Genomic DNA, 110,271 nt, shown 5'->3' on the forward strand with positions numbered 1-110,271 from the left:
AAGGGCTTCGTCGAGGGCCGTTTTTGTGGGGTAGAGTTCGTGTAGGGTGACCAGCGTCTTGCCGGAATTTTCTTCGAACGTCACCGTGGTCACAGCGCCCTGATCGCTTTCTTCGTTCGTCCACACTAGGCGCTTGTGCGGCGTCACTTCCCTGTACGTACCGAAGAACGCCATCGGTAGATCAGAAGCCGGATGGCGGAACACGAGGCGATACGCGCCCCCGGTGCGCACATCCATGTCGCACGAGAGCAGCGTCAGGCCCGCTGACTCCGGAACCCACCAACTCTTGAACAATTCGGGATTGCTCCAGGCTTCGAAGACGATGTGCGCTGGGGCATTGAATGTTCGCGTCACGACGAGTTCGAGGTCGGACTTGCGTTCCACGACGGTGCTGTTCATGGCGCTTGAACTACCTTCTTTTCCTCGATGCATCTGCCTTCTCCTTGTATTTCAGGTGTTTGACGATCTTGTCCAGCGCGTCGAAACGTGCGCTCCAGAGTTGGCGATGCCGCTCGATCCAGGCCGCCTCTTCTTCCAGCCGGCGCAGTCCGAGCTTGCAGGTTCGTACACGCCCGACCTTCTCCGTTGTCACGAGCCCCGCCTGCTCCAAAACGCTAACGTGCTTCTTCATGCCCGTAAGGGTCATGTGAAACCTGTCGGCAAGGTCGGTGATAGATGCGTCTGAACCCGCAAGCTGCTCCAGCACACCGCGTCGGGTGACATCGGAGAGCGCGGCGAACGTTGCGTCGAGGCGGGCTTGATAGTGAACCATGTGGTTCACTGTAATGCGTGCAGGGGTGATATGCAAGCGGATGACCCCACGGGCTTAAATCGCACATGGCGCTCTGCCGCTTCGAACGAAATCTGCTTTACGTCGCTTGACGCAGGGATCATCAGGGGCGTGCACTAGGGGGTGGCTGGTTCAGCCGCGGGACAAACGATTGACGTCAAAACTTGTCAAAGGGATAGACATGCCACTTCGCCCGTAGCCATGAGCTAAAGCGAGCCGTTTACTGAAGACCTGCCAAGTCCGCTTCCGATCCAAAACAGACGATCGTCCAGAAGGGAGTGAGCAGCCAGTGGTTGCGTAAGAAAAGGCTGACTCTCTAATGCGGGCCTTCTGATGGCCAGCCGTGATCCGATTTGATCGCATATTCCGAGTTTGAGGATTCGACCCGAACTCATCCGGAGTCGGGCGCAACGGAGGCAGCTCACATGAAGTGTCAAATAAGATTTCTCGCCCTTTTAGGGACGTTCTCGATGGCAGGTGTTGTGCAGGCCGGGCAGCATATTCCGTACAGTGTCATCATTGATAGTCGGTCAATGACGGCTGTCGGCTCTCTTGGCACGGCACGTAACAGCAACAGCATATATGAGAGCATCGGATGCAATGTAATGTCCTTCGGCGGAGGCGATAAGACGGTGATTTGTACCGCCTATGATGCCAGTGGGAATTACGCATCATGCTCAACATCAGATCCTGGGATATTTGATCTAGCAATGAGCATCGATTCAGACTCATTCGTCCAGTTCGGATGGGCAGCCAATTCGCAATGCTCGCGCTTATCAGTCCGGAAAGGATCTCAAACCGAGCCCAAACGCGTGTTGTCCCCAAACGGCCCCTCCAGCAGCGCGCTGTGAGCTCGGCGGTCGGTAGATCCCATTAGGAGAAGAAAAATGAATCAGATCATCAAAAAAATGACCATCGCATGGGTATTGGCAGCCAGTGTCTCGCCGGTCATGGCAGGGCTGAGAACCTCACAGCCCGTCACTGTGTACATTGATGCTGCTGTCGCAAACGCGTCGGGCTCACTCGGTACCGCCAGCAACAGTGCCGACAGTAGCCAATATATTGGTTGCATCATCGTCGCGGTGCCTGGTGCCGCGATGTCCGCCACCTGCGACGCTACTGATGCTAGCGGGCAGTATGTGAGGTGCAAAACTACAGATCCGACGCATGTTGCCATGATCAAATCACTTCACACGGATTCATCTTTGTTTTTTGAGAGGAACCAGGAGTCGACTGAGACCTGCACGGATATTCAGGTTCACAACAAATCCTGGCTGGAGCCCAAGCGTCAATGGCCTGCTGTAACGCCGGGCACATAACGGCCGCGTTGATGTCACATCTGTGTGAGTAACAGGTGGAGTCCAGCTAGGCGGATGCATGGCTGGACTCCGCTTTAGCGGTTACAAAGTGCTTCCGAGTCGCTGACACTAGTTGCGGAATCAAAACCTTGGCGAAAGAGTGGCCAATGTATTGATGCACCTGGCGACAGTGCTTATGGTGCGGCTTTGTCTAGTCGGGGGGGGCGTTGCCGCGAGATCTGGCTCGGTTTCCTTCATATGGGAGCCTTCGATCCGAAGGGGCCTTATGCCAGTTACCGTTTCCGAACATGCGGACGATCGCGGACAGCCCTTGTTTACTATGGCGATCACGCGGATTTCCTTTCGGAAATGACGGGTTCTACTAAGATCAGGTTGGCCAGAAAAAGAGGAAACAAACCATCTGTGAATACGATGGTTGGACTGAGCGAATGAATACGATCATCCCAAATTGCTAAAGCACTTCCCTCTGCATGTAGATTCGTGACCCCTATCAACACTGGTCATGGCCGCATCGATACGATGCGGCCTCGCTTGGGAGTTCTAAAACACTCTTCATCTGATGCCAATGGGAGGCCGATGTCATGGATACGCACGGTTCTTCATACGTTCTGTCAGCTGCGATGTTGATCCTCCTTGTGCCACTGCCTGCGCCGGCAGCGCTCACCAATTTGGGAACGCTTGGCGGCGGCACGTGTAGCGCGGTCGATGTCAATAACGCGGGCGCTGTGGTCGGCCATTGTCGAACGCCCGCAGGGGACTTCGCACCAACCTTCTGGAGCAGTAGTGGCACAGCGGCCATGGCGTTGCCGGGGCTGGAATTCGATGGTCCGTGCTCTGTAGTAGGGATCGGCAGCAACGACGAGATTGCCGGTAACTGTGAGTTGGGGGCGGATGGCGAGCAGTTTCCTGTACGCTGGATGACACCATCGCTGCCCTCGGCGGCCCCGCAGGTGCTGAGTGCACGCATCGGAGAGGATCGCGCCGAAGCGAAATTGATCAATCGATCCGGGACCGTTGCTGGCGTCAGCGTCGATGCTGACGGAACCCAACACCCTGTGTTGTGGAAGCGTGGACAAACAACGCCGACTTCACTGCCGGTCCCCGGCTTGCTCCCTCCGCTGTTGACATCGGTGACCGAGTGCCACATCACGGCCATAGGTGTTGCGGAGACGCCAGCCGCAGTGGGGTTCTGCGATCTGCGTGAGGGTGGCGCGGTGGCAGTCAAATGGACGCCGAATTCCGCAGGGAGCTACAACGTCGCGTCCTTGCCTCGGATTGCCGGGGGCTCAAACTGTGTGGCCGTAGCGGTGAATCCCAGCGGCTACACCGCAGGCACATGCGAAGATACAGTTGGCGATTTAGCGGCCGTGCGCTGGAGACCTTCGGGCGGTGCGCCTGCGATGCTGCGTGGGTTGCCACGGGAAGCGGCGCTTGGGCAACAGGTGATTGCTGCGGATATGAACGGCGCTGGCACGATCACTGGAAACTACATCGCAGGTGACGGAAGTTACCGAAGTTTTGTCTGGGCGCCCACCGACGATCCGACCACGGAGGACGGATTGGATCTTGGCGCACCCGACGGCGATACCATGTGGGCAGAGTGGATCGCCGACAGTGGGCGTGTCATCGGGAGCGCCCAGGATGCGCAAGGCGCGCCAGTCGGCGTTTCCTGGACGTCAGCGGCCAACCTGCAAATATTGGGGACGCTGGGTGGGCCACATAACCGCCCGGCTGCGATCAGCCCCAATGGGGTGTGGATTGTCGGCACCAGCGAGATCAGCACTCGACACCGGCATGCTTACAAGGTGGAGGCAGCGAAAATCGGAGATGCTACGACGACAAAGCTTGGTATTTTCGGTCTGGTTGGGGCACCCATTGAATCTAGCTGGTGTGCAACTCTAGGCAGGGAGTCCACTTACTGCCCTGGTGGCGCCAGATAACAAAACTCTTCGGTCTTGCAGAGTGTGGTTGTGTTGCTTTCACTAAACCGGCAACCAAGCCAGTACTGAAAATTGTCGAGAACCGCGCTCGATGACACTCGCGGAAAACTCCCCCTTTCGAGGAGGGCACGGAGTCAATCAGGACATAGGTCATAGGTCCCACGTGGGGCGCGGCGCAGTCATCGCAAGGGTCGTTGCTGGCGAGGGTAGGGTGCAGCGCGCGGCTGATGGCGGCCATCAGTAGGCTCCGCATGGTGGGGTAGGGGTTTTCCTACAGGACCGCCCTTTCGCATGTTTGGCGTCCGCTTTTTGGCCACAAGCAAAAGTCAACACTGACCCGTGTTTTTCTAACGGCTGAATTACGCCGAGCCGCGAAGCGGCTTCGGCTTGAATGAATTGTTAGCCCACTCTACTTTTGGCATGGCTCAGCCGCTAGAGAGCACAGCTCAAGGTACACCGCTAGAGCGGTAGACCCGCCAGGATTGGCACAACCTTTCAGCCAGATGGATGCGTACTGACCCACTTTAAGTTCGTGCGCCTCGGCTTCACCACCGTAGGCAGTAAAGAGGTTTGTGTTCGAGTTAATATAAACCGGAATGTCCTTGCCGCGAGCAACACGCACCACGACTCGGCCAGGCCGCACTTGGGTTAATCTGCCGCTCAAGGAGGCAGGGGAGGGCTCGATATCCGCGCCATCAGGAACCGGAAGCACGCATCGCCCCTGAGCGGCGTGAGCAAGCGGGATTGATAGGGCTAGAAGGATGGTGAGCCAGAGATATTTCATCGAGAGGCCGAATGCCTGAGTTAAGCCGAGCCGCGAAGCGGCTTCGCCTTGAATGAATTGTTAGGCGCTCATCCGAAATCTAGCGCCCGCGTCTCATCACTACCAACAATCTCATCGATGTATGCATCAACAGCAACCGACCAGCCATGAACATCTAGTTCCAAGTGCCATGGATCCGCGCCACGCTCCCCATGCAAGTGCACCATTCCCGTCCAGTGCGAGTATCGATCTTGTGACTTAGCATTCCTAGTAATCCAGCCAAGTTCCACATGGGTTGCATGGATGATCTTATTGCATGTCTCACGAACTGTTAGTTCGAAGCGCCCGGCATGAATTGTGCCCAAGGAAACCTGTTCGGTGGCGTACTTGTTTGCATGCACAAAGGCTGAAGGCCGAACATGGGGTTTAGATGAGTCTTCAAGAATGCGGACCTTCACAGCAACTTCGATGAGGTATCCGCAGACGACGGGCTTGATCTTGTGGTCGTAGTCGTTCCAGTCATCGTGGCCGTAAGGGTAGCTGCCCTGGCAGATGTTGCTGATGCGACAGTATGGTTGGCTGGCCAAGATGAGTTGCTGCAGGAGAAAGAGCTTCTCGTTGACACCAGCGAAGTCGAGACTATGTGTCATGAGCGCCTAACGCCTGAATTAAGCCAACCCGCGAAACGGGTTCGGCTTGCATGAATTGTTAAGCCCCGCGCCGCAGACTCTCGGCATGCTTAGCGTGTCTAACAGCGTTCTGTAGGCTTGTGAAGTTATAGGAGCCGTAAACGTATCGATCATCATCCTTCGAGATGTTGTAGCGAGCAAGCAAGTCTGCCTCTGATTGAGGCTCGTGTTTCTTCGTTTCCCCGTGTTGCGATGGTTGCGGCTGCGCGCTCGGGCGAACTTTATTTGTATCACGAGTGCTGTTAGCTGGTCGGTTTTCTCGCTTTTGTAAGGTAATCCACTGGTCATGGTTTCTGCGCTTCTCAGGATCAGAGAGCACCTTATAAGATGCGTTAATGATTGCCATGACCCTAGATTTTTCTGGGTCGCCGTTGTGGCGATCCGGATGATGCATTTGAGATAGCACCCTATACGCTGCTCGTATTAGTTCGGGCGGGGCATCATGCGTAACCTTTAGATTGTCGTAATGGGTCTTGATCTTGGACATGACGGGGCCTAACGCCTGAATTAAGCCGAGCCGCGAAGCGGCTTCGGCTTGAGTGAATTGTCAGGACTCATCTGGAGCCCAGTCTGTGACTACCAAGAATCGCTCGGACATCGGAGTCTTCTCAAAGGCGCTGCCCTCAGGAGCATTGATAAAAGGAACAATGCTCGGATCGTAGTTGGCGATTGTATTGACGTCATAGATTGCGTGATTGGCTGGGTCATCCATGTACGCGTCGTCCTCAAAACCAGACATGAAGCGCCAGCCACTATCGATCTCATTGTCCGGGGCCTCTCGGTACATGAAGCGAACGGGATATCCCTCGACTGTGATCTTGTCGGTTGCAATGCAACCACCATATCCCTCAGCCAATGGCCTGATCTGGTCTGCAGTGAGTTTGAACTGTTTTGTCATGAGCCATGTGCCGGAATTTTGCTGAGTCGCGAAGCGGCTTCGGTTTGAACGAGTGGTAATGTTTACACAGGCGAATTTCGTGCTGGGTCGGTTATCGGAAATGCTCCAGCGGATTGCAATAGATCAATCATGGCTTGAGTTGAATGCTCTTTTGCATAGTCGCGCTCCGCCTCAGTAATGCCAACCACATGCAAGAAATCAATGGTTCCAGAGGGCAATTGAGCCGTATGTGGATAGTGAGCAGGCTTGGCCAGCGCCACAAACCGCAAATCAGACTTTGGTGCTATCGGGCCACCTAATGGAATACGTGCACCGTAGTCGAGTGAGCGTGCATCCCCATACATGCCATGGCATAGCAGAACGTTATAAGCGAGGAGGCGTTGTAACACGAGAACTGGCCACTCTGCCTTTTCGGGGGATTCGATGACTAGCTCTGTGCCAAGCCAAGAAGGTTCGGCGGAGTTGTATTGATCAGGATCTGTTTCCCAAGGGGTCGTTCCGCCTGATGTAACGTAAAGCCAACTATTGCGATTTGGCGATGGGCGAAATTCCATCACTCCTAGGAACAGCCATCTCGGGTCGTAGCTCTCTTGCTGAAAGATATCAGTGAAGATGTTAGCGCTTAGGGTGAATATGCCTTCGCTCTTTTCGCTAAACAAGGACGGGAAAAGCACCTCTTCCCTGTGCTCCCAGACCCCTTCGAGTGAGTTCATGATCTTTCCCGTAAAGCACAGTACTTGGATGAAGCCGTTCCGCGAAGCGGCTTCGGATTGAATGAATTGTTAGGCGCGCTAGTCGGCGATGCTGAGCTTGACTCGCGTGCCATCTGGTAGACCCTCAATCTTCCGGGCAATGTGTCCCGAGGTGGAAACAAGCTCGCCGAGTGAGATGGTGGCGAGATTATCGCCGCCATACTCGCCACCGAGCGTACCGGGAATCTTGAGGCAGTACTTGAAGCCGGGCCTGAGTGGGCCAAAACTCTCCCGGGCTTGTTGCACTAGTTCCCTCATGTACCAGTCGTGCAAGAACCCTTGATCTTGCGAGAGCTGGTCGAGCTCGGATTTGGAGTTTGCAATGACTTTGCAGTATAGGTCCTCGGGGCACAAGCGCCAGTACCGGCCACTCTGGTCTTTAATCATGAGGTTTCCGAAATCGTTGTCGCCGACGATCTGCTCCGGCTTGAGCCCGGTCCAGCCCCATGCATCCTCGATAATTGCGATTAGTTCCATGCGCGCCTAACGCCAGAGCCGAGGCGGGAAGCGGCCTGGGCTTGAACGAGTTGATAGGTGTCACTGTACACTCGTCACTCTTGGGTCGCTCCACAACTGCCGCCCATCCACACGCTCCATGAAGAAGCTAGGGCACTTGCCGTCGCCGCTTCCTGCCATGCCCCCATCAGGTTGGCAGATTAGCTCCCCACTACTGGTGTAGAGTTGGCTCATAATGTCGCAACACGTGAGCCGCGGCACGTAGTACACCAGTTGACCCTTGTAGCGATATTGCCACACAGCGCCAGGTGAGCTGCTTGGCGGGACAGATTTGTATCGTGTGATGAGTTCCGCGACGAATAGCGGAACATCTGAGGCCTCAAGCGCGGGCGATGAGACAACCGCAGGTGAAGGCTCGACTACCTCTAGCCGCATTGGAGGTAGCGGAGGCTGAAGCCAAAGCAGCAAAAGGTAGACACAGGCGATGAGAACCACTGAAACCGCGACGACGCGAGTCCATCGAATCTCACCGCTTCTCGGTTGCACCTGTTGTGTCATAGACGCCTAACGCCTGAATAAAGCCAAGCCGCGAAGCGGCTTCGGCTTGAATGAAATGTTAGGTTCGCTTACCACGCCTGCGTCCATACTTGGGGAGACCAGGGGAAGCAACAGCTGGCTTTCGAGGTCGGGCTGTCCTAGCTGGGATGGCGGAAGCATACGCAATGCCCAATCCAAGTGCGATCCAGAGCAGGCCGGACAAGACCCATGCGCCGGTCTTACCAATGAGACTCTCGACGGCCATGAAATACAAAATTGCCCCGTGCTTATTGCTCGTTGCGATCAGTGGAGACTGGAGTGCGATGAGCGCAATGCCATGAGCAAGAAGAAGCAGCCCGAGAAGAAAACCAAAGACCTTGCCGAATAGTCTCATGCGGGTCTAACCACTGATTTGCGTCGGCCTGCGAAGCGGCTTCGGCTTGAATGAATTTTAGGTGCCGCGCTGAGGAAGCGTGACATTTATGGATTTGTTGAACATTGGGATAAGTAGCAAAGCCGATCCGAAGAAAAAGCAGACAACCAGAGCGATAGTAAGGCCGACTACAACAATGGCCCGATGAATCATAGCCATGCTGCGATGGGCCTGAATCACCCATATGATCGTCAGAATCCAGAGAGCAATGAGAGCTATGAGAACGACAAGGAACCAGTTGGGGAAGAGATAAAGCAAAAGCATTGCTACGGTAGGGATCGGCAAGAGCCAGGCAAGACAGCTAAGCCAGAATCGACGCTTAGGTGAACCGAACGCCCTAAACTGGCTCACTTGAGCCTGTGGTGCTTGATAGGGATTCTCAAAGTTGTTGGGAGCTGTCATATGGCACTACTTTGGGGGAGCGCAATCGTATGAACGATTCACGGCACTTCCAATTAGCGAATAGCACTCATATAGAAGGTGGTCGCCGCTGTAACCAGTATTTACAAGGAAAGTGGTGATGTCGTTTTCAAGTTGTCTTACATCGAAAGGAGATCCTGGAAGTCGTTTCAGCGGTCGTGCTTCCAATTCTCCGCTATCGGTGCGCATTGCCACTAGATAGATAGCGCCCTCGTTGATGCTAAGGTGGGCCAATCCTGTGAAGACAAATATGCCGTCCTCGTTTTTGACAATGCCATGAACGTTCTCATTAAGAAGTGTATGAAGAACGCCGTCTTTGTCCTGAAACTGAAGCTTTCCAATCCATTCTCCGTGATCTGTTCCCAACAGCCGGCCATCAAACACTCGAAGAACATGGTCGGGGATAAGCACGCGTGGTTTCGGAGAGGTGGCGGCATGCTCATCATTGCCTTGCGTACAACCACAAAGCATGAGTGCTGTGGCAAGGAGAATTGGCTTCATAAATCATCCCCCGCCTAACTCGACATGGGATGCCGCCAAGCAGGGCATGACGAGCGCCCCTTTGGCAAAGGTCCGTGATGATTTCCCGAAGTCATGGCCTCACCCCTGTGTCGTTGCCATGGCCAAGTCTAGCTTATGGATCAGCTGCCAGCAGCGCCGCGTCCATACGGCGCCCGAGCGGTGCGAGTAGACCAGGGGAATGGGGTATCGCAAGGGTCGTTGCTGGCGAGGGTAGGGTGCAGTGCGCGCTCGCCGGCGACCATCGGCCGTTGCCGCATGGTGGGGTAGGGATTTCCCTACAGGATCGGAAGCAGACACACTAAGCTAGGTTCAACCAACCTTTGGGCTCGAGCGATGAACTCAAATGCGATGATACGAAGGCTGGGACGTGGAGCAAAGCGGGGTTTCGACTTCAACGAGGAATCTCGTGCCTTCAACCTGTTAGCGCACTTCCAGTTGGTAGAGCTGTCGTTAAAGGTCTACATCGGAATCGCGTACAAACTGATTGCTACCCGAGTCGACGGTTACGTCCCTTACAACTATGACGATCGTGCTCTTGAGAAGGCCTCTTTTGAGCGCCTTATTGGCATGTTTAAGGTGGTCAATAACAACCTCGCTCTTCAAAAGCGGCTCGCGGGATTGGTCGATAAACGCAACGACGTGGCGCACCGCATGCTATTGCCGCACTTCGGCGTGAGGAGGCGCGACTCGGACATTCGGATGACTAACGACGAGCTGAAACTCGTCGAGGAATCAGTCAGCCGCGCGATGAAATCCCTCGCCAAAGAGATCGGCAGCTTGAAGGATTCCTTGGCGCGGGCAGGATAATGTTGTCCGCTATCGGCCACTAGCGGACTATTGTGAATGAACTGGCATCAAACGCGTCTTCTTTATGGTTCTTCGAGCGTCGATTGCATTCAACCGCCTAGCGTTGGGCGTACATTGGCTCAGCGACTCGCTCGGCAGTTCAAAATCCTCTGGCAGCGATCGCACAAATTCTGGCGAGAGAGCAGGAAAACATGCGATTTCAGATAACTGCGACAATCATGGCACGTTAATGCCGGCAGTGTTGAGTCTCTACGTGTTGATGGTGGGCCAGGACTCAGGCTTGCCTTTTGATACGGATCAATGATGGGTGTCGATTTTCAAACGACACTCCCCATGTTCATTGCATATGAAGAAGCGCCCTCATCTGGGAGAGAGGGATACCCAACGATTGCCGGCGCCGCCTAGTTGAGTAGGAGAGGGTTGCTTGGTTTTATTTCGACTCCGGCAGCAAGCGGAACGGACTTATCGACGGATCGGGAGGTCCGAAGTCAAAGACGATCCAGTCGTCATCCTCATTGACGCCCGGCTCGATCCTTGCCGAGGCAAAAAGGTGGCCACTGGCGAACTGCCCACTGAACACATTGCCTTGCCCAGTACTCCATCCATGCTCCTCGGCGAACCTCTCATAAGACTTAACACCCGCCAGAAGCTCCAGTAAAGCGCGCGATGAGATTCGCATCTGGTTGCTTGTCGCTCTGAATGCCAGGCTCATTTTGGCACCTACCTCTGTATCAATATTGCGCCGTACCGCGTTCATGGGGGTCATTACAGGTTGGGGAATCTTCTCAACTGCTAATTCAAGCGTTTGTTCTAACAAATGGAGCACAGAATCTGTCAGGCGAGTAGTCCGGTGCTGAGCAGATGCAGCAACAAGCTCGTACCGAGCACGTAATGCTCGACGAGGCCACCAGGAACCAGTGCTCTGATCCTCAACTGTGGCTAACAACACAAGATCTATAGAGTTTGTGTTCTGCAGAAACCGTTCGGCAATTTGTCGAGCGCTGAACCCCTCGCGAGAGAAGCTCTGGCTCATTGTTGCGCAATCGCCGTCGCAAACAATAAGCAATCGGATAGCCTCCGGTGGTGCGCCGCGCAGTTGCTTGGCTTTCGCTTTCATCTGGTTGTAGATGGGGTTATTCGTTACTGATAACGCGCTGTCATAGGACCGATACGATCCACCTGCGAAATTGCTGGGCCCTTCGTAGCGTATGGTGAAGCGGGCTCCATTCTCTTTCACCGCGAGCTCATCAGGCTTGTCTTGGTTGCGGGCGACTCTTTGGACGAACGGCTTGATGTGGCGGGCAACTAATTGATCAAAATCAGGGCCATTAGGAATTGCCAGTTGCACCTTGCGTTTCGTGCGCTCGCCAGTCTCGTCATGCTCAACAGCAACGTGGAAGCCACCCCCCAAAAAACCTTCTTTTACCGCGCGCTTCCGAATTGCTTCCATCAGAGCTTCGAACGGGTTTTGCGCATCGATGCCAGAATCGGAAACCGTGGTGATATCACCTATCACAGGTATCGCGCCGTTTGCACCTTTTAACTCAAACCCAAAATCCGGACGCGCACCGGTGATCAAAGCCTGTTCGTGAGTGACAGCCTCTACCTGGCCCAAGGCATCAAGGAACACCAGTTCCCACATATCAGGGAGTCGATTTTTTCCGCGCCGATTCAAGCGTGTGACTAAAGCGAACACGGATTCCCGGGGCATCCAGACGGAAATACGATCCAACATGGATTGCATAGATCGTCGAGTAAAAATAAACATGCGGGTTTTTTGCTGCGTCGAATCTGATGACCTATTGGTCTTCGCCGGCGACCAGGTCAATCTTGGGTGCGACGGATTTTACATTTGAGTATAGTCGTCCGAATCTCTTCTCCCTCATGACTAGCACAATCATTTCCGCGCGAGCTCTAGCCTCGGGTTCAAGAGATTCATCCTGAGATTCTTGCGAGTAGCGTCTGAGCAACTCATCATGTTCGTTATAAGGAGTTTGTGCGCCAATCAATTCTGCCTCCAACGCGTAGCCATAGTTTGATTGAGCAAACTCTTTCCCTTCTGGGCGTGAAGAAAAATATTCCATCACATCCTTGGCAGATGCCCTTCCGGAAAGGTAGCCTCGATAAAGGTTGGTGTTCTTAATTTTTAAGATAATCAGACAGCCGAGCATCAGTGGGTGCAGGTAATGATTCTCGGCGGTGGCGCGAATTGCCAAACTCAGCAATACGAATGCTCGCTCGCGTTCTCTGAAAGAAAAATCTAGTCCAGGAAACAAATGCTTGAACATGGTCTGAATTCGATCCCTGTCATACCTGGTCTCGTGATGCTGCATCCGGCCAGAAAAGAAATCATTCAGCCCAAACATGCCGAACTGTGCTTTCAGAAATTCATCTGTACTTGGGTTCGGCAAGTTGAGTTCGAGATCGAAGAACCTTCTCAGATATCCATCGACATCCATCCCTTGACCATACAGCGTTCTCACCGAGTGCCCCAGCTGTTCCGGATCCAAAGCGACTACGAACGCCACGCGATCAATTGAGAACAAGTGCTTAACGATTTCCAGTAACCGGACGGCGTGCGTAGGTCTACACCTATCAAGTTCATCAATGATGAAAACTAGTGGAAGTTGTGATCCTTCGCCATAAAGTGATTGTGCTATTTCATTCAGTTCGTTTCGAAAAGCAGAGATCGATTTTTTTGCCTCAGAATAGGCATCAATCCGCTCTTGCGCGAACTTCTCCGCAGCGTCAGCTAAAGCAGCTTCTGCAAGTTCTTCGAGATCGACTATCCCGGCGGTGCCAATTTTTATCGCGGCGGGCAAAGCTGCCTTTATGATTAGGCTCCCATACTTTTTGGCCTTATCAATTTTTGCTTGAAGCGGACGATTTCTGCCGCCCTTGAGCGCCTTTAACTGTTCCTCTGTGTCGCCAAGGAGTGCAACAAATGGGTCGTCAATGTAGTCGCTTTCCCATGCATTGAAGCTGATGACTTTGAAATCACCCGCGGTGAGATGGGCTTGTAGCATTCGTAAAAATGTAGATTTACCGTAGCCCCAGGGCGCGTTTACAGAAACTACGAGCGGTTCTGTCGTGCTTTTTAGGATATTGGCAATGGCTTCTACAGCCGGCTGTCGTCCTAGTTTGTCGTTCTGGAACGGGCTAGCGGCAGGTATGTCAAAAGTAGGTGCACGAAGGCGCATGAATTGTCTCCCCTGTAGAACTTTTCCTGTCGGACAACTGGTCTGGCGGATGCAAATGTTTATTTCGGGCAGAAGCTAACATCAGTTGCCTGGGTTAGTTTGTTAATCGAGAACCTTGGTGATTGATCTCTCGCCAACTTGGTCGAGAAAGTGGCGCCAGAAGCGCTCAGCGTGCCTGACAGCGGAATAGATCGTCGTTGACGATGTACTTCCATTGTTGCGTTCTTGGGTCGGCACTGCGTGCACAACGGTCGAAATCGTCTCCCCACTTCCGCTATAAATATCCACTAAAACATCGACTGTAAGCTCTTCCGTTACTGCATTTCTTATTAGCATCCGATGCTTTGTAGCATTACATATTTGATGGCAGAGATTCATCTCGATAGATGTATTCCTAACTGCTAGTCGAAATTTTTTATGGCCATCCTTTTCGTCAAACACCTCGTTCAGTGCCCGCTCGGCGAAGCACAGTTTCTTTGTGTCACAGCGAATGATTTGCCACGCCCAATCGGTAAGGCTCCATGCTGTACTAGCTGCATTTATGCCCGCGTACAGAGCAGCCATTGGGTGCTCAATCGACTTCTCAACTGCCTTAGTTAGGACCGGTGCTCGATGCTCCAATTCACGCAGTAGCAACAGATCCCATTCCAACTTAGATAGCACATCCCAGATGGTATACAGCCCCATTGTTCGGTCAATGGCATCATGCTCCCTTGAGCTCATTGAGCACCCCCTAACGCCTCAATTTAGCCGCCTTGCGAACCGGAATCGTTGAATGAACTGTTAGACCACATCAGCTGATCCAGGCCGTCCTTCCATGCCGCTTGGATCCGCTATGAGTAGTTCTTCAAACAACATGAACACATCATCTCCCTCCACCCCAGGGTCCCCAATAGCATAAAGCGTCGCAAATGTTGCCGCATATGCGGCGTCGCGCCGAAGTAGGCAGAGATCTCGGGGATCGGCGCCTGCGGCTAGTAGTCGTTGCAATACGGCACCTGTGTCCGCAAAAGGATCATCAGGGCGGACTTTGGAGCGCTCGATCTTTGCATCTAGAGAAGCAGGGTCGAGATTGACGTTGATTACCTGCTGCCAGAGATGGGTGAGTAGCTTGTCTCGGGTGCGCACTTTGCCTCCATGTGCTGATCGAATCGGACTGGCTCAATTGCTCTTGCCATTCAAAAGAAAATGGAGCTCATGGCACTCGCTCTTGCGTGAGCATAGCTTGCCTTTTGATGTCATCTTTTGTCATTAGATGCCGTCCAATGCTTTCCTTTGTCTCCGATCACCAAAGACTCTGGCGACCATTCCATTTGGTTATGTGGCATTTGAGCTGCTTTTGTGCCGTAGCCGGCAGTTTACGACTTGCATCCTGATGTCGTTCTTTGTCATTGGATGTCATTCGATGCTTTTCTACGTCTCCCGTCTCCCCGTTTCGCTCTAACACGGTGCACACCACCTATGCATTACAACTCGCATCCCTAAGTCTTTGAATTTTTTAGGGCACCCCGTGTAACGAAAACACGGGGATGGTGCAAAAAGGGAGAAAAGGGGCAAAAAGAGAGAGAAATGAGGCCCGAGAAGGGGCAGGAGAGTGGTGTCGTCGACACGGGAATGGACGCGAAAAACCCTGCGAAACAAGGGGTTTTTGCTAAAAACGAAAAACCCACCGGAGAGCGGTGGGCTTTGATGAGGTGGTGGCCGGGGAGGGAATCGAACCCCCGACACGGGGATTTTCAATCCCCTGCTCTACCAACTGAGCTACCCGGCCAAACGCTGCGGCCTTGGCCGTGCGAGCCGCGTATCATACGGGGCTGAACGGCAGGGAGCAAGAAGCTCGCGGCTGGCTGAACAGGTCGCGCGTGCTCCCTTGGGCGGCGTGCGGCCCGAGCGCATCATCGTGCTACCTCACCAGCGCCGCCGTGCGGCAAGGGAAACGGGCATGAAAACGATGATTTTCGCGGCCGCCCTGAGTGCCGCATTGCCGCTGTTGGCCGCCTGCGCGACCACGGGCATGAGTGATTCCGAGAAACTGGCGCTCTACAGCAGCCATGCCGGCAAGCCGGTGTCGAGCTTCCACTACTTCGGCCGTATCGACGGCTGGACGCCGCTCGGCGACAGCGCGGTGGCGGTATGGACCAAGCCCAATCAGGCCTATCTGCTGAGCCTGTACGGCCCGTGCCAGAACCTCGAATTCACCCCGGTGATCGGCGTGACCAGCCAGATGAACCAGGTGTACGCGAAGTTCGACAAGATCATCGCGCGCGATCGCGGCTCGATCGAGATGCCATGCCGGATCAACGAGATCCGTCCACTCGACGTGAAGGCGATCAGGGCCGCGGAGAAGACCGCGCGCGATCAGGCATCGCCGTCCACCGGAACATAGCCGGCCGGTTTCTCGGCGCCGCCGCCGAACAGGAATTTCCGCATCTCGTCTTCGAGGAAGGCGCGGTGCTTCGGATCGAGCGGTGAGAGCCGGTTCTCGTTGATCAGCATGGTCTGGTGTGTCAGCCATGCGGCCCAGGCGGTCTTGCCGATGTGGGCGAAGACGCGCTTGCCGAGCTCGCCGGGCCAGGGCACGAAGTCCAGGCCTTCGGTTTCGCGGTGTTCGTATTCGCAATAAACCATGCGCGTCATGACGATGTGGTCCCGTGATCCTGAGGTTGTCGGAATTGCGCTTCGAGCAGGGTGCGGACCGGCGCCGGAATGCCGAGCGTGGCGAGATCCTCGCGCGTTGCCCAGCGCAGGTCGTCATTGTCGCGCACCACGGTGCGCGGAGTGACGGCGTGCCAGCGTAGCGGTTGTAGGCGCAGGTCATAGTGGGTGAAGCCGTGGTCGATGGCGTCGAGCGTTTCGCCGCCGTCGTAGTCGCCGGTGACGTGGCTCTCGAACCAGGCGCGTGCGTCCTCATGCGCTTCGCTTTGCGGTAGCGACCAGAGTGACGCCCATACGCCGGTCGGCGGACGGCGTTGCAGGAGAACGCGCTCCTGGGCATCGCGCAGCAGAAGCACGAAGGCCGAGCGTTCGGGCAGTGGTTTGCCGGGTTTCGGCGTCGGCAATTCGGCGACGCGGCCGGTAGTCAGCGCGACGCAGTCTTCCTGCAAAGGGCAGAGCACGCAGGCCGGATCGAAGCGGGTGCACAGCGTGGCGCCGAAATCCATCTGCGCCTGGGTGTAGTCGGGCAGTTGTCCGTGTGCAATGTGCCGGCTCTGCACATGATGCTCGGCAAGTGACCACAGCTTCTTTTCCACCGCAGGTTGACCGGGCCAGCCGTCGATACCGTGATAGCGGCACAGCACGCGTTTGACGTTGCCATCGAGGATGGCATGGCGATCCCCCCACGCCTGCGACAGGATCGCGCCGGCGGTGCTGCGGCCGATGCCGGGCAGTGCGACGAGCGCATCGAAGTCGCGCGGCAGTTCGCCGTCATGCCGTTCCGCGCATGCGCGCGCGGCCGCGTGCAGGTTGCGGGCGCGTGCGTAGTAGCCGAGTCCCGACCACAGCGCCAGCACGGTGTCGAGTTCGGCGGTGGCGAGTGCGGCGACATCGGGCAGGGCGGTGACGAAGCGTTCGAAGTAGGGGATGACGACGCGGACCTGCGTCTGCTGCAGCATGATTTCCGACAACCAGACACGATACGGCGTGCGCGGATGCTGCCAGGGCAGATCGTGGCGGCCGGAGACGTCGAACCAGCTCAGCAGCTTGGCTGCAAAGGTGTCATTCGAATCCATCGCCGAAACCTGTTGGTCGCCGTGCGAATCTTTTACCGGCGCGGGAATTTTCAATCGCCTGCTTCCCGATTTCGTGCTCATGGCGCTTTGGCATCCTTCGGCTCTGCGTCATCCAGTTCGATCTCGATCCCTTCCAGGCGCGCGCCGGAAATGACGAGTTCCGGCGTCGTGAGGTGCCCGGATAGCGGCGGCAGCGGCGGTGCCGTGCCAGTGGCTGCCGCTATCCACTGCGTGATCTCGGGGATGCGGAAACGGCCATCGAAGCGGGTGGCGTCCCGTTGCAGGCGCAACTCGGCGAGGTCGGAAAGATCGGCGGCGCCAAGGTAATGTGTGGAGAATGCCAGTGGCGATTGCGATGCATTGAGTGGCGCGGGCAACGCCGGCCAGGCCTGCGGCCAGGTCGCGAGACGGCCGTCGAAGCGCAACAGCATGCGTTTGCCGTAGGCCGCCGCGCCTGCCGCTTCCAGATTCGGCACGACACCTTCGCCGCGCAGGACGAGGCCGGCGGGGGCGAGCACCGCCACATCGTCGCGATAGCGCAGCGGCGAATTCAAGGCGAAAGTGAAGGGGAGTTTGGTGTCGCCGCTTTCGTATCGCGCGACCAGGGAGGCGCGCAGTGGCGTGATGCGCACGCCATCGTCGAAATACAGGGGGCCGGACGCGCGCAACCGTGCGGGGAGGCGCCAGTCCTTCGCTTGCGCGATGATCGGGCCAACGACGGCGACGCCTGCGCCGCTGGCGGGGCGAGTCATCGCAACGGCGAGATTGAATTGCAGCGACAGTGTTTCAGTCTCGAAGCGACCGCCGGCACGCGCGTCGGTGCGGTGATCCGGTTGCAGGCGCGGCAGGGTGAGAGAAAGCGCCTCGATGCGCCAGCCGCCGCCTTCGACGCGTCCGTTGTCGACTTGCACACCGTTGCTGAAAGTGGGGAGACGCGTCTCCCCAGATGGTCGCGTGGACAACCAATGCTGCAGTGCCCGGATATCTAGAATGGGCGCGTCGAGTTCGAGCCGGGTGATGTCGAGTTTCTCGCCGCGGCTGCGGACGGTCGACCAGGGCACGGAGACCAGCACGCGTCGCGCGCGCAGCAACGGTGTCGTGACGCTTGGCTCGCGGACGGTCACGTTGCGCACGACCAGTTGCGGCCCGCCGAGCAACCGGTATTCGCTCGCACCGGCGGCATCGATGTCCAGGCCGAGTGCGTCGCCGATCGCCGACAGCGCGAATCCGGCAACGCGGTCAGGCTGCAGGACGATGCGCAGCGCGATCGCCAGCAGCAACAGCAGGACAGCGCCCGCGATGAGCAGCAGCGCAATGCGCTTGCGGATCACGCGCTGAGCGACTCCGGCAACAGCGCGTCTACGAAGGCTTCCGCATCGAACACACGCAGATCCTCGGGCCGCTCGCCGATGCCGGCGTAACGGATCGGAATGCCGAACTCGCGCGCCAGCGCGAACACCACGCCACCCTTGGCGGTGCCGTCGAGCTTGGTCACGACCAGGCCGGTGACGCCGGCGGCCGCATGGAACTGGCGCAGCTGCGACAGCGCGTTCTGCCCGGTGGTGCCGTCGATGACCATCAACACTTCGTGTGGCGCCTGTGCGTCGACCTTGCCGAGCACGCGCTTGATCTTGCCGAGTTCGGCCATCAATCCCTGCTGCGTGTGCAGGCGGCCGGCGGTATCGGCGATCAACACATCGATACCGCGCGCTTTCGCCGCCTGCAGGGCGTCGAAGGCGACTGAAGCGGCGTCGGCGTTCTGGCCCTGCGCCACCACGGCGACACCGTTGCGATCACCCCAGGCCTGCAGCTGTGCGACGGCGGCGGCGCGGAAGGTGTCACCTGCGGCGAGCATCAGGCTGCGGCCTTCGTCCTTGTAGCGTTTGGCGAGCTTGCCGATGGTGGTGGTCTTGCCGACGCCGTTGACGCCGACGGTAAGGATGACGAAGGGCTTGGCCACGCCATCGATCACGAGCGGCTTGGCGACGGGCGCCAGCATCGCGATCAGTTCGGCGCGCAGCGCCATGCGCAGTGCCGCGGCGTCGGCGAATTCGCGCGCCTTCATGCGCTTGCGCAGCTGCGCGATCAGCTGGGTGGTGGCGGTGACGCCGACATCCGCAGTGAGCAGCGCGGTCTCGATTTCATCGAGCAGGTCGTCGTCGAGCTTCGGATTGCGCGAGAACAGGCTGCCGAGGCCGCGCGCGATGCTGCTGCCGCGCAGGCGTTCGCGCCAGCCCGGCTTGCCGGGAGCTGCCGCGGGCTTTTCCTGGACTTCGGCCGTCGTCGCAGGCTCAGGTTCAGTCCTGACGGCGGATTCGGGCGCCTGTGGGCTCTCCGTCGCCTCGCCCTGTGATTGCGGGAAGGCGGCGGCAAGCGCCTCGATGCGGCTGTCGCGTTCGCCGGTGGGCGTCGCCGCATTCGAGCTTGTCTCGCTGGAACCGGCTTCGCTCGGCTTCTTGCGGCGGAAAAAGCTGACCATCTGGTGTCGTTTGGTAGATTTGGTGAAGTCCGCGCATCGAACCACGCGGTCGGCGCGGCGAGGTGTGCGGGTTCTTGTGCAGGGGCCGCACGGAATGTGTTTTTTGCCCACGGGAGCGTGGACAATGCCCGCGCAATGGTAGCACCGGCCCCGGACTCCCCCTATGAAAGCAACATGAGGAAACCGGCTCCGGCCAGGAACGCAGCGCGCAATGCCGCGCCGGGCAGCGTGCGCATCATCGGCGGGCGCTGGCGCGGAACGCGGCTGCCCGTCGCGGACGCTCCCGGGCTGCGGCCGACCTCCGACCGCGCGCGTGAAACCCTGTTCAACTGGCTGCAGCCGATGCTGCCTGGGGCGCGCGTGCTGGATCTGTTCGCCGGCAGCGGCGCCCTCGGGCTGGAGGCGCTCTCGCGCGGTGCGCGCGAGGCGCTGCTGGTGGAGCGGGAGCCACGGCTGGCCGAGTCCCTGCAGGCGACGATCGAACGGCTGCGGGCCGGCGATGCGGCCAGGCTGGTGCGCGGCGATGCACTGACCTTCCTGCGCGCGCCGTCGCACGGCCGCTTCGATCTGGTCTTCCTCGATCCGCCCTTCGACCAGGATCTGTGGCGGGCGGCGCTCGCGCTGCTGCCGCCATGGCTGGCGGACGACGCCTGGCTCTATCTCGAAAGCCCGTCCGGCAACGCCGTGGATGCCGGTCCGGGCTGGCGCCTCCACCGAGAAGGGGCCAGCCGTGACGCGCGCCATGCCCTCTACCGTCGGCAGGACGGCGGCACTGATACACTGGGAGGGATTCCCAACGACGATACGACCAGCCCTCCATGAGCGTGGCCCGTACCCGCATCGCGGTCTATCCCGGTACCTTCGATCCGATCACAAGCGGCCACGTCGACCTGGTCGACCGCGCCGCACCGTTGTTCGAGCGCCTGATCATCGGCGTTGCCGAAAGCCCGAGCAAGGGGCCGGCGCTACCGCTGGCGCTGCGCGTGGATCTCGCGCGCCAGGCGACCGCCCATCATTCCAATGTCGAGGTGCGCGGCTTCAATTCGCTGCTCGCACATTTCGTCAGCGAAGTCGGCGCGGGCGTGCTGCTGCGCGGGTTGCGCGCGGTCTCCGACTTCGAATACGAATTCCAGCTCGCGAGCATGAATCGCCATCTCATTCCCGACGTCGAGACATTGTTCCTGACGCCGGCCGAGCAGTACGGCTTCATCTCCTCCTCGTTGGTGCGCGAAATCTCGCGCCTGGGTGGCGACGTCTCCGGCTTCGTGCCGCCGGCCGTCGCCAAGGCGTTGCAGGAAGAGCGCAAACGTTCCATGCCCCAATCCAATACGACCTGATTCCATAAGCTGATCCCATAGGGGAATTAATCACCATGAAAATCCTGACCCATCCGGCTCTGAAGCGTTTCGCCCTGGTTGTCTGCCTCGTGCTGCCGTTCGCGGCCTGCAAGAAGGAAGAAGCGCCGAAGGAAACCGTCAAGGCACCGCTCGCCGCGCCGACCACCGAGGACGCCGCGCAGTGGCGCGAGTACGTCTCCGACGTCGTCACCCGCAACAGCCCGGCCGATCTGGGCAACCAGCCGTATGTGTACCTGCTGCCCGGCGAGAGCACCCCGGACTTCCAGGGCAACTACGAGCGCCTGCTGGAAAAAGCCAAGACCGACGTCGCCCGCGGCATCATCAGCGGCAACATGCTGGCCTATGCCTCGCCGTCCTCGGCGAAGATCGCCGACATCGTGGTGGAGTCGTTCAAGGACGTGCCGGCCGGCACGATGAAGGGCGTGCGCGTCGTGTTCATCGGCAAGGCCGCCGACGGCGAGCGCGTCAAGGCAGCCGTCACGCCGGCGGGTGTGGATTACGTCTTCGTCGAGGCGAAGTAACCGTCGTTCGCGACGGGTCGTCCGGACGCAGCGGGGAATCCGCGCGGGCTTGAAAACGCGCGGATTCCACGCCACGTTTCGGAATGATGGATTGAAGTGTCGCGATGTCGCTGAAAATCAACGAACTGTGCGTCAACTGTGACGTTTGCGAACCAGCCTGCCCGAATCAGGCGATTTCGCAGGGCGAGACCATCTATGTGATCGACCCGGCGCGCTGCACCGAATGCGTCGGCCATTTCGACGAGCCGCAGTGTGTGGTGGTGTGTCCGGTGGAATGTATCGATCCGGACCCCGCATTTCCCGAGAGCCAGGAACAATTGCTGGCGAAGCTGCGCCGGCTGCAGCAAGATGCGGGTCAGTCCTGAGAGTGCTGTCAGGTAAGGAGGGCCCGTGATCGAACTTCCCGTCCTGTTTTCCTTCGTCCTGGTCGTGCTGGCGTTGTTCCTGATTCCAGGGCCGGCGGTCCTGATGACGCTCGCACGAGCCGCCAGCGGAGGCCGCCGCATCGGCGTCCTGACCGGCCTGGGCATCGCCTGCGGGGATCTGGTGCATGCGCTGCTGGCGACCTTCGGACTGTCGGCCGTGCTGATGACCTCGGCGACGGCATTCGCCGTCGTGAAATACGCCGGCGTCGTCTATCTCGTGTATCTCGGCCTGAAGGCGATCTTCGAGAAGACCGGCGAGCTGAATCTGCCCAATGCCCGCAAGGTCGACGGTTGGACGGCCTTTCGGCAGGGCGCGCTGACCGAAATGCTCAATCCGAAGACGGCGCTGTTCTTCCTCGCCTTCCTGCCGCAATTCGTGCATCAGGAACAGGGCGGGGTGACTTTGCAACTCGCCGAACTCGGTTTGCTGTTCGCGCTCCTGAGCGCGATTTATTCATCCCTCGTCGCCATGGCTGGCAGCGCGCTCGGCGGCTGGATCGGCCGCAATCGCGGGATTGGCCGTTGGCAGGGCAAGGTGGTGGGGACCATCTATCTCGGGCTCGGCGCCAAACTCGCGCTTCAAGAGCGATAGGTTTCCGCATTGGTGTTCATTCGCATGAAATCGAAGTTGTTGCTGTTGTTGGTTTCGTTCGTTCTCGCGCCTTCTCTGGCGTTGGCGCAGGCGGGAGGAGAGGCCGGTGGCAAGTCTCCGCCGGGCGCGGCCATCGCTTCCGGCCACGCGCTGGCCACCGATGCGGGCCTGCGAATCCTGCGCGAAGGCGGCAATGCTTTCGACGCGGCGGTGGCGGTCTCGTCGACGTTGTCCGTGGTCGAGCCGATCAGTTCGGGGCTCGGCGGCGGCGGTTTCTTCCTGTTGCACGATGCCAAGAGCGGGCGCGATGTTTTTCTCGATGCCCGCGAGATCGCGCCGCGTTCCGCCACGCCGGAGGCCTATCTCGACAAGAACGGCGATCTCGATTCCGACCGTGCCGAGAATGGCCCGTGGTCGGCCGGCATTCCCGGCTTGCCGGCGGCGCTGGTGGAACTCGCCGGCAAATACGGTTGGTTGCCGCTGAAGACATCGCTGCAGCCGGCGATTCGCATCGCCGAGGAAGGCTTTCCGGTCTACGCGCGCATGGCCAGAGGCTACGCCTCGCGCCGTGGTGTGATGGACCGCTATCCCGGCACGCGCGCGGTATACGCACCGAACGGGAAGCCGATCCAGGAAGGCGACCTGTTCAAGCAGCCCGATCTGGCGCGCACGTTGCGGGCGCTCGCCGACAAAGGTTTCGATGGCTTCTATCGCGGCGAAGTCGCGGACAAGCTGCTCAAGGGCGTGAAGGCCGAGGGCGGGCTCTGGACCGCCGACGAGCTTGCTGGCTATCAGATCAAGGAGCGCGCGCCGATCAGCTTCGACTACCGTGGCTGGAAGATCACCACGGCGCCGCCGCCATCCTCCGGCGGCATCGCGCTGGCGAGCATGCTGCAGATCCTGGAAGGCTGGGATCTCGCCAAGCTCGACGAGCCGCATCGTGTGCATCTGGTCGTCGAGGCGATGCGGCGCGCCTACCGCGACCGCACCTTCTATCTCGGCGATCCGGATTTCGTGAAGATCCCGCAGCGCACCTTGACCAGCCGCGATTACGCCGCCGGCCTGCGCGCCACCATCAATCCCGACAAGGCGACACCGAGCGATCTGCTTTCGGGCAAGCAGACGCCGCTGGAAGACGACGAGACCACGCACTTCTCGATCATCGACAAGGATGGCAATCGCGTCGCCGCCACGCAGACGGTGAACCTGCTGTACGGCTCCGGCCTGATCCCGCCCGGCACTGGCGTGCTGCTCAACGACGAGATGGACGACTTCGCGCTCAAACCCGGTACGCCCAACGCCTTCGGCGTGATGGGGTTCGACGCCAACGCGCCGAAACCGGGCAAGCGCATGCTGAGTTCGATGACGCCGACCTTCATGGAATCAAAGGACAAGGTGGCCGTGCTCGGCACTCCCGGTGGCAGCCGCATCATCACCATGGTGCTGCTGGGCGTACTCGGCTACGACGCCGGCCTCGACGCGCAGGCCGTGGCCGCGCTGCCGCGCTACCACCATCAGTGGCTGCCGGACGAGATCGAGGCCGAAAGCAACGCATTCTCGCCACAGACCGCGGCGGCCTTGCAGGCGATGGGCCACAAGCTCGATCTGCCCGGTGACAGCGCCGCCGGCGGGCGCGGCTCCAATCGAGTGGGCTCCAGCCACGTCTGGGGCAACCTGCAGACGGTGGAGTGGGACAAGACGCGGGGCGTCCTGTCCGGCGGGAGCGATCCACGCAATCCGGTCGGCGCGGCCAAGGTGGAACTCGCGCGCTGAGGCCGTGGCGCCGGGCAAGATTTGCAGTTGCCTGCGCTTGCAGTAGATTGCACGTCCGTCAACACATCGCCGCGACGAACTCCCCGTGACCGACGAGTCCAAGAAACCCTGGTACACCCGTGTGCCGACCTTGGCCGCCGCCGGGGTCGCTTTCCTCGTCGCTCTGACCACGCTGGTCAAGAACGTCAGCGACATGTGGACGGAGAAGCCGGCGCCCGCGACGACGACACCCGCGGCGGCGCCGGCGAAACCGGAACCGGCCGTGGCCGCCTCGCAGGCGCCGAAGAAAACCGCGGTGACGCTGACCCTGCAGAAGATCGAAGTGCTCGACGACGGCAGCAACGGCACCACCACCTGGTCGTTCGCGGTGGAAGCCGGCGGGCAGTCGCTGTTCGAACTGGCGCCGCGCGACTACAGCGACAGCGAAGCCGAACGTGTGGTGACACCGCGCGGCAGCGACCCCTCGATGGCGCGCGTGGTGCTGGTGCCCGGGCAGGAAATGCTCATCAAGGTCACGGGCCGTTCGCCCGGCGTGATCGGCAAGGCGGTGCTCGCCGGTGGCAGCGCGATGCTGACCGCTGACAGCCCGCTGGCGCCGATCCGTGTTCAGGCCGAGAACGGGCGGGCCGGCACTTTCGTCTTCCATTTCGCCACGGCGGCAAGCGCGCAGTAGCACGCGTCGAAGTCGCTTTGTTTCCGGCTTGTTCAACGACGCCCTAACGCCCAGGGCGTATCCTGTCGTCATGAAACTCTGGTCCCTTCTCGGCAACAGCCAGCGCCTCGATGGCGGTGCGATGTTCGGCAACGCGCCGCGCGCGATGTGGGAGCACTGGCTCGCACCCGATGCGCAGAATCGCATTCCGCTTGCCTGCCGCGCATTGCTGGCGAGCCCGCTGAACGGCAAGACTGTGCTGTTCGAAACCGGCATCGGCGCGTTCTTCGAACCGAAGCTGCGCGAACGCTACGGCGTGGTCGAGGAGCGTCACGTGCTGCTGGACTCGCTGCACGAAGCCGGATTCACGCACGAGGACATCGAGGTGGTGGTGCTCTCGCACCTGCACTTCGACCATGCCGGCGGCCTGCTGGCGCCGTGGGCGGAAGGGCGCGCGCCGCAACTGCTGTTCCCCAATGCGGTGTTTCTCGTTGGCGCGGAACAGTGGCAGCGTGCGCGCCATCCGCATTCGCGCGATCGCGCCAGCTACATCGCCGAGCTTCCGGATTTGCTCGAAGCCAGCGGCCGTCTGGAAATCGTGCACGGCGACCGTTCGAACACGCTGGGCGACACGGTGCGCTTCCACTACAGCGACGGACATACGCCGGGCCTGATGCTGGCCGAGATCGTCGGGCCGGAAATCATCGATGGCGAACCGCATGGCGGCGTCGTGTTCTGCGCCGACCTCGTGCCAGGCAAGCCCTGGGTGCATGTGCCGATCACGATGGGTTATGACCGCAATGCCGAACTGCTGATCGACGAGAAGCGCGCGTTCCTGGAAGACAAGCTCGCGCGCAACGTGCATCTGTTCTTCACGCACGATCCCGCGTGCGCGCTCGCGCAGGTGGTGCGTGATGCGAAGGGCCGGTTCGGCACCGCGCACGAGGTGGCGGAGCTGCAGGCGAGGACGCTCGGGTAATGCGCTTCTCGCACGGGGGGCGGCGGTGTCGCTTGTGGCTGTCGCAGGCGTGCGCCGTGCTCCTGGTCATGTGCTCGCTGGCCGTGTGCCCGGGCTTCGCATTCGCACAGACCGCGCCGCAGGAGCCGCCGCGCATCGTCAAGGCGCCACGCGATGTCGACTTCGGTGTCGGGACGCATCAGGCCGCGCTGGAGCGCCACGTCGAGATGTATCAATGGACGCGGGACGGCGGCGGATACCGGCAATCCTGGCGCGACACGCCGGTCGATTCCAGCGAGTTCGCGCCTGGGCACGACAATCCGAAATCGATGCCGCTGCAAAGCCGCGAATGGCGGGCGCAGCTGACGTTGGAGGGCAAACCGCTCGATGACGCTCTGGTGGCGCAACTGGGACAGTGGCGGAGCATGCGGCCGAGCTTCTCGGCATTGCCCGGCAACATGGCCGCGACCTTCCAGCCGGAAGGCGAGGGCCTCGGCAGCGCCGACAATCCGCTGGCGCCGCGGATCGGCGATCTGCGCATCACCTGGCGCGAACTGGTATTGCCGCCGTTGGACGACAGGCTAGTTCTCGAACACGATGGCCGTTGGACGTTGGCCGTGTTGCCGGCAGATCCTGTCAGCGAAGACGCCGGCACGGTCGTGGACAGGCAGAAGGGGCGCACGATGCCGAAGATTTCGTTGCTGTTCGCAGCGCTGCATGTGCTGCTGCTGGTCGTCCTGGCAGCACGAGTCTCCCTCTACCGCATGCGGCACCGGATCGACATGGGCGACGGAGGTGATGCGCTGCTGATACGGCGCATTCGCGTGCATGCCAATTTCATCGAATACGTTCCGATGGGATTGCTGTTGCTGCTGGTGTTGGAACTGGCGGGCCTGCCCACTGCCTGGCTATGGGGATTCGGAAGCGCGTTGTTACTGGGACGCGTCATGCATGCGATCGGACTTTCGCGCAGCAGCGGCAAGACGTTCGGACGCTTCTACGGGACGGGAATAACCTGGTTGACCATGGCCGCGATGGCTTTTGCTAGCTTTTGGTTGATTGTTCGCCATGCTTCATAGTGATCCGGGCGCTGAATTGGCCTGGATCATGCATTAGTCCTTGCTTAATTTTAGGTCTGGAAGCAATTCATTCAAAGGCTTGTGAGTGCTCCATTCGTATTCGAACTCGGCTTGCGTGATCCGAAAGGCCTCAAATTCACTCGAATCCAACGCACATTCGCCAAGACCACCATAGATATCGTTTAGATGATGGCGGTGGTAGAACAACACTTGTCCGGCATCATAAATTTCAATTTGTCGATCTGGCCAGAACTCATCGTCGGTCTCAAAGAACCACCATGACGCTCCCCAAGCATCGTGCTGATCTCCACGGGATTCCTCCCAGCGACGTTTGAAGTAATGCTTCATTCGACACGGGTACCGAAGATCTTGTCCCCGGCATCGCCAAGCCCGGGCAGGATGTAGCCCTTCTCATTGAGCCGCTCGTCGATCGAGGCGACATAGACCTCGACGTCGGGATGCGCGGCTTCCAGCGCCTGCAGGCCTTCCGGCGCGGCGACCAGGAACAGTCCCTTGATGCGCGCAGCACCCGCGGCCTTGAGCATGTCGACCGTGGCAATTAACGTGCCGCCGGTGGCGAGCATCGGATCGAGGATCAGCGCGATGCGATCCTGCATGTCGCCGACCAGGTTCTCGTAGTAGGGCATCGCTTCCAGCGAGGCTTCGTCGCGCTTGATGCCGACCACGCTGACTTTCGCCGCGGGAATCAGTTCCAGCACGCCCGGCAGCATGCCGATGCCGGCGCGCAGGATCGGCACCAGGGTGATCTTGCGGCCCTTGATGCGGCGCACGCGCACCGGGCCGGCCCAGCCTTCGAGTTCCGCTTCCTCGGTCTCGAGATCGGCGGTGGCTTCGTAGGTGAGCAGGGTGGCGACTTCCGCCGACAACTCGCGGAAGGTCTTGGTGCTGTTGTCGGCACGGCGCATCAAACCGAGCTTGTGCTGCACGAGAGGGTGGCGGACTTCGACGATTTTCATTGCAGCCTGTGCTTAGGGCTAGGGGTCGTCCCGCCGGCGGCGGTCGGGTTCGAATTTGTGCAGGTAGGTGGTGAAGGTGTCCTGCGGCGGCGCGGAGGTCAGCTGCGGCAGGATGCGGCCGACCTGTCCGCGATGGTAGCCGGCGTGGAGCGCCACGTGCATCAGCATCTCCTCGCGGGACATGCGTCCCTTCGCGCCGTCGGTGAAATCGAAGGCGATTTCCTCGGAAAGTCGTTTCGGCGAGATGCCGTCGACGTAATCCAGATACCAGCGATCGGATTCGGCGATGGCCTGGTGCAAGGCTTCGAGCGTCGGCGTATCAGGCGTATTCGTGCCCGTGTAGGCATGCGCCTTGCCGGCGAGATGCGCGGCGAAGATGCGATCCACCACGTGGGCGTGGTTGAGGAGACGAATGGCGAGATGGCGATCCGCTTCGGGGATCGCCGGGCTCTGCGCCCGGAACTCCGTCAGGAACGCATCGTTGGCCCAGGCCTTGTACTGGAACAGACGGGTCAGCAGGGAGGATGCGCCGGATGCTGTGATGGCTTCCATTGGCTTTTCCTCCATGTCCCGGTCGTTATTCGTTCCCGATTTTACGCTGCCGCGGCCCGATTCTCGTCGGCATGCCGCTGTTGCGGACCTTCGAGCAGTGCGCGCTTGACCATCGTCACGATCAGGTCGATCTCCTCGCTGCTCACTGCGAACACCGGCGTGAAGCGCAGCGAGTTCTCGCCGCCGTGAATGACGCCCATGCCGTGCTCGCGCAGCCATTCCTCGCTGGAGCCGGCGCCGTATCCCTTGAAGCGCGGGTCGAGTTCGCAGGAGAACAGCAGGCCGGTGCCCTGGACCTTCTTGATCAGGCCGCCCAGTTCGTCCTTCAGTGTCTCCAGCTTCTCCACGGCTTCGCGCCCGCGCTCGCGCACGTTGCGGCGCAGTTCCGGGGTCAGCTGTTCGAGCACCGCGCAGGCCACGTCGAGTGCGCGCGGGTTGGTGGTCATGGTGTTGCCGTAGGTGCCGCGCTTGTAGATGTGGGCGGCGCGCTCGCTCACCGCCAGCACCGACAGCGGGTACTGGCCGGCGTTGAGCGCCTTGGAATAGGTTTCCATGTCCGGCGCTTCGAGCTGTTCGAAGCCGGGATAGTCGACGATCGACAGTACGCCGTGTGCGCGCAGGCCGGCCTGGATCGAGTCGACCAGCAGCAGCGCGCCATGCGCCTTGGTGAGTTCGCGCGCGGCGGCGTAGAAGGCCGGTGGCACGCTGCGTCCGGGATCGCCTTCGCCCATCACCGGCTCGAGGAACATCGCCTCGATGTACCAGCCGTTGCGGTCGGCGTCGGCGAACACCTGCTTCAGTGCGTCGATGTCGTAGGGCGGAATCGTGATCACCGTGTCCTCGCCGCGGTAGCTGGCGAGGAACTGCATGTAGCTCTTGCGGCTGGAGTCGGAGTACAGCGCGGGGCGCTCGGTGCGGCCGTGGAAGCTGCCTTTCACCACCAGGCGCTTGACCTGCCGGCCGGCGTACTTGGCGCCCGGATCGGTCATGGTCTTGGTGTTGATGTCGGCGATGCGCGCGGCCAGCGTCACCGATTCGGAACCCGAGTTGAGGCACATGAAGGCCGCGTAGGGGCAGCCGTCGCCCGCTGTCGAAGTGGCGCGCGAGTGTCCGATCTCCTTGCGCAGGGCGCGCTCGAAGCGCAGTTGCGCCAGGTTCGGCGTCATCACATTCGCCATCGCCTGCGGGCGCGACATGGCATCGATCACCGGCTGCGGCGTGTGACCGAAGCCGAGCATGCCGTAGCCGCCGGTGTCGTAGACCACGGCGCCCTTGAGCGTGACGATCCAGCTGCCGCGAGCGGCCAGCGCCACATAGGGATTCACGCCATCCTGCGGATAGAAATTGACGAACCCGGCCTGCACGGCGCGTGCCTGCGCGTCCTCGTCGAGATCGAGCAGATCGGCGAACTCGCCCTTGATGCGCGCGTATTCGGCGACGGCGGCCTCGACGGCGGCACCGAGGTCGGGATGCGTGGTGGCGAACTTCAGAATGGTGGCGTCATCCAGCCCCTGCGTGCGGCGGCGGCCCTGATGGGCGCGGAGCGGGGCGAGTGCGTTGATGAGGGTCGTCATGGCGGCCTCCCGGCCTCCCGTTGCGGGGGTAAGTGACTATTATCTGGATTGTTTCGTCGTTTAACAGAGGCGATCTGATAGAAATGCCGCTATATTTCGGCGAATCGCCGAAAATGAATCTGCCAGACGTTCAAGGTCCCGATGAAGATCACTGCTCTCGACCAGCAACTCCTGTCCCTGCTGCGCGAGAACGCGCGGGCGCCGACCGCCGAAATCGCGCGTCGCCTAGGGCTGTCGCGGACCACCGTGCAGAGCCGGATCGAGCGGCTGGAACGCCAGGGGGTGATCGCCGGCTACACCGTGCGGGTGCCCGGCGACCTCGAGCGCAGCCTAGTCCGCGCGCACATCATGATCGCGGTGCAGCCCAAGCAGATGATCGCGGTCACCAAGGCGCTCAAGGCCATGCCGGAGCTGCGGCTGCTGCATTCGGTGACCGGCGCCTACGACCTGATCGCCCTGGGGGTGGTGTCCACGCTGGGCGAGATGGACGTGCTCACCGATCGCATCGGTGTCATCGACGGCGTGGAGCGGACGACCTCGGCGCTGATTCTCTCCACCAAGTTCGAACGATGATCGGCGGACCGGTGTCGCCTTGCGCAAACGTCTAAAATAGCCGATTCCCCGAGCCCGATCGTCCCTGATCCTCTTGAAAAAATCGGATTTCCACTACTCGCTGCCGCCCGAGCTGATCGCGCAGGCGCCGCTCGCCGAGCGCTCGGCCAGCCGCATGCTGGTCGTGCCGCCCGAGGGCGACTTCGTGGATCGCCACGTGCGCGATCTGCCGTCGCAGCTGCGCGCCGGCGATCTACTGGTGTTCAACGACACGCGCGTGATCCCCGCGCGGTTGTTTGGGCAGAAGCGGGGCAGCGGCGGCCGCGTTGAAATCCTGATCGAGCGCCTGCTGCCGAACAACGAGGCGCGCGCGCAGGTCGGCGCGAGCAAATCGCCGAAGGCCGGTGGCGTGATCGAACTGGACGGCGGCGGCGAAGCCGAAGTGCTGCATCGCGAGGGCGAGTTCTATCACCTGCGCTTCCATGTCGGGGATGCGCTCGAATCGTGGTTGCTGCGCGTCGGGCGCCTGCCGTTGCCACCCTACATTCGTCGCGAGCCGGGCGCTGACGATGTGGAGCGTTATCAGACCGTGTTCGCGCGCCAGGTCGGCGCCGTCGCCGCGCCCACCGCCGGCCTGCATTTCGACGATGCCTTGCTCGAAGCGCTGCGCGCGCGTGGCGTCGCGTTCGGCCATGTGACGCTGCACGTGGGCGCCGGCACGTTTCAGCCGGTGCGCGTGGAGGATCTGCGCGAGCACCACATGCACAGCGAATGGCTCAACGTCGGCGCCGAACTGGTCGAGCAGGTGCGTCGCACGCGTGCCGCCGGCGGACGTGTGATCGCGGTGGGCACGACGGTGGTGCGCGCGCTCGAATCAGCTTTGTCTAGAAGCCAGGCCACGCAACAGGGTGAGTTGCTGCCGTTCGCAGGCGAGACGCGCATCTTCATTTTTCCCGGTTACCGCATCCGTTCCGTCGATGCGCTGCTGACCAACTTCCATCTTCCGGAGTCGACCTTGTTGATGCTGGTTTCGGCGTTCGCCGGCAAGGCGCGCGTGTTCGCCGCCTACGAGCATGCGGTGCGCGAGCGTTATCGCTTCTTTTCCTATGGTGATGCGATGCTGCTTTGGCCGGGAAGCGCGGCATGAGCTGCATGTCGTTCGAGCTGCTCGGCAATGACGGAGTCGCGCGCCGTGGCCGCCTGACATTTCCGCGCGGCACGGTGGAAACGCCGGCCTTCATGCCGGTGGGCACCTACGGATCGGTGAAGGGCGTGCTGCCGGAACAGGTGCGCGCGCTCGGCGCCGAGATCATTCTCGGCAATACCTTCCATCTCTATCTGCGGCCGGGACTGGATGTGATCGAGGCGCACGGTGGTCTGCACGGCTTCTCGCGCTGGGACGGCCCCATCCTCACCGACTCCGGTGGCTTCCAGGTGTTCTCGCTGGCGCATCGCCGCAAGATCAGCGAGGCCGGCGTGACCTTCGCCGCGCCGACCGATGGCTCCACCGTGTTCCTCGGGCCGGAAGAGAGCATGCGTATCCAGAAGGCGCTCGATTCCGACATCGTGATGATCTTCGACGAATGCACGCCGTATCCTGCCACCGAGGAGGTCGCGCGCAAGTCGATGGAACTGTCGCTGCGCTGGGCCGAGCGCAGCCGTCGCGCGCACGAGGGCAACGACGCGGCGCTGTTCGGCATCGTGCAGGGCGGGGTGCATCACGGCTTGCGCACGCGTTCGGCGGAGGGGCTGAAGCAGATCGGCTTCGATGGCTACGCCATCGGCGGACTCGCGGTCGGCGAACCGGAGGCCGAGCGCAATGCCATGCTCGAACACACCTGTCCGCAGTTGCCGGACGATCGGCCGCGTTATCTGATGGGAGTCGGACGTCCCGAGGATCTCGTGGAGGCCGTCGCCCGCGGCGTGGACATGTTCGACTGCGTGATGCCCACCCGCAACGCCCGTAACGGCCATTACTTCACCTCCTTCGGCACGGTGCGCATCCGCAACGCCAAGTACGAGCACGATACCGGGCCGATCGAGGAGGGCTGCGGCTGCTACGCCTGCAGCCACGGCTACACCCGCGCCTACCTGCGCCACCTCGACCGCTGCAACGAGATGCTGGCGCCGATCCTCGGCACGCTGCACAACCTCTGGTACTACCAGCGGCTGATGGCGCAGATGCGCTCAGCCATCGAGGCGGGAACCTTTGCGGACTTCCGGGAGTCTTTCTACCGAGCCAGAAGCCGGTAGGCCGGGGGGCGGTTCCCCGGCGGAGGGAGATCGTTCGCAGGGGCGCTCCCCCGTCCCGTGAAGCCAATCCCCCGGGCGGCATGGCATACTTCGATGTTTGCGGGTCCCTCCGCAAAAGCTCGCACACCTCCCCGCGCTGACGGCGCGGCTCGATGTGCGGACTTTCCCAATACAGCCAGTGGAACCCAGTGAATGAGCCCGCTCGACCTGCTTGACCTCGTGATTTCCCCCGCCCATGCGCAGGGCGCCGCACAGGCCCCCGCGGGTGGTGGTTTCGGCGTTTTCGTTCTGCCGCTAGTCCTGCTCGCGGTGATGTATTTCATCATGATCCGCCCGCAGATGAAGCGCCAGAAGGAACATCGCGCGATGCTGGAGAAGCTCGCCCCCGGCGACGAAGTGATCACCAACGGCGGCATCGCCGGTGTGGTGCGCGAGATCGGCGACAGCTTCATCTCCGTCGAGATCGCCGACAACGTGCGCGTGCGCGTGCAGAAGGGTGCCGTCGGCAACGTGCTGCCGAAGGGCACGCTGAAGTCCGCCTGATCTTCCGTTCTTCCGGCCGCGGAAACGCCGTGGCCGGAATTGATTCCGTTCGTCGTGCAGGCGCCTGATCCGATCCGGAGTGGCGCCATGGAAATGTTCCGATGCTCGAATTTCCTCGCTGGAAATACATCCTGATCCTGGTGGTGGTGCTGATCAGCGGCTTGTACGCGCTGCCCAACATCTATCCGCAAGACCCGTCGGTGCAGATCACCGCGAGCCGGGGCGCCACCATCGACGACGCCTTGCGTCTGAAGGTGGAAACCACGCTCAAGACCGCGGGCATCACGCCCAAGTCCGTCGCGGTCGAGGACGGCAACCTGCTGGTGCGCCTGCCCGTGCTGGATGTGCAGACCAAGGCCGCGGATGCCCTGCGTCCCGCGCTCGGCGAGAACTACGTGGTCGCGCTCAATCTCGCCACGACCGTGCCGTCCTGGCTGGAGAAGCTGTTCGCGCGTCCGATGCTGCTCGGTCTCGACCTGCAGGGTGGTGTGCACTTCCTGTTGCAGGTGGATCAGAAAGCCGCGCTCGACAAACGCCTCAACGGTTATGCAGACGACATCCGGGCGGTATTGCGAGAAGGCCGCGTCGGCTACGAGTCCGTCAATCGTCGCACTGACAACAGCATATTGGTCACGCTCACGTCCGGCGCGAACATTTCCGCAGCGCAAAAAGTGCTGAGCGAAAAGGTGATCGCACCAGGTGCCACCACCAGCGGGCTGGAGCAGTCGGTGGAAAACGGCAATATCGTCGTGCGCGTATCCGACAGCGAGATTAATCGTATCCAGCTCGGCGCGATCGAGCAGAACATCGGTACGTTGCGTAACCGAATCAATCAACTCGGCGTCGCCGAACCGATCGTGCAGCGGCAGGGGACGGATCGTGTGGTCGTGCAGCTCCCCGGCATTCAGGATACGGCGCGGGCGAAACAGCTGATCGGCGCCACGGCGACGCTGGAGTTCCGGGCAGTGATCGACGGTAACGCTGCGGATGCTATCGCCGCCGGCAAGATTCCCCCGGAGGCGCGTGTCTACTATCTGCGTGATCGCCTAGACCTTGACGGCAAGCCGCAACCCATCCTGCTAAGCAAACGTATTATCGCCTCCGGCGACGAAATGGTAGATGCCCGTTCTGGCGTGGACCAGAATGGCTTGCCGGCCGTCGACATCACTCTGAACAGCATTGCCGGTCAACGCATGTTCGACTTCACCAGCCAGAACGTCGGCAAGTTGATGTCAGTGGTGTATATCGAGCGTGTGCCGGAAACCAAGATCGTCGATGGCAAGGAAGTGCGCAGTGTCAGAGTGAGTGAAGAGGCTCTTTCACCCTCCGAGATCAAGGGCGTCTTCAGCCGCAACTTTCAGACCACCGGGTTGAAGCGGGATGAGGCCGATAATCTGGCCAAGCTCCTGCGCTCCGGTTCGCTGGCCGCGCCGATGGACTTCGTCGAGGAACGCGTGGTCGGTCCCAGTCTCGGCAAGGAGAACGTCGAGCGCGGTACCACCGCGGTGATGTACTCGTTCCTGTTCGCGCTGGCGTTCTTCCTGATCTATTACCGCATGTTCGGCCTGATCACCTGTGTGGCGCTGCTGCTCAACCTGCTGATGGTGATCGCGGTGATGTCGTTGTTCGGCGCGACCATGACCTTGCCCGGCTTCGCCGGTCTGGCGTTGTCGGTGGGCATGTCGGTGGATGCCAACGTGCTGATCAACGAGCGTATCCGCGAGGAGTTGCGTGCGGGCATGCCGCCGAAGACGGCCATCGCCACGGGTTACGACAAGGCCTCCGGCACGATCTTCGACTCCAACATGACCGCGCTGCTGGCAGGCGTCGCCCTGTTCGCCTTTGGTACCGGTCCGCTGAAGGGCTTCGCGATCACCATGATCGTCGGCATCCTGACCTCCGTCTTCACCGCCGTCACGGTTTCGCGCGCGCTGGCCACACTGCTTTACGGCCGCCGCAAGAAACTGAAGACCCTGGCCATCTAGTACGCGAGTCCCTTCGCAAGAGCCCGCACATCCTTGTGCGGACTTTCCAAAGAAGAGCGCACCATCATGAAACTTTTCCCGTTGCACCTGATCCCGAACGACACCAACATCAACTTCATGCGCTTGCGCTGGGTGTCGCTCGCCGTCGCCACGGCGCTGGCGCTGGTGGCGGTCTGGGCAATCGCCTTCAAAGGCTTCAATTTCGCGCTCGATTTCACCGGTGGCACGTTGGTCGAGCTGCATTTCGACAAGCCCATCGACATCGACCCGGTGCGCGAGCGCATCGAGAAGGCTGGCTATACGAGCGCGCAGGTGCAGAGCTACGGCAGCAGTAGTGATCTGCTGATTCGCCTGCAATCGCGTGAAGGCGCGACAACGGCCGCGGCCAGCCACACCGTGGCCAACGAAGTGCTGAAGGTGGTGTCCACGCCGGAGAATCCGGCTCGGATCGCGCGCTCTGAATTCGTCGGCCCACAGGTAGGCGGTGAACTCGCGAGGAACGCGGGCTGGGCGCTCGCCTTCGTGGTGGTCGGCTTCGTGCTCTACATCTGGTTCCGGTTCGAGTGGAAATTCGCGATCGCCGCGATCCTGACCACCTTGCACGACGTGCTCGTCGTCGCCGGCTTCTTCGCCCTGACCGGGCGCGAATTCGACCTCACCGTGCTCGCCGGTCTGCTGTCGGTGATGGGCTATTCGATCAACGACACCATCGTGGTGTTCGACCGTGTGCGCGAGAACTTCCGCAACCTGCGCGTGGATCCGGTCGAGGTGCTGAATCGCTCGGTCAATCAGACGCTCTCGCGCACCATCATTACTTCGTTCGTGGCGTTCCTGACGGTGCTGGCGCTGTACCTGTACGGCGGCGGCTCGCTGGAAGGCATGGCGATCTCGCAGATGATGGGCATCGTGATCGGTACCATCTCCTCGATCTTCATTGCCTGTCCGCTGCTGACGATGGGGTTCCTGAAGGTCACCAAGCAGGACCTGATGCCGAAAGCGAAGGACCTTGAGGCGCTCGCTCGCAGGCCGTAAGCCGGAGTGGGTTTCGCGGCGGCCGGCCAACAAGCCGGCCGTCGTCGTTCAGTCGAACGCGAAGGCGTCCAGCGCCAGCGTTCCCAGTTCGTATGAATCGTGCAGGTGGCGGGCCTTGGCCGTTTCGCCGCCCGCGCCCATGGCGGCGAACAGCGGCATCAGGTGCTCGGTGGTCGGATGCGCGTGACGTGCATTCGGCGCCTGGCGCGTCCAGTCGAGCAGGGCGTCGGTGTCGCTCGCCGCGATCCGGTCGGACATCCAGTCCCTGAAATCCCGCGACCAGGGCGCCAGCGGCGCGTCACGATGCCGCCAGTCGAGATCGCCGAGGTTGTGCACGAAGCCACCCGAACCGATCACCAGCACGCCCTGCGCGCGCAGGGGCGCGAGTGCGCGCCCGAGCGCGTGATGCCAGGCGGCGTCCCGGTGCGGGCTGACCGAGGCCGGCACCACCGGCAGGTCGGCTTCCGGATACATGCGCCTGAGCGGCACCCAGACGCCGTGGTCGAGCCCGTGATGCGGGCGTAGCGAGGGCGTCAGTCCGGCCGCTTCGAGGCGGGTCGCGATCTCGGCGGCCAGCTCCGGCGCGCCCGGCGCGGGATAGGTGATCCTGTACAGCGTCGCGGGAAAGCCGCCGAAGTCGTGCACGGTGTCTGGATGCGCCGCCGCGCCGATGACCGGAGCCTCCGCCATGAAATGGGCCGAGACGACCACGATCGCGCGCGGTCGCGGCAGCTGTTCGCCCAGGCCGTCCAGGAAGCGGCCGGCGGGCGAATCCTCGACCGCCAGCATTGGCGAGCCATGCGACAGGAACAGTGAGGGAAGGGGAGAAATCGCATTCATGCCCCGACGATGCTGCCCGGACCGGTCCGCCACAAGCGCGATGGGTGGGCCTCTACGTTGCCGGGATCGCACCGATCGGCGGGGGAAACGACGGTTCATCCACTGCGCTCTGGCAAAATACGCGACTTCCCTCCGCCCACGACCAGAGCCGCCGATGAGCCACGCCGATATCCGTTCCGCCGTCCGCCCGAAACCCGACCAACCGATGGTCGACATCGCGGACTACGTCATCGACACGAAGATCGATTCGGCCGAGGCCTACGACACCGCCCGCTACATGCTGCTCGACTCGCTGGCCTGCGCGATGCTGGCGATGAAGTTTCCCGACTGCGTCAAGCATCTCGGCCCGCTGGTGCCCGGCGGCGAACTGCCCGGCGGCGCGCGTGTGCCCGGCACCAGTTTTGAGCTCGATCCGGTCCAGGCCGCATTCAACATCGGCACCCTGGTGCGCTGGCTCGACTTCAACGACACCTGGCTGGCCGCCGAGTGGGGCCATCCCTCCGACAATCTCGGCACCATCCTGGCCGTCGGCGACTACCTCTCGCGCAAGGCCGAGAAGGAAGGCGGCAAGGGCCTGACCGTGCGCGATGCGCTCGGCTGGGCGATCAAGGCGCACGAGATCCAGGGCGTGTACGCGCTGCAGAACTCCTTCAACCGCGTCGGCCTCGACCACGTCATCCTGGTGCGCCTGGCCTCGACCGCCGTCGCCACCGCCATGCTCGGCGGCGACAAGGAGGCCGTGATCACCGCTGTCTCGCATTCATGGATCGACAACGGTGTGTTGCGCACCTATCGCCACGCGCCCAACACCGGTCCGCGCAAGAGCTGGGCGGCTGGCGATGCCTGCCGTCGTGCCGTCATCCACGCCATCAACGCCGCGCACAAGAAAGTGGTCGGCTACCCGAGCGCGCTCTCGGCCAAGACGTGGGGCTTCTACGACATCGCCTTCAAGGGCAAGGAATTCCAGTTCGAGCGCCCGTTCGGCAGCTACGTGATGGAGAACGTCCTGTTCAAGATCAGCTACCCGGCCGAATTCCACGCCCAGACCGCAGTGGAATGCGCGATGCAGCTTCACGGCCAGGTGAAGGACCGTATCGACCAGATCGAGAAGATCGTGATCGAGACCCAGGAAGCCGGTGTGCGCATCATCGACAAGACCGGCCCGCTGGCCAACTACGCCGATCGCGACCACTGCATCCAGTACATGGTCGCCGTGCCCCTGATCTTCGGTCGCCTGACCGCCGCCGATTACAACGATGACATCGCCGCCGACCCGCGCATCGACGCCCTGCGCGACAGGATGACGGTCCAGGAGAACCCCCAATTCACGAAGGACTACTTCGATTCCGACAAGCGGTACATCGGCAACTCGGTGCAGGTGTTCTTCAAGGACGGCAGCGCCACCGACAAGGTCTCGATCGACTACCCGATCGGCCACCGCAAGCGCCGCGGGGAGGGCATTCCGGTGCTCCTGGCCAAGTGCGAGGCCGCGCTGCGGGCGCACCTGCCGGCCGGCCAGGTCGACCGCCTGATGGCCCTTGCCGCTGATCCGAAAGCCCTGGATGCGCTCCCACTTTCCGATTTCATTCAGCTATATCAACAATAATGTTGAACGGACCTTAAGGTTGAGGGGGGCGCATCGGCTTGGCTTCCCCCAACTGTTATGGTAGCGTTAACAACGCCTTCACACGGCAGGCAATAGTCTGCGCGGCGAAGGCAGGCAGACCAGCTGTCTCAATCTAAGAAGTAGAAACTGCAACACCGCTTTAATTTCCCCTTGATCTAGGAGCTGAACCCAATGAACAAGAAACTCCTTTGTGCCGCACTGCTGTGTGGTCTGGGCGTCGCCCAGGCGGCCAGCGCGCAGGAGTTCGACGACCGCTGGTACCTGACCGGTAGCGTCGGCTACAACTTCCAGGACAACGATCGTCTCACCGACGATGCTCCGTTCGGCACCATCGGCCTCGGCAAGTTCATCAGCCCGAACTGGTCGCTCGACGGCGAACTGAACTATCAGAACCCGAACTTCGACTCCGGCAAGGTCAACTACGGTGAAGACCTGAACTGGAGCCAGTACGGCATCTCGTTCGACGCCCGCTACCACTTCATCAAGGAAGGTCGCGGCTGGAACCCCTACGTCCTGATGGGCCTGGGCCTGCAGCGCGTGGAAGAAGAGTTCGAGACCACGCCTGACCCGAACTCCCCCGGTCAGCGTCGTGACAACAACCTCGCCGCCAAGGTGGGTGTCGGTCTGCAGACCACCTTCACCAAGCGCGTTGCGGTTCGCGCCGAAGTGGCCTACCGCGCCGACTTCGACGACCAGAGCTTCACCCCGACCCAGCACGGTCATGATGAAGACTGGTTCGGTGACCTGCTCGCCTCCGTGGGCGTCGTGATCCCGCTGGGTCCGGCCCCGACCGCTCCGGTCGCTCCGGCTCCGGCCGCCGAGCCGGGCTGCGCGGATAAGGACGACGACGGTGACGGCGTCAACAACTGCGACGACAAGTGCCCCGGTTCGCAGGCTGGCCAGACCATCGGTCCGGACGGCTGCCCGGTCCCGGTCTCGATCGACCTGAAGGGCGTGAACTTCGATTTCGACAAGTCGACGCTGCGTCCTGACGCGGTCTCCATCCTCAACGAAGCCGTTGAGATCCTGAAGCGCTATCCGGATCTGAAGGTTGAAGTCGCCGGTCACACCGACTCGAAGGGTACCGACGCCTACAACCAGAAGCTCTCCGAGCGTCGCGCCAAGGCCGTGTACGACTACCTGACCAGCAACGGCGTTGACGCCGGTCGCCTGGTGGGCCCGGTCGGCTACGGTGAGACCCGTCCGATTGCTCCGAACACCAACCCGGATGGTTCGGACAATCCGGAAGGCCGTGCGAAGAACCGTCGCACCGAGCTGAACGTCCAGAACTAAGTTGGACAACTTCCGAAGCGTTCGGCCACGGCCGAACGCCGAGGAAGCAGCGATACGAAGAAACCCGGCCTAGTGCCGGGTTTCTTTTTTCCATCGATTCCGGTTTCGGCGATCGGAACTTCAAGTAATACATGAGCAAGCTTGCGCAAGACTTGCCGCACACTGCGTTGCCGCCTACACTCCCCGGACCATTTGTGAGGGATTGTTCATGCGCAAGACGTTGCTGGTTCTGCTGAGTTTCGCCGCCCCCGGACTTGCGCAGGCGATCGATTGCTCGAACACGAACGTGCGTGCGCCGGTGCAGGCGACGGTGATAGCGCCGATCTCGGCCAACCTGGCCACGCCCGCATACCGCCTTGGCAGCGCCGGCAGCGTGCTGGCGCAGGCCTATGACGAAACACAGTCGCTGGATCAGGTGCTGCTGCGCCTGCGCATCGAAGGCTGCGCGAACATCGCCAAGGCCATGCCCGCGCCGAGCGCGATCAACCCCAACGATCCGGCGGCCTACAAGCCGCAGACCGAATTCGACAACACGCCCTGGCGCTTCGACATGAGCCAGAACGGCAAGCGGATGACGGCCGAGGAATTCGATGCCTGGATGAAGGCGCGCGGTGTGCGCGTGGCCAAGGGCAACGGTGCGGCGGCGGCTGTCGCGGCGCCGCCCGTGCAACCGGCTCCGGCAACGCCGGCTCCCGCGGCCGAGGCTCCGAAGCCGCCGAAGAAGTAGCGGATCGTCGATTCGGGCAGGAGTCCGAATCCAGCTTAAGTCGGAATAGCTTTCACGTGACCATCACGTGCGGCTGATAGCGTTCGCCGAGTTTTCAGGAAGTGGTTCGCCGGATATCCGGCGATGCCGATGTTCGTCCATGGAGGAGGAAGACGATGTCTCGAGCGATTCTCGCTGTCGATACCGCCGCGCGTCCGCGCAAATGGCGTGGTTTTCTCGCTGGTGGCAGGACCTTGCTGGTTCTGCTCGCGTTGATGGGAAGTCAGACCGCTTCGGCGGATCCGGCCCAGGCCGATCAGGCACTGCAGTTCGCCCATATCCAGTACCAGACGTTCAAGCTCTATTATCAGACCGGCAAGCAATTGGTCTCGAACGGCCAGATCGATGCGGCGCGTTCGAATTTCATGTCCGCGCATTTGCAGGCTGTGATGCTCAATGTCGATCTGCAGCAGCTGTCGCTGGAGAATGCGGATAGTCTGCAGAACGGCCAGTGCAACGATTGCAACCTGCAACAGCAGGCGGTCACCTACAGCCAATTCGCCGAAGTGGATTCCATGGTGTTGCGGTATCACCTGATGAACCTGTCACAGGTGCCGACTTCGCAGGCGTCGATGTCCCAGGCTGATTATCAGATCATCATGCTGGATCTGGACCTGCAGCAGGCCGAGTACTACACACACGCGGCACAGTGATCCGCGTCACCGAGATCGCGAAAGGCCGCACGCGCGGCCTTTCGTTTTGCGCCGACGATTTGGAGAAAGCCTGACGGCAAGCTATAGACAGCCAAAGATTCGACGCCTGTCACGTCGCACGGCATGCATTGATTGCCCGTGGCAGTGCTCGATACCGCATGAGGGGGCATGTGGGTGAAGTAAAAAAACCACCACAAACATTCATGGAGGAAAGACATGACGTCTCAAGAAATTCCCGTTGTCACAAACAATCGCCGCGGTTTTCGTGCCGGCGCCCAGGCCCTGCTGCTCGCCATGGCAATGCTGTGCAGTCAAGGTGCCTCGGCCGATCCGGCCATCGCGGGGCAAATCCTGCAAGTTACGAAGCTCGATTACCAGCTGTTCAACGCGTACTACCAGCAAGGCAAGGCGTATGCCCAGATCGGCCAGGCGCAGAATGCGCAGCAGTATTTCCTGTCCGCGCATGTGAAGGCGGCAATGGTCTCGATGGACCTGCTGAATCTTCGCGCGGAGAACGTGGATACCCTGCAGCAGGGGCAGTGCAACGACTGCAACATGCAGGACATGGCGATCGATTACAACAGCCTCGCAAGCCTGGATGCCGACGTTCTCCAGCTGTACATGTCGATGCTGGTGCAGTCGCCGACTTCGCAGCAGCTGCTGATCCAGGCTGAGATGAAGAGGGTCCAACTCAACATGGACATGCTGCAGCTCGAGCAGGCGATGCTCGCGGCGCAGTAATCCGTATCGTTACACGGACCAAGGAAGGCCGCGATCGCGGCCTTTCTTTTTTACGGCGATGCTCAGCCTTTGATCACGCCCAGCTCGCGACCGATGCGGATGAAAGCATCGATGGCGCGATCGAGATGCTCGCGCGTATGCGCAGCGCTCATCTGGGTGCGGATGCGCGCTTGTCCCTTCGGCACCACCGGGAAGAAGAAGCCGATGGCGTAGATGCCTTCCTCCAGCAGGCGCGCGGCGAATTTCTGCGCCAGCGGTGCGTCGTAGAGCATCACGGGACTGATCGGGTGCGTGCCGGGTTTGACATCGAAACCAGCGGCGGCCATTTTCTCGCGGAAATAAGCGGTGTTTTCCGCCAATTGCTCGCGTAGATCACCGGCGGCGTCAAGCATCTCGAAGGCCTTGATGCCGGCCGCGACCACATGCGGCGGCAGCGAGTTGGAGAACAGGTACGGCCGCGAGCGCTGGCGCAGCAGTTCGACGACTTCCTTCTTCGCCGTGGTGAAGCCGCCAAGCGCGCCGCCCATCGCCTTGCCGAGCGTGCCGGTGAAGATGTCGATCCTGTCCAGCACACCCTTCACTTCGGCCGAGCCACGGCCGGTCTTGCCGAGGAAGCCGGTGGCATGGCATTCGTCGATGTGAACCAGCGCGTTGTACTTCTTCGCCAGCGTGGTGATCTCGTCGAGCGGGGCGATGAAGCCGTCCATCGAGAACACGCCGTCGGTGGAGATCAGCTTGGTGCGCGCGCCGGCGGCGTCGGCGGCCTGCAGCTGTGCTTCCAGATCGGCCATGTCGCAGTTGGCGTAGCGGAAGCGCTTGGCCTTGCACAGGCGGATGCCGTCGATGATCGAGGCGTGATTGAGGGCGTCGGAGATGATCGCGTCTTCCTCGCCCAGCAGAGGCTCGTAGAGGCCGCCGTTGGCGTCGAAGCAGGCGGCATAGAGGATGGTGTCCTCGGTGCCGAAGAAATCGGCGATGGTCTTCTCGAGCTGCTTGTGCAGATCCTGGGTGCCACAGATGAAGCGCACCGAGGCCATGCCGAAACCGTGCGTGTCGAGCGCATCCTTGGCGGCCTGGATGACGTCGGGATGATCGGCCAGGCCCAGGTAGTTGTTGGCGCAGAAGTTCAGCACCTTGCGGCCGTCGGCGAGGGTGATCTCGGCCGATTGCGGGCTGGTGATGATGCGTTCGGACTTGAACAGGCCCTGTTCGCGGATGTCTTCGAGGGTATCGGTGTAGCGTTGCGTCAATGACATGGAAAGCTCGTCTGCGGCCGCGGATGCGGAATTGTGTGTGTCAGCCCGTATAGGGTTCGTTGCTGCGAGGCGCATCCGGTAGTTGCCGATCGAGCGATTGGCGATAACGGATGCAGCCGCGCATGAATTCGGGCCAGATCGGTACGACGGGTGCCGGATCGGTGCGTTCGGGCAGCAACGTCCACAGGTCCGGATGGTGCCAGCACAGCTCGTGGCCGGTGCTGTCGCGATGCGCGCGAATGCCGTGTCGCAGTTTGTGAACCTCCGCGATCAGTGCCTCGCGCGTCATTCCATCAAGATCGTCATCGAGTCGATTGTCGCCGGACGTCGCCATCGCGAAGCCTCCGTCAGTTCCAGCTCAGGACCACCTTGCCGGCCTTGCCGGATTCCATCAGATCGAAGCCCTTCTGGAATTCGTCCACCGGCAGTTGGTGGGTGAGCACCTTGCCGAGCGGGAAGCCGGACAGCACTAGTTGCGTCATCTTGTACCAGGTCTCGTACATGCGGCGCCCGTAGATGCCGTGCAGCGTGAGCCCCTTGAAGATGATCTTGTCCCAGTCCACGCCCGCGCCCTTGGGCAGGATGCCGAGCAGGGCGATCTTGCCGCCGTGGTACATGCAGTCGAGCATGTCCCCGAAGGCGCGCGGATTGCCGCTCATCTCCAGGCCCACGTCGAAGCCTTCCATGTGCAGGTCGCTCATCACGTCCTTCAGCGACTGGTTGGAGACGTTGACCACGCGCGTGGCGCCCATGTCGGCGGCGAGCTTGAGGCGATAGTCGTTGACATCGGTGACCACCACGTTGCGCGCGCCGATGTATTTGCAGATGCCCGCGGCCATCACGCCGATCGGGCCGGCGCCGGTGATCAGGACATCCTCGCCGACCACGTCGAATTCCAGCGCGCAATGCGCGGCGTTGCCGTAGGGATCGAAGAAGGCGGCCAGTTCGCTCGGAATCTGGTCCGGAATCGGCCACAGGTTGCTGGACGGCATGACCAGATATTCGGCGAAGGCGCCATTGCGGGTCACGCCGATGCCGACGGTGTTCGGGCACAGGTGCTGCTTGCCGGCGCGGCAGTTGCGGCAATGACCGCAGACGATGTGGCCTTCGGCCGATACGCGCTGGCCAATCGTGTAGCCGCTGACGCCGGGACCGATCTGGACGACGCGGCCGACGAATTCATGGCCGATGACGAGGCCGGGCTTGATCGTGCGCTGGCTCCACTCGTCCCACAGATAGATGTGCAGGTCGGTGCCGCAGATCGCGGTTTTCTCGAGCCGGATCAGCACCTCGTTGGGGCCGGGCGAGGGCACCGGCACCTCTTCCATCCAGATGCCTTTGGCCGCTTCGCGTTTGACCAGCGCTTTCATGCTGGAAGGGAGCTGCGAGGACGTCGATTGCAGGGTGGTCTGCGACATGGTGGGCCGGCGAAGTCGGAAAGAGGGCGCCATTGTACCGCCGCGCCTTCGTGGGGCAGCGCGCCGCATCGTCCGCGCCGCATCGAGCCGCGCCGTCCGCGCGGCGAGGTGCCGTTCATGACCGCTGGCAGTTGCCGCGATGCTCGGGCTGTGTCTATGGTCCGGTTTTTGGTCAAAAGGAAATCCGTGCCTATGCGTATGTTTCACTTGGGGCTGGCCAGCACGCTGCTGCTGACGACGACGGCGAGCGCCAATGAAGGCATGTGGGTGCCGCAACAGCTGCCGGAGATCGCGCCGGCGCTGCAACAAGCCGGATTGAAGCTCGATCCGAAGCAGCTCGCCGATCTGACCGGCGATCCGGTCGGCGCGGTGGTCTCGCTGGGCGGCTGCACGGCGAGCTTCGTTTCGCCGCAGGGATTGGTGGTGACCAACCACCATTGCGCCTACGGTGCGATCCAGCTCAATTCGACGCCCGAGAAGAATCTGATGGTGAGCGGCTTCAACGCCGCCAATCGTAGTGACGAGCTCAGTGCCGGCCCCAATGCGCGCATCTACGTGCTGGATTCGATCGAGGACGTGACCGGGCAGGTCAAGGCGGCGATCGCGGCGGCGCCCGACGCGCTGGCGCGGACCGAGGCGCAGGACAACATCGAAAAGCAACTGGTGAGTGCCTGCGAGAAGGGGGGCGGTTATCGCTGCAAGCTCTACAGCTTCTCGGGTGGCAATGCATATCGTCTGTTCAAGAATCTGGAGATTCGCGATGTGCGCCTGGTCTATGCGCCACCCGGCAGCATCGGCAACTACGGCGGCGAGATCGACAACTGGATGTGGCCGCGGCACACGGGCGATTTCTCGTTCTATCGCGCCTACATCGGCAAGGATGGCAAGCCGGCCGCGTTCGCCGCCGACAACGTGCCGTATCAGCCCAGGCATTGGCTGAAGTTCGCCGACAAGCCGCTCGCGGCCGGTGATTTCGTCATGGTCGCGGGCTATCCGGGCGTCACCAACCGCTATGCGCTGGCCGACGAGTTCGACAACACCGCCGATTGGTCGTATCCGACGATCTCGCGCCATCTCAAGCAGGTGATCGCGCTGGTCCAGGCCGAGGGCGCCAAGCAGCCCGACATCGCCGTGAAATACGCCAACACCGTGCGCAGCTGGGAGAACGTGTCCAAGAACTACGACGGACAGATCGAAGGCTTCAAGCGCATCGGTGCTTCCGCGCGCAAGCACAGTGAGGAGAACGCGGTGCTCGACTGGCTGCGCAGCCAGGGCGATGCCGGGAAACCGGCCCTGGAGGCGCATGATCGTCTGGTGGCGCTGGCGAACGAGGCCAAGACGACGCGCGATCGCGATGCGATCCTCGGCCAGTTCAACAATACCGGCGCCATCGGTACGGCGATCACGCTGTACCGCCTCAGTCTCGAACGCGCCAAGCCGGATGCCGAGCGCGAAGTTGGTTATCAGGAGCGCGATCTGCCCACGATCGAGGGCGCGCTCAAGCAGATGGATCGCCGCTATGTGGCCAGCATGGACAGCGGATTGCAGCGCTATTGGCTGACGCAATACATCGATCTGACCAAACAACAGCGCCTGGAGCCGGTGGACAAATGGCTGGGCGGAAGCAACGAAAAGGCGATCACGCGTGCCGTCAACAAACTGGCGAAGACCAGGCTTGGGGATTCCGCCGAACGCACAAAGTGGTTCACCGCCGACAGCAAGGCGTTCGAAAGCAGCAAGGACCCCGCGATCCAGTACGCGGTCGCGATGATGCCGACGCTGCTGGAACAGGAGCGCGTGCGCAAGACGCGCGCCGGCGACGATCTGATCGCACGCCCCGTGTATCTGCAGGCGGTCGCCGATTACCGCAAGAGCAAGGGCGAGGCGGTGTATCCCGATGCCAACTCGTCGCTGCGCATCACCTTCGGCAACGTCAAACCGTACACGAAGCTCAGCGGCGCGGCGCAGCTGCCGTTCACGACGGCCGAGCAGGTGGCGGCGAAGAACACGGGCAAGGCGCCGTTCGATGCGCCCAAGCTGTTGCTGGATGCCATCGCCGCGAAGCGCTACGGCAAGCTCGCCGATCGCGCGCTGGGTACGCTTCCGGTCGATTTCCTTTCCGATCTCGATATCACCGGCGGCAACTCCGGTTCTCCGGTGCTGGACGGACAGGGGCGGCTGGTCGGACTCGCGTTCGACATGAACTGGGAGGCGGTGGTGTCGAACTGGGTGTTCGATCCGGCGATGACGCGGATGATTTCGGTCGATGGCCGCTACGTGCGCTGGATCATGCAGGAGGTCTATCCGGCGCCGCAGTTGCTGCGCGAGATGAACATCGCACCTAGCCAAACTCCGGCCGGCAAGCCTGCGAAGAAAAAGCGGCGGTAGGTTTCCACCGCCGCTTCGTTCAAACGTGTCGGTGCGACGTGCCTACTGGCTGCAGTCGACCTCGCCGAGGAATCGGACATCCCCGGTGGTCACGCCGTGCACGGTGATGTTCCCCTGGCAGTCGTTGACGGCCCAGCCGACCTGCACGCCATCCTGGTAGTAACCGTAAATCTGGCGCGGGGGAGGAAGTTTTGCTGCAGCCGCGGTCATGGTGATCGCGGCCAGCACGAGGCCTAGTGCGAATTTCTTCTTGAGCATGTTCAAACTCCTTTTCCATCCATGTCGACGACGGTGTCGACGCTTTTGAACCGGCAAGAGAATTCGATCAACCGCCGGTTTCTTCCGGGAAGAAAGCGGCGGCGGGGATGTTCCGCCGCCGCTTCCGGATGCCGATGGATCACCGCTCAGTCCACGGGCGGCGGGCAGTTCATGTGCGTCTTGACTGCATTGGCGGTCTTCTCGCCCCATTCCCGCACTTCGCTGGAATAGCAGGGAATCCATGCCTGGCCGACGACCTGATTGTCGGCGTCGCGATAGTAGACGTAGTCACCTGGTTGCGAGGGATACAGCACCGCCCAGGCCGCGCTCGCGGTGAGGACGACGCCGAGGCCGAGGGCAATGGTGAATGTCTTGCGCATATCGGGTTCTCCTTTTTTCGCCACGCATCAGCGCGGGTTGCAGACCAGATGGCCGTTGGTGACCGAGTACGACGTGCGCGTGCCGGAATAGCTGAAGACACCGTCGCAGCTCATCACCCAGGTGCCGACGACGTTGCCGCTGTCATCGAGATAGACGCCCATGTCGCCGTTGTTCGGACGGGCGAGGGCGATGCCGGCAACGAGAGCGGCGCTCAGGCCGAGGGCGATGACGAGTTTCTTGCGCATTGGAAGACTCCTGATGTTTGTTTAAGTAACGATGGGAAACGATCGGTCGCGATGACCGTCAGACGTCGGGTTCACAGAGGAAAACGCCGCCTTCGCTGCGTTTTGTGATGAATCCCCAGGATTCCGGCGTGCCGTCGCAATGAATGGCACGGTAGCCGACGACATTGCCGGAAGCGTCGAGGTAGTAAACGAATTCGCCCAGCCCGAGATCGGGCGCGACAGCCGAGGTGCTGCCGGCGGCAAGCGCGGCGGCGAGGCCGAGACTCAGAACGAGTGCGGTTCGCATGGATCTGCTCCGATGAGGTGTGTTGATGCGGCCGGGCGAATGCGCGGCCGCGTTGAAGTCAGGGCGACCGGTCAATCCTGCGGGCAGATCGCGTGGCCGCTGCTGTACGAATTGGTGCGGATACCGGACTCGAAGAGGTTGCCGTTGCAGTCCATCGATGCCTCGCCGACGATTTCGCCGTTCGCATCGAAGTAGAAGTAGAACTCGCCGATTTCGTCGGGACCCGGCGGGCGGGCGAGGGCGACAGTGGCGACGAGCGAGGCAGCCAGGCCCAAGGCCAGGATGAGGGGATTGCGCATGTTGTTCTCTCTCTTTTTTGAAGTTGGACGATGCATGCGCGCGATGGCGCATGCGCCGGTCATCCGACGCGAGCGTGATCAGCGCGGATCGGGGTCGCAGATGTAGTAGCCGACCTCGTAGTGGCTGGTGCCATGGCCCCACTTGTCGATGTTGCCGTCGCAATCGATGGCGAAGTGGCCGACATGCTGGCCGGTATCGTCGTAGTAGTCGTAGATCTGCCCAGGCCCATCCGGGCCCGCCGCGGCGACGGCGAGGGCGGTACCTGCGGCGGTGGCGGATGCCAGAGCCAGCAGCAGGGCCAGAGGTGTCTTTCGCATCAAGATTCTCCTGGTCGAGTGGATTGCACTTGGTGCGTCCGTGCTGGAGTCCCCCCTTGGAACGAATCGAGAGATTCGCCTGACGACGGAGCATATGCACGATGCGGCGCACCAAATGTGAGGCAGGTCTGATAACCTGCCGCGCCACCATCACTCTTCGCCCCACGCATGAAAATCCTGCTCGCCCGTCACGGTGAAACGCCTTGGAACGCAGAAGGCCGCTACCAGGGACAGGAGGACATTCCGCTGTCGGCGATCGGCGAAGCCCAGGCCACTGCATTGGGCGAGCGTTTGTTCGACGTGAAGATCGATCGCGCCGTCGCCTCGCCCCTGTCGCGTGCGCGGCGCACCGCGGAGCTGGCGCTGGGGGCTTCACGGGTGCCGATGCTGACGACCGATCCGGGCTTGATGGAGATCGCGCACGGCACCTGGGAAGGCCTGCTGGCCAGCGAAATCCGCGAGCGCGATCCGCAGCGCCTGCAGGCCTGGCGCGACACGCCGGACAGCGTGCAGATGCCGGAAGGCGAGTCGCTGCAACAGGTATTCGATCGCGCCTGGCCCGCGCTCGTGCGCGCGAGCGAAGGCCTGCAGCCCGCCGACACGCTGCTGCTGGTGGCGCATGACGCCGTCAACCGCGTTCTCCTGTGCCATGTGCTGGGCATCCCGTTCTCGAAGCTGTGGACGTTCCGCCAGGCGCCGACCACGCTGAACCTGCTCGAAGGCGCGGACGTGGATCATCTTGACGTGGTGCGCCTCAACGATTGCTCGCATCACACCCTGTTCTTCGGCGAAGCCGTGCACCGCGCTTTGTGAGTGTCATGAAATCGCTGAGTGATTGGCTGGCCTACATCGAGCGCCAGCACCCGAAGACCATCGCGATGGGGCTGGAGCGTGTGCGCGAAGTGGCCGGGCGCTTGTCGCTGGGCAAGCCGGCGAAGCACGTGATCATGGTCGGCGGCACCAACGGCAAGGGCTCGACGGTGGCGTTCACCGAAGCGATCGCGCGCGCGGCCGGATGGAAGACCGGTGCCTACACCTCGCCGCATCTGCTGCGCTACAACGAACGCGTGCGCATCGACGGCCGTGATGCCGATGACGCAATGCTGGCCGCGGCGTTCGAAGCCGTGGAGGCAGCGCGCGCGGACACGCCGCTGACCTATTTCGAATACGGCACGCTCGCGGCGCTGTGGCTGTTCCAGCGCGCCGATCTGGATCTGGCGATCCTCGAAGTCGGTCTCGGTGGCCGCCTCGACGCGGTGAACATCGTCGATGCCGATGTCGCGGTGATCACCACGGTCGATCTCGATCATCAGGACTATCTCGGCGACGACCGCGAAAAGATCGGCTTCGAGAAAGTCGGTATCGCCCGCGCCTGGAAGCCGCTGGTGCTGGGCGAGGACGATCCGCCGTCGAGCGTGCTCGGTCATGCCTACGCGATCGGCGCTTCGACCTGGCGGGCGAACAACGATTTCTTCTTCGAACGCATCGACGATGCCAGCTGGCAATGGCGTGAAGTGGGTTATGAGGTGGCGTTGCCGCTGCCGAAGCTGGTGGCGCCCGCGCAGCTGCGCAATGCCGCGACCGCAATCGCCGCGTTGCGCGCGCTGGATGTGGAGATTCCAGATGCAGCGCTCGTCGAGGGTGTAGCAAATGCGAGCCTGCCGGGGCGGCTGCAAAGATTCGAGCGCGATGGTGTCGAGATCGTGGTCGATGTCGGTCACAACCCGCAGGCGGCGCGCGAACTCGACGCGTGGTTGCGTGCGGATGTCGCCGCAGGGCGCACCTTCGCCGTCTATGCGGCGCTCGCGGACAAGGACATCGTCGGCGTGGTGTCAGCGCTGCGGGAAGGCATCGCGCGCTGGTACATCGCGGGGCTGGAAGAGTCCGGGCCGCGCGGACTCGATGTCGATGCGTTCGCGGAGCGACTCGCCGGCACCGCAGCGGCGGAAGCCGAGCGGCATGCCGATGTCGCGACCGCGCTCGCGGCGGCGCGCGCGCAGGCACGCGAGGGGGATCGTATTCTCGTGTTCGGTTCCTTCTTCACCGTCGCCGCGGCGCTTTCGGTTCTGCAGTAGGCGATTTTTTCGTCATTCCCGCGAAGGCGGGAATCCAAGGATGTTTGGTCCGATCATTGCAGTCTTGACGAAAGCCCATGGATTCCCGCCTTCGCGGGAAGGACGGACTGAGAGAACCACACGCGTTATCAGGGACGCGCGCGCTGCGCGATCTCGGCCGCCGTCGCCGGCGTCACGTGCCAGCGCTCGGGATGCTCGTACTCGAAATCGACGGTGGCCTTGCCGGTTCCGCGATCGAGCCTGAACACACAGGCATGCCACGGTGCCTTGCCGTCGACACGGGTGGCGTCGCGCAGCTCGTCGAGGCGATCTTCAAGTTCGGGGGCTGCGGGCGTCGCGGGCTGTCCGGCTTCCTCGCCGACATAGCGGAAGCCGTTGAGCTTCGACACGCCATCGCCGTACCACGCCACCAGTGCGTACCGATCCCAGGGCTGCGCGGCGACCTTGGTGTCGGTGGCGATCAGCCGGCCGATCTCGACGATCAAAGCGTCCTTATCCACGTTGCGGCACCTCGGGAACAATCAGCGCTTGGCGATTCAAAGCTTGTCCATTCAGAACTTGCCTATTCAGAACTTGTCCATGTCGCCGCGAGGCACGCGATCGTAGGTCTGACCGGCCTCGTTGCGGAACGTGACGCGCTGATCGTACACGACGCTGCCGTTGGCCGGATCGACGACTTCATAGGACACGCGCACCTTGTCGGGGCGATCCACGTTGGCCGGTGTCAGGTCGACGGTGATGCGCACTTCCTTGCCGCTGTCGATCCAGTCGGCCCATTCGTTCTCCAGCGTCTTGTAGGCGCTGACGTTGAAGTTGCCGTTCTGCGGGAACAGGTTCTTCAGGCCCTGATCCTTGACGAAGCGATGGCCGATCACATGGCCGCCCTGGTCACCCTCGATGCCGCGATCGGCGGCGTCGCGCTGCGCGTCCGTCTCGGCGGAACTGCGGTCGATGCCCTCGAAGACTTCGCTCAGATCGGCTTCGACGTGGATCGGGCGGCCCTGGCTGTCGTTGGTCCAGGTGACAGAGTTGGCGCCGATGCGTTCGGTGGTCTGGGTGGTGCCGTTGGCGGGCGCCGTATCGGTTGGTTTGCCGGTGGACAGCGCCGCGTATTCGTCGCGGACGGCGAGCGGGCTGCGTGTCTCCACGGCGTTGGCGACGGTGTCCTGGCCGAACACGCCTTCGATCTTGACCAGTTGCGGCGCTTCCAGCTTGGTCGCCAGATCGTTGACGAAGTCGGTGCGGTCGCCGATCGGCATCTGCTCGACATCCGACTTCAGCTGCGTCGCCTGCGCCGGCGTCATCTGCTCGATGGCCGCGTTGGCGACGGCCGGGTCGGCTTTCGTCAGCTCCGGCGGGGTTGGCGGCGGAGGAGGGGGCGGCGGCGGAACGTAGGGGGCGCGACCATCGACGAGCATGACCATGCGGTCTCTCATTGCCGGTTTCGATGACCGCAAGTCTAGGTGCGCACCGTCGCGGCCGGTACTGGGGATCACCCTAGCTTTCGGCACGGAATCGCGACGGATTCTCGTGAAAGCCGGCATGTACGGCGTCTGTACGCGCGGCTGCACGGGCGATCACGGCCTGTGGCGTGCGCGGGCCCTGCCTCACCCGCACGGGTATAATTTGGGGGCCTGTCCGCTTCCGCGAGTCTCGATGGAATCCCAACTCAAACAGCGTCTGATCGGTGCGGCCGTACTGGTCGCGCTTGCGGTGATCTTCCTGCCGATGCTGGTCAAGGGTCCGGCGCCCGACAGCGGGGTGTCCGACGTTCCGCTCAAGACCCCGGAAGCGCCGCAGGGCGAGATGCAGACCCGCGATCTGCCGCTGGTGGCGCCCGAGGAGGCCCCGGCCAACGGCGCGACCGGGATGCCGGCCCCCGACGCTTCGAGCAATGGCGGCGACACGCTGCCCACCGTCGACACCACGACCGCGGGACCGGCCACCAGCCAGCCCGAACCCTCGCCCGACGCCGCCGACCTGGCCAAGCCGGAGCCGATGCTGCCGCCGAGCGTGGCGGGCGGCGACTACGCGGTGCACTTCGGCGCCTACGCCAGCAGCGTCAGCGCCGATACCGTCGTGTCGCGCCTGCACGCCGCGCAGCTGCCCGCCTACCGCGAAACCACCACCATGAGCGGCAAGTCCGTCTGGCGCGTGCGCGTGGGCCCGTATGCGACCCGCGCCGATGCCGAAACGGCCCGCCTGCGCGTCAACGAAATCGGCAAGCAGTCGACTTCGCGCGTGGTGGCGTTGGACGCGGCCGACGCCGCGACGCCCGCCATGGCGAGTGCGTCGAAGCCCGCGCCGGTCAAGCCCGAGCCAACGCCGGCCAAGCCGCAGCCGCTGCCGCCGGAACCGGCGAAGCCGGTCGCCTCGACCAAGCCCGTTCCTACTAAGCCCGAGCCCGCCAAGCCCGAGCCGGCCAAACCGACGCCCGCACCCGCGCCGAAGCCCTCCGGCGCATCGTCGGTCGGTTTCGCCGTGCAGCTCGGCGCCTTCAGCAGCGCGGATCAGGCGAACAAGAAGCGAGACGAACTGCGCGCCGCCGGTTTCAGCGCCTTCGTCGAAACGGTCAAGACTGACAAGGGCTCGCTGACCCGCGTGCTTGCCGGCCCGGTCGTGAACCGTGCCGACGCCGACCGCCTCAAGGCGCAGATCAAGACGAAAACCGGAGCGGACGGGATGGTCCGCCCGCATCCCTAAGCGCACGGATCGCTCGTCACCGTAGTCAACGTTTCATTTCAGGCAGATCAAACCTATGTGCGGCATCGTCGGCATCGTTGGAACCACCGAGGTCGCGGCAGCGCTGTATGACGGCCTGACCGTGCTGCAGCATCGCGGACAGGACGCGGCGGGCATCGCCACCGCCAACGGCGCGCAGCTGCGCGTGCACAAGGGCAACGGCCTGGTGCGCGACGTCTTCGACGCGAAGGCGATGCACCTGCTGGAAGGCCGCGTCGGCATCGGCCATTGCCGCTATCCCACCGCGGGCAGCGAGGGTAGCGACGAGGCCCAACCTTTCTACGTGAACTCGCCCTACGGCATCGCGCTCGCGCACAACGGCAACCTGATCAACACCGACGCGCTGCGCCGCGAGGTGTTCGAGGAGGATCGCCGCAACATCAATACCGAATCCGACTCGGAAGTGCTGCTCAACGTGTTCGCGCACGAGCTCGACCGGCAGCATGCGTTGACGCCGGCGGCCGCGTTCAAGGCGATCGAAGGCGTCAACCGGCGCGCCAAGGGCGGCTATGCCGTGGTCGCCACCGTGCTCGGTCTCGGCCTGGTCGCGTTCCGCGATCCGTATGGCATCCGTCCGCTGGTGCTCGGCCGCAGGCGCACCGACGCAGGCCCCGACGAATACGTGATTGCCTCGGAATCGGTGGCGCTGGACATCCTCGGCTTCGAACGCCTGCGCGACGTGCAGCCCGGCGAGGGCATCGTGATCACCGCGCGCGGCGAGTTGCACACGCAGATGTGCGCCGGGCCGCAGCAGCACGCGCCGTGCATTTTCGAATACGTGTATTTCGCGCGTCCGGACTCGATGATCGAGGAAATCTCGGTGCACAAGGCGCGCATGCGCATGGGCGTGACGCTGGGCGAGAAGATCCTGCGCCAGCGTCCCGATCACGATATCGACGTGGTGATCCCGATTCCCGACACCTCGCGCGATTCCGCGCTGGAAATCGCCAACACGCTCAACGTGAAATATCGCGAAGGGTTCATCAAGAACCGCTACGTCGGCCGCACCTTCATCATGCCGGGGCAGGGCGAGCGCGCGAAGTCGGTGAAGCGCAAGCTCAATCCGATCCCGCTGGAATTCCGCAACCGTGTCGTGCTGCTGGTCGACGATTCGATCGTGCGCGGCACCACGTCCAAGCAGATCGTGCAGATGGCGCGCGATGCCGGCGCGCGCAAGGTCTACCTCGCCTCCGCCGCGCCGCCGGTGCGCTATCCGAACATCTACGGCATCGACATGCCGTCGGCGGACGAGTTGATCGCGCATGGCCGCACCGAGCAGGAGATCCAGCAGTTCCTCGGTTGCGACTGGCTGATCTACCAGGACCTGGCCGATCTCGAGGCCGCCGTGGCCGGTCCGAAATTCGTCGGACGCAAGTTCGACAGCTCCTGCTTCAGTGGCGAATACGTCACCGGCATCGAGACAGGCTATTTCGAGCGCCTCCAACAGCTGCGTTCCGACGAGGCGAAGAAGAAGCGGCGCCTGGCTTCGTGAAGCGGGGATTCCGCAAGCCGATCGCCGTCGCGATGGTGGTGGCGGCGATTGCCGCATGCCATCGCAATGGAGGCGAGGCTGCATCCCCGGTCACGAAGCTTGACGATCCGCGCGTAGTGCAGGGGGACCCCGTCGGTAGCGTGGTGCTGTACCCGCCCACCTACGCCTATACCGATGAAAATTTCTTCCCTGTCCATGGCGGCCCCGAAGTGCTCGGTGCCACACGTCTCGGGCCGGATATCGTGAAGGTATACCTGGCGCGATCAATCCATTCGCGGGGCTCGCTTTCGTACCCCTACGCGGCCTACGCCGTGCAATGCCGCACGCGGCGGCTGCGAATGACCGGTGCGGGAAGTACTCTGGACGCCGCCTCACGCGGCGTCGGTGTGCAGACGGCGATCACGCCCTGGCCCGAGCATGCCGGGCAGGTCGCGATTCTCGAGGCGGTCTGCGTCAATCGGATGCGCTGCGAATTTCACGACAAGAACAATCCTTGCGAACAGGAAATGCGCAAGCGACTCGATGAGGCGAATGCGAGGGCAGCGGCGGAGAAAGCAACTTCGGAGCCGGGAAATGGCGAGCCTCCAGCAAGCCGCGAGTGAGTGCCTGGCGGCGGCCGCTCCGGAAGACAAAGTCGCCCGGACATTCGCTGCCGCAGAGGCTTACGGTCGCGGCGAACTCCATTCCGACGACACCACATCACCGCCCGAACCGATCCGCATGCCGGGGCGGCCTGAAAGGCCTCTGCTGGTGCATCCGCGCGATCTGCCCAGGCGCGGCTTCGGCACGCCGGAAGGCCGCGCCGCTTTCGTTCACTCCATCGCGCATATCGAGTTCAACGCCATCGATCTCGCCTGGGATGCCGTCTACCGTTTCCGCGACATGCCGCCGCAGTACTACGCCGACTGGGTGAGCGTGGCGAACGACGAGGCCCGGCATTTCGTCATGCTGCGCGAGCGCCTGCAACAGCTCGGCCACGACTACGGCGATTTCGATGCGCACAACGGATTGTGGGAAATGGCCGAGAAGACCGCCCACGACGGCCTGGCGCGGATGGCGCTGGTGCCGCGCGTGCTGGAGGCGCGCGGGCTCGATGTCACGCCCGGCATGATCGTGAAGCTGCGCGCGCTTGGCGACGATGCCACGGCCGACATCCTCGAAGTGATCCTGCGCGAGGAAATCGCGCACGTCGCCGCCGGCAGCCGCTGGTTCCGCTGGCATTGCGAGCGCGTGGGTGTGCGGCCCGAGCCGAAGTTCCGGGAATTGCTCGCGGAGTACGCGCGCGCCGTGCTGCATGGTCCGTTCAACATCGAGGCGCGCACTGCCGCCGGCTTCGGCGAAGACGAGTTGCGTGCCTTGCAGCAGCTAACGGATTAGCCCCTTTTCCACGAAGAAGGGGCTACAGCCTGGCGAGTTCCATCCCATCGGCATCGACGCGCAGCACCGAGCCCTGCTCATACCAATCCCCGAGCACGATGCGCGTGTGCGCGCCATCGCGATGGATCGACGGGCGATGCGTATGCCCGTGGATGATCGTGTCGATGCCGTAGCGCGCGAACGTGTCGGCCACGGTCTCCGGCGACACGTCGGTGATGGTCTCCATCGTGCCGGCCTCGCGCAGCTCGCCCTGTCGCGCCTGGCTGGCGGCGCGCGCCTGCTGCGCGAAGGCCAGGCGCGCGGCCAGTGGCTGCGACAGGAACTGCTGCTGCCAGGCGGGATTGCGCGTCATCGTGCGGAACTGCTGATAGGCGGTGTCGTCGGTGCACAGCAGATCGCCGTGCATCAGCAGGACGGGCTTGCCGTAGAGGTCGATCGGCGTCGGATCGGCGAGCAGCGTCATGCCGGCGCGGCGCGCATAGTCCTCGCCGACGAGGAAATCGCGGTTGCCGTGCATGAAGAACACCGGTACGCCGCTCTCGGCCAGTGCCTTGAGCTTCGCCGCGACAAAGGCGCCGGTCTCGGACGGATCGTCGTCACCGACCCAGGCCTCGAACAGGTCGCCGAGGATGTACAGCCCCTCGGCCTGCAGGGCCTCGTTGTCGACGAACTCGCCGAACAGCCGGGTGACCTCGGGGCGCACCGGATCGAGGTGCAGATCGGAGATGAAAAGCGTGGTCATCCGCTGATTCTAAGCCGCTTTATCTGGCGTTAGCGCCAGATAAAGCCCCAAAGTTCGCGCTGCAAACTTTGGGTCCCAGGCTTTTTATCTCCAAATCCCCGCCGCTGTCGCGGCGCCCCCTTTACTAAAGGGGGGCTTTCCTTCGGTTGGGGGGCATCGTGCAATAGACGACCAAGCGCATCCCTTGCGTGCGGTAAAATTCCAAATCTCACGAAGAACAGCATCAGATCATGACCTGCCGCACTCGCTTCGCCCCCAGCCCCACCGGATACCTGCACATCGGCGGCGCACGCACCGCGCTCTACTGCTGGCTGGAAGCGCGGCGGCGGGGCGGGCAGTTCATTCTGCGCATCGAGGACACCGATCGCGAGCGCAGCACGCAGGCAGCGATCGACGCGATCCTGCAGGCGATGGACTGGCTCGGCCTCGATTACGACGAGGGCCCGATCTACCAGACGCAGCGGCTGGCGCGCTATCGCGAGGTCGCCGAGCAGATGGTCGCCGCCGGGCACGCCTACTATGCCTACGAGACCAAGGAAGAGCTGGAGGCGATGCGCGAGGCGGCGATGGCGAAGGGCGAGAAGCCGCGTTACAACGGCGCCTATCGCGATCGCAACGAACCTGGCTTCGATGAGGCGCGCCGCGACGATCCGAATCGCGTGATCCGCTTCAAGAATCCGCTCGAGGGCAGCGTCGCCTGGGAGGACAAGGTCAAGGGCCGCATCGAGATCAGCAACAGCGAACTCGATGATCTGGTGATCTTCCGCTCCGACGGCTATCCCACCTACAACTTCGCCGTCGTGGTCGACGATCTCGACATGAAGATCACCGACGTCGTGCGCGGCGACGACCATGTCAACAACACGCCGCGGCAAATCAACATCTATGAGGCGCTGATTCAAAGCGGCGTGTCCGCGTCGGTGCCGCATTTCGCGCACCTGCCGATGATCCTCGATCCCGAGGGCGCCAAGCTCTCCAAGCGCACCGGCGCGGCCGATGTGATGCAGTATCGCGATGAGGGCTATCTGCCGCACGCGCTGCTGAACTATCTGGTGCGTCTGGGCTGGTCGCACGGCGATCAGGAGATCTTCTCGATCGAGGAGATGACGCGCCTGTTCGACCTGAAGGACGTGAACGCCAAGGCCTCGCGGCTCGATCCGGCCAAGCTCGGCTGGCTCAATCAGCAGTACCTGAAGAGCGACGATCCGGCGGCGGTGGCGAAGCATCTGGAATGGCATCTGCACGAGGCGGGTTATGACCTTGCCAAGGGGCCTGCGCCTGCCGACGTGGTGATCGCCCTGCGCGATCGTGTGCAGACACTGAAGGAGATGGCCGCGCGCGCCGCGGTCTGGTATCAGCCGCTCGAGCAGTACGACGATGCCGCCGTGGCCAAGCACCTGACGCCCGCCGCAGGCATGCCGCTGGCCGAGGCGCGTCAGCGTCTGGCGCAGTTGGGTACCTGGAGCGCCGAGACGGTGAGCGAGGCGCTGCACGCGACCGCCGAAGCGCTCGGCATCGGCATGGGCAAAATCGCGCAACCGCTGCGCGTGGCGATCACCGGGACCCAGGTGAGCCCCGACATTTCACATACCGTTTACCTGGCAGGGCAGGGCGAGGCGCTGAAGCGCATCGATGCCGCCCTGCAGCGGATTCCCGCCGCCGCGGATTGATCCGAAACCGGTTTTTCGGGGACTTTTGGCATGATCCCGTACTCGGGCGCGGCTTGAGTTCGCACGCCATCGCCGCCATCATCCGGATATGGCTGAGCCCGCCTGCATCGACCCTAGGCACCACGTCCACGACGCCCGCGGCTTCGTGGCGGCGGTGGAGCGCGCCTGCCACGAACGTGGCTTGCGCCTGACGCCGATCCGCGCGCGCGTGCTCGGCCTGGTCGCGGATGCCGGTCAGCCGATCAAGGCCTACGACCTGCTCGAACTGATCCGGGTGGGAAACAACGACGACGGCGAAGGCGCCGGCGCGGCGGCGCCTCCGACGGTGTATCGCGCGCTCGATTTCCTGCTCGCCAACGGCTTCATCCACAAGCTCGAATCGGTCAACGCGTTCGTCGCCTGTCACCATCCGAACACCGCGCAGCATTCGGTGCCGTTCCTGATCTGCGACAACTGTCATTCGGCGGTGGAGCTGGAAGATCTGGACGTGGTCGCGCAGCTCGAAGCACGCGCGAAATCGCTCGGCTTCCGGCCGCAGGCGCAGACGCTGGAAGTGCATGGGCTCTGCGAGCGTTGCGCTGGTTGAAACTGCGCTGGTCAGGTTTTCAACAGCACATTGAAAAAAATCTGTCATTCCAGCGCAAGCTGGAACCCATTTTGATTTTCACATCTTCAGCGAAGATCAAAGTGGACCCCAGCTTGCGCTGGCACGACGGCTTTCCCGATTTTCCTGCGCTGCTTTGAATCTGCGGCACGCGGTGGCCGCATCAGGCCGTCGCCGCCTGCAACCGCGGCGATTGCTCGCGAATCGGCAGATTCGCCACGGCCGCCAGCAATGCCAGCACCATGTCCGCGTACCACATCCACGTGTAATCACCGAAGGTTTCCAGCGCCACACCACCGAGCCAGGCACCGAAGAAACCGCCGATCTGGTGCGAGAGCAGGGTGAGGCCGAACAGCGTACCGAGATGGCGCGGTCCGAACAGCTTGCCGACCAGCCCGGCCGTCGGCGGCACGGTCGCCAGCCACGTGAATCCGAGCGCCGCCGCGAAGACGTAGAACGTCATCGGCGTCGGTGGCGAGATCAGATACAGCGCGATCATCAGCGCGCGGCTGCCGTACATCGCGGCCAACAACCACTTCATGCGGTAGTGCTGTCCCAGATAGCCGACGATCAGGCTGCCGGCGATGTTGAACGCGCCGATCAGCATGAGCGCGGCCGCCGACACGCTGGCGGGCAGCCCGCACAGCGCGACTTCGCCCGGCAGATGCGTGACCAGGAAGGCGATGTGCACGCCGCAGGTGAAGAAGCCGATGTGCAGGCACCAATAGCTGCGATCACGCAGCGCGATGCGCAACTGCGCGCGCAAGGAAAGATCGTGTCCGGTTTCTGGTGTCGCGGACGAGCCGGTCGGAGCATTCACCGCCGCTTGCGATGGCTTGCGGCGCAACGACCACGCCAACGGCAGCGCCAGCAGCGAAGACGCCGCGAGACCAAACATCGTCGCCGCCCATCCCGCGGCCGTGATGCCGATCTGCACCAGCGGCGCGAACACGAACTGCCCGAGCGAACCGCCGGCGTTGATCACACCGGCCGCGAACGAGCGCCGTGAAGGCTGAAGGCGCGACGCCGTGGCGCCGATCAGGATCGAAAAACTGCCAGCGCCCGCACCCGCGGCCGTGAGCACGCCGAGTGTGATCACCAATCCCCATTGCGATTGCAGGAATGGCGTGAGCGCGAGCCCCGCAGCCAGCAACAAGGTGCCGGCCCACACCACGCGCACGGGACCATGGCGATCAGCGATCGCGCCGAATACCGGCTGCACCGCGCCCCAGACGAACTGGCCGACTGCGAGCGCGAAGCTGATCGATGCGATGCCGAGACCGCTGCTGTCATGGATCGGCGCGACGAACAAGCCGGTGGTCTGACGCGCACCCATGGTGAGCATGAGGATCGCGCTGGCGGCCAGCAACAGGCCCCAATGCGCATCGGGCTTCGCGTGCGCGCCCACGCTCGTGGACGCGCTCACGATGCGTGCTCCGCGGCCGTCGACAGGCGTTCGTGCAGCGCGTTCAAGTCGTGATGCAGACGTTCGATTCCGTCCTGGCCGAACAATGCTTCCACGCGCTTCTGCGTGCGGCGCCAGTGCGGCAATGCCGCATCGATCCGCTTGCGGCCGGCCGGCGTGATTTCGATGACGCGCCGGCGCGCATCGTCCTCGGCGCGGCGCTCGCGCAGCCATCCGGCCTCGTAGAGCGGCTTCAGGTTGCGGGTGAGGGTGGTGCGGTCCATGCCCAGTTCCTCGGCGAATTCGCCCAGCACCTTCGGCTCTCTGGCGGCGCGTTTGAGGATCGAATACTGGTTCAGGCTCAGTCCCAGCGGAGCCAGTTCGCGATCATAGAACTGCGACACCTGGCGCGCGGTGCGGCGCAGCAGGAAGCAGGTGCAGTGACTGGGAGGAGTGGGCGTCATCGGCGAGGTCTCGGCTTCGATGGCCGCATTTTATGTGTATATGCACCTATATCGTCAAGAAGAACCGCGGTCAGCTCCGGGACCGCCGAGAGATACCGGTCCCAGAACTGCCGCGGGTGAGGGGCCGTGCTTAGGCGATGCCCTATCGGCATCGGCTACGGCACCGAACGCCCGGCCATGGATGGCCGGGCTGGACGGCCCGAAGCCGATGGCGTCACGCCAAGGATGGCAGCGCTGTTTGCATGAATAAAAATTAGAAGAAGACGCGGACACCCCCGCTGACACTGCGCCCGGGCAGGGCGACGACATCCTTCAGGAACGAGGTATGCACGTGCGCTTCCTGGTTGGTGAGATTGCTGCCGTCGACGAACAGTTCCCAGGCCAGCCGGCCACCGTCAAAGTGATAAGCGGCGTGCGCATCGACCAGGGTGTAGCCGTCGGTCGGCGTTTCGTTGGCGGCGACCTTGTCCTGTTTGTTGTAGCGAGTTGCACCGAGCGATGCACGCCAGCCGTTGTTTTCCCAGCGCAGCTGCGCGCCCAGGCGCGAAGGCGCGATGCGCGGGACATTACCGCCGCCATCGGCCAGCGTCGCGCGCACCGTGTCGCCGAACGTGCGCAGATCCCATTTGCCATTGTCGTTGTCGGCGAGATGGAAGGTGGCTTCGCCTTCGAAACCGCGGAACGTCGCATCGCGTTGCGACCACTGCCGGATCGGCAGGAATTCGTCTTCTTCCTCGAAGTGCCACTGTTCGCCGGTATCGACGAGATAGATGAAGTCCTTGAAGCGGTTGTAGTAGGCCGACACCTTCGCGTCGACGAAGTCCGACTTGTATTGCAGGCCGAACTCGATCTGGTTCGCGGCTTCCTTGTCGAGATCGGGATTGCCGATTTCATAGGCGAGCGTGGCCAGATGCGGACCGTCGGCGAACAGTTCTTCCTCGGCGGGCGCGCGTTCGGCGTGGTCGAGGTTGACCGTCAGACGCCAGTTCTCGTCGAGCTTGAAACCACCGGCGACCGACAGGCTGACCGGCGTGAAATCGCGCTTGTCCAGGCCATCGGGCTCGGCCTTCACCTTGTCCACGCGCGCGCCGAGATCGAGCTGGAATTCCTTGCCCGAATCGATCTCCCACGACTTGCGCGCCACGCCGAACACGCCGAGCGCGCGCGTCGTGGTCCTCGGCACGAACGATTCCTCGCCCACCGCGGAGAACGTGCCGTCACTGCCTTGCAGACCGACCGCGCCCTTCCAACCATTGCTGGCGCTGTATGAGGCTTCGACGCGGCCTTCGTTGGCATCTTTCTTGAACGTGGTGCCCGGTTCGTCGCCTTCGAATTCGATGTGCTTGTAGTCGGTGTGGCTGAAGCTGAAACGCAGGCCGCTGCCTTCGCCCCACGGATCGGTAAGGCCGCCCTTGAGGTCGTAGCGGTTTTGCCGCAGTTGCAAATGCACGCCGCGTTCGCCGGCGGCGAGATCGCCGGCTTCGCCGGGATTGCCGTAGTCGTCCTCGAAGCGCGAAACGGACATGCCGACGAAACCCCAGTCGCCCAGCAGCGAGCCGCCGACGGAGCCCGTCTTGGTATCGATGAAGGAGTTGGGCTGCTTGCCGTCGGGCGTGTCGTAGTCCTTGGCGTTGCGATACACGGCGTCGGCGTGCAACGCGAAACGATCGTTGCCGCCATCGATGCGCGCCATGTCGGTGCTGCCGCTCTGGTCGCCGCCGTAGAAGCGTGCTTCGGCGCGGCCGCTGAAGCCGCCCTCGATCGGCGCTTCGGGGATGCGGCCGTCGACGACGTTGACCACGCCGCCGATCGCGCCCGTGCCGTAGAGCAGGGTGGACGGGCCCTTGAGCACCTCGATCTGATCGGCGAGGAAGGATTCCACCGCCGGTGAATGGTCCTGGCTGACCGTGGACACGTCCTCGGTCGACATGCCGCTGCTAAGCACCTCCACGCGCGGGCCGTCGAGGCCGCGCAGGATCGGCCGGCCGACGCCGGGGCCGAAATTCGACGTCTGCACGCCCGGAATGCTGGAGATGGTCTCGCCCAGGCTGGCGGCGCGGTTTTCGTCGAGGCGCTCGCCGGCCAGGACGTCGGTCGGCTTGCTCAGCTGGGCGGCGGTGTCGCGCAGCGGGCTGGCGGTGACGATGACCGAATCCAGGTCCTTGACGTGACGGCCCTTGGCCGCATCTTGGGCATGCCGGGTGTCACTGGGCGGGGAGGCGCCTTCGTCAGCCTGTGTCGAGGTCGAGGGGAGGTCGGCGGCGTAGGCGGGTGTCAGGACGGCGGCGAGGGCAAGCGTGAGGCCATTGCGGAGCGGGGAAGAGAGAGGGCGGGACATCAAGTAGGGTTCCGAGGAGGGAGAGACAGCGCGTTTAAAATGTTATAACATAACCAAAAGCAACGCCGGCCCGTGCCGGAAGTCATCCATTACGAAACCGTCATGTCCGCCCGTTTCCAAGCATTGCTCGATCGCTTCGGTGCCACCGGCTCGCTGATCTGCGCGCTGCATTGCGCTCTCCTGCCGCTGGCGCTGGCGGCGATCCCGTCATTGGGACTGTCGGTGTGGCTGGGCGACGGGTTCGAGCGGAGCTTCGTGCTGTTCGCCACGCTGATGGGCGCTTTCAGCCTGATCTGGGGCTATCGCCGTCACCGCAAGATTCGGGCTCTGGGTGTGCTCCTGCTTGGCCTGGCGGCGCTGTGGGCCGGCCTGCTCTACGATCCTTGGCATCACGGCTCGGTCACCATGCACGCGGCGGTGATGACCTTCGGCGGCACCCTGATCGGGCTGGCCCATCTGCTCAATCTGCGGCTCAACCACGGGCACGTGCACGACGCGACCTGCGCGCATTGATTTGCATTGAAATCAATCCCGAAGTTTGCGGAGCAAACTTCGGGCCCCGAGGCGCGGCTTCCAATCCCCGCGGCTTCGCCGCGCCCCCTTACTAAGGGGGCTCTTCTCCAGCCAGGTCATGGCGCCGGGAAATCCTGGGCGTCATGCTAGACTTCGCCGTTTCTGATCAGCACGTTTCCAACGAACTTCGGAGCACGAACATGGGCAAGGGCGACCGCAAGACCGCCAAGGGCAAGCGCTACAACTCCAGCTACGGCAACGCCCGTACCACGGCGACCAAGAAGGTCGCGGGCACGGCTTCGGGCCCGGCCGCGAAGAAGACCGCCACCAAGACGGTGACCAAGGCGCCGGCGAAGAAGGTCGTGGCGAAGAAGGCTGCCGCCAAGGAGTAACGGTTTCGGCCTCGGTCGAGCCGGTAGTGAAGAAGCCCCGCGCCGCGGGGCTTTTTTGTGCGGGATGATTCGTCTCTCGATGCTTGCCGCCGACAAGCGAGTCCGCTGTGCGCAAAATTCTTTTCATTTGCAGCCGCAACCGGTTGCGCAGCCCGACGGCGGAACAGGTGTTCGCCGACTGGCCCGGCGTGGAAACCGCGTCCGCCGGACTCGATCACGATGCCGACAACCCGCTGACACCGGAACTCTTGCAGTGGGCCGATCTGGTATTCGTGATGCAACAAGCGCATCGCAACAAACTCTCGAAGAAATTCCGCGCCTGCCTCAACGGCAAACGCATCATCTGCCTCGATATTCCCGACGAATACGAATACATGGAGGAGAGGCTGGTGAAATTGTTGGAAGCGAAAGTCCCCCGGCATCTGCCGGCGCGTTAAGCTTTTTGGCGCCTAGTCCCGACAGCGGCGTCCTGTGTCATGCGCAGATTTATGGTTTCCCGGCGCCTTCTTCGATCTTCGCCCACACCCGCAGCAGATTGCCGCCTAGAATCTTGCGGATATCGGCATCGGCATAACCGCGTGCCTGCAATCCGGCGACAAGATTGGGGTAGTCCGCGGCGGTGCGCAGCGTGTCCGGCAGTTCGCCGTCGACGCCGTCGAAGTCGGAACCGATGCCGACGTGGTCAACGCCGATCAGCTTGACGCCGTAGTCGATCTGATCGAGCACGGCATCGATCTTCGTCGCCGGCGCCGGATGCGCGGCGGACCAGGCCTTTTCGAAGGCATCGCGATCCTCTTCCGGCTTGCCGGCCGCCTTCAGTTCGGCATTGCGCTTGTTGAAGTCATTGATCGCGCGGAAGTGCGCCTGCGTGTCGGCCGCTCCTTTCGGGTTGACGAATGCGATGCCGAAGGGAATCTGCACCACGCCGCCTTTCGCCGCGACCGCCTTCGCGAGCTCGCCGCTGATGTTGCGTTCGAAATCCGGCGTGAAATGCCGGAACGCGGAATGGCTGGCGATCACCGGCACGCGGCTGAGTGCGATCGTATCGCGCGCCGATTCGTCGGAAATATGCGAGACGTCGATCATGATGCCAAGCCGGTTCATCTCCGCCACCACCTGCTTGCCGAACGGGCTCAGGCCGTGCCACTTGCGCTCCACGCCATACGAGGAATCGGCGATCCGATTAGCCGCGCTGTGGGCGAGGGTAATGTAGCGGACGCCGCGATCGAAGAATAATTTGAGGTTGCCGATGTCATCGCCGATCGGTGCGCCATTCTCCATGCCAAGCGGCAGCAGCACGCGATCGCCCGCACGCAACCGATCGACGTCTTTCGGCGAGCGAAGCAATGCGAACCTGTCGGGATGGCGTTCGACCAATGCTTCCACGGAGTCGATCATGGCGTTGGCGATCTGCCAGGCACTCCCGTCGACATCCTGCTGGGCCGAGGTGTAGATCGACATGAAGGCGACATCGAGTCCGCCCTCGCGTGCCTTCGGATAATCGAATTCCCGGCCTTTCGTCCCGGGCTTGTCGGTACTCGTTCCCAGATCCATCCAGTGCTCGGTCAGCATGCCGGGCGCGTCGATGTGGGTGTCGACGATCACGGCATCCTGCGCCAGCGCGCGCGCCGCATCCGTCGCGGCATCGTCGGTCGCGAAGCAGACGGCGGGAAAGAGGAAAAAGAGAGCGATCAGAGACGCACGATGCATGGCGAGTTCCCAAATCAAGAAGAGGTCAGCAGGCGTCCATCGGCATAGACGCCGACGGCGAGTCTGCCGCCGAGCCAGTAGCACAGCTCGGCCGGTTGTCGAATGCGCCAACGCACGAAATCCGCACGCAGGCCGGTACGCAGCACGCCACGGTCGTCCAGGCCGAGCGCACGAGCGGCATGGACCGTGGCACCGCGCAGCGCTTCTTCCGGCGTCAGGCGAAAATGCGTGCAGGCTAACTGCATCGCCTGCCGCAGAGATTGCAACGGCGAGGTGCCGGGATTGCAGTCGGTGGCCACCGCCATCGCCACGCCCTGCGCTCGGAATTCCTCCAGCGGCGGCAATTGCGTTTCACGCAGCACGTGGAAGGCGCCCGGCAACAGCACCGCGACGGTGCTGGCGCGCGCCATCGCGGTGACGCCGGCCGCCGAAGTGTATTCGACGTGATCCGCAGACAGGCCGCCGAATTCGGCCACGATTTCGGCGCCGCCACCGTCGCTGAGCTGGTCGGCATGCAGTTTCACCGGCACGCCGAGCGCGCGCGCGGCGGTGAAGACGCGCCGTGTCTGCTCCTGATTGAAGCCGATGCGTTCGCAGAAGCCATCCACGGCGTCGACCAGGCCTTCGGCATGCAGGCGCGGCAGCCAGTCGACGACAGCGTCGATGTAGGCGTCGGCGCGTCCGGAGAATTCCGGCGGAAGCGCATGTGCACCGAGGAAGCTCGTGCGCACGCCGATACCGAGTTCGCGGCCGACGCGCTTGGCGACGCGCAACATCTTGCGCTCGTTTTCATAGTCCAGGCCGTAGCCGGATTTGATTTCGAGCGTGGTCACGCCGTCGTCGCGCAGCGCACGGGCGCGCGGCAGCGATTGCGCGAGCAGTGCGTCCTCATTGGCTTCCCGCGTATGTCGGACGGTGGACAGGATGCCGCCGCCGGCGCGCGCGATCTGCTCGTAGCTCGCGCCTTGCAGGCGCTGCTCGAATTCGCCAGCGCGATCCCCGGCGAACACCGTGTGGGTGTGGCAGTCGATCAGGCCGGGCGTGATGCAATCGCCGCCGGCATCGATCGCGGTGGCGTCGTTCGGCACGGCATCCGCGGGCAATGCGGAGCGGGGGCCGACGAAGCTCAGGACGCCATCGCGCCAGGCCAGGGCGCCGTCCTCGATCGTGCCGTAACCGGCGTCGCCGTCGAGCGTGACCAGGGTTGCGTTGACGATCAGGCCGTCCTTGCGTTCAGTCGCCATCGCCGCCTCCATCACCGCCACTGTCTCCACTGTTGTCAAACCCGCTGTCGTTCATGAAGCCGGATTCATGCCTGTCGTGTTCACCGGAGCCGCCGCTATCCATCCCGCCACCGTCGCCACCATCATCGGACCGCCTGCCTTGCGTGCGGGCATGACGCACGAGAAAGACGAAGAACAAGATGAGCAGAACCGGAAAAACGATCAGGATCGGGAGTGAGGGGGCCGCGGTCATGGGTGTGCGCGATCTCCGAAAGCGTTAGCCTAATCCATCCGTTCCCCAAACGCAGGAGCAAGCATGCCGACGCCGCAGCGCTGGACGCCACGAGGCTGGACCGATGCGCCGGACGCCGCTGGCTGGCAGCTGCCCGGCATCACCAACCTGCATTCGCATGCCTTCCAGCGCGCGATGGCGGGCATGGCGGAGCGGCGAACCATCGAAGCACGACCGACCCGCCCGGGCGACGCGCACGATTCGTTCTGGACCTGGCGCGAGACGATGTACCGCTTCGCCGCGCGCTTCGATCCGGACACGCTGCATGCCGTGGCATCGCAGCTCTACGTCGAGATGCTGGAGGCGGGCTATACCACGGTTTGCGAGTTCCACTATCTGCATCACGCGCCGGATGGCCGGCCTTACGACGATCCGGCGGCGATGTCGCGGGCGCTGATCCGTGCCGCACGCGACACCGGCATCCGCCTGACGCTGTTGCCGGTGCTGTACATGAGCGGTGGATTCGACGGGCGTCCACTCACCGAGCGGCAGCGCCGTTTCGGTCACGATGTCGAGGCTTATCTGCGGCTGCTCGATGGATTGCGCGCGGAAGCCGGCGACGTTTTGCGTATCGGTTGCGCCCTGCACAGCCTGCGCGCGGTGCCGGCGGATGCGATGCGGGCGGTGCTGGCGGCCTTGCCGAGAGACAGTCGCGTGCACATCCACATCGCGGAACAGATCGGCGAGGTGCAGGATTGCCTGGCCGTCCGCGATGCGCGCCCGGTGGAATGGCTGCTGGACAATGCCGAGGTCGACACGCGCTGGACGCTGGTGCATGCGACTCATCTCACGCCTGACGAGGTGCAGGGGATCGCCCGCAGCGGTGCGACCGTGGCCCTGTGTCCGACCACGGAAGCCAATCTCGGAGATGGCCTGTTTTCCCTTCGCGATTACCTGGATGCGGGCGGTGCCTGGGGCATCGGTTCGGATTCGCACATTTCGGTGTCGCCGGTGGAGGAATTGCGCTGGCTCGAATATGGCCAGCGCCTGGCGACACGGCATCGCAATATCGCCGTTGGCAATGATTTGCAGAGTGTCGGCGAAACCCTGTTGCGTGAGGTGACGAAGACGGCGGCGAACGCGACAGGATTCCAGGACATCGATGATGTCGTCGTTCTGGACGCGCAATCACCGCAATTCGCGGGCGCCACCTCCGAGGACGCCGTCGATCGCTGGATCTTCAGCGGCAACCGCAACCCTGTGCGCGAGGTCACGGTCGCGGGGGCGCGGGTCGTCGCCGACGGACGCCATCGTCATCGCGACGCCGTCGCGGCCGGCTATGCAGATGCGATGCGCCGCCTGATGGGGTAACGACCCGGCCAGCCCATGCGGCTGGCCGTGGCGAAAGGGCCGCCTGAAAAAAATCGCGCCTGCCCGCGACCAATGGAGAAAGGGCCCCAGAACGCGTCGTCATGACCGAAACCGACATCGAGCAGGCTTTCGCCGCGATGCTGCGCGACAACCAGGCCGCACTGGTGCGGCTGGCGCGGCTTTATGCCGGGCTGGAGGACTATCGGGACCTGCTGCAGGAGATGCATCTGCAGTTGTGGCGAAGCTTCTCCGGATTCGATGGCCGTGCGCAGCTTGGAACCTGGGTGTATCGGGTGGCGCTCAATACCGCGCTCAGCCATGCGCGCAAACCGCGGCGCGAGCATCAGCCGTTGGAGGAAGCGGCCGAGCACGGCGACAACGGTGATCCGCGTGATCCGATGAGCGTGCTCGATGCCTTCCTCGCCGGCCTGGACCCGGTGCAGCGCGGCGTGCTGATGCTCGATCTGGAAGGCCTGTCGCGCGAGGAGATCGCCGACGTGATGGGGCTGACGCCCAATGCCGTGGCCATTCGCATGACGCGGCTGCGCCAGGCGTTCGAGGCGCGATTCCTGGAGGATCGATGATGAACGGAAAAGCGATGGATTGGAGCCGGATCCGGCAGCAATGGCGGCGCGATTCCTCCACGGCTCCCGCGATGTCGCTGGCCGAAGTGCAGGCGCAGGATCGCGTGCTGCAGAAGCAGATCCGTGCGCGGGACCGGAGAGAAACCGTGGTGGCCATCGTGGTGGCGCTGTTCTTCGGCTACGTCGCCTGGAGCGAGGCGGGCCGCCATGCCTGGATGGGCGCTGCTTTTGCGGTGGAATTGGTGCTGTGGGCACTCTGGGTGCCGCTTCAATTGCGCAAAACCCGCCGCGATGCGCCGGAGCCGCGTCACGATTTGCCGTTGCGGAGTTACCTCGTCCGCCAGCGCGACATGCTGCTGGCACAGGCACGCATGCTGGAGCGGGCGTGGCTCTGGTATGTCATGCCATGCATGGTCGGTGTGATCGGCCTGACCCTGTCGCATGCGGATGCCGTGTGGACGGTGAAGGACGACATGGTCGGCATGGGTATTCGCCTCGTCTTTTTCTCTTATATCGCTGGTGTGATCGCGCTCGGTGTCGGCGTCGCCTGGCTCAACAGGTATGTGGCACGAACAACACTGCGAACGAGGGCCGAACAACTCGATCGCCACCTCGAATCGCTTTCACCGGAGGACGTGAAATGAAACACATGACCGGATTGTCATTCCTTCTTTTGTACGGGTTCACCTGCTGTGCCGCAGCCGCGGACGATCAGGCAGTGGCTTGGGCCCGTGAGCAGCAGGACAAGGGTGGCCTCGCGGCGGCGGTCGTCATGGAGGTGCGTGGCAAGGATGTCGCCGCGCATGGCTTTGGTGCTGTTCGTCCTGGGGCGGATGCAAAGCCGGGTGCCGACACACAGTTCCAGATCGGCTCCGTCACCAAGGTGTTCACTTTCATGCTGTTGGCGGAAATGGCTGCGCAAGGCAAGGTCGACAGGGCCGCCACGATCGGATCGCTGCAGCCGGAATGGAAATTCCGGAACCCGGAAGTCGCGAAGATCACGCTGGATGCGCTCGCCACGCACAGCAGCGGTTTGCCGCGTCTTCCCGCGAATCTGGCGCCTGCAGATCCGCAGGATCCCTACGCCGACTATGACGATGCCGCATTGCGAGCCGGCGTGGAGACGACGCGCGAAGGTCAGCCGCTAGGGAATTTCTACGCTTACTCCAACTTCGGTGCCGGCCTGCTTGGCTGGTTGCTGGGCGAGGTGGATGGCGAGGGTTATCGCAAGGCCCTGGAGGATCGAGTGATCGAGCCGCTTGGTCTGCGTCATACCGCTTTTGCACCGGGCGAGAATGCCGCGATCGCCATCGGCGGCGGCAAGCCGGTGCCGGTCTGGCATATTGATGCGCTGTCCGGTGCCGGCGCGCTTTGGAGCAGCGGCGGCGATCTCGCGCGACTGCTGCAGGCGTTTCTTGGGACGAATCGTTCGTCGTTGCACCAGAATTTGCGGCGCGACCTCGATATCGTGGTCGAAGAGGCCGACGGCTTTTCGCTCAGCCGCGTCTGGCATGTCGGGCGCGCGGGAAGGGCGCCCGTGTACTGGCACGACGGTGCGACCGCGGGATTCCACAGTTTCGTCGGGTTTCGTCCTGACGAGAAGCGCGGCATCGTCGTGCTTGTCAGCGGCGATGCTGATCCCACTGCGATCGGGTTGGCTTCACTGGGCGTGAAATCCGTCGCGCCGAAAGCGCGGACGATCGAGCGGGACGTGACCGGCCAATATGCGCTGGACACGGTTGGCCTTGGCATCTTCGAGCGCGACGGTCTGCCGATGACGCAGCTGGCGGGGCAGCCGGCATTGCGGCTGCACCCGCTCAGCGGCGACTGGTATGCGCTATCGGAGGCGGATGCCAGTTTGCATGTCGTTCGCGAGAGCGGCCGGGTACGAGCGGTGGAGGTGGTGCAGAACGGAAAGACGCAGACATTCGCGCGCACTGGAGACGTTGCGAAGGCCACGCTGCGCCGTGAAGTCACTCTCGAACCGGATGTCCTGCGATCTTATGTCGGCAAGTACCGCTTCGCGCCGCAGGTAGCGCTGACGGTGAAGCTGGGGGGCGGGCAATTGCAGGCGCAACTCACCGGGCAGTCATTCCTGCCCTTGTTCGCGAGCGAGCGTGACCATTTCTTCTACAAAGTCGTGGACGCGGAACTCGTGTTCGAACGCGATACGCAACAGCGTGTCGTTGCCGTGGTCCTGCATCAGGGCGGGGGCGTGCAGCGTGCCGCACGAGAACAAGCGGGAGAGTCGCCCTAGAGACTGCTCGAATGATTCGTTATTGCCGCTTTCGCGGGAGCGACGGGCAAAGCAATCAGTCCGATGGACTTAGGCGCGTCCTGAGCCTCGATCTGATTTCCTAGTGCGCCTGTGCGAAGAGATCGTCATCCTCGCGCAGGACGCCTTCCAGCGTCAGCAGGAAGCGTTTGGTCGGCAGACCGCCGCCGAATCCGGTGAGGGAGCCGTCGCTGCCGATCACGCGATGGCAGGGCAGTACGATCGGGATCGGATTGCGCCCGTTCGCGGCGCCGACCGCGCGGGTGGCGGTCGGTTGGCCGATGCGACGCGCCATCTGCGCGTAGCTCCAGGTTTCGCCCCAGGGGATTTCCGCGAGTGTGCGCCAGACCTGCATCTGGAATGGCGTGCCGTGCGGGGCGAGCGGCAGGTCGAAGTCGCGGCGCTTGCCGGCGAAGTATTCGCCGAGCTGTGCGCGGGTGGCGCGCAGGACGTCGTCATCGCCCTCGTGCCAGCGCTTGTCGCGCTTGAACGGATGCCAGGGGTGCTCGAACTCGATCATGCGCAGCCCGTCGTCCGCGCTGGCGAGCAGAAGTTGTCCCACCGGGCTATCGATGTGCTGATAGGTAATGTATTGAGGCGTGATCATGCCGCCTTCCGGGATTTCTTCGTGGATTTCGATGCGGGAGCCGCTTCGTCGCCGGCGGAGGTTTTCGCGATGGCGTCGGTGATCGGCACCGGCATGCTGTCGCGCCACAGCTGGATGACGGCGTAGGCGCGCCATGGGCGCCAGGCCTCCGCGCGTGCGCTCAGGGCGCGCGCGCTCATGCGTGAGCCGTCGGTCGGGACGGCTTTCTGCAGTACCAGGTCTTCAGCGGGAAACGCATCGGGATGCCCGAGCGCGCGCATCGCGATGTAGTGCGCGGTCCAGGGACCGATGCCGGGCAGGGCGGTCCAGCGTGCGACGAAATCCTCGAGCGTGCGGTCGACACGGAAATCGACGCGGCCATCGAGCAGTGCGCGCGCGAGCGTGCGCACGGTCTCGGCGCGCGTGCGCGTGAGGCCGATGACGGTGAGATCGGCATCGGCCAGCATCTCCGGCGTCGGGAACAGATGCGTCAAGCCATGCGCGGCATGCTCGGCCGGCAATGGCGTGCCGAAGTGGTGCGCTGTTCGCGCGGCGAACGTGCGCGCGGCGGCCACGCTGACCTGTTGCCCGAGGATGGCGCGCACGGCGATCTCGAAGCCGTCCCAGCCGCTTGGCAGGCGCAGTCCCGGTCGCTTTTGCAGCAAGGGGGCCAGGCGCGGGTCCTGCGACAGCGCATCGGCGATCGCATGCGGGTCCGCGTCGAGATCGAACATGCGGCGTAGACGGTTGACGATGTCGAGCAGGCGCGAGGCGAGTGGTGCATGCAGTTCGAGCTTGAGCGCATGCTCTTTGACAGCATGATCGGTTGCATCGCCACGAACATCGCCGCGCTGGGGCCACGCGCTGACGCGCAGCCAGCCGGGCGGCGCGCCCGCGCTTTCGGCGGGAATGGCGCGGGCATAGCTGACCTCATCCACCGTTTCCACGCCGGGTAACGCGCGCCCGCGCAGGAAGGACAGCATCGAAGCGAAGTCATAAGGCGGGCGGAGGCCGAGGCGCAGGATCAGGGTTTCGTTGCCGGATTCGATCGCCGCGGCGGGTTTGCGTCGCAGATCGCGTGGCGCCATGCGGTAGGCATCCTTGAACGCGGCATTGAATCTGCGCAGGCTGCCGAACCCGGCGGCGAGCGCGACGTCGGTGATCGGTAGATGCGTTTCGGTGAGCAGTTGCTTGGCGAACAACAGCCGACGCGTGGTGTGTACGCCGACCGGCGCCGCGCCCAAGCGCTCGACGAACAGACGACGCAGCTGGCGTTCGCCGAGGTTCACGCGTTCGGCCAGGGCCGATAGCGGTTGGTCGGCCAGGAAGCCCTGGTCGAGCAGTTTCAGGGCGCGCGCGAGCGCGGCGTCACCACGGCGCCATGCGCCGTCGGAAGGTGACAGTTCCGGACGGCAGCGCAGGCAGGGGCGGTAGCCGGCCGCTTCCGCCGCCGCCGCCGAGCCGTAGTAGACGACGCGCTTGGCCCACGGCGCCGGACAGACGGGGCGGCAGTAGATGCGGGTGCTGAGGACGGCGGTGAAGAACAGGCCATCGAAGCGCGGATCGCGGCTCAGGCGGGCCTGTTCGCAGACGTGCTCGGGCGGGAGCGTGTCGGGGGCGGGCGTGGTCATGCGCGCAGGTTAGCACCGCTCCGGAGAGTGGACTCGCCGGATTCGGACATGGGCACAGGCGCCCTGCGACCGCTGTCGCGAACGGGGAAGCGAGGCGCCGTCAGCGCCGCGTTTCGACGCGCAGTGCAGGCAACAGCGGCGTGATGTCGCCGTCGTTGGACGCCGGCGCGATGCCTGTCAGCTTCGTCAGCAACGGATACACGTCGACGTTGTCGAACGGTGCGATGAGCGCGCCACGCTTGAATGCCGGCCCGCGTGCCAGGAACAACGCATGCATCGATGGCAATGCCGGATCGTAGCCATGCGATCCGCGCGTATGCGCGGCTTCCTTCGCGCGCTTGGCGATCATTTCACGCGGCACGGCATCCCAGCCTTCGCGCATCTGGCAGATGATCGGCGGAATGCGCGGATGCGTGCCGAAATGCCAGCGGGCCGGGAGTTCGCCCTTGCGCCAGCAATCGTAGTGGTCGTGAGGGCCGAGCAGTTTGCGTTCGACGGCATGCTCGAAACCCGGGTTCGGCGCGATGCCGGTCACCTGGCCGATCGAGACGACGGCCGCTTCCTGCAACGCCACCATGTCTTCCACCGCGATCACGTGTCCGGGCGCGATGGTGGCCATGCCGTGATCGGAGACGACGATCAGATTGGTGCGATCGAGTCGTCCGCGCGCGGTCAGCCCATCGAGCAGACGCCCGATCGCGGCATCGGTTTCGCGGATGGCGGCGATCGTTTCCGGCGCATCCGGGCCGTTTTCGTGCGCGACGGTGTCCACCTTGTCGAAATACAGCGTGATCACGCGCGGACGCTGCGTCTCGGGCAGGTCGAACCAGCCCAGTACCGTATCGACGCGCGCGGCGGCGGGCGTTTCCTTCTCGAACGGCCTCCACTGCGACGGACGGACACCGCCGATCGCCGCTTCACTGCCAGGCCAGAACATGGTCGCGCTGCGGATGCCCGCTTTTTCGGCGCTCACCCAGATCGGCTCGCCGCCCCACCAGCGACCGTCGCCGACGGCCTTGCGATCCGACAATTTGAAGCCGCCAAGTTCCGCATCGCGCATCGTGTTGTGGATGATGCCGTGATGATCGGGGCGCAGGCCGGTGACGATGCTGTAGTGGTTGGGGAAGGTCAGCGACGGGTAGGACGGATTCATCCACTGCGCGCGCACGCCTTCGCTGGCGATGCGCGCGAGGTTGGGCGTGATGCCGCGTTCGAGATAGTCGGCGCGGAACGCATCGATGGAAATGAGCAGTACGGTGTCGGCGGCAGGAGTGGCGGCGGTGCGCGGCGTGGTGGTGCACGCCGAGACCGATGCCGCGACCAGGAGAAGGGTCGCGAACAGGCGGGAAAGGAAGTTCATCGCGACATGATAAACGCTGCCGGATGTCGGTCCGGAGACAGGTGTCGTCATCAGAACCTGGGCGTGGCATGACTTCCGCCGCATGCCCGCGCGCGGCGCGCGGAGGACAGTCGTCAGTACCGATCATGCGGAGACCGGCGATGCGAACCGAGGCGAAGTGGTTGCCGACCCTGGCTGGCGTGATCCTGACCGGCATGGTCTGGGGGCTGGAGGTGTCCGCCGCCGAACCTGGGCCACCGCCAGCCATCGCCACGATGTCCGCCGCCGAATGCGAGGTCTGGATGCGCGAGCGCAGCTTCGCGCAATCGGTGGCCGATCACGATGCGGCCGCGTTCGCCGAGCATCTCCACCCTGGCAGCGTGTTCATCGGCGGGCCGCAGCCGCTGCGCGGCGCGAAGGCGGTGACCGAAGGCTGGGCGCCGCTGGTGAAAGGGGAGGCAGTGCGGCTGCGCTGGCACCCCGAGCAGGTCGTCATCGGCGGTGATCCGGACATCGCCCTGTCGATGGGGCCGTACTGGCTGGAAGACCCGCGGCCCGGCGCTGATCCGCGCTATCGCAGCGGCCGCTTCATCTCCACCTGGAAACGCGATGCGAACGGGATCTGGCACGTGCTGTTCGACGGTGGCGGCGGGAACGAGGCCAAGCCTGCCAGCGAGGCCGAGATCGCCGCCCTCAAGGCCGCATTGCCAGCGACCTGTCCGCGTGCGTGACTGAGCGCACGTCCTCGCGCTCATCCTCTGTGTCCGCTCAGCCGCCGTTGTGCGGGCCGGGCGTAGCGTCAAGTCATCCGGCGGCGCTGCCGCCGTGCCTTTCCTCCACATCGATGCGAGGTGCGAAATGAAACGACCAGCTTTTCCACAACTGCTTCTCCTGATCCTGATCGGCGGCTTCGCGGGCATGGCCGCCGCCCAGACGCCGGCTCCGGCGACGACGGGCGACGATGGCGCGACTGCAGCCGTCACCGCCATTGGCACGAGCGCCACCGACAACGTCAACAGCCGCAACTGCCTGCAGGACACCGGCTCGCGCATCACCGCCAGCGCCAATGCGAAGGCCCGCAAGGCGGGCAAGAAAGAGCGCGAATGCGCCAACTCGCCGGGACGTTCGTACTCGAAGGAAGATATCGATCGGACCGGTCAGACCGATATCGCCTCGGCGCTGCGTCAGCTCGATCCATCGATTCGCTGAAATTCGCGATTCCCGCACCTCCAGCGCCCGGCTTCGTGCCGGGCGTTTTCTTTGCGGCGTGGGATCGGCCGCGCTTTGCGCCGAGAAACAGGAGCAGGGTGCAGGCGAAACGTCTTCCGATGAGGCTCATGCGGCTCTCCGATGCCCTGTTTCGAGCGTCCCGGTGGCGCTTGATTCGGGGCGTACCGGAACCTGTGACAAACCTCGGATGCGTTCAGTTCTCTCGTGGCGAATATTCGCGGTGGTTTGGCGGCGACGCGGACAGGCACTCATAATTGCGGTTCACGACTTCGCGGACCCGATTCCATGAGCACTCGCATCGATCCTTCCCGCCAGATCCGCGCCCCGCGCGGCACGACGCTGACCTGCAAGAGCTGGCTCACCGAAGCGCCGTTCCGCATGATCCAGAACAACCTCGACGCCGAGGTGGCCGAGAATCCGGCCGAGCTGGTGGTCTACGGCGGAATCGGTCGCGCCGCGCGCGATTGGGAGTGCTTCGACGCCATCCTGCAATCGTTGAAAACACTCGGGGACGACGAAACCCTGCTCGTGCAATCAGGCAAGCCGGTCGGGATCTTCCCGACGCATTCGGACGCACCCCGTGTCCTGATCGCCAACTCGAACCTCGTGCCGGCCTGGTCCACCTGGGAGCACTTCAACGAGTTGGATAAGAAAGGGCTGATGATGTACGGCCAGATGACGGCCGGTTCCTGGATCTACATCGGCTCGCAAGGCATCGTGCAGGGCACCTACGAAACCTTCGTCGAGATGGGGCGCCAGCATTACGGCGGCGACCTGACCGGCAAGTGGATTCTCACCGCCGGCCTTGGCGGCATGGGTGGTGCGCAGCCGCTGGCGGCATCGCTGGCCGGCGCCAGCAGTCTCAACATCGAGTGCCAGCAGTCGCGCATCGATTTCCGTCTCAAGACACGCTACGTCGACGAGCAGGCCGATGATCTCGACGACGCGCTCGCACGCATCGAGAAATACACGAAAGCCGGCGTGGCGAAATCGATCGCATTGCTCGGCAACGCCGCGGACATCCTGCCGCAGCTGGTGGAGCGTGGCGTGCGGCCGGATGCGGTCACCGACCAGACCAGCGCGCATGATCCCGTGCATGGCTATCTGCCGATCGGCTGGACTGTCGAACAATGGCTCATCGAGCAGAAGCAGCATCCGGAAAAGGTGCGTGATGCCGCCAAGAAGTCGATGCGCGTGCACGTCGAGGCCATGCTCGCCTTCCAGAAGCAGGGCGTGCCGACGTTCGATTACGGCAACAACATCCGTCAGATGGCGAAGGACGAAGGCTGCGCGAACGCGTTCGATTTTCCGGGTTTCGTGCCGGCCTACGTGCGTCCGTTGTTCTGTCGCGGCGTCGGCCCGTTCCGCTGGGTGGCGCTGTCCGGCGATCCGGAGGACATCTACAAGACCGATGCCAAGGTCAAGGAACTGATTCCCGACGACAAGCATCTGCACAACTGGTTGGACATGGCGAGGGAGCGCATCAGCTTCCAGGGGCTGCCGGCACGCATCTGTTGGGTGGGGTTGGGGCAGCGCCACAAACTCGGCCTCGCGTTCAACGAAATGGTGCGCAAGGGTGAACTGAAGGCGCCGGTCGTGATCGGCCGCGATCATCTCGATTCCGGCAGCGTCGCATCGCCCAACCGTGAAACCGAGGCGATGAAGGATGGCAGTGATGCCGTTTCCGACTGGCCGCTGTTGAACGCAATGCTCAACGTCGCTGGCGGCGCCACCTGGGTGTCGTTGCATCACGGCGGCGGCGTGGGAATGGGATATTCCCAGCATGCTGGCGTGGTCATCGTCTGCGACGGCAGCGAGGCCGCCGACAAGCGTATCGCACGCGTGCTGTGGAACGATCCGGGTACCGGTGTGATGCGGCATGCCGACGCCGGATACGAGATCGCGCAGCAGTGCGCGAAAGAACAAGGACTGAAATTGCCGATGGAGCGCTGATCACGGAGGCGAGCCATGAGTTCGCCTTCGTCATTCGATCAATGGACTGAGTTGTCGCTTCAGGTTTTCTCGTATTTCCAGTCGCGGCCTTTTCCTTCGGCGATCCATTCGACGGACTGCACGACACGCCGTTCGCGGGTCTCCTCGCGCTTGGCCTCGGCGATCCATTCGATGTAGTCGCGCTGCTTGCTAGGCGGGAACTTGGCGAAGTGCGCCTGGGCCGAGGCGTTCTTCGACAGTGCCTTGGTCAAATCGTCGGGAACTTGCAGCGGCGGCTTCGGCTTATGGTTTTTGGTGCCGGGGCGCTTCGCGCCGGCATCGATGGCCTTGGCGGCCTGCTTGAGTTGCGCGATCAGGGCGCGTTTGGATGGCAAATCGGAAATCACGGTGATTCGCCCATAGTGGCCCATGGCCTCGCCGCTTTTGTCCGTCGCCTGGTTTGTCTTGCCGTCGCCGGTGGCGCCCAGCATGGGCACGACGAACGCGGCATGCTGCTTGAACGCGGACATGCCGACCAGGATCCTGCCGCCGTGGGTGAAATGCGGAAAGCCCCATTTGATGGTCTCTTCGACATCCGGGCAGGCCTCGTGCACGATGGCGCGCAAGTGTTCGAGGATCGGGCGGGCGAAGGGCGCGGACTTGGAGATGTAGGCGGTGATCCGGTCATCGCGAGGGGGCATGGACAGGCCTCAGGCGAATACGATGTCGGGGCGAGATTCTACGGGGATCGGGTCTGCTTGGCGCAGTCTGTGAGACTGGCAGAACGATAGAATCAGACCTCATTTAGCCGCATCGCTGCAATGGCATGCGTCCATGATCACAAGGAGGGGGGATGATCGTTCCACAGTACTGGGCCGAAGCCAGGTTGCAGCAGCGCAAGGGGAAACAGCAAGTCACGGTCCGCCGGTTCGGCTGGTCCGACGAGAGTCAGGAAGCCGCGCAGGTACATGCCGATGCACGAGTGCGTGAAGCCATGGAGCAGGTACTGGCCGGCAAGGAAATGCGGCGTCGCGATCACAAGATTTCCTACAACGGTGCCGAAGGTTTGCCCATCCGCGAGGAGACCGTGGACCGGCATGGCGATGTGGTCATTACTCGCAACAGCTACGGCGCCCTGTGTCTCAACACGCCGGATGTTCTGTTCGCCGACATCGATTTCGAGGATCCGGGTCCCAGTGCGCGTCTGTATGGCTGGTCCATTCTGTCGATGGTCATGATCGCGATCGCGATCGGAATCTGGAGAGGGTCGATCTTGCTCCCGGTGATCTTGACCATTCCAGCCCTGCTGATCGGTCAGGGTATCGCGGTTCGTGTGCAACGTAGCTTGTGGGCCAGGGAAGGCGGGCCGGAACAACGCGCACAACAACGATTGGACGCATTCCTGCAGTCGAACCCGGACTGGCGCGTAGCCAAGTACAACACGCCGGCAGGTTTGCGGATCCTGGCCCTGCATCGCACGTTCACGCCGAATGAACCCGCGGTGCAAGCCTGCTTCGATGCGCTGGGCGCGGACGGCATCTATGCGCTGATGTGCAAGCGGCAATCGTGTTTCCGGGCGCGATTGACTCCGAAACCCTGGCGCATCGGCATTCATTTCCACATGCGGCCTCACCCCGGCGTCTGGCCGGTCAAGCCGGAACATATGGAGGGACGCCGTCGCTGGATTCGTGAATACGAGCATGCTTCCGTTACTTATGCGGCATGCCGCTACGTTGGCGAAGCGGGGAATGGTGCAATCGATGAAAAGGCGGACGAAGTCCGGAAGCTGCACGATCGTTTCTGCAAAGCGCAGGAGAATCTTGCGATCGCGTGATGCTGCGGAATGGCAACGCCGTTCCGGCATCTGAAGATAACCGTTCGTCATGTCTTGCCTAATGCATGACGCATGCGTTCCGAATCCGAAAGTTACATCGCGTTACAAATGCATTTTTTCGAATTCTTGACGCGCGCGGTTTTTCCACTAACCCGCTTTTTACATGCCGTGCAAATCGCCCTGCTACAAGTTGCGCCACTTCACGCGGGGAGTCTGTCATGCGCATCAGCATCATCGGAGCCGGCTTCAGTGGAACCGCACTTGCGACGGAACTGGCGACGCCGAACGACTCCGATCTCGACGTCTGTCTGGTCGGCGTGCGCAATACGTTCGGACGCGGTGTGGCCTATGGCGAATCGCGGCCGGAACATCTTCTCAATGTGCGCGCGCGGCAGTTGGGCGCGAGCGCGGACAATCCGGGCGAATTCGCCGACTGGCTCAACCTCACCGAACGCGGACGTGACAGCTTCCTGCCACGACTGGCGTACGGCGAATACCTACAGGACCGCCTGCAATCGGCGCAGGCGCTATCGTCGAATCTGACCTGCCTGGAGTACGAGGCGATCATGATCGAGCGGCAGCCGGGCGGCTTCCGCATTCATCTCGCTGACGGCAGCGATTTCTTCAGTGATCGCGTCGTGCTCGCGCTGGGCGCGCTGCCGCCGCAGCGGTTGGCCGGGGTTGGGCCGCGGCTGGCCGCGCATGCGCGCTACATCGGCTGGCCGTGGCAGGATGGCGCGATCGACCGTATCCCGTCCGATGCGCGGCTGTTGATCGTGGGCACCGGCCTGACGATGGCGGACGTGGTGGCGACGCTGCGACGCCGCGAACATCGCGGTGCGATCACGGCGGTTTCGCGACATGGCCGTCTGCCGCAACATCATCTGCCCGAGCCGAGCCCCGCGATCGAGCTGCCTCCACACCTGCGACGTGCGTTGGCGACGCGCGACGTCGGGCAGTTGTTGCGTGCGATCCGCTCGCTGGCGCCTGTGGTGCATGACTGGCGCAGTGTGATCGATGCCCTGCGGCCGCACACGCAGGCGTTCTGGACAAGCCTGTCACTGGCGCAGCGCGGGCGTTTCGTGCGGCATGTGCGCTCGTACTGGGAAATCTTCCGCCATCGCCTTGCCCCGCAGGTGGCCGCGGAGCTGGACGAGCTACAGGTGAGCGGCCAGCTGCGGATCAGGGCAGGGCGCCTGTTGCGCGCGGGACTTTCCACCGACGGGAGCGGTGTCGACACCTTGATCCGCGATCGCGGGCAGACGCGCATGAACAGCGAGCACTACGATTATCTGATCCGTGCGACCGGGCTGGACACGGACATCTCCCGCACCACGCATCCCCTGATGATGCATCTGCGCGAATCGGGCCTGGCGCGCGCCGATGCATTCGGACTGGGCGTGGAGACGTCGTCTCGGTACGAGGTGGTGGATGCTGCCGGCCGGGCCGTGTCCGGGCTGTATTGCCTGGGGCCGTTGCTGCGCAGCCGGCTCTGGGAGATCACGGCCGTTCCCGAGCTGCGCGCCTCGGCGCGTGAACTGGCTACGCACTTGCTCAAGGGCGAGGAGGCGAGCGCCCGCCCGCGACGTGCGGCGGCGACCGGCAGGAGTGCGGTGAAGGCATAGGACCTCGTCCCAAGGGGTAGCCGCTGCGGCCGCCTTTCCAGGGGACGGATTCCGGTTCGCGGGCCTCGTGCCGTGGCATAGGCCGGTCGGCCCATGCGTTCGCGGAAAACTCCCTCTAAGATGCGCGACGCTGGGACATGTCCACGAGGCCGCGGCCGTGTCGCGATCTCTTCCTCAAGACCGGAGTGATCATGAAGCCATTGACGCTGATGCTCGCCGTTGTACTCGCCACGACCGCCGCCGCCGCACAGGCGCGCGATGCGGAACAGGACAAATCCGAGATCCTGCGCGTGGAAGCCGCGCTGTGCCGCGCTTTCGAGCAGGGCGACGCGAAGGCCTTGCGCAAATCGCTGGACGAAACGTTCACGCTGACCGATTCGCGCGGCGTGGTCACGGACCTGTCGCAGAACCTCGCCGAAGTCGAGAAGCGCGATCCGCTCTATACGGAATTCCGCAATCACGGCCAGAACATCCGCCTGTACGGCGACGCCGCCATCGTCACCGGCATCACCACGGTGAAGGGGCGTTCCGGCGACACCCAGTTCTCGGGCGATTTCCAGTTTACCGATACCTGGGTTTATCGCGACGGGCATTGGAAGATGGTCGCCAGCCACGCTACCCGGTTGCAGAAATAGTATCGTCGCCGGCTCGTGCATGCCGGTAGACGGCGCTGAAGCTCCGAAACTAGCGGATTCACCAGCGGTTGGCATTGTCGAATCCGCTTCGCCATACACTTGAGTCTCTCTCCCATCACGGCCGCTGCATCGTGGCCCTGTCCCGGTAGCTCGCTTGCGTACCCTGAAGCTCCTTTTCCCATTGGTGGCCGGCCTGATTCTCATCGGCTGTCGGCAGCAGGTGCCTGCGCCCATACCGCTGCAGAAGCCGCTGACGGTGCCGGCCAACAGCGGTGAGGATAGCGGCGCACTGAGTAGCGACGCCAAGCCGGCCAAGGCGGCGCGCGTGGATGTGCTCAAGGGCACCGATTGGCCACCGATCCGGGTGACTTCGGGAGAAGCGTCCATCAGTTGCGAGGCCGACGATCCGCTGCCGGAAATCAAGATCGAACCGCCCGGCGTTGTGCAGGAACAAGAGGCGCCAGCGTCGACACCGAAGCCGGACGCGAAAACCGCGACCGCCGATGATGAAAAAAAGGCCGAAGGCGGCACGGCTGGTGAGAGGGAAGACACCGAAGAACCAATCGCACCGCCGACAGGGTTGCTCACCGATCTTGATTTCAAGAGCGTTTCGGAGACCATGACGTCCTGCCGCGATACGGGCCAGGTGCGCGTGCGTTACAAGGGCAAGATCGGCAGCGATTTTACCGCGCTCGTGCAACGCGTGGCGGCGATGGCCGATCGCCTGCACATCGGACGCCGCATTCTCGACATCGATTCCACCGGCGGTCGCGTCGAGGACGCCATGCCAGCGGGCGATGCCATCGCCGAATCGCAGTGGACGATCCGCATTCGCGAGAACGCGATCTGCCACAGCGCCTGCGTGCTGGTGCTCGCCGCCGGTGACGATCGCCAGATCGCAGGGCGCATCGGCATCCATCGCATGATCCGCGTCGGCTCGAAGGCGGACACGCGCGCAGAGCTGAGCCAGGAATTGCGCGAGGTCTATGGCGAGATGAAGGACTATCTCGAGCGCAACGGCGCTTCCGCCGCCGTGGCCGATCTGATGATGACGGTACCCAATCGCAGCCTGCGCCTGCTCACCGAGACCGAACTGAAGGAGTACGGGCTTTCCGGCGCCAACGCGGTGCAGGACGATCTCGACCGCATCCGCCTTGCGCGTCACTGCGGGGACAACTTCGTCAAACGCAGGGATGCCTATCAACGCGCCTACGACACCGAATGCACGGCGGCGGACCCATCTTCTCCACAGAGCCTCGAGTCATGCGCGCAGCCGCTGCGCGAACGCTACGGTTTCCCCGATGAGAAGTGCCTGGCGGAAAGTCCGATGGCCGTGATCCCGCTGCAGCCAGCAAGCGCCACAAGCATCAACCGCTGACCCGGATCTCCGTGTCGCCGGTCTGCACGGTCTGCCCGGCGCGAATCTTGCAGGTCTTGCGCAGCTCGACCGCGCCGTCCACGCGCACCAGCCCCTGGGCGACCATGGCCTTGCCGGCACCGCCGCTATCACAGAGGCCGGCGAGTTTCAGCAGCTGGTTGAGCTCGACGTAATCCCGGTCAAGCTGGAAATCGATGTGGTGCATGGAAAGGAAGAAAGGCGAATGGATTCCACAGTGTCGCAGTGCACCGCGCCGGATGCACGAAAAGACATCGGTAGCGGTTATTTCTGCAATGTGTGACGAATTTCACGTGGGCGCGGTCGGCGGGCTTGTCGTAGACTCGCTGACCTCCGCACCCTTTCGCAAGGAATGTTCATGAAGCTTAGCCGCCTTCTCCTGCCCCTGGCTCTGCTCGGTTGCATCGGAAGCGTTTCCGCGCAGCAGGCCCAGCCCTCGCGTCCGGCGCCGACACAGGGCCAGCAGGGCGCCGCGGCGAAGCCCGCGCAGCCCGCATTGACTCCAGAGCAGCAGGCGCAGCTCGCCAAGCAGAACGCACAGATGACCCAGGCCGCGCAGCAGGTCATCCAGATGGTCGATGGCAATCGCGTCGGCGAGATCTGGGATTCCGCCTCGGCGACGATGAAGCGTGCGGTGACGCGCGACGAGTTCGTCAAGCAGGTCACCATTGATCGCAACAAGCTCGGCAAGCCCGCCGCACGAGGACAGGCCGTGGTGACGCGCTCGCAATTCAGGGCGGGCGATCGCGTGCCGGAAGGGCTGTATCTGAACATCGCGGTGCCGACCAAGTTCGCCAATGCGCAGCAGCCGGTGCGCGAGCTGGTGTCCTTCCGTCTCGACGAGGACAAGACCTGGCGCGTATCGGGTTACAGCCTGCGCTGACAATCACTGCGACCGTCGCAAGGGAAAGGCGGAGCCGTGATGGCTCCGCCTTTTTCATTGCCGGGACGAATGCGGGTCTATTCGTGCTCGAATTCAGCGATCTCGTCCAGGATGCGCTGCGCCTTGCGGATGCCGCCGCCAGCCGCTTCGTCGTCCAGCCACTTGCCGAACCGCGCGCGACGGGGGTGATGCGACCAGCGGATAAACCAGACGCTTGCCAGCAGGCCGACCATCCCGATCGCTACGCCGCCCCAGATCACGGAAGGCGCCCTGGCATACAGATCCACGGCGACGAGGCCGGCCAATGCCATCAGTACCGGCACCCACAACAACCACCAGGCCAGGCCAATGACAGTGCCGTAGACGACGCGGAACCTGCGCACGGTGGCCAACTGCTTCTGGATATCCAGGACAGAGGCCGCGTAATCGATCCTGGCGATCATGGCGATGGAAATGCCGGCCATCGCGATCATCGCGATGCCGTAGAGATGGACGAGCACGCCCGCGATCAGGAGATGTGAAGTCTCCCAGAGCGGGAACCACACCGAGATTCCCAGCAGGATGAAGCACGCACCGAAGAAGATCTGCACGATCTGTCCACCCAGCAGCAAGTGCAGGCCGGAGCGCGCCTTTTCCAGTTTCCTGTCGCGGAGCAATTGAAGATTGATCGCGTCGTGACGTTGCAGGCGGCGATCCAGGGCTTGCCAGGTGGCTTTCAATTCGTCGAGTTCCATTGCTGATGTCCGGTCAGAGTTCGTTGCGGATGCGTTGCTTGAGGCGGCTGATCTTGGTGGTGACGTTGCTTTCGCCAATGCCCAGGATTTCGGCGATCTCGCGAGTACTGCGATCTTCCAGGTACAAGAGCATCAGCGCGCGATCGAGCCTGGGCAGCTGTCTGATGAAGCGATGCAGGGCGCGCACGCGTTGTCCGGACTCCAGGTCGATGCCGTTGTCATCGACGATGTCATGCAGCGCATCATCCAGCGCGACGGAGTGCTTGTTGCGGTAGGTGCTGCTTCGGACGTGCGAGATCGCCACATTCAGCGCGATGCGGTACATCCATGTCGAAAAGGTGTGCGCGGTGTCGTAGCGGGGGTACGCGCGCCAAAGCTGTGCCGCTATCTCCTGGGTCAGGTCCGCGCGGTCGTCGGGGCCAAAGGCATAGGTGCCGACCACCTTGAGCACGATGCCGCGATGCTCTTCGAGCAGGGTGCCGAATCGTTCCTTGGCGTCGGTCGTCATGGCGGCGGTCTGTTCCATCGAGCGCGTGGTCCTGGTGATTGTGCTTGCTTGGAAACGTGATTCGCATGGGGGCACGGTTTGTCACAGGGCCGCATCACGGGCGGCTTCCGAGGAGTGGGGTCATTTGCGCATGAGAATCAATATCGTTAAAATTCCATCCAGCCCGCGGTCAACGCCAGCCGATTCGTCGCCAGACCTGGCGTCAGCATCCTTTGACCCGGAACCTCCATGCCGATGTTTTCAATCGCGACATCTCTGGCCTTGTCGCCGAAGCGTCTGCCGCTCTTCTCCGTCCTGACGCTGTCCGTCGCGTGGAGTACCGCGTCCGTGGCGTCGGAAACGGATCAGGCCAAACAACTGGACACCGTGACCGTCACCGGCGTGCGCATCGACGATGCCGAGGGCGGCCGCATCGGCATGAAGATGGACGTGCCGTTGCGCGAGGTGCCGCAATCGATCAGCGTGGTGACGCTTGAACAGATGCACGAGCGCGGCGTTCAGACGATCGAACAAGCACTGCGCTATTCGGCCGGGCTGGCCGTGCCCTGGGGCAACGACGCGCGCTACGACTGGCTGTTCATTCGCGGCTTCGACGCCCTGTACGACACCTACCGGGACAGGCTGTCGCAGATTGGCGGCGACTACACGATTCCGCGCCTCGATGCCTATGCCTTCGAGCGCGTGGAAGTGCTGAAGGGGCCATCCGGTGTGATGTATGGCGCCGGCAGTCCCGGCGGCCTGATCAATCTCGTCAGCAAACGGCCACGCGAGGATCTCGACAACGAGATCGCGGCATCGATTGGTGCCTACAATCGTCGCGAACTGCGCGGCGACTTGAGCGGATCGCTCGGCGGCGGCTGGTTGTATCGTATCGTCGGCGCGGCCAGTGACAGCGAGGGCGAGATCGATTTCGAGCGCAACAAGCGCTATCTGCTGATGCCGTCATTGCGTTGGAGCAACGAAGAAACCTCCCTGGAACTGCAGGCGACAGGGCAGCGCCTCAGGCTGACGGCGCCCGGAACATCCGCGACGTTGTCGCGGACGCTGTTGCGGCAGTTGCGGGCGAAAGGGTACGAGCAGGAAATCGAGAGGGACCTGTATCTCGGTGAACCAGGTTTCGATCATTACGATGCCGATTACGGCTCGTTCGCATGGACGTTCGAGCACCGTTTCAACGATGTCTGGTCGCTGCGACAGAATGCGCGTTATCAGCGGATGTCGCTGGATTACAGATTGCACTATCTGGGCATGTTCGACGAGAACGGCGATCCGAATGAGGCGCCACGATCGAACATGGTCGTGGACGAGGGCACCAGGAGCCTGCTCGTCGATACTTCCGTTCAGGCCAGGATCGATGGCGATCGCGTCAACCACACGGTGATGCTGGGAATCGACTACCGCAAGCTGCGCAACAACGAGAATGATGGTTTCGGCTCGGGTACGAGCATCAATCTGTTCGATCCGATCTACGGCAGTCCCGTACCCCCGCCCACGCAGATGCAGACGCGCAGGATCACCGACGCACGTCAGGCCGGGGTCTATCTGCAGGATCACATCAAGTTCGACCAGCACTGGGTGCTACTGCTGGGTGGTCGCTACGACAAGGTGCGGCGCGAGATCGAGTCGCAAGGAAGTGTCGGAAACTTCGAGGATGAGGCATTTTCGGGCCGTGCCGGATTGGTTTATGTGGGCGAGGGCGGTTTCGCGCCTTATTTCAGCTACAGCGAGAGCTTCCAGCCGCTCAACAGCACCGACGCCACCACCAATCGTCCATTCAAGCCGGAAACCGGCCGGCAATTCGAACTTGGCGCGCGTTGGCAGCCGACGGGCAGTGCAGTCCTGATCAGTGCCTCCCTGTTCGATCTGCGCAAGCAGAACATGGTGATCACGGATGTGCGCGATCCCAATCTCAAGCATCAGCTCGGCGAGGTGCGTTCACGCGGGTTCGAGGCCGAAGCCAACACCCGGATCGCTGACGGGACGCAACTGACGGCGGCGTACACCTATCTCGATACCGAGGTGCTGAACGGTGATGCCTCGCAGCCGACCGGATCGCGCCTGGCGGGAATCCCGAAGCACTCGGTCTCGCTGTATGTCAGTCACAGCATCAGCAGTGGCCTCCTGCATGGGCTCGATGTCGGTGCCGGCGTGCGCTACGTCGGCAGCACCGTCAACGTGGCTGGGGAGCGCGACGTCAGGACGCCTGGCTATGCCCTGGTCGACGCGGGCATCCACTATCCGTTGGGCAATTGGACGTTCTCGCTCACCGGCAGCAACCTCGCCGACCGCGAATATGAAACCAACTGCAACCTCACGCTCTGCTATCGCGGTTATGGCCGCCGGCTTGATCTAGGGGCGAGCTATCGATGGTGAATGCCGCCCACGCACAAAAACCTTTCGTTCCGGATCGCAAGAAACGCCGTGGCGTGCATCCGTGGACCGCGACCGCGCGCGTGTTGGCTGCGCTGATCGGCGGATATTGGGTGGCCTGGGGCAGTACCGCATTTCTGACGCTCGTATTGCCGATGTCGCGACCGAATCGTGTGATCACGGCCAGCCTGTTGTGCTTCGCGATCTGGGTGGCGGCGGCGATGTACGCCTTCGCCGCGCGCAGCAACTGGCGGGTGTGGTGGGTATTGCTGTCGATCGGTGGCGTTTTATATGCGATCGCGCTTGCCTTCGGTACGCAGGCGATGCGGCCATGATCCAGACGAACAAGCGAGCCGGATGCGAGAAGGTGAGGCGGTGAAGAACAGCTTCTCGCAGAGCATGGCGTGGTTGCACACCTGGGCTGGGTTGATCGTCGGCTGGATGCTGTTCGTGATCTTCGTCGGCGGCACCATCGCCTGCTTCGATACGGAACTCGATCGCTGGATGCGCCCCGGCATGGCTGTCGAAGCGCCTGCGCGACCGGCCGTCGACAGGCTCGTCGCCGAGCTGGAGAAAACCGATCCGGAAGCGCACGCCTGGTATCTGTATCTGCCGAGGGCACGTTTCCCCGCGATGAAGGCCGGCGCCTATCACGATGACGGCCGCTTCGAGATGCATGCCTACGATGCGGCGACCGGCAGGAGGCTGCGCGACACCGCCGGCGGCGAGTTCTTCTTCACGCTGCACTACAACCTGCATGCCGGCACGATCGGCATGTATCTGGTCGGAGTGGCCGGCATGATGATGCTGGTGGCAATCCTGACCGGGATCGTCATCCACAAGCGCATCTTCAAGGATTTCTTCCTGTTCCGTTTCCGGGGCGGCGGGCAGCGCGCCTGGCTGGACGGTCATAACATCACCGGCGTGCTCGGCCTGCCGTTCCACCTGATGATCGCCTACACGGGTGTCGCGATCTTCGTGGTCTCGTACATGACGGCTGGATTGCAGGCCGGTTATCGGGGCGACGCCGAGAAGTTCTACAAGGAGGCGGCGCCCTATACGCATCGCGAGGAAATGCACAGGCCTCCGCCTTCACGCGCGCCTTTGCAACCAATGATCGACGATGCGCGCAAGCGGTTGGGCGCTGATCCCTGGATCATCGCCATTGAGCATCCGAACGATGCCTCCACCGTGGTGAACGTCGCGCTCGATCACAGCCGTCACGTGGCGTGGAATTATCGCTCCGTCTATTACGACGGTATCACTGGTGCGTACATGGCCGGAGGCCAGAAGCCGAGCGGGGGCTATCACACCTATACCTTCCTCGGCGGCCTGCACATGGTGCAGTTCGGCGGGATGTTGTTTCGCTGGCTGTATTTCCTGCTCGGATTATCCGGATGCGTGATGCTGGCATGCGGCATGCAGGTTTGGCTGGAGAAGCGCGCCAGACGCGTGCGCGAGGCGGGTGTCGTGTCCGGCTATGGACTGGTACGCGCGCTTAACGTTGGTGTGGTGGCGGGCATGCCGCTGGCGGTCGTTTCGATGCTGTGGGCGAATCGCCTGCTGCCGGATGGGATCGCGGAGCGTGCAACGCAGGAGGTCCGGATCTTCTGCGCGGCGTGGATCGTTTCCGCATTGTGGGCATGCCTGCGCCTGAGGCGCGGCAATCCGTGGCGTGAGCTGTTCTTCGTGACGGCGCTGCTTTGTCTTGGCCTTCCGTTGTTGTCGATGGTGGTGGCGCCGGAAGGATCGTTGCTGCATGTCGTTCCGGCGGGCGCGTGGGCGGTTGCTTCTGTGGATTTTGTGCTGCTCGCGTTTGGTGTCGTTTTTGCATGGCTGGCACGGCGTGCGAGTCGAGTCGAAGACAGGCAGCAGGAGACTGTCCGAAACCGCGCGGAGGCATCGATATGAATCCGTATTGGCTTTGCGCCGGCCTGTCCATCGCCGGTTGGGCAGGCATCAGTCTTGCGCAGCCTCGGCATCATTTGGCGACGTTCGGTCGCGAGGCTGGTCGCTTGCGTGGCCGTGCTTTCGGTGCGATGGGCGTATTGCTGCAGATCGCATCGTTCGTGCTGCTGGTGCGTCGCGATGGCTGGGAATTCGGTCCGGTGTTGTGGACGGTGCTGTTGTGCCTTGGCGCGCTGGCGTGGGTGCTCGCGCACGCGTTCGATGCGCGTCGCGCGCCGTGGGTTTTATTGCTGGCGCCGGCCTGTGCGTTGGCGCCGGGCTGGTTCTGATCGCGGCTGCGGCGACGTTCCGGAATTGGCGAGACGCTGCAGGCGTGCGCCCTGATCATGCAAGGCATTGCGCAGCGCCGCCGGTGCGCGGATCTCGAAATCGAAGGGCAGGCGTGCGAGTTCGCGCGCGAACCAGTCCAGATCATCGATCTGCGCGAACAGGGTAACGCCATCGCCGTCGGGCTCGAAGATGCCGATCGTCTCGAATAGCGCGTCTTTCACTGTGGCCAGATCAGCAGCCAGGCGCACCTCGGCGGCATAGGCACGCGGCAGCGAGGCGAGGGAGAAGGCCAGATAGCCGAGCGCGTCGAATCCTTCCGGGCGTCTGAAGCTTCTCGGCAGCAATCCAACCTCTTCGATGCGGTCGAGACGGAACGAACGCACGTCCTGGCGCAGATGGCAGTGGCCGACCACATACCAGCGTCCGCCGCGCCAGGCCAGGCCATAGGGATCGAAATCGCGCTCGGTGGCGCCGCGCTGCGTGGTGCTGTAATGCAGGTGCACGCGCTGGCGTAACTGCGCGGCGGAACTCAAGGTCATCAGTGCCATGCTGCTGCCCGGCACGGCCGTTCCGGGCGACAGGTCCAGCGAGACGGTTTCGTCGATGGCGCGCACGCGCCGCTTCAGCGTGGTCGGCATGACGCGCTCCAGCTTGGCTTGCGCGCTGGCGACAGCGGGCGCGGCGTCGGTAAGCCCAAGGCCGCGCGCGGCCAGCAGTCCGACCGAGAGCGCCAGCGCCTCGTCGTCGGTGAACATCATCGGCGGCAACTTGAATCCGGCCACCAGGGCATAGCCGCCATAGCGCCCGCGTTCGGCCACGATCGGGATGCCGATCTCCTCCAGCATGGCGATGTAGCGGCGCAAGGTGCGGCCGTCGACGTCGATGCGGCGCGCAAGTTCCGAGCCCGACATGCGGCCATGGGCCTGCAGCAGCTCGAGCACGGCGAGGACGCGGAGGGTCGGGTGCTCCATGACGGTAGCGTAGCAACAAATTAGGTCTTAGATCAGCCTAATTGGATTTTAGTCTGTTCCCATTACGGCGCCGGGGGCTTGCTGCTGATGGTGCCGTATCCCGTTCCTTCGAAGGTTCACGCACAGGAGTCGCTCTCATGCGTCATTCGTTCCGCCTTGCCGGGGCTGTCGTTTCCGCCATGTTGTTGCTTGCCGTCGCCGGAATTGCCGGGGCCGCGCCACAAATGGAAGCATCCGCGCCACAAGCCGTCGCGCCGGGTCAGCCGGCTTCCGTTCGCGATTTCGATTTCCTGCGCGGGCATTGGTACGTGCGCAACAGGCGACTTCCGAAGCAGTTGCAAGGATCGAATGAGTGGGTGACGTCCACCGGCACTCTGATTGGCGTGCCGTTGCTGGATGGCATGGGCAATTACGACGAGTTGCGTTCCGATGAGACCGGCGCACTGGGGGTCTCGGTCCGGTTCTACAACAAGCAGGTCGGAGTATGGAGCGACTACTGGATCGCCCATCGCGACGGCGTGATGCAACCGCCGGTGCATGGCCGCTTCGTCGATGGCGTGGGCAGGTTCGAGGGCGAGGATACTCTGCAAGGCAAGCCCATACTCGTGCGCCAGCTGTGGACAGGAATCACGACCGCCACGCCACGTTGGGAGCAGGCGTTCTCGGGAGACGGCGGCAAGACCTGGGAAACCAACTGGGTGATGGATTTCGCGCGCACGCCCTTCCGTTGAATCACGAAAACGTTGGCATTCGTAAAAAGGGAGCAGGGAATGGAACACACCGCGCATTTGTGGCTGTTCTTCGTCATGGTCTTCGGCGTGGTGTTGCTGCCGGGACTGGACATGGCCTATGTGATGGCGAGCGCGCTGATGGGCGGACGCCGCACCGGACTGGTAGCGACCGCGGGCGTGATCGCCGGCGGAGTCTGTCATGTGGCGATGGGCGCGCTTGGCATCATGGCGGTATTGCGGCTGGTGCCGGCGGCGTTCAACGGCGTGCTATTGGCGGGCGCGCTGTACATCGCCTGGATCGGCTGGTCGCTGCTACGCAGCCGCGTCACGCTCGGTGAGTTGCCGTTGCAGTCGCGGCAACATTCGAAATTGGCGACGTTCCGGCAGGGCATGCTGACTTGTCTGCTCAATCCGAAAGCCTATCTCTTCATGCTCGCGGTGTTTCCGCAGTTCATCAAGCCGGAATACGGAGTGCTGTGGGTCCAGGCGGTGGTGATGGGCCTGATCATCGCCGTCACGCAGGCTGGCGTGTACGGCGGCATGGCGCTGGCGGGGGATCGCGTGAGGAGTTGGCTGGCCTCGCGCCCGGGCGCGGATGCGTTGCTCGCGCGGCTAGTGGGCGGCCTGCTGGTCGCGACCGCCGTCTTCACCGCCTACGAAGGCTGGCGTGGGATTTGAGTTACTCGACGATGCCTTTGGCTTCGGCGGTCGCGAGCGTTTCCGGATGTTCGATCCTGCGCCGCCGCGTCAGCAGCGGATGCACCAGCACCGCGCCGAGGATGATCGCCACACCGATGTAGAACTGCGGGCTGAGTTCCCGCTGTTCGCCCAGTAGCACGATTGCCAGCAGGATCGCGTAGATCGGCTCCAGGTTCACCGCCAACTGTGCCGCGAATGCGCTCATGTGGCGTAGGGCCACCAGCGACAGCGCGAACGGGAACAGCGTGCAGGCCATCGACAACGCCAGCAGCAGGCTGAAATCGTGCAGGTCCGGCAGCGCGAAGACATCACCGGCGAACGCCGGGAATACGAACGGCATCAGCGGCACACACAAGGTGAGCAGCAGAGTACCGGAGCCGAGTTCCAGCGCGGTGACGGTGAGCGCGTCGCCATGTTCCACAAAACGCTTGTTGAGCGAGCCGAACAAAGCCACCAGCAGCGCAGACAATGCGCCCACCGCGATGCCGAGGTGCATGCCGGCGGGCACGCCGCCGACCACCAGCGCCACGCCGGGCAGGACCGCGATCCCGAGCAGCACGTCGCGCCAGGAGAAGGGCCGTCGTGCCAGCCATGGTTCGAGCAGGGCGGTCATCGGTGTGCCGAGGGCGATGCAGGTGGCGCCGACCGAGGCGTTCGATAGTTTGATCGAGCCGTAGAAGGTCAGCCAGTGCAGGGCGACCAGCGCGCCGATGCCGGCGTAGGCGGCGATCAGGCGTGGCGGGAGCGCGCGCAGTCCGCGCCAGACTCGAGGCAGCAACGCCAGCGCGGCCGTTACCAGCAGCATGCGCCACCACACCAATGGCAGGGCCGGCAGGGTGATCAGCTTGCCCAGGATGGCGGTGAACCCCCACAGCACGACGCAGAGGTGGATCTGCCACTGGGCTTTGGCTACCGGCGTCATGTCGAAGCGCTAGTTGAGGGGCGTGCATTATCGCGTACCAGCGGGTGACAATAGTCGTCATGGCAACTGAATCCGGCGCGGCGCCGCTCGCCGCCACGCATCGGCCGTTCGACCGCGGCGACGCCAAGACGCTGGCGCTGTCCGCGCTCGGCGGGGCGCTCGAGTTCTACGACTTCGTCGTCTTCGTCTTCTTCGCCAAGACGCTCGGCGTTCTGTTCTTCCCGCCCGATACCGAGGCATGGCTGGCGCAGCTGCAAACCTACGGCATCTTCGCCGCCGGCTATCTGGCGCGGCCGCTCGGCGGCATCGTAATGGCGCATTTCGGCGATCTGGTCGGGCGTAAGCGCATGTTCACGCTAAGCGTCTTCCTGATGTCGGTGCCGACGCTGCTGATCGCGCTGCTGCCGACCTACGCGCAAGTCGGGGTGCTGGCGCCGATCCTGCTGCTGTTGCTGCGCATCGTGCAGGGCGTCGCGGTGGGCGGCGAGGTGCCGGGGGCGTGGGTGTTCGTCGCCGAGCACGTGCCGCGCAACCGTATCGGTTTCGCCTGCGCCAGCCTCACCGCGGGCCTCACCGTCGGCATCCTGATCGGTTCGCTGCTGGCGGCGTGGATCAACACGCATTACAGCGAGCAGGAAGTGGAAGCCTGGGTGTGGCGCATTCCGTTCCTGCTCGGCGGCGCCTTCGGCTTCATCGCCGTGTACCTGCGACGTTGGCTGAGCGAGACGCCGGTGTTCGCCGAGATGCGCGAGCGGCGGCAGCTCGCAGAAGGCTATCCGGTGCGGGAAGTGCTGGCGCGTCATCGTGGCGGCGTGGCGATCTCGATGCTGGTGTCATGGATGCTGACCGCGGCGATCGTGGTGGTGATCCTGATGACGCCAACCCTGGTGCAGCGTTCGTTCGGCTTGCCCGCGGCACTGGCGTTCCACGGCAACAGCGTCGCCACGGCGGCGTTGGCGATTGGCTGTCTCGTGTTCGGATGGGCGGCGGACCGCTTCGGCGTGACCCGTGCGTTGCTGGTAGGGGCGGTTGGATTGTCGGTGAGCACTTATGCGTTGTACGCACAACTCGCTTCCGGATCGCAGGCGCATTTCATCGGGCTGTACGCGCTGGCGGGCTTCTTCGCCGGCACGGTCGGCGCGGTGCCGACGGTGATGGTGGCGGCGTTTCCGCCTTCTGTTCGCTTTTCAGGCTTGTCGTTCTCCTACAACGTCGCTTATGCCATCTTCGGCGGCATCACGCCGCCGCTGGTCGGATGGCTGTCGCAGGTGCTGGGCGGCGTGGCGCCCGCGCACTACGTCGCGTTGACTTGCGTGATCGGTGCCATCGTGGCGCTCGTGCTGTTGCGGCGGCCGTTGCCGGAAACTTGAGTCGGGCGGCGCGCGAGGCTCAGAGCAAGGTGTGCAGCGCCATCGCCGCCACCGGATTGCGTTCCTTGGCGGCGCTGATGAAATAGATGAAGACATCGCGTGGCGTAGACGCGGTCGATAGTTTCGGCTCGATGCGAGGCAGATCGTCGGGTTCACCGCCGGCGGCCCAGGCGTGCGCCCGCTTCGCCCATTGCGCGAGCGCGGAGGCTTCGTATCCGGTGGCGATATCGGAACGCGAGCGCATCAACCGCGCATAGACGAAGTCGGCGGTGACGTCCGCGAAGGAAGGATATTCGGTGGAGTCGGTGAACACCGTCGCCATGCCATGGGCGCGGGCGAGAGCGAGATAGGAGGGATTGACGAAATCGCCATCGCGCACGTCGAGGACGTGTCGCAGGCTGCGTCCATCTGCTTGCTTGGGCAGCAAGTCCAGAAAGGCGGCGAAATCATCGGCGTCGATCTTGCGCCCCACGTCGAATTGCCAGACCAGCGGGCCGAGTCGATCGCCCAGTTCGACGATTCCGCCGATGAAGTCCTCCACCTGCACGCGCGTACTCGCGAGCTTGCGCGACTCGGCGATGCGTTTCGGCGCCTTGGCCGAGAACACGAAGCCCGCCGGCGTCTCATCGCGCCATTTCGCATACGTCGCCGGTTTCTGCGTGCCGTAGTAGGTGCCGTTGATCTCGATGGCGGTCAGCTGCCGGCTGGCGTATTCCAGTTCGCGCCGTTGCACCAGTCCCTGCGGGTAGAAGGCGCCGCCGCGCCAGGGCGCGTAGGTCCAGCCGCCGATGCCGGTGCGGATGCCTTGGACAGGGCGCGGAGTCGAATCGAACAGTTCGGTCATTTCAGTAGTTCTGGACAAGTGCGTAGACGCCTTGGACGACTTTCGCCATGCGCTCGTAATCGAGCTTGTCGTAGGTGTCGCCGGATTGGTGGTAATTCGGGTTCCGCAGGAAGGCGGTATCGGTGATCATGATTGCCGGGAATCCTTCCCGCCAGTAGCTCAGGTGATCGGAGAAATCGATCCCTTGCACCAACAGCGGGGGCGCGTTGATGGAATGCACGGGCAGATCGGTTGCTCCCGAGAGGATGGCCTTGGCGTGCCGTGTCGATTTGAAGCCGGAAAGCTTGCCCACGATGGCGATGAAATTGCCGCGATCCGGGTAGAGGCGGGACATCGCAGGAACCGGATAGCGCTGGCTGCCGGGCTGATCCGAAAAATAGCCGATCATTTCCAGCGAGATCATTAATTCCACTTCGCGCTTGCCGGTGCGCAGCGAGTGCGCGTGCCAGGCACTTCCCATGTGCCGCGTGCGGAAATGCGGCGGCTCTTCAAGCGTATAGGCGATGAGTTCGACCGGCCGGGTGGGCGGGTTGCTGCCGAGAAGGCGGGCCAGTTCGAGGAGGCCGGCGATGCCGCTCGCGTTGTCATCGGCACCAGGAGTATGGCTTTGTGGCGTGACTTCAGGAGCAGTTTCGTCGCCGTGGGAGTCGTAGTGAGCGCCAATCACGAGCAATGGTCCGGTGTCCGGTCCGAACCTGGCGATGACGTTCCTGTATTTCTCGCCTTCGACCAGGACTTCCTGGGTGGAGATGTTCGTGCCCGTTTCGCGCAACCTCGCCTCGATGTAGTCGGCCACGAGATCGAGCTGCTGCCGCTGATCGAAGCTGCGCGGGAACAGGTCGACGGAAAGATGCCGAGTGTGCGCTTCGAGCCGTTTGGGGTCGGCGGGCGGCGGTCGCGAAGCAATGGGCCGCGCCAACGGCTGGACGACAGCGAATACTCCCGCAGCGGCCAGGACCAGGCAAAGCACGGCTCCCTTCAGCAGGGCACGGACACGCATGGGGGCACGCTTGTGTGGCGAAAGTCGAATCCTACAATCGTCAGGCCTTCCAGGGATCGTAGCTTCCGAACCACCAAAGATGGCCTTCCGGATCGCGGCAGGAATAGCCGCGGCCGCCGTAATCCTGGTCGGCGATGTCCATGAAGATCTGCGCGCCGGCGGCCTTGGCGCGGGCGTAATGCGCATCGGTGTCCTTGACGATGACACAGGCGCTTTGCGTTTCGCGCATGCCGATCTCGTCCGGTTGCGCGATCTGCCGGCCCCATTCGCTGGCGCTGTCGGCGGAACCGAGCATGATCATGCCGTTGCCGAAAGTGAGCTGGGCGTGCATCACGGTATCGCCGTCGGCGTAGACGGCTAGCTTCTCGAAGCCGAAGGCATCGCAAAGCCAGTCGATCATCTTCAGGGCATCGCGGTAGCGCATCGCCGGAATGATGGTGGCGACGGTGTCGGCAGCCTGGGACATGGGGACCTCCATGGCGCTGGAGCGCTGGTCTGCTGACAGGATACTCGCGTGGCGAGGATCCGATGGATGCGCCGCAGCATCCGGCCGGGACTACAATGGATTCTTTACGTCCGGATGAGGGTTGGGAATGTCCGCCATGCCGCTGCTGTTGCGCTCGTGCTGTGTCGTTCTCCTGCAGGTTTCGGTCGCGTTCGCCGCCTCGGCGGCGGAAGCGCGGCCGGAGCCGGCTCAAGGCAACGAGCCGTTGCCGCCCGCGCAGATGCTCGACTTCGACGCCTACGTCGAATCGGTGCGCAAGCAGTTCAATATTCCCGGCATCGCGGTGGCCATCGTCAAGGACGGCGGGATCGTCTTCGAGAAGGGATATGGCGTGCGCAAGATCGGCGACAACGCACCTGTCGACGAGCACACGATGTTCGCCATCGCCTCGAACACCAAGGCTTTTACAGCGGCGTCGCTCTCGATCCTGGCGGACGAGGGCAAGCTCTCGCTCGACGATCGCGTGGTCGATCATCTGCCATGGTTCCGCATGTCTGATCCCTACATCACCCGCGAGATGCGGGTACGCGACCTGTTGGCGCATCGCAGCGGCCTGGGTCTTGGGGCGGGGGATCTGTTGTTCTGGCCGGCAACCACCTACAGCACGCGCGAGGTCGTGGAGCGTCTGCGCGACGTGCCGATCAAGAATGGATTCCGCGACCGCTACGCCTACGACAACATCCTCTTCGGCGTCGCGCAGCTGGTGATCGAGACGGTCAGTGGCATGTCCTACGAACAGTTCCTGCGTACCCGCATTCTTGGGCCGCTGGGCATGGCCGAAACTCGTTTCAACAGCGATTACGTGAAGCCCGGCGACAACGTCGCCACCGGCCACGCGCTGTTCGATTTCAAGGATCTCAAGCCCGTGGCGCCGCTGACGTGGTCGAACGTGGCGGGTGCCGGCGGGTTGTACTCCAGCGTGCATGACATGAGCAAATGGATGCGTGTGCAGCTCGACGGCGGCGTGATCGAAGGAAGCGGCGACACCACCAAGCGCCTCTTCAGCGAGAAGCGGCAGCGCGAGATGTCATCGGTGATCACGCCGATCCCGATTCCGAAGCCTGCCGTGCCCGAATTGGCGGCGGCGGTGCCCAATTTCCTCGGGTACGGCGAAGGCTGGCAGCTGAGCGACTATCGCGGGCAGAAGCTGGTCTGGCATACCGGCGGCTGGCCCGGCATGGTGTCGCGGTTGACGCTGGTGCCGTCGAAGAAGCTCGGCGTGATCGTTCTGACCAACCAGGAGGTCGGCGCCGCCTTCAACGCGGTGACGCTACGCGCGCTCGATGCCTATCTGGATGCGCCGAAAACCGATTGGGTGGCCGCCTATGTCGCTGCCGTGGCGAAGGCCAAGGGCGATGCCGACGAGAGCTGGAAGAAGCATCTCGCTGCACGTGATGCCGCATCCAAACCTTCGCTGCCGCTGATGAAGTACGCGGGGACCTACCACGATGCGTGGTACGGGGATGTGGTGATCTCCTCATCCGGAAAGGGCCTGCAGCTGCAATTTGCAAAAACCGCACAGTTGCTTGGCGATCTCGAGCACTGGCAGCACGATACTTTCATCGTGCGCTGGCGTGACCGCAGCCTCAACGCGGATGCGTTCCTGAGCTTCGCGCTCGATCCGGATGGAAAGATCGTCGATGCCCGGATGCAGGCGATCTCGCCGCTGACCGATTTCAGCTTCGATTTCCAGGATCTGCGGCTGGTTCCGGCCAAATCGGCCGACGGCGGCAAGGAATAGTTGCCGGAAATGCGCGTTCCATGCAAAAAAGCATGAAACGCAGGAGATACGTGTGCGCTGGATGAGATAATCCGGGGCTGCAAAGGAGTCGCACATGATCTTCCGCCGGTTCGAGTCCCTCATCGACATCTTCGCCAAGACCGGCGACGAGATGCCGCCGCGCAGCGTGTGGCGCTTCTACTGGCACTACCTGCGGCAGGTGAAGGGCATTCTCGCGACGGTGTGCGTGCTGGGATTCTTCGGCGCGCTGGTGGAAGTCGCGCTGTTCGAATTCCTCGGCCGGCTGATCGATCTCGCCAACGCCGCGCCGTCCGAGGATTTCTTCACGAGCCATGGCCGTGAATTGATGTGGATGGCCTTCGTCGCCTTGATCGCACGGCCAATCCTGTTCAGCCTGCACGACCTCCTGGTGAACCAGGCGCTGGTGCCAGGATTCACCGCGCGCGTGCGCTGGCAGCAACACCGCTACGTGGTGCGGCAGAGCCTGTCGTTCTTCCAGAACGACTATGCCGGACGCATCGCCAACCGCATCATGCAGACCGGTGCGTCGTTGCGGGAATCGGCGGTGCAGGTGGTCGATGCGATTTGGCACGTGCTGATCTACACGGGAACCGCGCTGGTGCTGTTCGCGCAGGCCGATCCCTGGCTGATGCTGCCTCTGGCGGTGTGGGCGGTCGGCTACGTGGCGCTACTGGCATTCTTCGTGCCGAGGACGAAAGAGCGGTCGTGGCTGGCTTCGCAGGCGCGCTCCCGTTTCATGGGGCGCGTGGTGGATGGATACACCAACATCGCCACGCTCAAATTGTTCCCGCACGTCGAGCGCGAGGATGCCTATGTGGCCGAGGCCGTTGCCGACAACGCCGACAAGCTGCGCAGCATGACGCGCCTGACCACGGCCATGGATTTCAGTATCACCTGTCTCAACGGACTGCTGATCGTGAGCACGTCCGGCCTGGCGCTGTGGCTGTGGAGCAAGGGCGCGATCACCACCGGCGCGATTGCATTGACGACAGGCCTGGTGATCCGCATCAACAACATGTCCGGATGGATCATGTGGGTGGTGAACGGCATCTTCGAGGCGATCGGCACGGTGCAGGATGGCATGCAGACCGTGGCGCAGCCGCACACGGTGATCGATCGGGAAGATGCGAAGCCACTGCAGGTCACGCGCGGCGAAGTGCGTTTCGAGGATATCCATTTCCACTACGGCCGCATGCCCCATGATAGCAGGGGTGGGGTGATCGCGGGGCTCGAACTGACGGTGAAACCCGGTGAGCGCATCGGCCTGGTCGGGCCGTCGGGTGCCGGAAAGTCGACGCTGGTCAACGTGTTGCTGCGGCTGTATGACCTGGAGGCCGGCCGCATCCTGATCGACGGGCAGGACATCGCCGGCGTCACCCAGGAAAGCCTGCGCGGACAGATCGGCGTGGTGACGCAAGACACGTCACTGCTGCATCGCTCCATTCGCGACAACCTGCTGTACGGCCGCCCGGGCGCGAGCGAGGCCGAAGTGGAGGCCGCCGTGCGAAGCGCGCGTGCAGAGAGCTTCATCGCCTCGCTGGTCGATGGCGAGGGCCATACCGGCTACGAAGCGATGGTCGGCGAGCGCGGCGTGAAACTGTCGGGCGGGCAACGCCAGCGCATCGCCATCGCGCGCGTGCTGCTGAAGAATGCGCCGCTCCTGCTGCTGGATGAGGCAACGTCCGCGCTCGACTCGGAAGTCGAGGCCGCGATCCAGGACAACCTGGACACGTTGATGGAAGGCAAGACGGTGATCGCAATCGCGCACCGGTTGTCGACCATCGCGCGCATGGATCGTCTGGTGGTGATGGATCAGGGACACATCGTCGAAACCGGCACGCATGCCGAGTTGATCGAGCGGGATGGTCTGTATGCGCGCCTGTGGCGGCGCCAGACAGGTGGGTTCGTGGCGGTGGAGGCCTGAGGATTCCGGAGCCGGGAACTTGATTCCCGGCTGAAGATTACGCGAAACGGCCAAGGATTTACGCCGAATTTACGGGGCTGGATGGTGCGGCACATATCGGCTTTACGTGCGTCCGAACGAAAATTTCACCGTGCCCGATCGGGGCAGTTTTCATTCGGAAACAAGCATGTTGTCCCAGACATTTTCCGGCCGCCGCGTCGCTCCAATGACGCTCGCAGTGGCTTGTGCAGGTATCTTGTCGTTCTCGGCTGCCTTTCGCGCCGATGCGGTGACCGTCAGCGGCACTGCCGCGCTGACCACCGATTACGTGTGGCGCGGCACCACCCAGACCCAGGGTGACCCGGCGATACAGGCCGGTTTCAAGATCGCCGGCGATTCCGGCTTCTATGGTTCGGTCTGGGGCTCGAACGTCGAGTTCGCGCCCGAGACCCACGCCAGCAGCGAATTCGATTTCACGGTCGGCTGGAGCGGCAATGTCGCCGAGGATTGGGCGCTCGACGTCAACGTCCTGCATTACGCCTATCCGTCGACCACCACGGATCTCAATTGGACCGAGCTCAACGGAACCGTCACCTGGAAGAACAACTATTGGGCTTCGCTCGGAGTATCCAATGAGGCGCTCGGCTACGACGAAAGCGGGGTCTATGGTCTTGTCGGCGCGCGCCTGCCCGTCAACGACCGGTTGCGGTTCGAAGCCACGCTGGCGCACTACGCGCTCAAGGATCTCAACGATGATCGCCGTGACGACGATTACACGCACGGCTCGCTGAGTGCGATCTGGGCCTTCGCCAAAGCCGACTCCGGTCCTCTCATCGAAGCGCGTTTGACCGCGCACGGGACCGATTCGAAAGCAAAGGATTTCTTCGGCGACAAATACGCAGGCAGCCGCATTGAAGCGGCCCTGCAAGCGTCATTCTGAGAGGAGTAGTGCCATGCCTGGCTGGCTTGCATTGTTGTGCGGCATTGCCGTCATCGTCGCAGGTGCCTACCTGCTGTTCGTGATCCTGTTCCCCGAGCGCTTCTGAGCGAAGCGCCGGGAACAAGGATGTCTCCAATGAGATTCCGTCATGACTGAAGCAGTATTGATCTTCGCGCTCGCCATCGTGCTGGGTTGGCCCTTGGGGCGCTACCTGGCCGCGGTGATGCGTGGTACGCCGATGCGCATCGATCGCGTATTCGGGTTCATCGAAAAACCGTTGTACGCCCTATTGGGCATTCGCTTCGATGCGAACGGCCATGCCCGCGGCATGTCCTGGCGCGGCTATGCCTTGGCCTTCCTGATCAGCAATCTGGTCGTGGGCCTGGTCGTCTGGGCGCAGTTCATGACCCAGGTCTGGCTGCCGCTGAATCCGGATGCCGTTCCGAACATGCGCTGGGATCTGGCGCTGCACACGATGGTGTCGTTCCTCACCAACACCAATCAGCAGCATTATTCGGGGCAGGCGCAGCTGTCGTACCTGTCGCAGATGGTGGGCATCGTCGGCTTGCAAGTGGTGACGCCGATGATGGGGCTTGCCCTCGTCGTGGCCACACTGCGGGCACTGTTTGGCGGACGCGATTCGCGTGCCGCTGACGGAAAGGCCGAGGAAGGCCATCGTGAAACCAGTGGCGATGTCGATGTCGGCAACTATTTTGTCGATGTGGTGCGCGCGACGGTGCGCTTCATGCTGCCGATCTGTCTGGTGTGGAGCCTCCTCCTCGCGAGCCAGGGCGTGCCCGCGACGTTGCAGAGTGGGCCAAGCGCCGTTCCCGTGGATACCAGCGCGGGCATGAAGGAGCAGAAGATTCCGCTTGGCCCGGTGGCGCCGATGGTGGCGGTGAAGCAGCTCGGCACCAATGGCGGCGGCTGGTATGGCCCCAACAGCGCGGTGCCTCTGGAGAATCCGACACCGCTGTCCAATCTGCTGGAAACGCTCGCGATCATCCTGATCCCGATAGCGGTGGCCTTCATGGTCGGGCCGTTCACGAGGCGGCGTAAGTTCACGGTACTGGTTTTCGGTTCGATGCTGCTGATGTCGGTGCTGTCGACTTCGATCGCGATCTGGTCGGAAGCCCATTCCGCAACGAGTACCGACATCGCATTGATGGAGGGCAAGGAGACGCGCTTCGGTGCCGATGCTTCGGCGTTGTGGGCGGCGGTCACCACGCAAACCTCGAATGGCTCGGTCAACGCTATGCACGATTCGCTCAGCCCGCTCACCGGCGGTGTGGCGATGGTCGACATGCTGGTGAACGCGATCTGGGGTGGAATCGGCTGCGGTCTACAGCAGTTCATTGTCTACCTGCTGCTGAGCGTGTTCCTCGCCGGCCTGATGACGGGCCGCACGCCGGAACTGTTCGGCCGCAAGATCGAGGCGCCGGAAGTCCGATTGTTGGCGTTGCTGATCCTGCTGCAGCCATTGGTGGTACTCGGATTCACCGCGATAGCGCTGGCGATTCCGTCGATCACCGGCAACTCCAACCCGGGATTCCACGGCATCAGCCAGGTGTTCTACGAGTACACCTCGGCCTTCGCCAACAACGGTTCCGGTTTCGAGGGCTTGGGTGATAACACCTACTGGTGGAACCTGAGCTGCGTCGCGGTACTGCTGCTTGGCCGTTATCCCGCGCTGATCGTGCCGCTGATCGTGGCCGCCAAGCTTGCCCGCAAGCGGCAGGCGCCGGAAAGCGCCGGCAGCCTGCATATCGAAACCCCGACCTTCGCGCTGACACTGGTCGCGGTGATCGCCATCCTCACGGTGCTGCAGTTCATGCCGGCACTGGTGCTGGGGCCGGTCGCCGACCATCTGTCGCTTGCCGTGCATTGAGTAACGACGCCATGAATACAACTTCTCCACAGCAAAAGACACGCCGCGACCATCCGGCACTGGTCGACAGTGTCGCGCTGCGCAGCGCACTGCGCGACAGTTTCCTCAAGCTTTCGCCGCGCGCGCTGGTCAAGAGCCCGGTGATGGCGGTGGTCTTCGGCGGCACGCTACTGGCCGCGATCATCACGATCGCGGGGCAGGCGCCGGCCGGCTTCGGCTGGGCGGTGACGCTGATCCTGTTCGTCACGGTGTTGTTCGGAAATTTCGCCGAAGCGATCGCCGAGGCGCGTGGTCGTGGCCAAGCGGCATCGTTGCGCCGTGCGCGCAAGGATCTGATCGCGCGTCGCGTCGATACCAAGCTTCCGGGCAAGGAAAGCAAGATCGCGGCGGCGGAACTTCGTCCAGGCGATCTGGTGATCGTCTCGGCGGGTGAACTGATCCCCGCCGATGGCGAGATCATCAAGGGCGTGGCGACGATCAACGAGTCCGCCGTCACCGGCGAATCCGCACCCGTGCTGCGCGAGGCCGGCACCGATCGTTCCGGCGTCATCGGCGGCACCAAGGTGCTGTCCGACGAGGTTTTGATCAAGGTCACGGCCGAACCCGGTCAGAGCTTCCTCGACCGCATGATCGCCCTCGTGGAAGGTGCCAATCGGCAGAAAACGCCGAACGAGATCGCGCTGACGATGCTGTTGGCTGCAATGACGCTCACCTTCCTGATTGTGGTGGTGACGCTGCCGGCGATCGGCGCCTTCGTTGGCGTCAAGGTCGATCCGCTGCTGTTGATCGCGCTGCTGGTGTGCCTGATTCCGACGACGATCGGCGGCCTCTTGCCAGCGATCGGCATCGCCGGCATGAATCGGGCGCTGTCCGCCAACGTGCTGGCGAAATCTGGCAAGGCGGTGGAAGTGGTAGGGGACGTCGACGTGCTGCTGCTCGACAAGACCGGCACGATCACGCACGGCGATCGCCAGGCCACCGCGTTCCATCCGATGGCCGGCATCGACATCGAGCAACTGCGCGAGGCGGCGTTGCTGTCCTCGCTCGCAGATCCAACGCCGGAAGGCAAATCGATCGTGAAGCTGGCTCGAGAGCAGGGCTGCGATGTGGCGGAGCCCGAGCGGGCGGACTACATGCAGTTCACGGCGCAGACGCGCATGTCGGGCGTGGACGTGGGGGATCGCGTGATCCGCAAGGGCGCGGGAGATGCGATCGGCAAGCATGTGCTCGCACAAGGTGGCGTTGTCTCGCCGGAGCTTGAGGGCCGCGTGGCCCAGGTCGCGCGCGGCGGCGCGACGCCGCTGGTGGTGGCCGAAGGCAAGCATGTTCTCGGTGTGGTGGAACTGTCGGATGTGGTGAAGCATGGCGTGAAGGAGCGTTTCGCGCGGCTGCGCGCGATGGGCGTGAAGACGGTGATGATCACCGGCGACAATCCGCTCACCGCCGCTGCGATCGCCGCCGAGGCGGGTGTCGACGATTACATCGCCGAGGCCAAGCCGGAGGACAAGCTCGCCAAGATCCGTGAGGAGCAGGCCCGCGGCCGCCTCGTGGCGATGGTGGGCGACGGCACCAACGACGCGCCGGCATTGGCGCAGGCCGACGTCGGCCTGGCGATGAATTCCGGCACGCAGGCGGCGAAGGAAGCCGGCAACATGGTCGATCTCGATAGTGATCCGGCCAAGCTGCTGGCCGTGGTCGAGGTCGGCAAGCAGCAGCTGATCACTCGCGGCGCGCTGACCACGTTCTCGCTGGCCAACGATGTGTCGAAGTATTTCGCCATCCTGCCGGCGCTGTTCGCGGCCGCGTTGCCGCAGATCGCCGCGCTCAACGTCATGCGTCTGTCGAGCCCGTCGAATGCGGTGCTGGCGGCGCTGATCTTCAACGCGTTGATCATTCCGGCCCTGATCCCGCTGGCGCTTCGCGGCGTGCGCTTCAAGCCCGCCAACGCCGTGGTGTTGTTGCGCCGGAACATGCTGCTGTACGGCGTCGGTGGCGTGATCCTGCCGTTCGCCGCGATCAAGTTGATCGACATGCTGCTCGTCCTGTTTGGAGCCTGATTATGAATCCCTCCCTTCAATCGCTGGATGATGGCCGCCTGCTGCGCGGGTCGGTCGCTCTTGCCGCCGCCACACTGATCGGCGCCGGCCTGCTGTATTCCCTGGCCGGAACTGGCCTTGGCCGCGCACTGTTTCCCGCGCAGGCGACCGGCAGCCTTGTCGAGCGCGATGGCGTCATCGTTGGTTCGGCGCTGGTGGCGCAGCCATTTACGGATGCACGTTATTTCCAGCCGCGTCCTTCCGCCGCGAACTACGATCCGATGGCTGCCGCCGGTAGCAACCAGGCACGCACCAATCCGGATCTGCGCAAGCGCATCGAGGAGACGGTGGCCGCGGTGGCGGCACGCGAAGGCATCGTCGCGGCGGATGTGCCGGCGGAACTGGCGACCCAGTCGGGCGGTGGTCTCGATCCCGACATCTCGCCCGCCGGTGCGCGGGTGCAGATCGCGCGCGTCGCCAAGGCGCGCGGCTTGGCGCCGGACGTCGTCGCAAAGCTGGTCGATGAACATACGCGCAGGCGGCAGTTCGGTGTGCTGGGCGAGCCGCGTGTCAATGTGCTCGAACTGAATCTTGCCCTGGATGCCCGGCGGTGACGCTTTCCCGTCTCCCTTCGGGAGAGGGGCTCGAATAGCGCACAATTAGCCCATGACAGACCCGCGCCAAGCCCAGGCCGACGCCCTCGTCGGTGAACTCCGCCGCCAGGGCGCGGGTCGGCTGACGATCTTCCTCGGCGCCGCGCCCGGTGTCGGCAAGACCTACACCATGCTGTCGCGCGCGCGCGAGCTGAAGAAGCAGGGCGTCGATGTCGTCGCCGGCATCATCGAAACGCATGGCCGCGTCGAGACCGCCGCGCTGCTCGACGGTCTGGAGCAGATGCCGCGGAAGAAGATTCCCCACCGCGGTACTACGCTGGAGGAACTCGATCTCGACGCACTAATCTTGCGAAAGCCCGCCGTCGTGCTGGTGGACGAGCTCGCCCATCGCAATGCGCCCGGCAGCCGTCACGAGCGGCGCTGGCAAGACGTGAACGAGTTGCTCGACGCCGGGATCGACGTCTACACCACGATCAACATCCAGCACCTGGAAAGCCTCAACGATGTCGTGCACCGCATCACCGGCGTGCGTGTCAGCGAGACGGTGCCGGACAGCGTGTTCGATCGCCTGCGCGACATCGTACTGGTCGATCTGCCGCCGCGTGAACTGATCCAACGCCTGAAGGACGGCAAGGTTTACGTCCCCGAGCAGGCGCTGCAGGCGTTGCAGGCGTTCTTCTCGCCCTCGAATCTGGCCGCGCTGCGCGAACTGGCGATGCAGACCGCGGCCGATCGCGTCGACAGCGATCTGCGTGAGACGCAAGTCGCGCGCGGCCTCCCGGGTGTCAGCCTGCGCCGCAGCGTGATGATCGCGGTCGATGGTCATGGGCAGTCCGAATATCTGGTGCGAGTGGGGCGGCGCATCGCCGAGCGGCGCGCGGCGCCGTGGATCGTGGTGACGGTGAATCGTGGCCGCGCACAGGGCGAGGACGTGCAACGCGAAATCGATCGCGCTTTCGCACTGGCACGCAGGCTCGGCGGCGAGGCCGTGGTGCTGCACGGCAACAGCATTGTCGACGCGTTGCTGGATCACGCCGGGCAGAACGGTGCTTCCACCATCGTGCTCGGCCGCACACGCGAGCGCCCGTGGGCGCGCATGATCAACCGCACGCTGACGCAGCAGCTGCTGCAGCGCGGTGCGCATCTGGAGCTGACCATCATCAGCACGCCGGAGGCGAGAGCGCAGTCGCGGCGCCGGCTGCGCGACCGCATCGGCGTGAGCAAGTCGACCTGGAGCGATACCGCCATCGCGGTGCTGGGAAGCGCCCTGGCCACGGGATTCGCGGCATTGGCCGAGCGCTGGGTGGGGCTCGACGACCTGTCGATGGTGTTCATCGTCGCGGTGCTGCTGGTGGCCGCGCGCACGCGCATGCGTTCGGCGATGCTGGCCGCGGTCTTGTGCTTCCTCGCCTACAACTTCTTCTTCATCGAACCGCGCTTCACGTTCTTCATCGGTGCGCGCCAGGGTCTGGTCACGGTGTTGCTGTTCCTGATGGCGGCCGTTGTCGCCGGACGTCTGGCATCGCGGTTGCGCCAGCAGGTGATCGCGTTGCGTGCGGCGAATGCGCATGCGATCGCGTTGCAGGAGTTGGGCCGGCAACTGGCCAGCGCCGCCGACCTGGGACAGGTGATGCAGGCCGCGCGCGCGGCTTTCCGCAGATCACTGGATGCCGCTGTCTGGATCCGGTTGGGCGAGCGCGACGACATTCCTTCTGGCATTCCCGCGCCGAGCGACAAGGATCGCGCCGCCGCCGACTGGGCATTGCGCAATCGCCAGCCGGCAGGGCGTTTCACCGACACGCTTTCGGCGTCGGATTGGTGGTTCCTGCCATTGCCGGGCGAACACGAGGGGCGTGGCTTGTCTGGAGCGCAGGGCGTGGTCGGACTGCGCTTCGGCGAACACGCGGCCACGCTTGGCGCGGAACGCCGCCGGCTTGCCGAGGCGATGGTCGACGACATCGCGCAAGCCGTATTGCGCACACATCTGGTCGGTGATCTGGAAGCGGCGCGGGTCAGCGAGGAAACCGAACGCTTGCGTTCGGCGCTGTTGTCGTCGGTATCGCATGACCTGCGCTCGCCATTGGCCTCGATCATCGGCGCGGCCAGCAGTCTCGACAGTTATGGCGAGGCGATGGGGCCGGAGGATCGCCATGGCCTGCTCGAAACGATCCGTCTGGAAGGCGAGCGCCTGGATCGCTACATCCAGAATCTGCTCGACATGACGCGCCTCGGTCACGGCGGCCTGTCGCTCAACCGCGATTGGATCGGTGTGGACGAACTGATCGGATCGGCGATGACGCGCCTGCAGCGTTATCAGCCCGGCGTGCGTTTCGATGTCGCTCTCGCCGACGGGCTGCGGCCGATCTGGGTGCATCCGGCCCTGATCGAGCAGGCGCTGTTCAACGTGATGGAGAACGCGGCCAAGTTCTCGCCGCCTGGCGAAGCGATCGGCGTCGAGGCGCGGCTGGTGAATTCTGTGGCGAATCCCGCGCAGGCGACAGGATGGGGCACGGGACAGATCCTGCGCATCGATGTGCGCGATCGCGGCCCTGGCATTCCGGAAGAGGAACGCCGTCGCATTTTCGACATGTTCTACAGCGTGGAG

Annotated in this window: 117 protein-coding genes and 1 tRNA gene (2 of these 118 only partly in view); 65 read left to right on the forward strand and 53 right to left on the reverse strand. The window is 63.1% G+C overall.

The window, feature by feature from the left end; all coding sequences use genetic code 11:
- Together AC1RNP_RS08660 and AC1RNP_RS08665 are read right to left on the reverse strand one after the other, a co-directional pair.
- A protein-coding gene (locus tag AC1RNP_RS08660; protein ID WP_493050845.1) for an SRPBCC family protein crosses the window boundary here: on the reverse strand, positions 1 to 399 show its 5' portion. 69 nt of this gene lie to the left of the window's left edge; only the first 399 of its 468 coding nucleotides appear in the window; it begins with the start codon at positions 397 to 399; its stop codon lies beyond the left edge, outside the window.
- Positions 400 to 409: 10 nt separating this feature from the next.
- The gene (locus tag AC1RNP_RS08665) at positions 410 to 772 is read right to left on the reverse strand and encodes an ArsR/SmtB family transcription factor (RefSeq protein ID WP_493050846.1); all 363 of its coding nucleotides are present in this window, start codon (positions 770 to 772) and stop codon (positions 410 to 412) included.
- A 905-nt stretch (positions 773 to 1,677) separates the two neighbouring features.
- On the opposite strand from AC1RNP_RS08665, the gene AC1RNP_RS08670 reads away from it, so the two are divergent.
- Both AC1RNP_RS08670 and AC1RNP_RS08675 read left to right on the forward strand, forming a co-directional pair.
- Positions 1,678 to 2,109 carry a hypothetical protein gene (locus tag AC1RNP_RS08670; protein WP_493050847.1) on the forward strand — a complete coding sequence of 144 codons (432 nt, stop codon included), beginning with the start codon at positions 1,678 to 1,680 and terminating at the stop codon, positions 2,107 to 2,109.
- A gap of 620 nt (positions 2,110 to 2,729) precedes the next feature.
- The gene (locus AC1RNP_RS08675; protein ID WP_493050848.1) at positions 2,730 to 4,049 is read left to right on the forward strand and encodes a hypothetical protein; all 1,320 of its coding nucleotides are present in this window, start codon (positions 2,730 to 2,732) and stop codon (positions 4,047 to 4,049) included.
- Positions 4,050 to 4,901: 852 nt separating this feature from the next.
- Here AC1RNP_RS08675 and AC1RNP_RS08680 read toward each other — a convergent pair.
- The 8 genes from AC1RNP_RS08680 to AC1RNP_RS08715 all read right to left on the reverse strand — a co-directional run bounded on the left by AC1RNP_RS08680 (position 4,902) and on the right by AC1RNP_RS08715 (position 9,498).
- Positions 4,902 to 5,462: a hypothetical protein gene (locus tag AC1RNP_RS08680; RefSeq protein WP_493050849.1), complete on the reverse strand. Its 561-nt coding sequence runs from the start codon at positions 5,460 to 5,462 to the stop codon at positions 4,902 to 4,904.
- 58 nt (positions 5,463 to 5,520) lie between these two features.
- Positions 5,521 to 5,988 carry a J domain-containing protein gene (locus AC1RNP_RS08685; protein WP_493050850.1) on the reverse strand — a complete coding sequence of 156 codons (468 nt, stop codon included), beginning with the start codon at positions 5,986 to 5,988 and terminating at the stop codon, positions 5,521 to 5,523.
- 60 nt (positions 5,989 to 6,048) lie between these two features.
- Positions 6,049 to 6,399, reverse strand: coding sequence for a DUF2185 domain-containing protein (locus AC1RNP_RS08690; protein ID WP_493050851.1), 351 nt, complete (start codon positions 6,397 to 6,399; stop codon positions 6,049 to 6,051).
- A gap of 62 nt (positions 6,400 to 6,461) precedes the next feature.
- A complete protein-coding gene (locus tag AC1RNP_RS08695) occupies positions 6,462 to 7,112 on the reverse strand; it encodes a suppressor of fused domain protein (RefSeq protein WP_493050852.1) in 651 nt (216 codons plus the stop codon).
- 78 nt (positions 7,113 to 7,190) lie between these two features.
- Positions 7,191 to 7,628 carry a T6SS immunity protein Tdi1 domain-containing protein gene (locus AC1RNP_RS08700; protein WP_493050853.1) on the reverse strand — a complete coding sequence of 146 codons (438 nt, stop codon included), beginning with the start codon at positions 7,626 to 7,628 and terminating at the stop codon, positions 7,191 to 7,193.
- 60 nt (positions 7,629 to 7,688) lie between these two features.
- The gene (locus AC1RNP_RS08705) at positions 7,689 to 8,165 is read right to left on the reverse strand and encodes a DUF6970 domain-containing protein (RefSeq protein ID WP_493050854.1); all 477 of its coding nucleotides are present in this window, start codon (positions 8,163 to 8,165) and stop codon (positions 7,689 to 7,691) included.
- Positions 8,166 to 8,595: 430 nt separating this feature from the next.
- On the reverse strand, positions 8,596 to 8,979 hold the full coding sequence (locus AC1RNP_RS08710) for a hypothetical protein (RefSeq protein ID WP_493050855.1): 384 nt from the start codon (positions 8,977 to 8,979) through the stop codon (positions 8,596 to 8,598).
- A gap of 6 nt (positions 8,980 to 8,985) precedes the next feature.
- Positions 8,986 to 9,498, reverse strand: coding sequence for a hypothetical protein (locus AC1RNP_RS08715; RefSeq protein WP_493050856.1), 513 nt, complete (start codon positions 9,496 to 9,498; stop codon positions 8,986 to 8,988).
- 354 nt (positions 9,499 to 9,852) lie between these two features.
- On the opposite strand from AC1RNP_RS08715, the gene AC1RNP_RS08720 reads away from it, so the two are divergent.
- Positions 9,853 to 10,326 carry a hypothetical protein gene (locus tag AC1RNP_RS08720; protein ID WP_493050857.1) on the forward strand — a complete coding sequence of 158 codons (474 nt, stop codon included), beginning with the start codon at positions 9,853 to 9,855 and terminating at the stop codon, positions 10,324 to 10,326.
- A 430-nt stretch (positions 10,327 to 10,756) separates the two neighbouring features.
- Here the strand turns inward: AC1RNP_RS08720 and AC1RNP_RS08725 are convergent, their stop codons facing one another.
- From AC1RNP_RS08725 to AC1RNP_RS08745, 5 genes are all read right to left on the reverse strand, one after another.
- Entirely contained in the window at positions 10,757 to 12,070 is a 1,314-nt protein-coding gene (locus AC1RNP_RS08725) for a hypothetical protein (protein WP_493050858.1), read from the reverse strand.
- 55 nt (positions 12,071 to 12,125) lie between these two features.
- Positions 12,126 to 13,526, reverse strand: coding sequence for a KAP family P-loop NTPase fold protein (locus AC1RNP_RS08730; RefSeq protein WP_493050859.1), 1,401 nt, complete (start codon positions 13,524 to 13,526; stop codon positions 12,126 to 12,128).
- Positions 13,527 to 13,628: 102 nt separating this feature from the next.
- Entirely contained in the window at positions 13,629 to 14,249 is a 621-nt protein-coding gene (locus tag AC1RNP_RS08735) for a hypothetical protein (RefSeq protein WP_493050860.1), read from the reverse strand.
- Between the two features lie 60 nt (positions 14,250 to 14,309).
- A complete protein-coding gene (locus AC1RNP_RS08740) occupies positions 14,310 to 14,654 on the reverse strand; it encodes a hypothetical protein (protein WP_493050861.1) in 345 nt (114 codons plus the stop codon).
- Between the two features lie 567 nt (positions 14,655 to 15,221).
- A tRNA-Phe gene (locus tag AC1RNP_RS08745) sits at positions 15,222 to 15,297 on the reverse strand.
- Between the two features lie 171 nt (positions 15,298 to 15,468).
- Between AC1RNP_RS08745 and AC1RNP_RS08750 the strand changes: the two genes are divergently transcribed.
- A complete protein-coding gene (locus AC1RNP_RS08750) occupies positions 15,469 to 15,912 on the forward strand; it encodes a DUF6491 family protein (protein ID WP_493050862.1) in 444 nt (147 codons plus the stop codon).
- Here the strand turns inward: AC1RNP_RS08750 and AC1RNP_RS08755 are convergent.
- From AC1RNP_RS08755 to ftsY, 4 genes are all read right to left on the reverse strand, one after another.
- A complete protein-coding gene (locus tag AC1RNP_RS08755) occupies positions 15,885 to 16,163 on the reverse strand; it encodes an oxidative damage protection protein (RefSeq protein WP_493050863.1) in 279 nt (92 codons plus the stop codon). The genes AC1RNP_RS08750 and AC1RNP_RS08755 overlap by 28 nt on opposite strands.
- Positions 16,160 to 17,257 (reverse strand): A/G-specific adenine glycosylase, encoded by a 1,098-nt coding sequence (mutY, locus tag AC1RNP_RS08760; RefSeq protein ID WP_493050864.1) that lies wholly within the window; start codon positions 17,255 to 17,257, stop codon positions 16,160 to 16,162. The genes AC1RNP_RS08755 and mutY overlap by 4 nt, the downstream gene beginning before the upstream one ends.
- A gap of 77 nt (positions 17,258 to 17,334) precedes the next feature.
- Positions 17,335 to 18,588 (reverse strand): AsmA family protein, encoded by a 1,254-nt coding sequence (locus AC1RNP_RS08765; RefSeq protein WP_493050865.1) that lies wholly within the window; start codon positions 18,586 to 18,588, stop codon positions 17,335 to 17,337.
- Positions 18,585 to 19,736 (reverse strand): signal recognition particle-docking protein FtsY, encoded by a 1,152-nt coding sequence (ftsY, locus tag AC1RNP_RS08770; RefSeq protein WP_493050866.1) that lies wholly within the window; start codon positions 19,734 to 19,736, stop codon positions 18,585 to 18,587. The genes AC1RNP_RS08765 and ftsY overlap by 4 nt, the downstream gene beginning before the upstream one ends.
- 174 nt (positions 19,737 to 19,910) lie before the next feature.
- Between ftsY and rsmD the strand changes: the two genes are divergently transcribed.
- The 9 genes from rsmD (at position 19,911) to AC1RNP_RS08815 (ending at position 27,094) form a co-directional block, all read left to right on the forward strand.
- The gene (gene rsmD, locus AC1RNP_RS08775) at positions 19,911 to 20,558 is read left to right on the forward strand and encodes a 16S rRNA (guanine(966)-N(2))-methyltransferase RsmD (RefSeq protein ID WP_493050867.1); all 648 of its coding nucleotides are present in this window, start codon (positions 19,911 to 19,913) and stop codon (positions 20,556 to 20,558) included.
- Positions 20,555 to 21,073: a pantetheine-phosphate adenylyltransferase gene (gene coaD, locus AC1RNP_RS08780; protein ID WP_226469660.1), complete on the forward strand. Its 519-nt coding sequence runs from the start codon at positions 20,555 to 20,557 to the stop codon at positions 21,071 to 21,073. Before rsmD ends, coaD begins: the two co-directional genes overlap by 4 nt.
- Positions 21,074 to 21,108: 35 nt before the next feature.
- A complete protein-coding gene (locus tag AC1RNP_RS08785; RefSeq protein WP_493050868.1) occupies positions 21,109 to 21,615 on the forward strand; it encodes a hypothetical protein in 507 nt (168 codons plus the stop codon).
- 104 nt (positions 21,616 to 21,719) lie between these two features.
- Entirely contained in the window at positions 21,720 to 21,980 is a 261-nt protein-coding gene (locus AC1RNP_RS08790) for a YfhL family 4Fe-4S dicluster ferredoxin (RefSeq protein ID WP_493050869.1), read from the forward strand.
- A 25-nt stretch (positions 21,981 to 22,005) separates the two neighbouring features.
- Complete coding sequence (locus AC1RNP_RS08795; RefSeq protein ID WP_493050870.1) at positions 22,006 to 22,632, forward strand: LysE family translocator; 627 nt, start codon at positions 22,006 to 22,008, stop codon at positions 22,630 to 22,632.
- Positions 22,633 to 22,656: 24 nt separating this feature from the next.
- Complete coding sequence (ggt, locus tag AC1RNP_RS08800; RefSeq protein WP_493050871.1) at positions 22,657 to 24,405, forward strand: gamma-glutamyltransferase; 1,749 nt, start codon at positions 22,657 to 22,659, stop codon at positions 24,403 to 24,405.
- Between the two features lie 85 nt (positions 24,406 to 24,490).
- The gene (locus AC1RNP_RS08805; protein WP_493050872.1) at positions 24,491 to 25,078 is read left to right on the forward strand and encodes a hypothetical protein; all 588 of its coding nucleotides are present in this window, start codon (positions 24,491 to 24,493) and stop codon (positions 25,076 to 25,078) included.
- Positions 25,079 to 25,148: 70 nt separating this feature from the next.
- A complete protein-coding gene (locus tag AC1RNP_RS08810; protein ID WP_493050873.1) occupies positions 25,149 to 26,036 on the forward strand; it encodes an MBL fold metallo-hydrolase in 888 nt (295 codons plus the stop codon).
- Positions 26,037 to 26,092: 56 nt separating this feature from the next.
- Positions 26,093 to 27,094 carry a TMEM43 family protein gene (locus AC1RNP_RS08815; RefSeq protein ID WP_493050874.1) on the forward strand — a complete coding sequence of 334 codons (1,002 nt, stop codon included), beginning with the start codon at positions 26,093 to 26,095 and terminating at the stop codon, positions 27,092 to 27,094.
- A gap of 33 nt (positions 27,095 to 27,127) precedes the next feature.
- Here AC1RNP_RS08815 and AC1RNP_RS08820 read toward each other — a convergent pair whose 3' ends face one another.
- The 4 genes from AC1RNP_RS08820 to AC1RNP_RS08835 are packed head-to-tail and all read right to left on the reverse strand — an operon-like array spanning position 27,128 to position 30,197.
- Positions 27,128 to 27,442 carry a hypothetical protein gene (locus AC1RNP_RS08820; RefSeq protein ID WP_493050875.1) on the reverse strand — a complete coding sequence of 105 codons (315 nt, stop codon included), beginning with the start codon at positions 27,440 to 27,442 and terminating at the stop codon, positions 27,128 to 27,130.
- Positions 27,439 to 28,071, reverse strand: a complete 633-nt coding sequence (upp, locus tag AC1RNP_RS08825) for a uracil phosphoribosyltransferase (protein ID WP_493050876.1) — start codon at positions 28,069 to 28,071, stop codon at positions 27,439 to 27,441. The genes AC1RNP_RS08820 and upp overlap by 4 nt, the downstream gene beginning before the upstream one ends.
- Positions 28,072 to 28,089: 18 nt before the next feature.
- Entirely contained in the window at positions 28,090 to 28,623 is a 534-nt protein-coding gene (locus AC1RNP_RS08830) for a DinB family protein (RefSeq protein ID WP_493050877.1), read from the reverse strand.
- Positions 28,624 to 28,664: 41 nt separating this feature from the next.
- Complete coding sequence (locus tag AC1RNP_RS08835) at positions 28,665 to 30,197, reverse strand: aminotransferase class III-fold pyridoxal phosphate-dependent enzyme (protein ID WP_493050878.1); 1,533 nt, start codon at positions 30,195 to 30,197, stop codon at positions 28,665 to 28,667.
- Positions 30,198 to 30,338: 141 nt separating this feature from the next.
- Between AC1RNP_RS08835 and AC1RNP_RS08840 the strand changes: the two genes are divergently transcribed.
- The 6 genes from AC1RNP_RS08840 to secF all read left to right on the forward strand — a co-directional run bounded on the left by AC1RNP_RS08840 (position 30,339) and on the right by secF (position 36,562).
- Positions 30,339 to 30,770 carry an Lrp/AsnC family transcriptional regulator gene (locus AC1RNP_RS08840; protein ID WP_493050879.1) on the forward strand — a complete coding sequence of 144 codons (432 nt, stop codon included), beginning with the start codon at positions 30,339 to 30,341 and terminating at the stop codon, positions 30,768 to 30,770.
- A 73-nt stretch (positions 30,771 to 30,843) separates the two neighbouring features.
- On the forward strand, positions 30,844 to 31,896 hold the full coding sequence (queA, locus tag AC1RNP_RS08845) for a tRNA preQ1(34) S-adenosylmethionine ribosyltransferase-isomerase QueA (protein WP_493050880.1): 1,053 nt from the start codon (positions 30,844 to 30,846) through the stop codon (positions 31,894 to 31,896).
- A gap of 5 nt (positions 31,897 to 31,901) precedes the next feature.
- Positions 31,902 to 33,002 (forward strand): tRNA guanosine(34) transglycosylase Tgt, encoded by a 1,101-nt coding sequence (gene tgt / locus AC1RNP_RS08850; protein ID WP_493050998.1) that lies wholly within the window; start codon positions 31,902 to 31,904, stop codon positions 33,000 to 33,002.
- 192 nt (positions 33,003 to 33,194) lie between these two features.
- A complete protein-coding gene (yajC, locus tag AC1RNP_RS08855) occupies positions 33,195 to 33,545 on the forward strand; it encodes a preprotein translocase subunit YajC (protein ID WP_493050881.1) in 351 nt (116 codons plus the stop codon).
- 101 nt (positions 33,546 to 33,646) lie between these two features.
- Positions 33,647 to 35,530: a protein translocase subunit SecD gene (gene secD, locus AC1RNP_RS08860; protein WP_493050882.1), complete on the forward strand. Its 1,884-nt coding sequence runs from the start codon at positions 33,647 to 33,649 to the stop codon at positions 35,528 to 35,530.
- Positions 35,531 to 35,596: 66 nt separating this feature from the next.
- On the forward strand, positions 35,597 to 36,562 hold the full coding sequence (gene secF / locus AC1RNP_RS08865) for a protein translocase subunit SecF (RefSeq protein ID WP_493050883.1): 966 nt from the start codon (positions 35,597 to 35,599) through the stop codon (positions 36,560 to 36,562).
- A 48-nt stretch (positions 36,563 to 36,610) separates the two neighbouring features.
- Here secF and AC1RNP_RS08870 read toward each other — a convergent pair whose 3' ends face one another.
- A complete protein-coding gene (locus tag AC1RNP_RS08870; RefSeq protein WP_493050999.1) occupies positions 36,611 to 37,393 on the reverse strand; it encodes a DODA-type extradiol aromatic ring-opening family dioxygenase in 783 nt (260 codons plus the stop codon).
- A 163-nt stretch (positions 37,394 to 37,556) separates the two neighbouring features.
- Here AC1RNP_RS08870 and AC1RNP_RS08875 point away from each other — a divergent pair, with 163 nt between their 5' ends.
- The 5 genes from AC1RNP_RS08875 (at position 37,557) to AC1RNP_RS08895 (ending at position 42,482) form a co-directional block, all read left to right on the forward strand.
- Positions 37,557 to 39,008, forward strand: coding sequence for a bifunctional 2-methylcitrate dehydratase/aconitate hydratase (locus AC1RNP_RS08875; protein WP_493050884.1), 1,452 nt, complete (start codon positions 37,557 to 37,559; stop codon positions 39,006 to 39,008).
- Positions 39,009 to 39,200: 192 nt separating this feature from the next.
- The gene (locus AC1RNP_RS08880; protein ID WP_493050885.1) at positions 39,201 to 40,322 is read left to right on the forward strand and encodes an OmpA family protein; all 1,122 of its coding nucleotides are present in this window, start codon (positions 39,201 to 39,203) and stop codon (positions 40,320 to 40,322) included.
- A gap of 208 nt (positions 40,323 to 40,530) precedes the next feature.
- Positions 40,531 to 41,049, forward strand: a complete 519-nt coding sequence (locus tag AC1RNP_RS08885) for a hypothetical protein (RefSeq protein WP_493050886.1) — start codon at positions 40,531 to 40,533, stop codon at positions 41,047 to 41,049.
- Positions 41,050 to 41,204: 155 nt separating this feature from the next.
- Entirely contained in the window at positions 41,205 to 41,741 is a 537-nt protein-coding gene (locus tag AC1RNP_RS08890) for a hypothetical protein (protein WP_493050887.1), read from the forward strand.
- A gap of 216 nt (positions 41,742 to 41,957) precedes the next feature.
- A complete protein-coding gene (locus AC1RNP_RS08895; RefSeq protein WP_493050888.1) occupies positions 41,958 to 42,482 on the forward strand; it encodes a hypothetical protein in 525 nt (174 codons plus the stop codon).
- Between the two features lie 62 nt (positions 42,483 to 42,544).
- Here AC1RNP_RS08895 and kbl read toward each other — a convergent pair whose 3' ends face one another.
- The 3 genes from kbl to tdh are packed head-to-tail and all read right to left on the reverse strand — an operon-like array spanning position 42,545 to position 45,108.
- On the reverse strand, positions 42,545 to 43,738 hold the full coding sequence (kbl, locus tag AC1RNP_RS08900; RefSeq protein WP_493050889.1) for a glycine C-acetyltransferase: 1,194 nt from the start codon (positions 43,736 to 43,738) through the stop codon (positions 42,545 to 42,547).
- A 40-nt stretch (positions 43,739 to 43,778) separates the two neighbouring features.
- Complete coding sequence (locus AC1RNP_RS08905; protein ID WP_493050890.1) at positions 43,779 to 44,072, reverse strand: hypothetical protein; 294 nt, start codon at positions 44,070 to 44,072, stop codon at positions 43,779 to 43,781.
- A gap of 13 nt (positions 44,073 to 44,085) precedes the next feature.
- Positions 44,086 to 45,108 carry an L-threonine 3-dehydrogenase gene (tdh, locus tag AC1RNP_RS08910; protein ID WP_493051000.1) on the reverse strand — a complete coding sequence of 341 codons (1,023 nt, stop codon included), beginning with the start codon at positions 45,106 to 45,108 and terminating at the stop codon, positions 44,086 to 44,088.
- A gap of 234 nt (positions 45,109 to 45,342) precedes the next feature.
- Here tdh and AC1RNP_RS08915 point away from each other — a divergent pair, with 234 nt between their 5' ends.
- Positions 45,343 to 47,544 (forward strand): S46 family peptidase, encoded by a 2,202-nt coding sequence (locus AC1RNP_RS08915; RefSeq protein ID WP_493050891.1) that lies wholly within the window; start codon positions 45,343 to 45,345, stop codon positions 47,542 to 47,544.
- 42 nt (positions 47,545 to 47,586) lie between these two features.
- Here AC1RNP_RS08915 and AC1RNP_RS08920 read toward each other — a convergent pair whose 3' ends face one another.
- From AC1RNP_RS08920 to AC1RNP_RS08945, 6 genes are all read right to left on the reverse strand, one after another.
- Positions 47,587 to 47,802 (reverse strand): hypothetical protein, encoded by a 216-nt coding sequence (locus tag AC1RNP_RS08920; protein WP_493050892.1) that lies wholly within the window; start codon positions 47,800 to 47,802, stop codon positions 47,587 to 47,589.
- 146 nt (positions 47,803 to 47,948) lie between these two features.
- On the reverse strand, positions 47,949 to 48,182 hold the full coding sequence (locus AC1RNP_RS08925; RefSeq protein WP_493050893.1) for a hypothetical protein: 234 nt from the start codon (positions 48,180 to 48,182) through the stop codon (positions 47,949 to 47,951).
- Between the two features lie 27 nt (positions 48,183 to 48,209).
- Positions 48,210 to 48,428, reverse strand: a complete 219-nt coding sequence (locus AC1RNP_RS08930; protein WP_493050894.1) for a DUF6289 family protein — start codon at positions 48,426 to 48,428, stop codon at positions 48,210 to 48,212.
- A gap of 58 nt (positions 48,429 to 48,486) precedes the next feature.
- Positions 48,487 to 48,714 (reverse strand): DUF6289 family protein, encoded by a 228-nt coding sequence (locus tag AC1RNP_RS08935; protein WP_493050895.1) that lies wholly within the window; start codon positions 48,712 to 48,714, stop codon positions 48,487 to 48,489.
- Between the two features lie 71 nt (positions 48,715 to 48,785).
- Positions 48,786 to 49,013: a hypothetical protein gene (locus AC1RNP_RS08940; RefSeq protein WP_493050896.1), complete on the reverse strand. Its 228-nt coding sequence runs from the start codon at positions 49,011 to 49,013 to the stop codon at positions 48,786 to 48,788.
- A gap of 78 nt (positions 49,014 to 49,091) precedes the next feature.
- On the reverse strand, positions 49,092 to 49,331 hold the full coding sequence (locus AC1RNP_RS08945; protein ID WP_493050897.1) for a DUF6289 family protein: 240 nt from the start codon (positions 49,329 to 49,331) through the stop codon (positions 49,092 to 49,094).
- Positions 49,332 to 49,499: 168 nt separating this feature from the next.
- On the opposite strand from AC1RNP_RS08945, the gene AC1RNP_RS08950 reads away from it, so the two are divergent.
- Together AC1RNP_RS08950 and folC are read left to right on the forward strand one after the other, a co-directional pair.
- Complete coding sequence (locus AC1RNP_RS08950; RefSeq protein WP_493050898.1) at positions 49,500 to 50,144, forward strand: histidine phosphatase family protein; 645 nt, start codon at positions 49,500 to 49,502, stop codon at positions 50,142 to 50,144.
- Complete coding sequence (gene folC / locus AC1RNP_RS08955) at positions 50,141 to 51,406, forward strand: bifunctional tetrahydrofolate synthase/dihydrofolate synthase (protein ID WP_493050899.1); 1,266 nt, start codon at positions 50,141 to 50,143, stop codon at positions 51,404 to 51,406. Before AC1RNP_RS08950 ends, folC begins: the two co-directional genes overlap by 4 nt.
- Before the next feature lie 128 nt (positions 51,407 to 51,534).
- Here folC and AC1RNP_RS08960 read toward each other — a convergent pair whose 3' ends face one another.
- Both AC1RNP_RS08960 and AC1RNP_RS08965 read right to left on the reverse strand, forming a co-directional pair.
- Complete coding sequence (locus tag AC1RNP_RS08960) at positions 51,535 to 51,906, reverse strand: hypothetical protein (protein ID WP_493050900.1); 372 nt, start codon at positions 51,904 to 51,906, stop codon at positions 51,535 to 51,537.
- A gap of 66 nt (positions 51,907 to 51,972) precedes the next feature.
- Positions 51,973 to 52,830 carry a DNA/RNA non-specific endonuclease gene (locus tag AC1RNP_RS08965; RefSeq protein WP_493050901.1) on the reverse strand — a complete coding sequence of 286 codons (858 nt, stop codon included), beginning with the start codon at positions 52,828 to 52,830 and terminating at the stop codon, positions 51,973 to 51,975.
- A gap of 232 nt (positions 52,831 to 53,062) precedes the next feature.
- Here AC1RNP_RS08965 and AC1RNP_RS08970 point away from each other — a divergent pair, with 232 nt between their 5' ends.
- The 4 genes from AC1RNP_RS08970 to AC1RNP_RS08985 are packed head-to-tail and all read left to right on the forward strand — an operon-like array spanning position 53,063 to position 57,017.
- On the forward strand, positions 53,063 to 54,109 hold the full coding sequence (locus tag AC1RNP_RS08970; protein WP_493050902.1) for an SPOR domain-containing protein: 1,047 nt from the start codon (positions 53,063 to 53,065) through the stop codon (positions 54,107 to 54,109).
- Positions 54,110 to 54,164: 55 nt separating this feature from the next.
- Positions 54,165 to 55,640: an amidophosphoribosyltransferase gene (gene purF, locus AC1RNP_RS08975; protein WP_493050903.1), complete on the forward strand. Its 1,476-nt coding sequence runs from the start codon at positions 54,165 to 54,167 to the stop codon at positions 55,638 to 55,640.
- The gene (locus AC1RNP_RS08980) at positions 55,637 to 56,242 is read left to right on the forward strand and encodes a hypothetical protein (RefSeq protein ID WP_493051006.1); all 606 of its coding nucleotides are present in this window, start codon (positions 55,637 to 55,639) and stop codon (positions 56,240 to 56,242) included. Before purF ends, AC1RNP_RS08980 begins: the two co-directional genes overlap by 4 nt.
- The gene (locus AC1RNP_RS08985) at positions 56,172 to 57,017 is read left to right on the forward strand and encodes a ferritin-like domain-containing protein (RefSeq protein WP_493050904.1); all 846 of its coding nucleotides are present in this window, start codon (positions 56,172 to 56,174) and stop codon (positions 57,015 to 57,017) included. Before AC1RNP_RS08980 ends, AC1RNP_RS08985 begins: the two co-directional genes overlap by 71 nt.
- A 22-nt stretch (positions 57,018 to 57,039) precedes the next feature.
- Here AC1RNP_RS08985 and lpxH read toward each other — a convergent pair whose 3' ends face one another.
- Entirely contained in the window at positions 57,040 to 57,759 is a 720-nt protein-coding gene (gene lpxH, locus AC1RNP_RS08990; RefSeq protein WP_493050905.1) for a UDP-2,3-diacylglucosamine diphosphatase, read from the reverse strand.
- Positions 57,760 to 57,989: 230 nt separating this feature from the next.
- On the opposite strand from lpxH, the gene gltX reads away from it, so the two are divergent.
- The 3 genes from gltX to AC1RNP_RS09005 all read left to right on the forward strand — a co-directional run bounded on the left by gltX (position 57,990) and on the right by AC1RNP_RS09005 (position 60,173).
- Entirely contained in the window at positions 57,990 to 59,429 is a 1,440-nt protein-coding gene (gltX, locus tag AC1RNP_RS08995; protein ID WP_493050906.1) for a glutamate--tRNA ligase, read from the forward strand.
- 88 nt (positions 59,430 to 59,517) lie between these two features.
- Positions 59,518 to 60,015: a transcriptional repressor gene (locus tag AC1RNP_RS09000; RefSeq protein WP_493050907.1), complete on the forward strand. Its 498-nt coding sequence runs from the start codon at positions 59,518 to 59,520 to the stop codon at positions 60,013 to 60,015.
- Entirely contained in the window at positions 60,012 to 60,173 is a 162-nt protein-coding gene (locus tag AC1RNP_RS09005) for a hypothetical protein (RefSeq protein WP_493050908.1), read from the forward strand. The genes AC1RNP_RS09000 and AC1RNP_RS09005 overlap by 4 nt, the downstream gene beginning before the upstream one ends.
- A gap of 23 nt (positions 60,174 to 60,196) precedes the next feature.
- Here the strand turns inward: AC1RNP_RS09005 and AC1RNP_RS09010 are convergent, their stop codons facing one another.
- The 3 genes from AC1RNP_RS09010 to AC1RNP_RS09020 form a co-directional block, all read right to left on the reverse strand.
- Positions 60,197 to 61,378 carry an MFS transporter gene (locus tag AC1RNP_RS09010; RefSeq protein WP_493051001.1) on the reverse strand — a complete coding sequence of 394 codons (1,182 nt, stop codon included), beginning with the start codon at positions 61,376 to 61,378 and terminating at the stop codon, positions 60,197 to 60,199.
- A gap of 77 nt (positions 61,379 to 61,455) precedes the next feature.
- Positions 61,456 to 61,902: a MarR family winged helix-turn-helix transcriptional regulator gene (locus tag AC1RNP_RS09015; protein WP_493050909.1), complete on the reverse strand. Its 447-nt coding sequence runs from the start codon at positions 61,900 to 61,902 to the stop codon at positions 61,456 to 61,458.
- Positions 61,903 to 62,155: 253 nt separating this feature from the next.
- Complete coding sequence (locus AC1RNP_RS09020; protein ID WP_493050910.1) at positions 62,156 to 64,240, reverse strand: TonB-dependent receptor; 2,085 nt, start codon at positions 64,238 to 64,240, stop codon at positions 62,156 to 62,158.
- Between the two features lie 102 nt (positions 64,241 to 64,342).
- On the opposite strand from AC1RNP_RS09020, the gene AC1RNP_RS09025 reads away from it, so the two are divergent.
- From AC1RNP_RS09025 to AC1RNP_RS09035, 3 genes are all read left to right on the forward strand, one after another.
- Positions 64,343 to 64,753 carry a MerC domain-containing protein gene (locus AC1RNP_RS09025; RefSeq protein WP_493050911.1) on the forward strand — a complete coding sequence of 137 codons (411 nt, stop codon included), beginning with the start codon at positions 64,343 to 64,345 and terminating at the stop codon, positions 64,751 to 64,753.
- A gap of 200 nt (positions 64,754 to 64,953) precedes the next feature.
- Positions 64,954 to 65,145: a 30S ribosomal protein THX gene (locus AC1RNP_RS09030; RefSeq protein WP_493050912.1), complete on the forward strand. Its 192-nt coding sequence runs from the start codon at positions 64,954 to 64,956 to the stop codon at positions 65,143 to 65,145.
- 107 nt (positions 65,146 to 65,252) lie between these two features.
- A complete protein-coding gene (locus AC1RNP_RS09035) occupies positions 65,253 to 65,582 on the forward strand; it encodes a low molecular weight protein tyrosine phosphatase family protein (protein ID WP_493050913.1) in 330 nt (109 codons plus the stop codon).
- A gap of 49 nt (positions 65,583 to 65,631) precedes the next feature.
- Here AC1RNP_RS09035 and AC1RNP_RS09040 read toward each other — a convergent pair whose 3' ends face one another.
- Entirely contained in the window at positions 65,632 to 66,855 is a 1,224-nt protein-coding gene (locus AC1RNP_RS09040) for a dipeptidase (RefSeq protein WP_493050914.1), read from the reverse strand.
- 14 nt (positions 66,856 to 66,869) lie between these two features.
- Positions 66,870 to 68,099: an imidazolonepropionase gene (gene hutI / locus AC1RNP_RS09045; protein WP_493050915.1), complete on the reverse strand. Its 1,230-nt coding sequence runs from the start codon at positions 68,097 to 68,099 to the stop codon at positions 66,870 to 66,872.
- Between hutI and AC1RNP_RS09050 the strand changes: the two genes are divergently transcribed.
- The 5 genes from AC1RNP_RS09050 (at position 68,083) to AC1RNP_RS09070 (ending at position 72,522) form a co-directional block, all read left to right on the forward strand.
- Positions 68,083 to 68,316, forward strand: coding sequence for a hypothetical protein (locus AC1RNP_RS09050; protein WP_493050916.1), 234 nt, complete (start codon positions 68,083 to 68,085; stop codon positions 68,314 to 68,316). The genes hutI and AC1RNP_RS09050 overlap by 17 nt on opposite strands.
- 78 nt (positions 68,317 to 68,394) lie before the next feature.
- A complete protein-coding gene (locus tag AC1RNP_RS09055; protein WP_493050917.1) occupies positions 68,395 to 69,681 on the forward strand; it encodes a formimidoylglutamate deiminase in 1,287 nt (428 codons plus the stop codon).
- A gap of 101 nt (positions 69,682 to 69,782) precedes the next feature.
- The gene (locus tag AC1RNP_RS09060) at positions 69,783 to 70,265 is read left to right on the forward strand and encodes an RNA polymerase sigma factor (RefSeq protein WP_493050918.1); all 483 of its coding nucleotides are present in this window, start codon (positions 69,783 to 69,785) and stop codon (positions 70,263 to 70,265) included.
- Positions 70,266 to 70,336: 71 nt separating this feature from the next.
- Entirely contained in the window at positions 70,337 to 70,909 is a 573-nt protein-coding gene (locus AC1RNP_RS09065) for a hypothetical protein (RefSeq protein ID WP_493050919.1), read from the forward strand.
- 74 nt (positions 70,910 to 70,983) lie between these two features.
- Positions 70,984 to 72,522, forward strand: coding sequence for a serine hydrolase (locus AC1RNP_RS09070; protein ID WP_493050920.1), 1,539 nt, complete (start codon positions 70,984 to 70,986; stop codon positions 72,520 to 72,522).
- A gap of 100 nt (positions 72,523 to 72,622) precedes the next feature.
- On the opposite strand, the gene AC1RNP_RS09075 is transcribed toward AC1RNP_RS09070, so the two are convergent.
- From AC1RNP_RS09075 to AC1RNP_RS09085, 3 genes are all read right to left on the reverse strand, one after another.
- Entirely contained in the window at positions 72,623 to 73,147 is a 525-nt protein-coding gene (locus AC1RNP_RS09075) for a methylated-DNA--[protein]-cysteine S-methyltransferase (RefSeq protein WP_493050921.1), read from the reverse strand.
- The gene (locus AC1RNP_RS09080; RefSeq protein WP_493050922.1) at positions 73,144 to 74,757 is read right to left on the reverse strand and encodes a DNA-3-methyladenine glycosylase 2 family protein; all 1,614 of its coding nucleotides are present in this window, start codon (positions 74,755 to 74,757) and stop codon (positions 73,144 to 73,146) included. The genes AC1RNP_RS09075 and AC1RNP_RS09080 overlap by 4 nt, the downstream gene beginning before the upstream one ends.
- Positions 74,758 to 74,857: 100 nt before the next feature.
- Complete coding sequence (locus tag AC1RNP_RS09085) at positions 74,858 to 76,117, reverse strand: alkaline phosphatase family protein (RefSeq protein ID WP_493050923.1); 1,260 nt, start codon at positions 76,115 to 76,117, stop codon at positions 74,858 to 74,860.
- 140 nt (positions 76,118 to 76,257) lie between these two features.
- Here AC1RNP_RS09085 and AC1RNP_RS09090 point away from each other — a divergent pair, with 140 nt between their 5' ends.
- The 3 genes from AC1RNP_RS09090 to hutU all read left to right on the forward strand — a co-directional run bounded on the left by AC1RNP_RS09090 (position 76,258) and on the right by hutU (position 79,279).
- Complete coding sequence (locus tag AC1RNP_RS09090; RefSeq protein ID WP_493050924.1) at positions 76,258 to 76,827, forward strand: YybH family protein; 570 nt, start codon at positions 76,258 to 76,260, stop codon at positions 76,825 to 76,827.
- A gap of 127 nt (positions 76,828 to 76,954) precedes the next feature.
- Positions 76,955 to 77,305 (forward strand): hypothetical protein, encoded by a 351-nt coding sequence (locus tag AC1RNP_RS09095; RefSeq protein ID WP_493050925.1) that lies wholly within the window; start codon positions 76,955 to 76,957, stop codon positions 77,303 to 77,305.
- A 306-nt stretch (positions 77,306 to 77,611) separates the two neighbouring features.
- The gene (gene hutU, locus AC1RNP_RS09100) at positions 77,612 to 79,279 is read left to right on the forward strand and encodes a urocanate hydratase (protein ID WP_493050926.1); all 1,668 of its coding nucleotides are present in this window, start codon (positions 77,612 to 77,614) and stop codon (positions 79,277 to 79,279) included.
- Between the two features lie 59 nt (positions 79,280 to 79,338).
- Here the strand turns inward: hutU and AC1RNP_RS09105 are convergent, their stop codons facing one another.
- Positions 79,339 to 79,959, reverse strand: a complete 621-nt coding sequence (locus AC1RNP_RS09105; RefSeq protein WP_493050927.1) for a YdeI/OmpD-associated family protein — start codon at positions 79,957 to 79,959, stop codon at positions 79,339 to 79,341.
- A gap of 152 nt (positions 79,960 to 80,111) precedes the next feature.
- On the opposite strand from AC1RNP_RS09105, the gene AC1RNP_RS09110 reads away from it, so the two are divergent.
- From AC1RNP_RS09110 to AC1RNP_RS09125, 4 genes are all read left to right on the forward strand, one after another.
- On the forward strand, positions 80,112 to 81,092 hold the full coding sequence (locus tag AC1RNP_RS09110) for a hypothetical protein (RefSeq protein ID WP_493050928.1): 981 nt from the start codon (positions 80,112 to 80,114) through the stop codon (positions 81,090 to 81,092).
- A gap of 218 nt (positions 81,093 to 81,310) precedes the next feature.
- Entirely contained in the window at positions 81,311 to 82,717 is a 1,407-nt protein-coding gene (locus AC1RNP_RS09115) for an FAD/NAD(P)-binding protein (RefSeq protein ID WP_493050929.1), read from the forward strand.
- A 191-nt stretch (positions 82,718 to 82,908) separates the two neighbouring features.
- A complete protein-coding gene (locus tag AC1RNP_RS09120) occupies positions 82,909 to 83,352 on the forward strand; it encodes a nuclear transport factor 2 family protein (RefSeq protein ID WP_493050930.1) in 444 nt (147 codons plus the stop codon).
- Positions 83,353 to 83,536: 184 nt separating this feature from the next.
- Positions 83,537 to 84,730, forward strand: a complete 1,194-nt coding sequence (locus AC1RNP_RS09125) for a COG3904 family protein (RefSeq protein ID WP_493050931.1) — start codon at positions 83,537 to 83,539, stop codon at positions 84,728 to 84,730.
- On the opposite strand, the gene AC1RNP_RS09130 is transcribed toward AC1RNP_RS09125, so the two are convergent.
- Positions 84,720 to 84,935: an RNA-binding S4 domain-containing protein gene (locus tag AC1RNP_RS09130; RefSeq protein ID WP_493050932.1), complete on the reverse strand. Its 216-nt coding sequence runs from the start codon at positions 84,933 to 84,935 to the stop codon at positions 84,720 to 84,722. The two genes, AC1RNP_RS09125 and AC1RNP_RS09130, sit on opposite strands and share 11 nt — an antisense overlap.
- 171 nt (positions 84,936 to 85,106) lie before the next feature.
- Here AC1RNP_RS09130 and AC1RNP_RS09135 point away from each other — a divergent pair, with 171 nt between their 5' ends.
- Positions 85,107 to 85,631, forward strand: a complete 525-nt coding sequence (locus AC1RNP_RS09135; protein ID WP_493050933.1) for a DUF4019 domain-containing protein — start codon at positions 85,107 to 85,109, stop codon at positions 85,629 to 85,631.
- A 77-nt stretch (positions 85,632 to 85,708) separates the two neighbouring features.
- Here the strand turns inward: AC1RNP_RS09135 and AC1RNP_RS09140 are convergent, their stop codons facing one another.
- Both AC1RNP_RS09140 and AC1RNP_RS09145 read right to left on the reverse strand, forming a co-directional pair.
- Entirely contained in the window at positions 85,709 to 86,365 is a 657-nt protein-coding gene (locus AC1RNP_RS09140) for a serine/threonine protein kinase (RefSeq protein WP_493050934.1), read from the reverse strand.
- A gap of 13 nt (positions 86,366 to 86,378) precedes the next feature.
- Positions 86,379 to 86,891, reverse strand: a complete 513-nt coding sequence (locus tag AC1RNP_RS09145; protein WP_493050935.1) for an RNA polymerase sigma factor — start codon at positions 86,889 to 86,891, stop codon at positions 86,379 to 86,381.
- A 210-nt stretch (positions 86,892 to 87,101) separates the two neighbouring features.
- Between AC1RNP_RS09145 and AC1RNP_RS09150 the strand changes: the two genes are divergently transcribed.
- Genes AC1RNP_RS09150 through AC1RNP_RS09165 form a run of 4 tightly spaced genes read left to right on the forward strand, consistent with a single transcriptional unit; the run spans position 87,102 to position 91,480 of the window.
- Complete coding sequence (locus tag AC1RNP_RS09150) at positions 87,102 to 89,246, forward strand: TonB-dependent siderophore receptor (RefSeq protein ID WP_493050936.1); 2,145 nt, start codon at positions 87,102 to 87,104, stop codon at positions 89,244 to 89,246.
- Complete coding sequence (locus AC1RNP_RS09155; RefSeq protein ID WP_493050937.1) at positions 89,240 to 89,578, forward strand: hypothetical protein; 339 nt, start codon at positions 89,240 to 89,242, stop codon at positions 89,576 to 89,578. Before AC1RNP_RS09150 ends, AC1RNP_RS09155 begins: the two co-directional genes overlap by 7 nt.
- Positions 89,579 to 89,600: 22 nt before the next feature.
- On the forward strand, positions 89,601 to 91,154 hold the full coding sequence (locus AC1RNP_RS09160) for a PepSY-associated TM helix domain-containing protein (protein ID WP_493050938.1): 1,554 nt from the start codon (positions 89,601 to 89,603) through the stop codon (positions 91,152 to 91,154).
- A complete protein-coding gene (locus AC1RNP_RS09165; protein WP_493050939.1) occupies positions 91,151 to 91,480 on the forward strand; it encodes a DUF3325 domain-containing protein in 330 nt (109 codons plus the stop codon). Before AC1RNP_RS09160 ends, AC1RNP_RS09165 begins: the two co-directional genes overlap by 4 nt.
- Here the strand turns inward: AC1RNP_RS09165 and AC1RNP_RS09170 are convergent.
- Positions 91,436 to 92,452, reverse strand: coding sequence for a helix-turn-helix transcriptional regulator (locus AC1RNP_RS09170; protein ID WP_493050940.1), 1,017 nt, complete (start codon positions 92,450 to 92,452; stop codon positions 91,436 to 91,438). The genes AC1RNP_RS09165 and AC1RNP_RS09170 overlap by 45 nt on opposite strands.
- Positions 92,453 to 92,589: 137 nt before the next feature.
- Here AC1RNP_RS09170 and AC1RNP_RS09175 point away from each other — a divergent pair, with 137 nt between their 5' ends.
- Together AC1RNP_RS09175 and AC1RNP_RS09180 are read left to right on the forward strand one after the other, a co-directional pair.
- Positions 92,590 to 93,183 (forward strand): hypothetical protein, encoded by a 594-nt coding sequence (locus tag AC1RNP_RS09175; protein WP_493050941.1) that lies wholly within the window; start codon positions 92,590 to 92,592, stop codon positions 93,181 to 93,183.
- 39 nt (positions 93,184 to 93,222) lie between these two features.
- Positions 93,223 to 93,861, forward strand: a complete 639-nt coding sequence (locus tag AC1RNP_RS09180) for a LysE family translocator (RefSeq protein ID WP_493050942.1) — start codon at positions 93,223 to 93,225, stop codon at positions 93,859 to 93,861.
- 1 nt (position 93,862) lies between these two features.
- Here AC1RNP_RS09180 and AC1RNP_RS09185 read toward each other — a convergent pair whose 3' ends face one another.
- Entirely contained in the window at positions 93,863 to 94,804 is a 942-nt protein-coding gene (locus AC1RNP_RS09185) for a DMT family transporter (protein WP_493050943.1), read from the reverse strand.
- A gap of 59 nt (positions 94,805 to 94,863) precedes the next feature.
- On the opposite strand from AC1RNP_RS09185, the gene AC1RNP_RS09190 reads away from it, so the two are divergent.
- Entirely contained in the window at positions 94,864 to 96,174 is a 1,311-nt protein-coding gene (locus AC1RNP_RS09190) for an MFS transporter (RefSeq protein WP_493050944.1), read from the forward strand.
- A 19-nt stretch (positions 96,175 to 96,193) separates the two neighbouring features.
- Here the strand turns inward: AC1RNP_RS09190 and AC1RNP_RS09195 are convergent, their stop codons facing one another.
- From AC1RNP_RS09195 to AC1RNP_RS09205, 3 genes are all read right to left on the reverse strand, one after another.
- A complete protein-coding gene (locus AC1RNP_RS09195; protein ID WP_493050945.1) occupies positions 96,194 to 97,018 on the reverse strand; it encodes a DUF72 domain-containing protein in 825 nt (274 codons plus the stop codon).
- A gap of 1 nt (position 97,019) precedes the next feature.
- Positions 97,020 to 97,814, reverse strand: coding sequence for a M28 family peptidase (locus tag AC1RNP_RS09200; protein ID WP_493050946.1), 795 nt, complete (start codon positions 97,812 to 97,814; stop codon positions 97,020 to 97,022).
- Positions 97,815 to 98,058: 244 nt separating this feature from the next.
- Positions 98,059 to 98,484, reverse strand: coding sequence for a VOC family protein (locus AC1RNP_RS09205; RefSeq protein ID WP_493050947.1), 426 nt, complete (start codon positions 98,482 to 98,484; stop codon positions 98,059 to 98,061).
- 127 nt (positions 98,485 to 98,611) lie between these two features.
- Between AC1RNP_RS09205 and AC1RNP_RS09210 the strand changes: the two genes are divergently transcribed.
- The 8 genes from AC1RNP_RS09210 to AC1RNP_RS09245 form a co-directional block, all read left to right on the forward strand.
- Positions 98,612 to 100,264: a serine hydrolase gene (locus tag AC1RNP_RS09210; protein WP_493050948.1), complete on the forward strand. Its 1,653-nt coding sequence runs from the start codon at positions 98,612 to 98,614 to the stop codon at positions 100,262 to 100,264.
- A gap of 94 nt (positions 100,265 to 100,358) precedes the next feature.
- Positions 100,359 to 102,209: an ABC transporter ATP-binding protein gene (locus tag AC1RNP_RS09215; RefSeq protein ID WP_493050949.1), complete on the forward strand. Its 1,851-nt coding sequence runs from the start codon at positions 100,359 to 100,361 to the stop codon at positions 102,207 to 102,209.
- A gap of 166 nt (positions 102,210 to 102,375) precedes the next feature.
- Entirely contained in the window at positions 102,376 to 103,128 is a 753-nt protein-coding gene (locus AC1RNP_RS09220; RefSeq protein ID WP_493050950.1) for a TorF family putative porin, read from the forward strand.
- Positions 103,129 to 103,141: 13 nt separating this feature from the next.
- Entirely contained in the window at positions 103,142 to 103,234 is a 93-nt protein-coding gene (locus AC1RNP_RS09225; protein ID WP_226469742.1) for a potassium-transporting ATPase subunit F, read from the forward strand.
- Between the two features lie 42 nt (positions 103,235 to 103,276).
- Positions 103,277 to 105,016 carry a potassium-transporting ATPase subunit KdpA gene (gene kdpA / locus AC1RNP_RS09230; RefSeq protein WP_493050951.1) on the forward strand — a complete coding sequence of 580 codons (1,740 nt, stop codon included), beginning with the start codon at positions 103,277 to 103,279 and terminating at the stop codon, positions 105,014 to 105,016.
- Between the two features lie 11 nt (positions 105,017 to 105,027).
- The gene (kdpB, locus tag AC1RNP_RS09235; protein ID WP_493050952.1) at positions 105,028 to 107,073 is read left to right on the forward strand and encodes a potassium-transporting ATPase subunit KdpB; all 2,046 of its coding nucleotides are present in this window, start codon (positions 105,028 to 105,030) and stop codon (positions 107,071 to 107,073) included.
- Between the two features lie 2 nt (positions 107,074 to 107,075).
- Positions 107,076 to 107,666, forward strand: a complete 591-nt coding sequence (kdpC, locus tag AC1RNP_RS09240) for a potassium-transporting ATPase subunit KdpC (RefSeq protein ID WP_493050953.1) — start codon at positions 107,076 to 107,078, stop codon at positions 107,664 to 107,666.
- A gap of 52 nt (positions 107,667 to 107,718) precedes the next feature.
- Positions 107,719 to 110,271, forward strand: the 5' portion of a protein-coding gene (locus AC1RNP_RS09245) for a DUF4118 domain-containing protein (RefSeq protein ID WP_493050954.1). 192 nt of this gene lie beyond the right edge of the window; only the first 2,553 of its 2,745 coding nucleotides appear in the window; it begins with the start codon at positions 107,719 to 107,721; its stop codon lies beyond the right edge, outside the window.

The sequence above is a fragment of the Luteimonas sp. GW821-FHT14E02 genome, assembly GCF_058803905.1.

Bases quoted from the DNA above. Each gene is read 5' to 3' on its own strand.
- tdh (WP_493051000.1), bottom strand. From the start codon at position 45,108: ATGAAAGCGCTGGTCAAACGCGAAGCGGCCAAAGGCATCTGGATGGAA.
- AC1RNP_RS08710 (WP_493050855.1), bottom strand. From the start codon at position 8,979: ATGACAGCTCCCAACAACTTTGAGAATCCCTATCAAGCACCACAGGCT.
- AC1RNP_RS09160 (WP_493050938.1), top strand. From the start codon at position 89,601: ATGCGAGAAGGTGAGGCGGTGAAGAACAGCTTCTCGCAGAGCATGGCG.
- upp (WP_493050876.1), bottom strand. From the start codon at position 28,071: ATGAAAATCGTCGAAGTCCGCCACCCTCTCGTGCAGCACAAGCTCGGT.
- AC1RNP_RS08675 (WP_493050848.1), top strand. From the start codon at position 2,730: ATGTTGATCCTCCTTGTGCCACTGCCTGCGCCGGCAGCGCTCACCAAT.
- AC1RNP_RS08920 (WP_493050892.1), bottom strand. From the start codon at position 47,802: ATGCTCAAGAAGAAATTCGCACTAGGCCTCGTGCTGGCCGCGATCACC.
- purF (WP_493050903.1), top strand. From the start codon at position 54,165: ATGTGCGGCATCGTCGGCATCGTTGGAACCACCGAGGTCGCGGCAGCG.
- AC1RNP_RS08730 (WP_493050859.1), bottom strand. From the start codon at position 13,526: ATGCGCCTTCGTGCACCTACTTTTGACATACCTGCCGCTAGCCCGTTC.
- AC1RNP_RS08700 (WP_493050853.1), bottom strand. From the start codon at position 7,628: ATGGAACTAATCGCAATTATCGAGGATGCATGGGGCTGGACCGGGCTC.
- AC1RNP_RS08810 (WP_493050873.1), top strand. From the start codon at position 25,149: ATGAAACTCTGGTCCCTTCTCGGCAACAGCCAGCGCCTCGATGGCGGT.
- AC1RNP_RS09135 (WP_493050933.1), top strand. From the start codon at position 85,107: ATGAAGCTTAGCCGCCTTCTCCTGCCCCTGGCTCTGCTCGGTTGCATC.
- hutI (WP_493050915.1), bottom strand. From the start codon at position 68,099: ATGGCGACTGAACGCAAGGACGGCCTGATCGTCAACGCAACCCTGGTC.
- AC1RNP_RS09055 (WP_493050917.1), top strand. From the start codon at position 68,395: ATGCCGACGCCGCAGCGCTGGACGCCACGAGGCTGGACCGATGCGCCG.
- AC1RNP_RS08670 (WP_493050847.1), top strand. From the start codon at position 1,678: ATGAATCAGATCATCAAAAAAATGACCATCGCATGGGTATTGGCAGCC.
- AC1RNP_RS08735 (WP_493050860.1), bottom strand. From the start codon at position 14,249: ATGAGCTCAAGGGAGCATGATGCCATTGACCGAACAATGGGGCTGTAT.
- AC1RNP_RS08935 (WP_493050895.1), bottom strand. From the start codon at position 48,714: ATGCGAACCGCACTCGTTCTGAGTCTCGGCCTCGCCGCCGCGCTTGCC.
- ftsY (WP_493050866.1), bottom strand. From the start codon at position 19,736: ATGGTCAGCTTTTTCCGCCGCAAGAAGCCGAGCGAAGCCGGTTCCAGC.
- AC1RNP_RS09215 (WP_493050949.1), top strand. From the start codon at position 100,359: ATGATCTTCCGCCGGTTCGAGTCCCTCATCGACATCTTCGCCAAGACC.
- tgt (WP_493050998.1), top strand. From the start codon at position 31,902: ATGTCGTTCGAGCTGCTCGGCAATGACGGAGTCGCGCGCCGTGGCCGC.
- AC1RNP_RS09120 (WP_493050930.1), top strand. From the start codon at position 82,909: ATGAAGCCATTGACGCTGATGCTCGCCGTTGTACTCGCCACGACCGCC.
- AC1RNP_RS09155 (WP_493050937.1), top strand. From the start codon at position 89,240: ATGGTGAATGCCGCCCACGCACAAAAACCTTTCGTTCCGGATCGCAAG.
- AC1RNP_RS09075 (WP_493050921.1), bottom strand. From the start codon at position 73,147: ATGATCACGCCTCAATACATTACCTATCAGCACATCGATAGCCCGGTG.
- AC1RNP_RS09170 (WP_493050940.1), bottom strand. From the start codon at position 92,452: ATGGAGCACCCGACCCTCCGCGTCCTCGCCGTGCTCGAGCTGCTGCAG.
- AC1RNP_RS08890 (WP_493050887.1), top strand. From the start codon at position 41,205: ATGTCTCGAGCGATTCTCGCTGTCGATACCGCCGCGCGTCCGCGCAAA.
- kbl (WP_493050889.1), bottom strand. From the start codon at position 43,738: ATGTCATTGACGCAACGCTACACCGATACCCTCGAAGACATCCGCGAA.
- AC1RNP_RS08895 (WP_493050888.1), top strand. From the start codon at position 41,958: ATGACGTCTCAAGAAATTCCCGTTGTCACAAACAATCGCCGCGGTTTT.
- AC1RNP_RS08695 (WP_493050852.1), bottom strand. From the start codon at position 7,112: ATGAACTCACTCGAAGGGGTCTGGGAGCACAGGGAAGAGGTGCTTTTC.
- AC1RNP_RS08665 (WP_493050846.1), bottom strand. From the start codon at position 772: ATGGTTCACTATCAAGCCCGCCTCGACGCAACGTTCGCCGCGCTCTCC.
- AC1RNP_RS08725 (WP_493050858.1), bottom strand. From the start codon at position 12,070: ATGCAATCCATGTTGGATCGTATTTCCGTCTGGATGCCCCGGGAATCC.
- AC1RNP_RS08950 (WP_493050898.1), top strand. From the start codon at position 49,500: ATGAAAATCCTGCTCGCCCGTCACGGTGAAACGCCTTGGAACGCAGAA.
- AC1RNP_RS08880 (WP_493050885.1), top strand. From the start codon at position 39,201: ATGAACAAGAAACTCCTTTGTGCCGCACTGCTGTGTGGTCTGGGCGTC.
- AC1RNP_RS09180 (WP_493050942.1), top strand. From the start codon at position 93,223: ATGGAACACACCGCGCATTTGTGGCTGTTCTTCGTCATGGTCTTCGGC.
- AC1RNP_RS08930 (WP_493050894.1), bottom strand. From the start codon at position 48,428: ATGCGCAAGAAACTCGTCATCGCCCTCGGCCTGAGCGCCGCTCTCGTT.
- AC1RNP_RS09205 (WP_493050947.1), bottom strand. From the start codon at position 98,484: ATGTCCCAGGCTGCCGACACCGTCGCCACCATCATTCCGGCGATGCGC.
- coaD (WP_226469660.1), top strand. From the start codon at position 20,555: ATGAGCGTGGCCCGTACCCGCATCGCGGTCTATCCCGGTACCTTCGAT.
- yajC (WP_493050881.1), top strand. From the start codon at position 33,195: ATGAGCCCGCTCGACCTGCTTGACCTCGTGATTTCCCCCGCCCATGCG.
- AC1RNP_RS09150 (WP_493050936.1), top strand. From the start codon at position 87,102: ATGCCGATGTTTTCAATCGCGACATCTCTGGCCTTGTCGCCGAAGCGT.
- AC1RNP_RS09140 (WP_493050934.1), bottom strand. From the start codon at position 86,365: ATGGAACTCGACGAATTGAAAGCCACCTGGCAAGCCCTGGATCGCCGC.
- AC1RNP_RS09175 (WP_493050941.1), top strand. From the start codon at position 92,590: ATGCGTCATTCGTTCCGCCTTGCCGGGGCTGTCGTTTCCGCCATGTTG.
- AC1RNP_RS09185 (WP_493050943.1), bottom strand. From the start codon at position 94,804: ATGACGCCGGTAGCCAAAGCCCAGTGGCAGATCCACCTCTGCGTCGTG.
- AC1RNP_RS09225 (WP_226469742.1), top strand. From the start codon at position 103,142: ATGCCTGGCTGGCTTGCATTGTTGTGCGGCATTGCCGTCATCGTCGCA.
- AC1RNP_RS09145 (WP_493050935.1), bottom strand. From the start codon at position 86,891: ATGGAACAGACCGCCGCCATGACGACCGACGCCAAGGAACGATTCGGC.
- AC1RNP_RS08790 (WP_493050869.1), top strand. From the start codon at position 21,720: ATGTCGCTGAAAATCAACGAACTGTGCGTCAACTGTGACGTTTGCGAA.
- AC1RNP_RS09105 (WP_493050927.1), bottom strand. From the start codon at position 79,959: ATGCCCCCTCGCGATGACCGGATCACCGCCTACATCTCCAAGTCCGCG.
- AC1RNP_RS09090 (WP_493050924.1), top strand. From the start codon at position 76,258: ATGCGAACCGAGGCGAAGTGGTTGCCGACCCTGGCTGGCGTGATCCTG.
- AC1RNP_RS08835 (WP_493050878.1), bottom strand. From the start codon at position 30,197: ATGACGACCCTCATCAACGCACTCGCCCCGCTCCGCGCCCATCAGGGC.
- AC1RNP_RS08925 (WP_493050893.1), bottom strand. From the start codon at position 48,182: ATGCGCAAGACATTCACCATTGCCCTCGGCCTCGGCGTCGTCCTCACC.
- kdpC (WP_493050953.1), top strand. From the start codon at position 107,076: ATGAATCCCTCCCTTCAATCGCTGGATGATGGCCGCCTGCTGCGCGGG.
- AC1RNP_RS08705 (WP_493050854.1), bottom strand. From the start codon at position 8,165: ATGACACAACAGGTGCAACCGAGAAGCGGTGAGATTCGATGGACTCGC.
- AC1RNP_RS08690 (WP_493050851.1), bottom strand. From the start codon at position 6,399: ATGACAAAACAGTTCAAACTCACTGCAGACCAGATCAGGCCATTGGCT.
- AC1RNP_RS08750 (WP_493050862.1), top strand. From the start codon at position 15,469: ATGAAAACGATGATTTTCGCGGCCGCCCTGAGTGCCGCATTGCCGCTG.
- hutU (WP_493050926.1), top strand. From the start codon at position 77,612: ATGAGCACTCGCATCGATCCTTCCCGCCAGATCCGCGCCCCGCGCGGC.
- AC1RNP_RS08715 (WP_493050856.1), bottom strand. From the start codon at position 9,498: ATGAAGCCAATTCTCCTTGCCACAGCACTCATGCTTTGTGGTTGTACG.
- rsmD (WP_493050867.1), top strand. From the start codon at position 19,911: ATGAGGAAACCGGCTCCGGCCAGGAACGCAGCGCGCAATGCCGCGCCG.
- AC1RNP_RS09030 (WP_493050912.1), top strand. From the start codon at position 64,954: ATGGGCAAGGGCGACCGCAAGACCGCCAAGGGCAAGCGCTACAACTCC.
- AC1RNP_RS08885 (WP_493050886.1), top strand. From the start codon at position 40,531: ATGCGCAAGACGTTGCTGGTTCTGCTGAGTTTCGCCGCCCCCGGACTT.
- AC1RNP_RS09195 (WP_493050945.1), bottom strand. From the start codon at position 97,018: ATGACCGAACTGTTCGATTCGACTCCGCGCCCTGTCCAAGGCATCCGC.
- AC1RNP_RS08755 (WP_493050863.1), bottom strand. From the start codon at position 16,163: ATGACGCGCATGGTTTATTGCGAATACGAACACCGCGAAACCGAAGGC.
- AC1RNP_RS09080 (WP_493050922.1), bottom strand. From the start codon at position 74,757: ATGACCACGCCCGCCCCCGACACGCTCCCGCCCGAGCACGTCTGCGAA.
- AC1RNP_RS09095 (WP_493050925.1), top strand. From the start codon at position 76,955: ATGAAACGACCAGCTTTTCCACAACTGCTTCTCCTGATCCTGATCGGC.
- AC1RNP_RS09130 (WP_493050932.1), bottom strand. From the start codon at position 84,935: ATGCACCACATCGATTTCCAGCTTGACCGGGATTACGTCGAGCTCAAC.
- AC1RNP_RS08945 (WP_493050897.1), bottom strand. From the start codon at position 49,331: ATGCGAAAGACACCTCTGGCCCTGCTGCTGGCTCTGGCATCCGCCACC.
- AC1RNP_RS08820 (WP_493050875.1), bottom strand. From the start codon at position 27,442: ATGAAGCATTACTTCAAACGTCGCTGGGAGGAATCCCGTGGAGATCAG.
- AC1RNP_RS09115 (WP_493050929.1), top strand. From the start codon at position 81,311: ATGCGCATCAGCATCATCGGAGCCGGCTTCAGTGGAACCGCACTTGCG.
- AC1RNP_RS08785 (WP_493050868.1), top strand. From the start codon at position 21,109: ATGAAAATCCTGACCCATCCGGCTCTGAAGCGTTTCGCCCTGGTTGTC.
- AC1RNP_RS08970 (WP_493050902.1), top strand. From the start codon at position 53,063: ATGGAATCCCAACTCAAACAGCGTCTGATCGGTGCGGCCGTACTGGTC.
- AC1RNP_RS09190 (WP_493050944.1), top strand. From the start codon at position 94,864: ATGGCAACTGAATCCGGCGCGGCGCCGCTCGCCGCCACGCATCGGCCG.
- AC1RNP_RS08685 (WP_493050850.1), bottom strand. From the start codon at position 5,988: ATGTCCAAGATCAAGACCCATTACGACAATCTAAAGGTTACGCATGAT.
- secF (WP_493050883.1), top strand. From the start codon at position 35,597: ATGAAACTTTTCCCGTTGCACCTGATCCCGAACGACACCAACATCAAC.
- AC1RNP_RS08840 (WP_493050879.1), top strand. From the start codon at position 30,339: ATGAAGATCACTGCTCTCGACCAGCAACTCCTGTCCCTGCTGCGCGAG.
- AC1RNP_RS09065 (WP_493050919.1), top strand. From the start codon at position 70,337: ATGTCGCTGGCCGAAGTGCAGGCGCAGGATCGCGTGCTGCAGAAGCAG.
- AC1RNP_RS09060 (WP_493050918.1), top strand. From the start codon at position 69,783: ATGACCGAAACCGACATCGAGCAGGCTTTCGCCGCGATGCTGCGCGAC.
- AC1RNP_RS08965 (WP_493050901.1), bottom strand. From the start codon at position 52,830: ATGGTCATGCTCGTCGATGGTCGCGCCCCCTACGTTCCGCCGCCGCCC.
- kdpA (WP_493050951.1), top strand. From the start codon at position 103,277: ATGACTGAAGCAGTATTGATCTTCGCGCTCGCCATCGTGCTGGGTTGG.
- AC1RNP_RS08905 (WP_493050890.1), bottom strand. From the start codon at position 44,072: ATGGCGACGTCCGGCGACAATCGACTCGATGACGATCTTGATGGAATG.
- AC1RNP_RS09085 (WP_493050923.1), bottom strand. From the start codon at position 76,117: ATGAACTTCCTTTCCCGCCTGTTCGCGACCCTTCTCCTGGTCGCGGCA.
- AC1RNP_RS08830 (WP_493050877.1), bottom strand. From the start codon at position 28,623: ATGGAAGCCATCACAGCATCCGGCGCATCCTCCCTGCTGACCCGTCTG.
- AC1RNP_RS09210 (WP_493050948.1), top strand. From the start codon at position 98,612: ATGTCCGCCATGCCGCTGCTGTTGCGCTCGTGCTGTGTCGTTCTCCTG.
- gltX (WP_493050906.1), top strand. From the start codon at position 57,990: ATGACCTGCCGCACTCGCTTCGCCCCCAGCCCCACCGGATACCTGCAC.
- AC1RNP_RS08875 (WP_493050884.1), top strand. From the start codon at position 37,557: ATGAGCCACGCCGATATCCGTTCCGCCGTCCGCCCGAAACCCGACCAA.
- lpxH (WP_493050905.1), bottom strand. From the start codon at position 57,759: ATGACCACGCTTTTCATCTCCGATCTGCACCTCGATCCGGTGCGCCCC.
- AC1RNP_RS08985 (WP_493050904.1), top strand. From the start codon at position 56,172: ATGCGAGGGCAGCGGCGGAGAAAGCAACTTCGGAGCCGGGAAATGGCG.
- ggt (WP_493050871.1), top strand. From the start codon at position 22,657: ATGAAATCGAAGTTGTTGCTGTTGTTGGTTTCGTTCGTTCTCGCGCCT.
- AC1RNP_RS09110 (WP_493050928.1), top strand. From the start codon at position 80,112: ATGATCGTTCCACAGTACTGGGCCGAAGCCAGGTTGCAGCAGCGCAAG.
- AC1RNP_RS09015 (WP_493050909.1), bottom strand. From the start codon at position 61,902: ATGACGCCCACTCCTCCCAGTCACTGCACCTGCTTCCTGCTGCGCCGC.
- AC1RNP_RS08680 (WP_493050849.1), bottom strand. From the start codon at position 5,462: ATGACACATAGTCTCGACTTCGCTGGTGTCAACGAGAAGCTCTTTCTC.
- AC1RNP_RS08720 (WP_493050857.1), top strand. From the start codon at position 9,853: ATGAACTCAAATGCGATGATACGAAGGCTGGGACGTGGAGCAAAGCGG.
- AC1RNP_RS09000 (WP_493050907.1), top strand. From the start codon at position 59,518: ATGGCTGAGCCCGCCTGCATCGACCCTAGGCACCACGTCCACGACGCC.
- kdpB (WP_493050952.1), top strand. From the start codon at position 105,028: ATGAATACAACTTCTCCACAGCAAAAGACACGCCGCGACCATCCGGCA.
- AC1RNP_RS09010 (WP_493051001.1), bottom strand. From the start codon at position 61,378: ATGCTCACCATGGGTGCGCGTCAGACCACCGGCTTGTTCGTCGCGCCG.
- mutY (WP_493050864.1), bottom strand. From the start codon at position 17,257: ATGGATTCGAATGACACCTTTGCAGCCAAGCTGCTGAGCTGGTTCGAC.
- AC1RNP_RS08940 (WP_493050896.1), bottom strand. From the start codon at position 49,013: ATGCGCAATCCCCTCATCCTGGCCTTGGGCCTGGCTGCCTCGCTCGTC.
- AC1RNP_RS09165 (WP_493050939.1), top strand. From the start codon at position 91,151: ATGAATCCGTATTGGCTTTGCGCCGGCCTGTCCATCGCCGGTTGGGCA.
- AC1RNP_RS09025 (WP_493050911.1), top strand. From the start codon at position 64,343: ATGTCCGCCCGTTTCCAAGCATTGCTCGATCGCTTCGGTGCCACCGGC.
- AC1RNP_RS09020 (WP_493050910.1), bottom strand. From the start codon at position 64,240: ATGTCCCGCCCTCTCTCTTCCCCGCTCCGCAATGGCCTCACGCTTGCC.
- secD (WP_493050882.1), top strand. From the start codon at position 33,647: ATGCTCGAATTTCCTCGCTGGAAATACATCCTGATCCTGGTGGTGGTG.
- AC1RNP_RS09220 (WP_493050950.1), top strand. From the start codon at position 102,376: ATGTTGTCCCAGACATTTTCCGGCCGCCGCGTCGCTCCAATGACGCTC.
- AC1RNP_RS09040 (WP_493050914.1), bottom strand. From the start codon at position 66,855: ATGCATCGTGCGTCTCTGATCGCTCTCTTTTTCCTCTTTCCCGCCGTC.